General features: G+C 56.8%; 85 protein-coding genes and 9 pseudogenes (1 of these 94 only partly in view). 57 read left to right on the forward strand and 37 right to left on the reverse strand.

Going from position 1 to position 115343, the window contains the following annotated elements; genetic code table 11:
* The first annotated feature begins 24 nt into the window (after positions 1-24).
* From PR017_RS21845 to PR017_RS21905, 13 genes are all read left to right on the forward strand, one after another.
* Entirely contained in the window at positions 25-4077 is a 4053-nt protein-coding gene (locus PR017_RS21845; protein WP_111218280.1) for an amino acid adenylation domain-containing protein, read from the forward strand.
* Positions 4078-4088: 11 nt separating this feature from the next.
* Positions 4089-5000, forward strand: a complete 912-nt coding sequence (locus PR017_RS21850; protein WP_111218278.1) for a DMT family transporter — start codon at positions 4089-4091, stop codon at positions 4998-5000.
* The gene (locus PR017_RS21855) at positions 4997-6037 is read left to right on the forward strand and encodes a PLP-dependent cysteine synthase family protein (protein ID WP_111218276.1); all 1041 of its coding nucleotides are present in this window, start codon (positions 4997-4999) and stop codon (positions 6035-6037) included. The genes PR017_RS21850 and PR017_RS21855 overlap by 4 nt, the downstream gene beginning before the upstream one ends.
* 73 nt (positions 6038-6110) lie before the next feature.
* Positions 6111-6602, forward strand: coding sequence for a cupin domain-containing protein (locus tag PR017_RS21860; RefSeq protein ID WP_111218274.1), 492 nt, complete (start codon positions 6111-6113; stop codon positions 6600-6602).
* Positions 6603-6683: 81 nt separating this feature from the next.
* On the forward strand, positions 6684-7721 hold the full coding sequence (locus PR017_RS21865) for a HoxN/HupN/NixA family nickel/cobalt transporter (protein WP_111218272.1): 1038 nt from the start codon (positions 6684-6686) through the stop codon (positions 7719-7721).
* 57 nt (positions 7722-7778) lie between these two features.
* A complete protein-coding gene (locus tag PR017_RS21870; RefSeq protein WP_111218270.1) occupies positions 7779-8516 on the forward strand; it encodes a 4'-phosphopantetheinyl transferase family protein in 738 nt (245 codons plus the stop codon).
* A gap of 60 nt (positions 8517-8576) precedes the next feature.
* On the forward strand, positions 8577-9464 hold the full coding sequence (gene cysE / locus PR017_RS21875) for a serine O-acetyltransferase (protein ID WP_111218268.1): 888 nt from the start codon (positions 8577-8579) through the stop codon (positions 9462-9464).
* Positions 9465-9726: 262 nt separating this feature from the next.
* Positions 9727-10476, forward strand: coding sequence for a hypothetical protein (locus PR017_RS21880; RefSeq protein WP_111218266.1), 750 nt, complete (start codon positions 9727-9729; stop codon positions 10474-10476).
* 511 nt (positions 10477-10987) lie between these two features.
* Positions 10988-11746 carry an ImuA family protein gene (locus tag PR017_RS21885; protein ID WP_111218264.1) on the forward strand — a complete coding sequence of 253 codons (759 nt, stop codon included), beginning with the start codon at positions 10988-10990 and terminating at the stop codon, positions 11744-11746.
* The gene (locus tag PR017_RS21890) at positions 11664-13178 is read left to right on the forward strand and encodes a Y-family DNA polymerase (protein ID WP_206423130.1); all 1515 of its coding nucleotides are present in this window, start codon (positions 11664-11666) and stop codon (positions 13176-13178) included. Before PR017_RS21885 ends, PR017_RS21890 begins: the two co-directional genes overlap by 83 nt.
* The gene (locus PR017_RS21895) at positions 13175-16432 is read left to right on the forward strand and encodes an error-prone DNA polymerase (RefSeq protein WP_111218260.1); all 3258 of its coding nucleotides are present in this window, start codon (positions 13175-13177) and stop codon (positions 16430-16432) included. The genes PR017_RS21890 and PR017_RS21895 overlap by 4 nt, the downstream gene beginning before the upstream one ends.
* A gap of 10 nt (positions 16433-16442) precedes the next feature.
* Positions 16443-17108, forward strand: a complete 666-nt coding sequence (locus PR017_RS21900; protein WP_111218258.1) for an SOS response-associated peptidase family protein — start codon at positions 16443-16445, stop codon at positions 17106-17108.
* A 29-nt stretch (positions 17109-17137) separates the two neighbouring features.
* Positions 17138-17758 carry an SOS response-associated peptidase gene (locus PR017_RS21905; RefSeq protein ID WP_111218256.1) on the forward strand — a complete coding sequence of 207 codons (621 nt, stop codon included), beginning with the start codon at positions 17138-17140 and terminating at the stop codon, positions 17756-17758.
* A gap of 55 nt (positions 17759-17813) precedes the next feature.
* Here PR017_RS21905 and PR017_RS21910 read toward each other — a convergent pair whose 3' ends face one another.
* Complete coding sequence (locus PR017_RS21910; protein WP_111218254.1) at positions 17814-18488, reverse strand: hypothetical protein; 675 nt, start codon at positions 18486-18488, stop codon at positions 17814-17816.
* 137 nt (positions 18489-18625) lie between these two features.
* On the opposite strand from PR017_RS21910, the gene PR017_RS21915 reads away from it, so the two are divergent.
* Complete coding sequence (locus PR017_RS21915; RefSeq protein WP_154677459.1) at positions 18626-18799, forward strand: hypothetical protein; 174 nt, start codon at positions 18626-18628, stop codon at positions 18797-18799.
* A gap of 453 nt (positions 18800-19252) precedes the next feature.
* Entirely contained in the window at positions 19253-20212 is a 960-nt protein-coding gene (locus PR017_RS21920) for a hypothetical protein (RefSeq protein ID WP_111218253.1), read from the forward strand.
* Positions 20213-20598: 386 nt separating this feature from the next.
* Here the strand turns inward: PR017_RS21920 and PR017_RS21925 are convergent, their stop codons facing one another.
* Both PR017_RS21925 and PR017_RS21930 read right to left on the reverse strand, forming a co-directional pair.
* Positions 20599-21510 (reverse strand): nucleotidyl transferase AbiEii/AbiGii toxin family protein, encoded by a 912-nt coding sequence (locus tag PR017_RS21925; protein ID WP_240538918.1) that lies wholly within the window; start codon positions 21508-21510, stop codon positions 20599-20601.
* The gene (locus tag PR017_RS21930) at positions 21500-21898 is read right to left on the reverse strand and encodes a DUF6088 family protein (RefSeq protein WP_234625163.1); all 399 of its coding nucleotides are present in this window, start codon (positions 21896-21898) and stop codon (positions 21500-21502) included. The genes PR017_RS21925 and PR017_RS21930 overlap by 11 nt, the downstream gene beginning before the upstream one ends.
* A gap of 465 nt (positions 21899-22363) precedes the next feature.
* Here PR017_RS21930 and PR017_RS21935 point away from each other — a divergent pair, with 465 nt between their 5' ends.
* From PR017_RS21935 to PR017_RS28540, 5 genes are all read left to right on the forward strand, one after another.
* Positions 22364-22543, forward strand: coding sequence for a hypothetical protein (locus PR017_RS21935; RefSeq protein ID WP_111218251.1), 180 nt, complete (start codon positions 22364-22366; stop codon positions 22541-22543).
* 174 nt (positions 22544-22717) lie between these two features.
* Positions 22718-23683, forward strand: a complete 966-nt coding sequence (locus PR017_RS21940) for a DUF3991 and toprim domain-containing protein (RefSeq protein ID WP_111218249.1) — start codon at positions 22718-22720, stop codon at positions 23681-23683.
* A gap of 100 nt (positions 23684-23783) precedes the next feature.
* The gene (locus PR017_RS21945) at positions 23784-24389 is read left to right on the forward strand and encodes a DUF1419 domain-containing protein (RefSeq protein WP_111218247.1); all 606 of its coding nucleotides are present in this window, start codon (positions 23784-23786) and stop codon (positions 24387-24389) included.
* A 99-nt stretch (positions 24390-24488) separates the two neighbouring features.
* The gene (locus PR017_RS21950) at positions 24489-28859 is read left to right on the forward strand and encodes a helicase-related protein (protein ID WP_425070051.1); all 4371 of its coding nucleotides are present in this window, start codon (positions 24489-24491) and stop codon (positions 28857-28859) included.
* A 15-nt stretch (positions 28860-28874) separates the two neighbouring features.
* A complete protein-coding gene (locus PR017_RS28540; protein ID WP_425070052.1) occupies positions 28875-29576 on the forward strand; it encodes a hypothetical protein in 702 nt (233 codons plus the stop codon).
* 176 nt (positions 29577-29752) lie between these two features.
* Here PR017_RS28540 and ligD read toward each other — a convergent pair whose 3' ends face one another.
* The gene (gene ligD, locus PR017_RS21955; protein WP_111218245.1) at positions 29753-30799 is read right to left on the reverse strand and encodes a non-homologous end-joining DNA ligase; all 1047 of its coding nucleotides are present in this window, start codon (positions 30797-30799) and stop codon (positions 29753-29755) included.
* Between the two features lie 321 nt (positions 30800-31120).
* Here ligD and PR017_RS21960 point away from each other — a divergent pair.
* The 5 genes and pseudogenes from PR017_RS21960 to PR017_RS21980 all read left to right on the forward strand — a co-directional run bounded on the left by PR017_RS21960 (position 31121) and on the right by PR017_RS21980 (position 36761).
* Positions 31121-32835 (forward strand): annotated as a pseudogene (locus tag PR017_RS21960) (ParB/RepB/Spo0J family partition protein).
* 81 nt (positions 32836-32916) lie between these two features.
* Positions 32917-33567: a DUF7007 domain-containing protein gene (locus tag PR017_RS21965; RefSeq protein ID WP_111218243.1), complete on the forward strand. Its 651-nt coding sequence runs from the start codon at positions 32917-32919 to the stop codon at positions 33565-33567.
* Positions 33568-34255: 688 nt separating this feature from the next.
* A complete protein-coding gene (locus PR017_RS21970; protein WP_111218312.1) occupies positions 34256-34840 on the forward strand; it encodes a hypothetical protein in 585 nt (194 codons plus the stop codon).
* A 409-nt stretch (positions 34841-35249) separates the two neighbouring features.
* Positions 35250-35816, forward strand: a complete 567-nt coding sequence (locus PR017_RS21975; protein ID WP_111218310.1) for a pyridoxamine 5'-phosphate oxidase family protein — start codon at positions 35250-35252, stop codon at positions 35814-35816.
* A gap of 633 nt (positions 35817-36449) precedes the next feature.
* Positions 36450-36761 carry a DUF736 domain-containing protein gene (locus tag PR017_RS21980; RefSeq protein ID WP_041699667.1) on the forward strand — a complete coding sequence of 104 codons (312 nt, stop codon included), beginning with the start codon at positions 36450-36452 and terminating at the stop codon, positions 36759-36761.
* Between the two features lie 45 nt (positions 36762-36806).
* Here the strand turns inward: PR017_RS21980 and PR017_RS21985 are convergent, their stop codons facing one another.
* The 6 genes from PR017_RS21985 to traC form a co-directional block, all read right to left on the reverse strand.
* Positions 36807-37085, reverse strand: a complete 279-nt coding sequence (locus PR017_RS21985; protein ID WP_012648969.1) for an HU family DNA-binding protein — start codon at positions 37083-37085, stop codon at positions 36807-36809.
* Between the two features lie 83 nt (positions 37086-37168).
* Positions 37169-37435 (reverse strand): WGR domain-containing protein, encoded by a 267-nt coding sequence (locus PR017_RS21990; protein WP_111218239.1) that lies wholly within the window; start codon positions 37433-37435, stop codon positions 37169-37171.
* A 96-nt stretch (positions 37436-37531) separates the two neighbouring features.
* The gene (locus PR017_RS21995) at positions 37532-38008 is read right to left on the reverse strand and encodes a thermonuclease family protein (protein WP_111218237.1); all 477 of its coding nucleotides are present in this window, start codon (positions 38006-38008) and stop codon (positions 37532-37534) included.
* Positions 37971-39896 carry a Ti-type conjugative transfer system protein TraG gene (gene traG / locus PR017_RS22000; protein WP_247749458.1) on the reverse strand — a complete coding sequence of 642 codons (1926 nt, stop codon included), beginning with the start codon at positions 39894-39896 and terminating at the stop codon, positions 37971-37973. Before traG ends, PR017_RS21995 begins: the two co-directional genes overlap by 38 nt.
* A 31-nt stretch (positions 39897-39927) precedes the next feature.
* Complete coding sequence (traD, locus tag PR017_RS22005) at positions 39928-40143, reverse strand: type IV conjugative transfer system coupling protein TraD (RefSeq protein WP_161959309.1); 216 nt, start codon at positions 40141-40143, stop codon at positions 39928-39930.
* Between the two features lie 4 nt (positions 40144-40147).
* Complete coding sequence (traC, locus tag PR017_RS22010) at positions 40148-40444, reverse strand: conjugal transfer protein TraC (protein WP_111218233.1); 297 nt, start codon at positions 40442-40444, stop codon at positions 40148-40150.
* Between the two features lie 271 nt (positions 40445-40715).
* On the opposite strand from traC, the gene traA reads away from it, so the two are divergent.
* The 5 genes from traA (at position 40716) to PR017_RS22035 (ending at position 47209) form a co-directional block, all read left to right on the forward strand.
* Complete coding sequence (traA, locus tag PR017_RS22015; RefSeq protein WP_111218306.1) at positions 40716-44015, forward strand: Ti-type conjugative transfer relaxase TraA; 3300 nt, start codon at positions 40716-40718, stop codon at positions 44013-44015.
* Positions 44012-44539: a conjugative transfer signal peptidase TraF gene (gene traF, locus PR017_RS22020; RefSeq protein ID WP_111218231.1), complete on the forward strand. Its 528-nt coding sequence runs from the start codon at positions 44012-44014 to the stop codon at positions 44537-44539. Before traA ends, traF begins: the two co-directional genes overlap by 4 nt.
* Positions 44460-45725 carry a conjugal transfer protein TraB gene (locus PR017_RS22025; RefSeq protein ID WP_111218230.1) on the forward strand — a complete coding sequence of 422 codons (1266 nt, stop codon included), beginning with the start codon at positions 44460-44462 and terminating at the stop codon, positions 45723-45725. Before traF ends, PR017_RS22025 begins: the two co-directional genes overlap by 80 nt.
* Before the next feature lie 13 nt (positions 45726-45738).
* Positions 45739-46368 carry a TraH family protein gene (locus tag PR017_RS22030; protein WP_111218304.1) on the forward strand — a complete coding sequence of 210 codons (630 nt, stop codon included), beginning with the start codon at positions 45739-45741 and terminating at the stop codon, positions 46366-46368.
* Between the two features lie 532 nt (positions 46369-46900).
* Positions 46901-47209, forward strand: a complete 309-nt coding sequence (locus PR017_RS22035; RefSeq protein ID WP_111218229.1) for a transcriptional repressor TraM — start codon at positions 46901-46903, stop codon at positions 47207-47209.
* A 317-nt stretch (positions 47210-47526) separates the two neighbouring features.
* Here PR017_RS22035 and PR017_RS22040 read toward each other — a convergent pair whose 3' ends face one another.
* Complete coding sequence (locus tag PR017_RS22040) at positions 47527-47955, reverse strand: hypothetical protein (RefSeq protein ID WP_133255562.1); 429 nt, start codon at positions 47953-47955, stop codon at positions 47527-47529.
* 559 nt (positions 47956-48514) lie between these two features.
* Between PR017_RS22040 and PR017_RS22045 the strand changes: the two are divergent.
* Positions 48515-48820, forward strand: a pseudogene (locus PR017_RS22045) (TrmO family methyltransferase domain-containing protein); the annotation flags it as partial.
* A gap of 405 nt (positions 48821-49225) precedes the next feature.
* A pseudogene (locus PR017_RS22050) lies at positions 49226-49399 on the forward strand (IS66 family transposase); the annotation flags it as partial.
* A gap of 157 nt (positions 49400-49556) precedes the next feature.
* On the opposite strand, the pseudogene PR017_RS28370 reads toward PR017_RS22050, so the two are convergent.
* The 5 genes and pseudogenes from PR017_RS28370 to PR017_RS22075 form a co-directional block, all read right to left on the reverse strand.
* A pseudogene (locus PR017_RS28370) lies at positions 49557-49840 on the reverse strand (transcriptional regulator TraR); the annotation flags it as partial.
* Positions 49841-50269: 429 nt separating this feature from the next.
* Positions 50270-51010: an AcvB/VirJ family lysyl-phosphatidylglycerol hydrolase gene (locus PR017_RS22060; RefSeq protein ID WP_111218225.1), complete on the reverse strand. Its 741-nt coding sequence runs from the start codon at positions 51008-51010 to the stop codon at positions 50270-50272.
* 851 nt (positions 51011-51861) lie between these two features.
* Entirely contained in the window at positions 51862-52566 is a 705-nt protein-coding gene (traR, locus tag PR017_RS22065; RefSeq protein WP_111218224.1) for an autoinducer-binding transcriptional regulator TraR, read from the reverse strand.
* Between the two features lie 120 nt (positions 52567-52686).
* Entirely contained in the window at positions 52687-54153 is a 1467-nt protein-coding gene (gene gtfA, locus PR017_RS22070) for a sucrose phosphorylase (RefSeq protein ID WP_111218302.1), read from the reverse strand.
* A gap of 45 nt (positions 54154-54198) precedes the next feature.
* Entirely contained in the window at positions 54199-55860 is a 1662-nt protein-coding gene (locus PR017_RS22075) for a Na/Pi cotransporter family protein (protein WP_111218223.1), read from the reverse strand.
* Between the two features lie 544 nt (positions 55861-56404).
* Between PR017_RS22075 and PR017_RS22080 the strand changes: the two genes are divergently transcribed.
* The 16 genes from PR017_RS22080 (at position 56405) to PR017_RS22155 (ending at position 77889) form a co-directional block, all read left to right on the forward strand.
* Complete coding sequence (locus PR017_RS22080; RefSeq protein ID WP_111218300.1) at positions 56405-57181, forward strand: DeoR/GlpR family DNA-binding transcription regulator; 777 nt, start codon at positions 56405-56407, stop codon at positions 57179-57181.
* A gap of 58 nt (positions 57182-57239) precedes the next feature.
* Positions 57240-58805, forward strand: coding sequence for an ABC transporter substrate-binding protein (locus PR017_RS22085; protein ID WP_111218221.1), 1566 nt, complete (start codon positions 57240-57242; stop codon positions 58803-58805).
* 58 nt (positions 58806-58863) lie between these two features.
* A complete protein-coding gene (locus PR017_RS22090; protein ID WP_161959308.1) occupies positions 58864-59802 on the forward strand; it encodes an ABC transporter ATP-binding protein in 939 nt (312 codons plus the stop codon).
* Positions 59799-60818 (forward strand): ABC transporter ATP-binding protein, encoded by a 1020-nt coding sequence (locus tag PR017_RS22095; protein WP_111218220.1) that lies wholly within the window; start codon positions 59799-59801, stop codon positions 60816-60818. The genes PR017_RS22090 and PR017_RS22095 overlap by 4 nt, the downstream gene beginning before the upstream one ends.
* Entirely contained in the window at positions 60815-61744 is a 930-nt protein-coding gene (locus PR017_RS22100; protein WP_111218219.1) for an ABC transporter permease, read from the forward strand. The genes PR017_RS22095 and PR017_RS22100 overlap by 4 nt, the downstream gene beginning before the upstream one ends.
* Complete coding sequence (locus PR017_RS22105) at positions 61734-62594, forward strand: ABC transporter permease (RefSeq protein ID WP_080868301.1); 861 nt, start codon at positions 61734-61736, stop codon at positions 62592-62594. The genes PR017_RS22100 and PR017_RS22105 overlap by 11 nt, the downstream gene beginning before the upstream one ends.
* A 15-nt stretch (positions 62595-62609) precedes the next feature.
* Positions 62610-63410 (forward strand): glycerophosphodiester phosphodiesterase, encoded by an 801-nt coding sequence (locus PR017_RS22110; RefSeq protein WP_111218218.1) that lies wholly within the window; start codon positions 62610-62612, stop codon positions 63408-63410.
* Positions 63403-64221: an inositol monophosphatase family protein gene (locus PR017_RS22115; protein WP_161959307.1), complete on the forward strand. Its 819-nt coding sequence runs from the start codon at positions 63403-63405 to the stop codon at positions 64219-64221. Before PR017_RS22110 ends, PR017_RS22115 begins: the two co-directional genes overlap by 8 nt.
* A gap of 150 nt (positions 64222-64371) precedes the next feature.
* Positions 64372-65373: a relaxase family protein gene (locus PR017_RS22120; protein ID WP_240538915.1), complete on the forward strand. Its 1002-nt coding sequence runs from the start codon at positions 64372-64374 to the stop codon at positions 65371-65373.
* A 341-nt stretch (positions 65374-65714) separates the two neighbouring features.
* Positions 65715-68066 (forward strand): virA/G regulated protein, encoded by a 2352-nt coding sequence (locus PR017_RS22125; protein ID WP_240538914.1) that lies wholly within the window; start codon positions 65715-65717, stop codon positions 68064-68066.
* Between the two features lie 60 nt (positions 68067-68126).
* Positions 68127-70052: a type IV secretion system ATPase VirD4 gene (gene virD4, locus PR017_RS22130; RefSeq protein ID WP_279619565.1), complete on the forward strand. Its 1926-nt coding sequence runs from the start codon at positions 68127-68129 to the stop codon at positions 70050-70052.
* Entirely contained in the window at positions 69986-70819 is an 834-nt protein-coding gene (locus PR017_RS22135) for an IS5 family transposase (protein ID WP_111218080.1), read from the forward strand. The genes virD4 and PR017_RS22135 overlap by 67 nt, the downstream gene beginning before the upstream one ends.
* A 529-nt stretch (positions 70820-71348) precedes the next feature.
* The gene (locus PR017_RS22140; RefSeq protein WP_240538950.1) at positions 71349-73679 is read left to right on the forward strand and encodes a virA/G regulated protein; all 2331 of its coding nucleotides are present in this window, start codon (positions 71349-71351) and stop codon (positions 73677-73679) included.
* Positions 73680-74099: 420 nt separating this feature from the next.
* A complete protein-coding gene (locus PR017_RS22145; RefSeq protein WP_111219097.1) occupies positions 74100-74291 on the forward strand; it encodes a type IV secretion system protein VirE1 in 192 nt (63 codons plus the stop codon).
* A 13-nt stretch (positions 74292-74304) separates the two neighbouring features.
* The gene (locus PR017_RS22150; RefSeq protein ID WP_240538951.1) at positions 74305-75912 is read left to right on the forward strand and encodes a VirE2 family protein; all 1608 of its coding nucleotides are present in this window, start codon (positions 74305-74307) and stop codon (positions 75910-75912) included.
* Positions 75913-75924: 12 nt separating this feature from the next.
* Positions 75925-77889, forward strand: coding sequence for a virA/G regulated protein (locus tag PR017_RS22155; RefSeq protein WP_111219099.1), 1965 nt, complete (start codon positions 75925-75927; stop codon positions 77887-77889).
* On the opposite strand, the pseudogene PR017_RS22160 reads toward PR017_RS22155, so the two are convergent.
* A pseudogene (locus tag PR017_RS22160) lies at positions 77889-78065 on the reverse strand (tyrosine-type recombinase/integrase); the annotation flags it as partial. The gene PR017_RS22155 and the pseudogene PR017_RS22160 sit on opposite strands and share 1 nt — an antisense overlap.
* Positions 78066-78331: 266 nt before the next feature.
* Positions 78332-78595 (reverse strand): annotated as a pseudogene (locus tag PR017_RS22165) (ATP-binding protein); the annotation flags it as partial.
* Positions 78596-78755: 160 nt separating this feature from the next.
* Between PR017_RS22165 and PR017_RS22170 the strand changes: the two are divergent.
* Genes PR017_RS22170 through PR017_RS22180 form a run of 3 tightly spaced genes read left to right on the forward strand, consistent with a single transcriptional unit; the run spans position 78756 to position 81981 of the window.
* Positions 78756-79964 (forward strand): tyrosine-type recombinase/integrase, encoded by a 1209-nt coding sequence (locus PR017_RS22170; protein WP_111223095.1) that lies wholly within the window; start codon positions 78756-78758, stop codon positions 79962-79964.
* An 11-nt stretch (positions 79965-79975) separates the two neighbouring features.
* Complete coding sequence (locus tag PR017_RS22175) at positions 79976-80953, forward strand: tyrosine-type recombinase/integrase (protein ID WP_111223096.1); 978 nt, start codon at positions 79976-79978, stop codon at positions 80951-80953.
* Positions 80950-81981, forward strand: a complete 1032-nt coding sequence (locus tag PR017_RS22180) for a tyrosine-type recombinase/integrase (protein WP_111223097.1) — start codon at positions 80950-80952, stop codon at positions 81979-81981. Before PR017_RS22175 ends, PR017_RS22180 begins: the two co-directional genes overlap by 4 nt.
* Before the next feature lie 91 nt (positions 81982-82072).
* Here the strand turns inward: PR017_RS22180 and PR017_RS22185 are convergent.
* The 4 genes and pseudogenes from PR017_RS22185 to PR017_RS22200 form a co-directional block, all read right to left on the reverse strand.
* Positions 82073-82573, reverse strand: a pseudogene (locus PR017_RS22185) (ATP-binding protein); the annotation flags it as partial.
* A 14-nt stretch (positions 82574-82587) separates the two neighbouring features.
* Positions 82588-83341 (reverse strand): annotated as a pseudogene (locus PR017_RS22190) (Mu transposase domain-containing protein); the annotation flags it as partial.
* A gap of 2814 nt (positions 83342-86155) precedes the next feature.
* A pseudogene (locus PR017_RS22195) lies at positions 86156-86490 on the reverse strand (transposase); the annotation flags it as partial.
* Between the two features lie 247 nt (positions 86491-86737).
* Positions 86738-87982 carry a glycerophosphodiester phosphodiesterase family protein gene (locus PR017_RS22200; protein WP_111221730.1) on the reverse strand — a complete coding sequence of 415 codons (1245 nt, stop codon included), beginning with the start codon at positions 87980-87982 and terminating at the stop codon, positions 86738-86740.
* 607 nt (positions 87983-88589) lie between these two features.
* Between PR017_RS22200 and PR017_RS22205 the strand changes: the two genes are divergently transcribed.
* Positions 88590-89273 (forward strand): RolB family protein, encoded by a 684-nt coding sequence (locus PR017_RS22205; RefSeq protein ID WP_161959374.1) that lies wholly within the window; start codon positions 88590-88592, stop codon positions 89271-89273.
* Positions 89274-89782: 509 nt separating this feature from the next.
* On the opposite strand, the gene iaaH is transcribed toward PR017_RS22205, so the two are convergent.
* Positions 89783-91186 carry an indoleacetamide hydrolase gene (iaaH, locus tag PR017_RS22210; protein ID WP_045231698.1) on the reverse strand — a complete coding sequence of 468 codons (1404 nt, stop codon included), beginning with the start codon at positions 91184-91186 and terminating at the stop codon, positions 89783-89785.
* A gap of 339 nt (positions 91187-91525) precedes the next feature.
* On the opposite strand from iaaH, the gene PR017_RS22215 reads away from it, so the two are divergent.
* Positions 91526-93793 carry an FAD-dependent oxidoreductase gene (locus tag PR017_RS22215; RefSeq protein ID WP_111221727.1) on the forward strand — a complete coding sequence of 756 codons (2268 nt, stop codon included), beginning with the start codon at positions 91526-91528 and terminating at the stop codon, positions 93791-93793.
* A 702-nt stretch (positions 93794-94495) separates the two neighbouring features.
* A complete protein-coding gene (gene ipt / locus PR017_RS22220; RefSeq protein ID WP_111221726.1) occupies positions 94496-95215 on the forward strand; it encodes an adenylate dimethylallyltransferase Ipt in 720 nt (239 codons plus the stop codon).
* 499 nt (positions 95216-95714) lie between these two features.
* Here ipt and PR017_RS22225 read toward each other — a convergent pair whose 3' ends face one another.
* The 4 genes from PR017_RS22225 to PR017_RS28545 all read right to left on the reverse strand — a co-directional run bounded on the left by PR017_RS22225 (position 95715) and on the right by PR017_RS28545 (position 98966).
* Complete coding sequence (locus tag PR017_RS22225) at positions 95715-96122, reverse strand: RolB family protein (RefSeq protein WP_111221725.1); 408 nt, start codon at positions 96120-96122, stop codon at positions 95715-95717.
* A gap of 115 nt (positions 96123-96237) precedes the next feature.
* Positions 96238-97014, reverse strand: coding sequence for an IS21-like element helper ATPase IstB (istB, locus tag PR017_RS22230; RefSeq protein ID WP_111221724.1), 777 nt, complete (start codon positions 97012-97014; stop codon positions 96238-96240).
* A gap of 11 nt (positions 97015-97025) precedes the next feature.
* On the reverse strand, positions 97026-98579 hold the full coding sequence (istA, locus tag PR017_RS22235; protein ID WP_111221723.1) for an IS21 family transposase: 1554 nt from the start codon (positions 98577-98579) through the stop codon (positions 97026-97028).
* 87 nt (positions 98580-98666) lie between these two features.
* Positions 98667-98966 (reverse strand): RolB family protein, encoded by a 300-nt coding sequence (locus PR017_RS28545; RefSeq protein WP_111221722.1) that lies wholly within the window; start codon positions 98964-98966, stop codon positions 98667-98669.
* Between the two features lie 455 nt (positions 98967-99421).
* Here PR017_RS28545 and PR017_RS28550 point away from each other — a divergent pair, with 455 nt between their 5' ends.
* Positions 99422-100099 carry a RolB family protein gene (locus tag PR017_RS28550; protein WP_425070054.1) on the forward strand — a complete coding sequence of 226 codons (678 nt, stop codon included), beginning with the start codon at positions 99422-99424 and terminating at the stop codon, positions 100097-100099.
* A gap of 424 nt (positions 100100-100523) precedes the next feature.
* Here PR017_RS28550 and nos read toward each other — a convergent pair whose 3' ends face one another.
* The 8 genes from nos to PR017_RS22275 form a co-directional block, all read right to left on the reverse strand.
* A complete protein-coding gene (nos, locus tag PR017_RS22240) occupies positions 100524-101762 on the reverse strand; it encodes a D-nopaline dehydrogenase (RefSeq protein ID WP_111221720.1) in 1239 nt (412 codons plus the stop codon).
* A gap of 430 nt (positions 101763-102192) precedes the next feature.
* Positions 102193-103026 carry an IS5 family transposase gene (locus PR017_RS22245; RefSeq protein WP_111221719.1) on the reverse strand — a complete coding sequence of 278 codons (834 nt, stop codon included), beginning with the start codon at positions 103024-103026 and terminating at the stop codon, positions 102193-102195.
* Between the two features lie 177 nt (positions 103027-103203).
* Positions 103204-104268, reverse strand: coding sequence for an ornithine cyclodeaminase (locus PR017_RS22250; protein ID WP_161959373.1), 1065 nt, complete (start codon positions 104266-104268; stop codon positions 103204-103206).
* A 47-nt stretch (positions 104269-104315) separates the two neighbouring features.
* Positions 104316-105398, reverse strand: a complete 1083-nt coding sequence (locus tag PR017_RS22255; RefSeq protein WP_111221717.1) for an NAD/NADP octopine/nopaline dehydrogenase family protein — start codon at positions 105396-105398, stop codon at positions 104316-104318.
* Between the two features lie 75 nt (positions 105399-105473).
* Positions 105474-106430 (reverse strand): arginase, encoded by a 957-nt coding sequence (gene rocF / locus PR017_RS22260; protein WP_080868315.1) that lies wholly within the window; start codon positions 106428-106430, stop codon positions 105474-105476.
* 47 nt (positions 106431-106477) lie between these two features.
* Positions 106478-107842: an FAD-dependent oxidoreductase gene (locus PR017_RS22265; protein WP_425070053.1), complete on the reverse strand. Its 1365-nt coding sequence runs from the start codon at positions 107840-107842 to the stop codon at positions 106478-106480.
* Between the two features lie 50 nt (positions 107843-107892).
* Positions 107893-108186, reverse strand: coding sequence for a (2Fe-2S)-binding protein (locus tag PR017_RS22270; RefSeq protein ID WP_111221715.1), 294 nt, complete (start codon positions 108184-108186; stop codon positions 107893-107895).
* Positions 108183-109301 carry an NAD(P)/FAD-dependent oxidoreductase gene (locus tag PR017_RS22275; RefSeq protein WP_111221714.1) on the reverse strand — a complete coding sequence of 373 codons (1119 nt, stop codon included), beginning with the start codon at positions 109299-109301 and terminating at the stop codon, positions 108183-108185. Before PR017_RS22275 ends, PR017_RS22270 begins: the two co-directional genes overlap by 4 nt.
* A gap of 609 nt (positions 109302-109910) precedes the next feature.
* Here PR017_RS22275 and PR017_RS22280 point away from each other — a divergent pair.
* The gene (locus PR017_RS22280; protein WP_111221713.1) at positions 109911-111947 is read left to right on the forward strand and encodes a hydantoinase/oxoprolinase family protein; all 2037 of its coding nucleotides are present in this window, start codon (positions 109911-109913) and stop codon (positions 111945-111947) included.
* A gap of 3 nt (positions 111948-111950) precedes the next feature.
* The gene (locus PR017_RS22285) at positions 111951-113906 is read left to right on the forward strand and encodes a hydantoinase B/oxoprolinase family protein (protein ID WP_111221712.1); all 1956 of its coding nucleotides are present in this window, start codon (positions 111951-111953) and stop codon (positions 113904-113906) included.
* A 119-nt stretch (positions 113907-114025) separates the two neighbouring features.
* On the opposite strand, the gene PR017_RS22290 is transcribed toward PR017_RS22285, so the two are convergent.
* Together PR017_RS22290 and nocM are read right to left on the reverse strand one after the other, a co-directional pair.
* Complete coding sequence (locus PR017_RS22290) at positions 114026-114946, reverse strand: LysR family transcriptional regulator (protein WP_012654955.1); 921 nt, start codon at positions 114944-114946, stop codon at positions 114026-114028.
* A gap of 114 nt (positions 114947-115060) precedes the next feature.
* Positions 115061-115343, reverse strand: partial view of a nopaline ABC transporter permease NocM gene (nocM, locus tag PR017_RS22295; protein ID WP_012654956.1) — the 3' portion only. Its footprint extends 443 nt past the window's final position; 283 of the gene's 726 nt are visible here — the last part of the coding sequence; its start codon lies off the right edge, out of view; it ends in the stop codon at positions 115061-115063.

Consider the following 115343-nt stretch of genomic DNA (forward strand, 5'->3'; position numbering starts at 1 on the left):
TCATTAGAATGAGGTGCTATCGAGATGACATCTTCAACACTTGTGCAGCAATTGAGAGAGCAGGTTCTGCGTCATCCGGACCGACTGGCGGTCGTGTCGGATACGGGTTCGCTGACCTTTGCGGATATCTGGCTTCGCAGCGGTCAGGCTGCGGCTCATCTGCGCAAGCACGGCGTTGGCTCCGATGCCGTCGTCGGTGTTTTCGTTGACTCCTCGCTTGAGCTCGAAATCGCGATCTGGGCGGTTCTGCGCGCCGGCGGCGCCTATCTTCCATTGTCGCCGGAATACCCAAGCAGCCGGTTGCGGTACACACTCGAAAACTCCGGGGCAAGAATCATCCTCACCACCGTTCCACTCGCAAGCGATGCCCGTACGATTGAGACTACCGATAGCACCGTCATTGCCTTGGAAGAGTGTTTTGAAGGTACAGACACCGCCGAGCACGAGGACGACTTAGAGCCAAGCGATCTCGCCTACGTGATCTACACGTCGGGAAGCACAGGCAAACCCAAAGGTGTCGCTATCACGCATGAGAGTATAGCGCATCAACTCGCTTGGCTGCGGGACGCGATGGGCATCGATGACACCGTTCGCATCTTGCAGAAGACGCCTTTCAGCTTTGACGCAGGACAATGGGAAATCCTTGCCGTTGCTCAGGGCGCGACGGTGGTCATGGCAGGCATCGGTTCTTACCGCGATCCGGCTCGGTTGATCGAGACTGCAAAGCATCACGATGTCAACACGCTGCAGTGTGTGCCAACGCTTTGGTCGGCCCTTCTGGAAGCCGAGGGATTTCGTGATCTCAACCTGTCGAAGATCTTCAGCGGTGGGGAAGCGTTGACGTCCAGTCTTTCACGCGGCCTATCGATTGCCCATCCGACGGCAATTCTGGTCAATCTCTATGGCCCGACGGAAACCACCATCAACGTCTCTTCCTATGTCGTGAAGGCGGAAGATTTGGACGACACGGATCGCGTCCTGCCCATCGGATACCCGGTCTATGACACCGACCTCATCGTCAGCGATGGGGTAAACGAGATCGCGGCGGGTGAAGTCGGCGAGCTCTATATCGCAGGTCCGCAGTTGGCGCGCGGGTATATCGGAAATACCGAATTGACGGACGCCAAGTTCGTGGCTCTCGTCGATGCCAAGGGCCTGCAACGCCGGGCATACCGAACCGGCGACCTTGCCATCAAGGAGGCCGACGGCTGCGTGAGCTTTGTCGGGCGGGTGGACAATCAGGTTAAAATCAACGGCCACCGCATCGAGCTGGACGAGATCCGTCTGGCGATCGAGAATCATCGCTGGATCCGGCGCGCGACCGTGGTGCCGTGGCAGTCCCGTCTTGGAACCGCGCAATTGGCAGCCTTCGTCGAACTTGACGACGGAGAGGCGGCGCTGATGGACAAGAACGTTGCTGGCAGTCACCACAAGTCCAAGTCCAGCCGCCGACAGGTGAACGCACAATTGTCGAACAGTGCTTTCCGTGCGCCGGATGAACTCGACGGAAACACTGTCACTCTGCCTTTCCGCGAAGCGTCCGATGACGTTGCGAAACGGGTATTTGCGCGCAAAACCTATCGTAATTTCAGGACAAGGGTTGATGGCGACCAGATCGTCCGGGCGATAACCGTAGCGAAGCGGCACCCTGTTTCTACAGCCCATGGCGAACCCACGCTGGACAAGGCGTTGGTTGGCAAAGTTCTCAGATGGTTTGGACCATTCCTGAGTGATGCACGGCTCCTCGCAAAATATGCCTACGCGTCTCCCGGCGCATTGAATGCCTCGCAGATATTCCTGGAAGTCAACGATGTGGATGGGCTGTGGCCCGGGCTCTACTACTTCCACCCGATTAATCACACGTTGACGCTCGTATCGCTGGGCACGTCGGCCGGTGAAGGCATCCGTCTTCATGTTTACGGCAAGCGCAGCCGAATCCAGGAGGTTTATTCGACAAATGTCGATGAGGTTCTCTACCTTGAGGCGGGACACATGCTGGGGCTCCTCGAAGAGGTTGCAGCGGAAAATTCCCTGTACCCAATCAAGACCGCACCGCCGCACCGCGTTCCGGCCGGTCTTTTCAATTCAGAGGATTTCGTCCACACGCTGAGCGTCGAGCTTTCGCGCGAGCCGAGCACCCGAGCGAGCATCGATTCAACCATCCTCGTCCAAATTCACGAGGAGACACCGGATGGCGTATCCCCCGGAACCTATCGGCTCGACGACGGAAATCTTGCGCGCATTGGTGAACCCGTCATCCGCCGTAAGGATGTTATTGCCATCAACCAAGCTGTCTACGACCGCTCGACATTCGGCGTCGCTTTCGTCGTGTCGAAGCTAGCTGGTTGGACCGGTTTCGTCGAGCTCGGCCGTCTTCTCCACCGTCTGCAGACGAGCGATCCTGCGATCGGGTTGATGTCGTCCGGGTATAGCTCGCTGTCAGGCTTCGAAATGGCGACATCCAGCCGGCTGGAAGGACTTATCGGAAAGGACTTTTCGCCTAGCACAAGCGCAGGGACACTTTCCTATTTCGCGCTCGGCGGCGGAGTGTCGCCCGCGCAGCGATCAAGCCGCGGCATGGACGAGGACCTTGTGCACATGCGCGGTCCCGCTGAAATCCTCAAGGAGGAGCTGCGCGAGTTTCTGCCTGAATACATGGTTCCGGGTCGCGTTCGTGTCATCGAAACCACGCCGACGACGCCAAGCGGCAAGATCGATTTGCAATCGCTGCGCGACCTTGTTGAAGCCGAAGAAAACGCGCGTCCTTTGGTTCTCCCGGCAAGCCGCATTGAAATCGAGATCGCCAGCATCTGGAGAGACATTTTGCGTCTGGGTGACGAAGAACTGTCGATCCGCGATTCCTTTTTTGACGTCGGAGGCAATTCGCTCTTTGCCATGGCGCTTGTCAATCGGCTCAATTCAAGATTTGGCACACGTATGCCGATACAGGCGCTTTTCGCGGCACCGACGATAGAAGCGCTGGCAAGGGAGGTTGGTTCCGGCGCGAGCAGCTTTGAGAGCCGCCTTGTCAGCCTGAACGATGCTCACGAAGGGCGGCCGATCTATTGCTGGCCGGGGCTCGGAGGGTATCCCATGGGCCTTCGCTCCCTCGCGCAGGCTGGCGACGGTTCCTATCGGTTCGTCGGAATTCAGGCTCACGGCATCAACACCGGTGAAATCCCGTTCCCGACCATCCAGGACATGGCGGCGGCGGACGTAGAACTCATCCAGCGCGATCAGCCAGACGGCCCCATTACTTGTGTCGGTTATTCGTTCGGCGCTCGGGTGGCCTTCGAAACGGCCTTTCAGTTGGAACAGCTTGGCCGAACGGTGGAGCAGCTCGTTCTCATTGCCCCTGGATCTCCGTTGCAACAGACAGCACCGGCGGTTGCCCAGGCCGATCGCTTCGGTGATGAGCGTTTCTTGCGCATTCTCCTGTCAGTCTTCGCCGGGACGCTGAATTCACCCATAGAGGCGGAGCTGCTTGCCTTCGTTCGTGACGAGCGCGGCTTCGTGGACTTCATCGTCGAGCGATTTGAAGGTCTCTCGACAGAGCTGGTCTCTCGGATCGTTGGGGTCGTCAAGGCGACGTTTTCCTTCGAATACACATTCGACGAACTCGACCAACGTGCGGTGACGGCACCAATCACCCTCATCAAGGCCAAGGGCGATGATTATTCCTTCCTGGAGACTGCAGGCGCGCAAATCCGGAAACACTTCAGCCAGATCATCGAACTTTCCCACGACCATTACGCGATCCTTCGCGGCGGAGGCCAGACAGCGCTCGCCCAAGTTCTCAGTAACATCCTTTCATCCGATCGGGAGATCTCCATGCCCCATATCAGTGTCAAGCATTTCCCAGCCCATATCGATGAGGACCGCCGTCAGGCATTGGCGGACGAGCTCACATCGGCGGTCATCAAGGCTTTCGGCTGCGCACCCCATGTCGTTTCGGTGGCGCTCGAACCGATCGAGGAGGCGCACTGGGATGCGCTCGTCTACCAGCCCGAGATCATCGGTCGGCAGAAGTTTCTGGTCAGAGAACCAAACTACGGCCTGCAACAGGCCGCCAAATAGGGAGAGAAGAGATGGAAAAAGCAACAGCGGCCCGGTTCTTCGGGCAAGCAGCGATATGGGGTGCGAGTTTCACCTTCATCAAGTTGGCACTGGAAGACTTCAGCCCCAATCAACTCGTTCTGTTCCGGCTGATTCTGGGCGCGGCGACGCTCGCTGCGATCATCGTTTTTACCGGCAGGTCATTCAAACTGACGGGGAGGGCATGGGTCCATGTCGCGGTCTCCTCCATCTTTGCAAACGTCATTCCCTATCTCCTCCTTAGCTACGGCGAGCTTCACACAAGCGCTGGTCTTGCGGGCGTGCTTATCGGTGGCACGCCGCTGGTGACGCTCTTCATCTCGACCGTTGCCTTGCAAAATGAGCCCGCAACCGGACGCAAGGTGGCTGGATTTATCCTGGGGTTCCTGGGCGTGGCGCTCGTGGTCAGCCCGTGGAACGTGGAGGGGAGTTCCCTTCTCGGTGCTCTGGCATGCTTCGGCGCCGCGGCCAGCTATGCGGTGGGATATGCCTATGTCAGTCGCTACCTATCGCCCTTGAAGATCGACCCAATCACGCTGGGTGCCAATCAGTTGATTGCGGCCGCTGTTCTTCTCGGCCTTGCCCTGCCGTTCTTCCCCTGGCCGACAATCGAAACGGTTTCGGCGGTTCCGTTGCTGTCGTTGTTATACCTCGGAATTCTCGCCAGTGGCATCGCCAACATCCTATACTTCCGGCTGATCCAGGACGTTGGCGCATCGACAGCCTCTGCTGTTGACTATGTCGTACCCGTCTTCGCCGTTTTGTTCGGCGCGGTTCTGCTGCTTGAACCCCTGTCGTGGAACATCATTGTGGGTGGTTTGGTCATCCTGGTTGGGATGGCGCTCGCCGAAGGTCGCATCTCATCGTCCACCCTGCCTCAAGCATCCGGAAAGGCTAACTCATGAGTGGCATCGAACCTTTCTCGCCAAGCACCGGCTCAGTGCGTGCGGTCCCTCCAGATATCGACACGCACCCGGCCCCACTCGCCCGCAACAGCGGACAGATCAAGCCTGCGGTATCCGAGACTGCGGGTAGCGCGCGCTCCTTCGGCACTGGCGTCGGTGGTACACCTGTCCTGGAATTGCCGGCAGATATTGCAGGGGGGCGAGGGATCTTCGCCAAGCTTGAGAAATACAACCCCTATTCCAGCATCAAGGACCGCATTGCCTGGTACATGCTCGCAGGAGCAGAAGCGCGTGGGCAACTCGTTCCTGGCCAGGGTACGGTCATCGAGGCAACGTCCGGCAACACAGGCATTGCACTAGCAGGTTTTGCACGGTCGAGGGGCTATCGCTGCATCATCGTGCTTCCCGACAGCGCATCGAAAGAGCGCATCGAGTTGCTGAAATTCTTCGGCGCAGAACTGGAGCTGACACCCAGCGAAGCCGGATATACGGCCGCGATCGAGAAAGCTGAGCAACTCCGCGACGCAACGCCAGGGGCATGGTTTGCCTGCCAGCACGAAAACACAGACAATGTTCTTGCCCATTACGAAACAACCGGCCCGGAACTGTGGCGTGATCTCGGTGAACGTATCGACGTCCTCGTCTGCGGCGTCGGGACGGGCGGAACGATCAGCGGAACCGGGAAATATCTCAAGGAACAAAACCCTGATATAAAGATCGTGGCCGTTGAGCCGGCTCGCTCGGCCGTGCTGAGCGGGCAGCCCGGGGGGATACACCGTATTCCGGGGTTAAACGGCGGCTTTGTTGCGACAACAACCGACCGCACCCTCATCGATGAGATCGTGACTGTCGAGGACGAAGACGCCTGGTCGACGGCGCGAAGCCTGGCAGCCGCCGGGATCGTTGCCGGAATTTCCTCAGGTGCCGTCACACATGTCTGCCGCCAGCTTCGGCAGCGACCGGCTTTCGTGGGTGCCCGCATTGCAACGATCTTTCCGGATTCCGGTGAGCGATACGTATCCCTCCTCAGTTCATAGCCGCCGATCAAACCGGCGCCTGACGTTTAAACCCAAGTGACAACCGTCAATTATCCCACGAAAGGAAACCTTCATGACGCAATTTTCCAAGACGCTGTTTCCCGGTGAAGGTGAATCCGTCGAGATCGGAACCACCACACATACGACCTTCAAGGCTGTCGGCAAGGAAACAGACGACCGTATCGGTCTGTTTGAGCACCGTATGAAACCGGGTGCACCCGGAGCGTCTCCGCATATTCACCGCCATCAGCTCGAGGCGTTCTACGTCCTGGAAGGTAAAGTGGAGATCTACATTGACGGCGAGCATGTGGAAGCGCCGGCTGGCACCTACATTCAAGTGCCCGAAGATGTTCCTCATGGCTTCCACAACCCCTTTGACACAGAAGCTGTCATGCTGATCTTCTTCAGCCCGGGCAAGAACCGCGAAGAATATTTCCGCAGGCTGGGCGCCCTTTATGCCAATGGCCGCCGCGCCACGGAACAGGAGCTCATCGAGCTTATGGCCGACTTCGACCAGTTTGAAGTCGAGTATACCGGGGACGTCCCTGGCTGGGGCCGGCACTAACACCAACCGTTCTCCTCATCGTCAGACTGTGGCCGGCAGGTCTCTGCCGGTCGCCTCTCCGTGACATAAAAAGGGTTGCCTATGTTTCCGAATCCGTTTGACGACCAGCCGTTCCAAATGAAGATGAAAGCGGCGATTACATTTGTCTGCCTTGTTTCGGCAAATATTGCAGCATGGGTTTGGGCCTGGGTGGCATTTGCCGATCGACCCGCTCTGATGGGTACTGCTTTCCTCGCCTACATGCTTGGGTTGCGTCACGCCTTCGACCCTGATCATATCGCGGCGATCGACAACGTGGTTCGCAAGCTGATGCAGGAGGGCAAGGCCCCTTTTTCTGTTGGCTTTTTCTTTTCGCTCGGCCATTCGAGCATTGTCGTTCTGGCATCCATCGTCATCGCTGCGACGGCAGCTGCCATGCAGCTCGACGAGGTCGCAGACATCGGCGGCATTATAGGGACCACCGTGTCGGCAGTGTTCCTGCTGATCATCGGCATTGCCAACCTGATCGTGCTGAAAGGGATCTGGTCTGCGTTCAAGCGGGTCCGAAGAGGCGAAACGATCGTTGACGAAGACCTTGATGCTCTCCTCGCAGGGCGTGGTCTCATGGCAAGGATCTTCCGGCCCGTCTTTCGTGTCGTTTCCCGCTCCTGGCACATGTATCCCATCGGCTTCCTGTTCGGCCTCGGATTCGACACGGCAACTGAAATCGGGCTTCTTGGCATCTCGGCGATGCAGGCTGCCCAAGGCATGTCCTTCTGGACGATTCTGGTTTTCCCCGCGCTATTCACCGCCGGCATGTCGTTGATGGACACCACGGACAGCGTGCTGATGACCGGCGCTTACGGCTGGGCATTCGTCAACCCGGTTCGTAAGCTATGGTACAATTTGACGATCACTGCAGCTTCCGTGGTCGTCGCAGTGTTCATCGGCGGCTTGACCGCAGCCAACCTTATCGTGGATAAACTCGGTTATGACGGCGACTTCTGGCGCTTCCTCGGTGGTCTGAACGACAATCTTTCGAGCGTCGGCTATGCGGTCGTAGGCATCTTTATCGTGAGCTGGATCGTTTCGACGATTATCTATCGCAGAAAGGGCTATGACACCGTTCCGGCGCGATGAGCATGCAACGGCCACGGACCTGCAATGCCGGTTGGCGTCTTATCGGGCTACGATCCAATGGGTGAGCTCGATATTGCGCGCGAGGCCGAAGAAATGGCAGCCATTGGCAGCATGTTGCGAAAACGGTGGCAGGAGGGCGGGTTTCATGCCGTCGTGTCGATAAATGTACCGCATGAGCCGTTCGAGCTTCGGGGGCTTCCCCTTTCGATTGAAGAAAAGGATCGAGCACGGCGCTTCCGGCAGGTCATGAACTGCAATCGATCCGTCATGAGCTGGATCGTGTTGCGCAGCATTGTTGGTGCGATGCTCGATACGCGGCCGGAAAATGTGACGGTCGTTCGGGCGCTGGCAGGCAAGCCGTCGGTTCAACCTGGGCCGGGGATCAGCATATCACACGCAGGGGACCTCGCAGTCGTGGCTTTCTCGAGCGAGATGGATATTGGGGTCGATGTCGAGACGATTGAGCAGGATGACGCTCTGTTACTCACCGTCATGGGCACTTTGTCGCCGCGAGAGTTGGCATGCCTCTCCACAGATCGGATGGCAAAGTCGGAGTTCCTGCTTCGCGCATGGACGCGAAAAGAGGCTGCGGTTAAGGTCGCAGGCTCGGGCCTTTCCGTCGATCTTACGAAAGTGTCAGTCGCCGAACAGGAGGGGTGCCGCTTCCAATGCCACTTGCCGGGGGCGGAGATCATCACGGGCACTGATCTGCATTTGGGTTCCGGCTATATTGCCGCGTTGGCGTCGAAGACTTTTATCAATGACGTTGCTCAATATCACATAAGACATTTCTGAGACGCCACCAGACGATAGAAACTTGCATTCAGCGAAATCGATACGCCCCACGGAGTGCTCATGACGACCTCGCGCCTATTGCCTAACGCCGTTTCACGGGACTTGCGCTCGGCTGTTACGACCTCCATTGAGGACGGCGGCCCGGAAGATCGTGATCGCACCGACGATATATGGGCGGCCCTTTGCGCGGAGGCCCAGGTGGCGGCTCACGACGATCCGCGGCTGGCCCAGGCGATGGCGCTCAATATCCTCTGCCACCCAGATTTCGCGCAGGGGCTTGCCCATCGCTTTTCGGAGACATTGGCGAACAATGATGTCGGGGCGGATGTCCTGACGCTCGTTGCACTGGAGGTCTTTGAGGCCGCCCCCGAGATTGTCGAGTCTGCAGTTTCGGATCTCCAGGCAGTTTTCGATCGCGACCCGAGCACCTCAGAACTGCTTGTACCCTTCCTTTATTTCAAAGGGTTCCTGGCCCTCCAGGGGCATCGGATCGCGAACTGGCTGTGGAGGCACAACAAAACGCTTATGGCGCGTCACATTCAAAGCCGTACGTGCGAGGTTTTGTCAATCGACATCCATCCGGCCGCCCGGATGGGACGTGGGATCATGCTTGACCATGGAAATGGACTCGTCATCGGTGAAACCGCTGTCGTTGAAGACGACGTATCCATCCTCCAGGATGTTACCTTGGGAGGTACGGGAAAGGATTCCGGTGATCGCCATCCCAAAGTCCGCCGAGGCGCCCTCATCGGAGCGGGTGCGAAAATTCTCGGGAATATCGAGGTTGGCGTAGGCGCAAGGGTTGGAGCGGGTAGTGTGGTCCTGTCGGCGGTTGCGGCCCACATATCGGTTGCAGGCGTTCCTGCCCGCCCGGTCGGCCGGCCGAAATCCGCTTTACCAGGTGTGACGATGGAGCAAACAACAATCGAGACTGACTACGTCATCTAAAACCTAGTGTACCTCTTCCTGCGGCAGACTTTTCGTTTGGTACGCTGTACGTAACCGGCGTGATCGTCACAGATATCGCGAGGGACAACAAAGGATGGGGTGAAATGACGTTTCGACGTTTCGATTTCTATCAAGGCGCCCGGACAGGCTCCAAGGTTTTAGAGGACAGGATTATACGAGCTGCCAGTTGGGCCTTCCAGGCTGGTTGCAGCCTCGACGGATTAACGTGTATAGCCCGGTCTTTGATGACGAGAAGCGATACATGTCGATCCGCATAGAATTTGAAAAAATCATCCCTATCCTGGCGAAATGGTGGGTCCGAGATACGACGTTCAGCGTACTTGTCGCCTTTTCCAGCATGCTCATGGCGAAGAGCGCAATCGAATACGGCTACGATTTCGCAATGCGCCGTTTCAGATATTTGCCGTCGGAGGCTCCACCAGTCGGCAGTGATTTTGGTCAAACCGAATATCTTGCGGTGTTCGTTTTGATCGTGGCGATCGGCTATCGGTTGTGGGTTGTCAAGGGCACCGCGGCCGAGACGGCAGACCAGGCAACGCGTGAAGCTCTCAACAGCTCATCGACAGGGAGCGTTCTGCAACTGGAGCACAGAAAGGCATTCGCTATCCTGGCGACCGTACCTGAGATCGAGGCACTCAGAGCGCATCCGACCAACTCGCTGGGAATGATGTTAGCTCACGCAAGTGGCGCTCGACACGTCGTCTGGGACGGGATCTGGTTCAGGCTCGCGAGCAGACATCATGGTGTCAAACGGGGCCTTGTGCTGATTGCGTTCACGGTTTCGGCGGTCGCCGCGCTTGTGATCTTAGTTGTAGCAGCAGGAACGTATGCACAAGCGGGCTTTGGCTCCATATCGGCGTTGACGCTGGCTGCGGAGGGGGTCCTGCTAGTCTTCGCTTCGGCCTCCTACCTAAAGGATCTTGAGCGCTTGCATTCGGCGGGTGCCCTCGTGAGAGAACGCCCACCAATCACCGTCTCTACCAACCCGTGAGGCAGTGGGCTATCATTATTGTCGCCCGCAATAGATAGTTGTGAGGGCGAACCCACACCGGTCTGCCAATAGTGTAGCGCGGGGCGCTCCTTGTCGATAGCGACGTGGTGCGGTCCATTAGCTAATTCCAATCGGTTCGTCGACCGGTTTTGCCGATGGAGCCTAGAGCGACAAAACCCCAATCGCCACCACACAAGGTCTGTTGGGCAACAGAGTTCCAAGCAACTGGATCTGCGTCCTTCAGACGATGCAGCGTTGGCCGTGTCGCCAACCCATTTCGGTTCGTATGAACCCGGGGAATGGTAAATAAATGAGTCGGCGAAGTTACATACCAGAAACCGACCTAGACTACTGATTCGTCTCAACATTCGGCCGGCAGAGCTTTAGCGGAGTCTAAATAACCTGATTTAGACCGGCTTGACTCTTTCAACGGAGCGGAACAAAAGAGGAACGTCAGCTATTTTCGGGGACATGAAGTCCATGCAACGCGAGCCGGGGAGGTCCGTGAACGATGTCGTGCGCCAGCAATCCTCGGGTCATCGAGGAACTTAGAGCCCGTATCGCGCACCTTGAGGGCAGCGCGGTGAAAAAGGCGATCGTGCTGCCATTCGGCGTTCGCGAGATGGACGAGCGTCTACCAGGTGGTGGCCTGCCTTATGGAGCTCTTCATGAGATCGCCGGCGGCGGAGCCGGCACGGTGGATGGAGCAGCGGCAGCACTGTTCGCCGCCGGAATTGCGGCGCGGTCGAAGGGCAAGGTCCTATGGTGCCTGACGAGACCCGACCTGTTTTTCCCGGCTATCGCCCAGGCAGGCTTGCATCCCGACCGCGTGATCTTCTGCGAAGGCGACAAGGAGGAGGACGTCCTTGCCTCCATGGAAGAGGGGCTTTCCTTCGGGGGGCTGGCTGCTGTCGTGGGCGAACTCGTGCGGTTGCCGATGGTCGCATCCAGGCGGCTGCAATTGGCCGCCGAGAAGACGGGCACCATGGGCCTCGTTGTCCGCAGATGGCGGCGACAGACGGAAGCGTCGGACTTCGGCAATCCGACAGCCTCGACGACACGATGGAGGGTGAGCGTGCTTCCGTCGGAGGAATTGCCAGTCGCGGGCGTGGGCCGCCCGAGATGGCTGGCGGAATTGATGCGCGTGAAAGCAGGCGAGTGTGCTGAGTTCGAAATAGGAGCCTGTGATGCCAAGGGTCATTTGTGTCTACTTCCCCTATCTGCCAACAGACCGGATACGTCGGCATGGAGAGGGAACCGTGCCAGCTGACCAGCCGCTTGTCGTCATTTCGAAATCGGGCTCGAAACGCTGGGTCTCTGCTGCCGACACTGCCGCGCGCAAACTTGGCCTCAAGCTCGGCATGCCGGCGAGCAAAGCCCAGGCCGTCGTCGCCAATCTGAAGATGATCGATGCCGATCCTGCCGCCGACGCGGCTGCCCTTGAACGCCTGGCGCTGTGGGCGCTCCGGCAATACAGCCCTGTCGTTGCCGTCGACGGCACGGACGGTATCGTCATGGACACCGAAGGCGCCGATCATCTTCAGGGCGGCGAAGCCCTGCTGATTTCCGGGCTGGTCAATGGCTTGAGAGGTCGAGGCCTGACCGCTCGTGCTGCGGTCGCCGATACGTGGGGAGCAGCGCACGCGATCACCCGCCTGACGTCGGCGGAAACGACCGTTGTTCCGCTAGGCGGCGTGGCGAAAGCAGTCACTCGCCTGCCGATCCACTGTCTCCGGCTCGCCCCGGACACGATCCACGGTTTGCGGGTGATGGGCGTCGAGACGGTCGGTGAACTCTCCGCGATGCCTCGCGCGCCGTTGACGCTGCGATACGGCCCGGAGGTCGGTAGGCGGCTAGATCAACTGTTCGGGCGGATGGCAGAACCCATCGAGCCTCTGCGGACACCAGAGCTGGTCGAGGTGGCCAAGAACTTTCAGGAGCCGATCGGCGCCGCGGAGACAATCGCCAAATATGTACGCCGACTGGTTGGCGAACTGACATCCAAACTGGAAGAGCGCGGCCTTGGCGTCAGACGTTCCGATCTTGTCATCCACCGCGTCGACAACACGCGGCAGTGTGTTCAAGCGGGGCTTGCAAAACCGGTCAGGGATCCCGCTCGGCTGTCAAAGCTGCTTTGCGACCGCATCGAAAAGATCGACCCGGGCTTCGGGATCGAACGGCTCGTCCTTGTTGCCTTGATCGTGGAGCCATTGGAGGAGCGACAGGTCGCGTCGTCGCTCATCGAGGAGCTGGTTGTCGATGTCACACCGCTCGTCGACATTCTCGGCAACCGCGGCCAACGTCTCTACCGGGTCACGCCGGTCGCCTCCGATGTTCCGGAACGGTCGGTGATGCGCATCGGTCCGACGGCCGACGAAACCGGAGCGACATGGGCCGCCAAATGGCCAAGGCCATCGCGGCTGCTGGCGAACCCGGAGCGGATCGACGTGACCGCTTTGCTCCCCGACCAGCCACCTGCCGTGTTCACCTGGCGCGGCAAGCGTCGGAGGGTAAAGCGAGCAGACGGGCCGGAGCGCATCTTCGGGGAATGGTGGGTTCGCCCGAGAGAGCACGCCGCCGTCCGGGACTATTTCGTCGTCGAGGACGAGGCGGGTGAACGCTACTGGGTCTACCGCGCTGGCGACGGCGTGGATACCGACACGGGCTCGCACCTCTGGTTTCTCCACGGGGTGTTCGGATGAGATATGCCGAGCTTCAGGTCACCACACATTTCTCGTTTCTGCGCGGCGCGAGTTCGGCGGAGGAGCTGTTCGCCGCCGCGGCAGCGCTTGGCATCGATGCCCTGGGTGTTGTCGATCGCAACTCGCTCGCGGGAATCGTGCGCGCATGGGAAGCGGCGAAGACCACGGGCGTGCGACTGGTGGTCGGCTGTCGTCTCGATCTTTCTGACGGCATGTCGATCCTGGTTTACCCGACCGACCGGCCGGCCTACTCGAGACTGACGCGGCTGCTTTCGCTCGGAAAGAGCCGGGGCGGCAAGGGCAAGTGCATTCTCGATGTCTCCGATGTGGAAGCCTATAACGGCGGACTGATTGCCATCCTTATCCCTGATGAGGCCGACGAGACCACTGCCGGCCAGCTCAGGAAGCTCGCTGCGATCTTTGGAGACAGGGCCTACGTTTCGCTCTGCCTGCGCCGTCGCCCCAACGATCGCCTGCGGCTCCATAACCTGTCGAACATGGCCGCACGCCACAAGGTCAAGACGGTCATCACCAATGACGTCCTGTTTCACGATCCCAGTCGCCGGCAGCTGCAGGACATCGTCACCTGCATCCGCAACCGCACCACCATCGACAGCGTCGGCTTCGATCGCGAGCGGCATGCCGATCGGTTCTTAAAAGCCCCGGAGGAGATGCATCGGCTGTTTTCGGAATATCCTGAAGCGCTGGCGCGAACGCGGGAAATCGTTGATCGCTGTCGTTTCGACATGAGCGAGCTCCAATATCAGTACCCGGAAGAGGCGCTTGTGCCGGGGCTCGACGCGCAACAGTCGCTGACCAAGTTCGCCTGGGAAGGGGCCGCCACCCGATACCCCGAGGGGATCCCCGACAAGGTTCGCAAGGCGATCCTGCACGAACTCGAGCTCATCCGGGTGATGAAATACGCCGCTTACTTCCTGACCGTCTACAGCATCGTCCGGTTTGCCCGGTCGCAAGGCATCCTCTGCCAGGGCCGGGGATCGGCGGCGAACTCGGCGGTTTGTTACTGCCTCGGCATCACCAGCATCAATCCGGAGACGGGTGACCTGCTGTTCGAGCGGTTCGTCTCGATGGAACGTGACGAACCGCCGGATATCGGCGTTGATTTCGAGCATTCCCGTCGCGAGGAGGTCATCCAGTGGATATACGAGACCTATGGCCGCTCACGCTCGGCGCTCTGTTCCACCGTCAGCCGCTACCGCGCCAAGGGCGCGCTGCGTGATGTCGGCAAGGCATTGGGCCTGCCTGAAGATCTGATCACCCAACTGTCCTCCGGCGTCTGGGGCTGGTCGGAAGGGGTCGGCGAGAAGCAGCTCAAAGAGAATAACATGAACATGGCCGACTATCGCCTGAAGCTGGCGCTGGACCTTAGTGCCCAGCTGATGGGCGCGCCCCGCCATCTTGGCCAGCATCCGGGCGGTTTCGTTCTGACGCAGGACAGGTTGGATGATCTGGTGCCGATCGAACCGGCATCGATGAAGGACCGTCAGGTGGTGGAGTGGGACAAGGACGATATCGAGGCCCTCAAATTCATGAAGGTCGACGTGCTGGCGCTCGGGATGCTGACCTGCATGGCGAAATCGTTCGAGCTGCTTGGTGAGCACAAGGATATTCCCATGGGCCTTTCCGATGTCGAGCAGGAGGATCCGGCCACCTACGCGATGATCCGCAAGGCCGATACGCTCGGCACGTTCCAGATCGAAAGCCGCGCGCAGATGGCGATGCTGCCGCGCCTGAAACCTCGCACATTTTATGATCTCGTCGTGCAGGTGGCCATTGTCCGGCCGGGACCCATCCAGGGCGACATGGTGCATCCGTATCTGAGGCGGCGTGAGGGCAAGGAGAAGGTCGAGTACCCGACGCCCGAGCTCGAAGCCGTTCTGGGTAAAACGCTCGGCGTCCCGCTGTTTCAGGAAAGTGCGATGAAAGTCGCGATGACCTGCGCCGGATTTACCGCGGGAGAAGCCGATCAGTTGCGCCGGGCAATGGCGACTTTCAAGTTCACGGGCGGGGTGTCGAAGTTCAAGGACAAGCTCGTCGAAGGCATGGTCAAGAACGGCTACACCCGCGAATTTGCCGAGAAGACATTTACCCAGCTTGAAGGGTTTGGCTCCTATGGCTTTCCGGAAAGCCATGCCGCCAGTTTTGCGCTGATCGCCTATGCAAGCTCGTGGGTGAAGTGTCATCACCCGGATGTCTTTTGTGCTGCCTTGCTCAACAGCCAGCCGATGGGTTTTTACAGCGTCGCGCAGATCGTCCAGGACGCCCGGAACCACGGCGTCGAAGTCCGCCCGGTCTGCGTCAACCGCTCCCGCTGGGACTGCACCATGGAACGGATCGGCAATTCCGACCGCTTCGCTGTTCGTCTCGGCATGCGTGTTGTCAAGGGATTGTCCACCAACGACGCCGCACGCATTATCCTGGCGCGAGCCGAACAGCCGTTCGTATCCGCTGATGACATGTGGCGACGCTCCGGCGTGTCTCCGTCGTCGCTGGTCAAGCTAGCGGAGGCAGATGCTTTCCTGCCGTCGCTGCAACTGGAGCGGCGCCAGGCACTCTGGGATATCAAGGCGCTCCGGGATGAACCCCTGGAGCTTTGGGCGGCCGCCGCTGAGCGCGAAGCCAAGGTGATCGCCGAGATGCAGGAGCCTGAAGTGGCGCTGAAATCGATGACCGAGGGCAGGGAGGTCGTCGAGGACTACTCACACACGGGCCTCACATTGCGGGCGCACCCGGTGTCGTTTCTCCGAAAAGACCTCGACCGAAAAGGCATCGTCCCCTGCGCCGAGGCGATGGCGCAACGCGACGGGAAATGGCTCTGGACTGCGGGTCTCGTTCTCGTGCGACAGCGGCCGGGATCGGCAAAAGGCGTCATGTTCCTCACGCTGGAAGACGAGTCCGGCATCGTCAATGCAGTGGTCTGGCCATCGCTGTTCGAACGCCAGCGGCGGGTCCTGATGACAGCGAGCATGATGGCCATCAATGGCCGTATCCAGCGGGAAGGCGAGGTCGTTCACCTCGTTGCCCAGCGCCTGTTCGATTTCTCCGCCGACCTGTCGAGCATTGGTAATCGTGACGGCGACTTCCCGCTTCCCCACGGCCGCGGCGATCAGGTCAAGCACGGAGGGGGCCCCGATCCACGGGACAATCCCAAACCCGTCGTGCAGGCGCGCGAGATCTATATTCCTGACCTTCATATTGATAATTTGAAGATCAAATCCAGAAACTTCCACTAAGGAGGCCGGTGTGTCGCGTCTGTTTGCAGTCACCAAAAGCCTGGAGGAGATTGTCGCCCATTTCGCGGTCGACATCGCGCCGGCGCTTGAGGTGCCGAGCGAGACCGTCGAAGGCACCCCGGGCCTGATCGTCCTTGAGAAAGACGGAGTGCGGCTGTTGAAGTCGGTCTCATGGGGTTTTCCGCGACAGACACGCGACATGAGGCGTGAAGGCGAGCCACCGAGCCGCATCGGCCTCGTTGCGGATCTTACCAATCCGCTCTGGGACCGCATCGTCGTCGACCCCAAATACCGCTGTCTGATCCCACTCACCCATTTCGCCAACCCCGACGGTGTCAAAGGCGAGAAAACCAGATCGTGGTTTTCGAAGAACCGGCAGCCATTGATGGCCTGGGCGGGGTTCTGCAAGAACACGCCAGACTTCGGCCCGGTGTTCGCCGGCATGACCATGACCGCCAACGAGAAGATCAGGCCCTTCAACGACCGCATGCCTGTTTTGCTCAAGCCGGAGGAGTACGATCGCTGGCTTCACGGTTCGATCGAAGATGTGATCGCATTCCAGTTTCGCGATCCACCGTCATCGGATGACTTCGAAATCCTGCATAGCCGCGACCGCTGGCAAAGCGGCGTTGCACCCTCCAAGGCTTCACCACGTCGGGACAACATGCTTATGTAGCCAAGGTTTCGTGTTGAAAGGTCTGCCATATGTGCAACTTGTACACCGTCCGTCTTTCCGCCGCAGAAGTGGCCGCGCACTTTCGTGTTCCGAACCCGATGCAATCGAACGCTCCCGAGGAAGTCTATCCGGGCACCCCCGGGATGGTGGTAACGGAGAACGGCGGTGTTCGCGAGCTTCGCTCGATGGTGTGGGGCTTTCCCCTGCGCCTGAAAGGCATGAAGCCAGAAGCCAAGCCAAAGCCGGTCAACAACATTGCTGACCTTGCGAAAGGCATGTGGATCGGCCTGGCACGTAAACCGCAGTGGCGTTGTCTGATCCCCGTAACGGGTTTTGCCGAGGCCGAGGGTGAAAAGGGTAGGATGACGCGCACCTGGTTTGCACTGAAGGACCAGCCGGTCTTCGCCTGGGCAGGGCTATGGCGTATCAGCGACGAGTGGGGTCCGGTCTATTCCGGGGTCATGACGGACGCCAATGAGGCGATCCAACCCGTGCACAACCGGATGCCTGTTCTGTTACAGCCCAATGAGTATGAACAATGGCTTCACGGGAGCTTCGATGATGCGCTCGCATTCCAGAAGCGGACATTTCCGCCTGAGTTGGTGACGATGGAGCGGACAAGCGAGCTATGGGCGAAAAAGAAGACTTAAGACGCGTATCCGCAAGAGCGTCTGGTTGCCGGTTCGGACAGCCTTGATCGTCATTCTAGTAAAGGCCACGGCGCTGGAAATCCTGTGGTGTGATCAATGTTCCCGCTAACACGTCTGCCTTAAGCAACGCGACGAGATCGGCCCACCCCTTTTCTGCTCTCTCGGGCGAAACGATCCGGTGCGCGAAGCTGGCGACTTCAGCAAATTCCAAAGCCATACCGCTCGGATCGATCGACCCGATGCCGGCGTCCATCGAGTTCTTATGCCGCGTCTCAATGGCAATGATGCGGCTTGCAATTGGTATGCTTTCTTCGTTCATCGACATCATAACCCCAAACAACATCCGGTCGCTCGAATCCGGTGCTTCGAAAACCAATGACTTTGGCCTCCTATCTTCCGACACGGCATCCTGGTGTTTCGGTTCGGCTCCTGGTTCAACGATCCTTGAGCTCCCGTAGCAGGTAATCGTATTGCCGAGATGGAGGACCGCGCCGGCGGATCGGCGGATGTTGTTGACGTTGTTTTTGTAGAACAGTTTGAAGGCGAAATGATTGCGCAGGCCACCGCCTTCGCTGTGCAACAAGCCGGGGGATTGGAAGACCAAAAAGCTTTTGACCACCTTCGGCGGCTCGCCGTGTGAGGAGAAGCGGTAGCAGACAAACTTGCGTTCGGTGGACTTGGTGTTCTTGAAATTCTCAACCGCGTTTTGGTTGAAAAGCGATCGCCACAAGGCTTGCGAGTTGAACTCGCCAAGCTAATCATGCCGCCGAGGTCGTATTTCAGCTGACTGCGGCTTTTTCGCCGCTGGTCGAAGTCCTCTACCTTCGAAACGAGTTTTCCAATCGGCTCCTTTCGTGCGACAAGGTGGTGAAGCTCGACGAGGAACTGGCTGAACTCGCCAGTTTCCTTGTGAATGTGGTGTTCGAAGAACTTCTCCTCACCATCATGAATAGCGACAGCCAGCAGGAAGAACAGATAGACGGTATATGCCGGTCGGGCATCCGGCTTATTAATCTGGCGTTGAATGAATTGGCCAACTGACTGGGCAGCGAAACTAGCGCCTATTGGACACCCCGAGCCCGCCTTGGTGAAACGCCGAGCGAAGTCACAAACCATCTCATCGAGATTGTTTAAGCTTGGCTTCGATAACGTGCTGCCGGATGCGCGCGAAAGCAGATAGTGCAGCGTATGTGTGAGATCTCCGCGTAACGAGTCATCTCGATCGAACAGGTTGCCGAGCGCGTCGACCAGTTGAAACCAAGCGTCTTCCGTTTTTGCCTTGATCCGCTCATCGAGATACTCGAACTCGAGTACACGGGTAGTCTTGCTGGTCTTAGCCATGCTCTATCCGTAGTTTTTACAGGTGTCGTGAAAGTTTTTACAGAGGCCGGCTATTGATGTATTGATTTTAACTATTTTCGTAAAGAGCCAGTGTCTATCTCAGCGTCGCCCGATGAGCGCATACTCCATTTACCATCAGGTGGAGTGTGACTCATGTTCAACATTCGCAAGTTTCCCGATCAGCTGATGACGGCGCGGTTTAAGGCTGTCACCTGCTTTTGCGCCTTTGCATTCAGTCTTTTTCTGACAGGCCTCGCCGATATTCCAGGGAGTGTCTTGCGCGGATATGGTTTCTCTGCTGTGCAGTTGACCGTGCTGCGGACAGCGACCGTTTCCGTGTTCTTCCTGGCACTTTTCTCTGGCCGGGCTCTGCTCTACGGAATGCCGCGCATAACACTGAGCCAGTCGAAAACCATCATTGCATTCGCTGTTTTCGGCGTGGTCTGCGCCAACGGCGGCACCACCCTCTCGGTTTCGCTCGCGCCGGACTATGTGGCGATCCCCGTTATATTCGCCACCAGCATCGCCACGTCACTGATGATGGCGATCCGGAGGCGGGACTTGGTAGACCGCCTCGACTTGGGGGCGGCTATTTTTCTGGTAGGCCTGGTCGCTCTGCTGATTTTCGATGGTGCCAAGAGCGCAGGCGAGTTCGATCCGACAGTGCTTTGGGTGCCTATCGTAACGGGTGTCGCGCAGGGCATCGCCTATCATGCGGTCGGGGGCGGCGAAGATATCGACCCCTTTACGTTCTATTTTCTTTCTTTCGGCATCGGTGGCGCGCTAATGGCATCCGGGGCGGCGAGCTTCGGCATTCTTGACCTTGCCACTGTGGGACACATCAACTTTCCTGCAGAAGCTTGGTTTTACCTGGCGGTGCTCGCGGGCTTGAATACGGTTATCCCTTACCTCTTGATGCGGGCATCGGGAGCGAGATTGGCGATGAGCGCGAAGGGAAGCGCGGGCGCGGCGGAGCCGATAGGAGGCGTTTCTTCCGATGCGTTTCAGGGAAGCACGCCGGAAACGACTGGCTTGTTGATTGTTACGACGATCATCGCAGTTGTCGTGTGGAACCAGCTAAGAGGTCGCGGATCCAAAGGATCGTCTTCGTAATCGGCCGGCGGACGCCTTCAGCAACGCCGATCCAGACGAAGAGCAACGCGAGAACAAGGCCGGAAAACACCACGGCGTGGACGCTGCGCGGCACCGGTACGAGCGCGCTCATAAAAAATACCAGGTAGGAGAGCCAGGCTAAAAGGACGACTACGACCAGACTTCGCATCCGAGGTGCTCCATGCGGTGCTAACCCACACGACACTATCAGCGGTATCGGTGAGAGTCGAATCTGGTGTCTTAGTCTCCACCGTTGTTTCGGTAGATCCGGTTTTTCCGCCGCCCAGGTTCGTTTAAGGCGGCGGATCGGCAGGCTTAGGAAGCCTCTCGGCTAGAGCCTCTAGACCCATTCCTCATAATCGAAGAGCAGGTGCATCCCTCGAATTCTAGGCCTTGCGGATCCGTTCGACGAAATGTTGAACCTTTCCGAACGCGGCTTCGAACTCGGGCTTTTCACCATAAACCATGTCGCCGAGCAGCTTCGAATAACCCGCTGCGAACTCTCCGTGTTTGGACATCGTCTCGTACGCGCGGAGCGTTTCAGCCCTCGGGTCCGCCTTATAGGCAGGATAATCGTCGGCACGGCTCTTGGCTTCAGCCTTTATCGTTTCCAACGCGATTGCGGCCGCCTCATCCGCATCGTAGTGGCCATCCATACGCGATAGGTCGTAGACGTGACGAACAAGCGTGTGATCGAGGGGCCCAAGATCGGCAAACGCAAATCCAGCCCGACGTCCGAGACCAACGAACTTGTCAGCCGCGGTTTCAACCAGTCTCACGCACGCGACATCCGTGGCCTCGGCAGACGCGCCGGTGGCCTCAGCAACAAAGGAAGCAACAGAGCGATTTTCCGGCGCCGTGCAAATCGGGAATGCAGCGATTTCGATCTTGATCTCCGGTCGCAAAACGCCCTCACCCTTAGCGATGGGTTCATAGGGCAGATCATATCGAACGTAGCGATCGCTTTGCTTGACAACATAGTGGCCTTCGACCGCAAAACCCGCTGCCTCAAGCCGCTCGTTCACAGTGGCTCGCAGGCGTTTAAGCTCGCCGCGAGACGGCCTGTCCTTGCCGACGATGCGCAGGTCAATGTCTTCTGACATGCGTTCGAGCAAACGATATGCGCGTCCAAGCGCCGTTCCCCCGCCGAACGCCAGGGTCAATCCATCGACCTGCACATCATGGATGGCAGCCAGGGCGCGAACAACGAACCAGTCCTTTTCCACCAAAGCAGGCGAAGGCAGACCAAAGAACTCCTGTACCTCCAGAAGAGTTTTGCGGTCCGGATTACCGTTCAACGCGGAGCTCCGCGCGGCCATCGGAAAGCCGTCGGTTGAAACGCGCCTTGACTTTGACCGTCGGGTTCACCGGGATCTGAGTGGAACGGCCTTCATTATAAGCTTTCGTGCTGTCGCTCTGCTCCCAAGCCACACCAAGCTTGTTCAGTGCCTGAAGTGCAGCACTGTGGAAGCCGTTGGAACTGGAGACAATAAGCTGGCCCGATAAACGCGACCGCATCGCCCGGGCGTAGACACCGTAGCCCAACCGCATCAGAGCCCCATCGTGGACCAGAGACCTGAGCGCGCGCAGAACCTGATCCTCACCACTCAGGTCAGCAAAGTCCCGCGGAAGAAAGACATCAGTTTTCTTCGTTCGCGCGACGCGGTTCTGGATTTTCTGCTTCAATGTCCTAGCCTGATGCATGGTTCGTTTCTTTCTGCAAACACCCGACACGGAATATATGCAAAAACCCGACACGACGCAAGGGCTCGTTGGCGGCTAGAGATGATCGTTTAGGCCATGTAATCGGGCCTGTCCAGGATGCACGACTTCCAGCGTGGCGTCGCCAGCTGCGCTCTTGTCATGAAGCACCTCCACATCTCCATTTCGTAGCAGGATCTACAGTTTGGCTGACCCAGAGAATGTTGTGCGGCGAGATCCAATACCAATCCGCTCCAACCTATGGCGTTGCCGAACCCAGCTCTCTTGTCTGGCATCCCTAATCCAGCCCCGTCCTTGGACGGTCAACCCACAAGGGGTTCGCAGCTACTGCGACCTCTCTGGCTGCGCCGCCGAGGTGACCGCGGTCAGGCCCGGATCGAACGGGCGCCATCGAGCGGGGATCGGCCCCGCCACTGGATGGAGCCTCACATGTCGGATCTCAGCCTCGCACAAAACCACGCATTCGATCTTGCCCGGACCCTGATGGTCCCGGTCACCCTCTTCGAAATCGATGGTGAGATCGGCGTCATGATTTCCGCCGAGTATGACGGCGACGAAGACGCCATCATCAATATCTATGATCCCTTTGCCTATGGATCGGCTCATTGAGCCGATCACCCTTCGGGGAAGCGCGTGCCGCTCGCGCTGTTGCCCGCGCAAGGGAGGCTTAGCCGCGATCTTTCCCGGCAGATCTGCACATTGCGAACCGCGCCCTTGCGCGCTTCCATCTTCGCGGCCTGGGCGCTGCTACTCCGAACAGTCAGGAAAGCTAAAGGAAGTGAAATGGAGAAAAATGACATTGAGGAACTGCGTACCCGGGTGGGCTGCGGAGCCGTCCTTGAGCGTGAGGGCTTCGCGATAGACCGAAAAGAGAGCACACGCCGGGCGGTCAAATTCCGGCGCGACGACGACATCATCATCGTGATCCACGACGACAGGGGCTGGTTCGACGCCCGTTCGGATGCCAAGGGCGATGTTTTCGCGCTCGCAAGCTATCTCCGTGGGATCGGCTTTGCCGAGGCCTTGGCGGTGGTCGGCGATCTCGTCGCGTTTCAGCCAACCGCACCGACCTGGGAGAAGCCTCTCCGTCAAACGCAAACAGGGGCTTCCGTCGCTGACCGCTGGAACCACAGAAAACGGCCGTGGCGCGCATCGGCAACGTGGAGCTACCTTCGACAGAGCCGGGCGCTGCCACGGCAAGTCATCTCTGCGGCAGTCGCGGCAGACCTTCTTCGGGAGGGCCCCTATGGCTCGATGTGGGCAAAGCATGTCGATGAGGCTGGCGCCGTCATTGGCTGGGAAGAGCGCGGCCCGGACTGGCGCGGGTTTTCCACCGGCGGCGCCAAGGCCCTCTTCCGGTTTGGAAAGGTGGATGCCCGTCGGATCTGCGTCACAGAGGCGGCGATCGATGCGCTCAGCCTGGCCGCGATCGAGCAGACACGATCCGACACGCTCTACGTCAGCACCGGTGGCGGCTGGTCGCCGCGGACCGCTCAGGCGTTGGAGATCCTGGCTTCCGGGAAAGGCGCGTGGCTGGTGGCCGCGACCGACAACAACGTCCAGGGAGAAATATTTGCCGATCGTCTGCGCCAGATGGCAGATCGCGCCGGTTGCGATTTCTCGCGGCTGAGGCCGCAATGTGAAGACTGGAATGAGGAATTGAAGAAGAGGAGGGAGAGAGGAGAGCTGCCGCATACGCGGCCAGCGCATCAAGGGTTAAGCTGCCGCCCGCCTGACGGCGGCCCTTGACCCGCTGCCCGCGAGGCGCCGGCTGAGGAGGGGTGATCAAAGGACTGAACAGAGAGGTCGATCAGGCTTCGCGTCAGTCGCAACCCCGAAGGAGCCGCAGATGTTCGTTTCACCAGCAATTCGTAAAGTGTTAGAAGGCGTCGCCAGCGGCCACGAAATGTACGCCTTGTTCAATCGCCATAGCCAGTCGCCGTTCGACGATGACAGGATGAACGGCACGCGATATGTCGGCGAGTGGTTTGAGATATCCGAAGCCGACCACGACCACATGTTCGAGATCCTCCCTCCGCTGTTTTACCGTGGCGACATGTTCGCCATGCGCGAGTTTCTGGCCGCCAGCGTCACCAGCGTCTTTTTCGAGCTGACGATTGATGATCGGTCCCGATGGTTTCACGGCTATTGCGACCTGGGCGATCGTCAGTCACCAGACCGCATGCGTGCCGAGATCATCACTCGCGAATCCCGGCCGGTGCGTGCCATGAACCGACAGGAAAAGCTCGATCATATCTGGAGCGCGACCGGTCCGGATTTCCGTGGTTATGCCGACCAAAGATTTCCAGCCGATCTGCGCAATCGCCAGATCGTGCTCGTCTATCCCTCAGCTCACGGCAAAATCTGGAAGCTGCTTGACGATCTGACTGACGAGGAGATCGCAGCCAAACTGCCGGTGCAGTTCCGTCTTTTGCCGGAAACCATCGCTGCCTGAAGGCGGCGTTCATTTCCAACCTTCCACCATCAGCAGCCCGATAACACCCGCTTCTTCCCGCGAGGGTGTCTCGGCGCGCCCACTCACAGGAGTTTTCCAATGGCGCATGACGATCCTTTCACCATCGACCTATTCGGCAGTACAGCTCTCGCATCCGGTTTCGATCTCGGTATGCCGGCTTTCGCAGCAGACTTCGGGACCGAACACGACGATGACCCCCCGCCATCGACGCCGGCGCCAGCCGCTCCGATCCACAAAGAACCGAAAACCACGCCGCAGATGCGGGCGAAAGTGGATTTCAGGCTGCAGAGTTCTCGCGGTCTCGCCAAAACCTGGCGCGACCGGGCCCGCGATAATATCGCCGCCATCTTGTTGGCAAATGAGATCGAACGTCAGGGCCTGCCGGCCCGACCTGACCAGCAGGCCAGGTTGATCAAGTTCACCGGCTTCGGCGCTTCGGATCTGGCCAACGGCATATTCCGGCGTCCGGGCGATGACGCTTTCCGCAAAGGTTGGGAAGAGCTCGGCGGCAATCTCGAAAGTGCTGTTGCGCCGGGCGATTACGCGTCTCTGGCGCGCTGCACCCAATATGCCCATTTCACGCCCGAGTTTATCGTCCGTGCCATCTGGTCAGGTTTGATCCGCATGGGGTTCGATGGTGGACGGATCCTGGATCCGGGTATCGGCACGGGCATGTTTCCGGCGCTGATGCCGGATGCTCTCTCCGAGGCCAGCCATGTTACCGGCGTCGAGCTTGATCCAGTCACCGCCCGTATCGTCCGGCTGCTGCTGCCGCGGGCCAGAATCGTCTGCGACGATTTCGCCCGCACCGATCTGCCCGACCATTTCGATCTCGCCATCGGCAACCCGCCGTTCTCGGATCGTACTGTCAAAAGCGATCCGGCCTTTCGGGGGCTCGGCTTCCGGTTGCACGACTATTTCATCGCCAAGTCCATCCATCGGCTGAAGCCTGGCGGGCTTGCCGCCTTTGTGACCTCGTCCGGCACGATGGACAAGGCTGATGCCCGTGCCCGTGAGCACATCGCCGGCATGGCCGATCTCGTTGGCGCGATCCGCCTTCCCGAAGGCAGTTTCCGCGCTGACGCCGGCACGGATGTTGTCGTCGATATCCTCTTTTTCCGGAAGCGCCGCGCCGACGAGCCGGCTGGAGACAACACTTGGCTCGATCTTGCGGATGCGTCGGTGGCAGGCGAGGGCGGTAGCGACCGTATCAACAGGTGGTTCGTTGATCATCCCGACATGGTGCTGGGACGGCATGCGATCACGTCAGGTCCATTCGGCGAAGCCTACACATGCCTCCCGATCGGTGATGATCTTGAAACGAACCTGAACGCCACAATCAGTCAGCTACCAGCCGATGTCTATGACGGTAGGGCTTCCACAATCGACTTCGCCCTTGAGGACGAAGTCGCGGAAGCCATGGCAGAGCGCCCGGATGATCCACAGGTTCGCGAGGGCAGCTATTTCATCGGCGAGGCCACGGCGCTGACGCAGGTGGTCGACGGGATCGCCGTTCCGGTTGAGGTCAGGAAAGGTCGCAGCACTGACGGCATCTTCGCCAAGCACGCCCTGATCATCCGGAAGCTGATCCCGATCCGGGACGCGGTCCGGCTCATCCTCAAGCTTCAGGAACACGATCAGCCCTGGCAAACGGCGCAGGTCTCATTGCGCATCGCCTGGTCGAGTTTCGTGCGCGAATTCGGCCCGATCAACTTCACCTCCGTCTCGACATCGGAGGATCCGGAAACCGGTGAGGTCAGGGAGGTCCATCGCCGGCCAAACATCGCTCCTTTCCTCGATGATCCCGATTGCTGGCTGGTCGCCTCGATCGAGGACTACGCCCTGGAAACCAACACCGCCAAACCCGGCCCAATCTTTACCGACCGCGTCATCGCGCCGCCCCCGGCTCCAGTGATCACATCGGCATCAGATGCCCTCGCCGTGGTTTTGAACGAACGCGGTCATGTCGATCCCGATCATATCGCCGAGTTGCTGCACCGTGACGTGGAGGATGTTATCGGCGAGCTGGCCGAAGCCATCTTCCGCGATCCGTCCAATGGCTCCTGGCAGATGGCTGATGCCTATCTATCCGGTCCAGTCCGGTCGAAGCTGGTAACCGCACGCGCGGCCGCGGACCTTGATCCCGCATTTGCGCGCAATGTTGCGGCGCTTGAGCGCGTCCAGCCGGCCGATCTCAGGCCCTCGGATATCACTGCACGCCTTGGCGCACCGTGGATCCCCGCCGATGACGTTGTCGCCTTCGTCCGGCAGACCATGGATGCCGAGATCTCCATCCATCATCTGCCGGAACTGGCGACCTGGACGGTCAATGCGCGGCAGCTGGAATGGTCGGCAGCCGGCACGACGGAATGGGGCACCCATCGCCGCCATGCCGGCCAGCTTCTCTCCGACGCCCTGAACTCGTCCATACCGCAGATCTTCGACACCGTCCGCGACGGCGAGACCGAGCGTCGGGTGCTCAACACCGTTGAGACCGAAGCCGCCAAGGAAAAGCTCGCCAAGATCAAGACGGCCTTCCAGTCGTGGATCTGGTCCGATCCGGATCGCACCGACCGACTGGCGCGGGTCTATAACGACACTTTCAACAACATCGCGCCGCGAACCTTCAATGGCGATCATTTGCAGCTGCCCGGCGCCTCTGGCGCCTTTTCTCTTTATGGGCACCAGAAACGCGGGATCTGGCGGGTTATTTCGGCAGGTAGCACCTATCTCGCTCATGCCGTTGGTGCCGGCAAGACGCTGACCATGGCTGCCGCCATCATGGAACAGCGCCGGCTCGGCCTGATCAACAAGGCGATGCTGGTCGTGCCGGGCCATTGCCTGGCGCAGGCTGCCCGTGAGTTTTTGGCGCTCTATCCAAACGCCCGCATCCTGGTCGCGGACGAGACCAACTTCGTCAGGGAGAAGCGCCATCGCTTCCTGTCGCGGGCGGCGACCGCCAAATGGGATGCCATCATCATCACCCATTCGGCGTTTCGGTTCATCGCGGTGCCATCGGCCTTCGAGGCGCAGATGATCCAGGATGAGCTTGAACTCTACGAAGAGCTGCTCACCAAGGTCGAACGCGACGACCGGCTGTCGCGCAAGCGCATCGAACGCATGAAGGAGGGTCACAAGGAACGGCTCGAGGCGCTCGCCACCCGCAAGGACGACCTGCTGACCATCTCCGAGCTTGGCATCGACCAGATCATCGTCGATGAGGCGCAGGAGTTCCGTAAGTTGTCGTTCGCCACCAACATGTCGACGCTGCGCGGTGTCGATCCGAACGGCTCACAGCGGGCCTGGGACCTGTTCGTCAAATCCCGCTTTATCGAGACAAAGAACCGGGGCAGGGCGCTGGTGCTTGCCTCGGGCACCCCGATCACCAATACGCTCGGCGAGATGTTCTCCGTACAGCGGATGATGGATCCGGCAGCATTGTCGGAACGTGGTCTGCACGAGTTCGACGCATGGGCCTCGACCTTCGGCGACACCTCGACCGAACTCGAACTGCAGCCGTCGGGCAAATACAAGCCGGTCACGCGCTTCAGCCAGTTCGTCAACGTGCCGGAACTGATTGCCATGTTCCGGTCGTTCGCCGACGTTGTGCTGCCGGTCGATCTGAAAACCTATGTGAAAGTGCCGGAGGTCTCCGGCGGCAAGCGCCAGATCGTCACCGCCGAGCCGACGGCCGCTTTCAAGTCCTACCAGAAACAGCTGGACGCGCGGATCAAGGCGATCGAGATGCGCGATGGCCCGGCCAAGCCCGGCGACGACATCCTGCTCTCGGTCATCACCGACGGCCGCCATGCGGCGATCGATCTGCGCTTGGTCGATCAGGCGATGGGCAACGAGGCTGCCAACAAGCTCAACGCGCTTGTCACCAATGCTCACCGAATCTGGCAGGAAACGGGAGCGGCAGAGTATCGTCGCAAGGACGGCAAGCCGTTTGACCGACCTGGCGCGGGGCAGCTGATCTTTTCTGATCTTGGCACGATCAATGTGGAGGCCACGCGGGGCTTCTCTGCCTATCGCTGGATCCGCGATGAGCTCGTCCGCCTTGGCGTGCCGGCCTCCGAAATCGCTTTCATGCAGGATTACAAGAAGTCGGATGCCAAGCAGCGCCTGTTCAACGACTTCAATGCCGGCAAGGTTCGCGTACTCATCGGCTCGTCGGAAACCATGGGCACCGGTGTCAATGTCCAGGCACGGTTGAAGGCGCTCCATCACCTTGATGTACCGTGGCTCCCATCGCAAATCGAACAACGCGAAGGCCGTATTATCCGCCAGGGCAACCAGCATGAAGAAGTCGATGTCTTTGCCTATGCCACGCTCGGCAGTCTCGATGCCACCATGTGGCAGAACAACGAGCGCAAGGCCCGCTTTATTGCGGCGGCCCTGTCCGGCGACACCAGCGTTCGGCGTCTTGAGGATATGGGTGAGGGATAGGCCAACCAATTCGCCATGGCCAAGGCCATCGCATCCGGCGACGAGCGGCTGATGCAGAAGGCCGGGCTTGAGGCCGAGATTGCACGGCTGGATCGACTACGTGCCGCGCATATCGACGATCAACACGCGATCCGGCGGCAGATCCGTGATGCCGAACGGGATATCGACTTCTCCAGCCGCCGGATTGAGGATGTGGGCAAGGATATCGAGCGGCTGGTCCCGACATCTGGCGACGCCTTTGTCATGCAAGTTGGTGAAGAAACATTCGACGAGCGCAAATTCGCTGGCCGCGCGCTGATGAAAGAGATTCTGACGCTGGTTCAGCTTCAGGAGGAGAAAGTGGTGATCATTGCCACGATCGGCGGCTTCGATCTCGCCTATCATGGCGAGAGGTTTGGCAAGGACGGCTACTGCTACGAGACACTCCTTCGCCGCACCGGTGGCGACTACGAGATCGATCTTCCAGTGACTACGACGCCGATCGGGGCCATCTCCCGCCTAGAGCATGCTCTAGGCGGGTTTGAACAGGAGCGTGAGAGCCATCGCAATCGGCTCATCGATGCGAAACGGCGTCTCGCCTCCTATACGCCGCGTTTGGGAGAGAGCTTCTCATTCGAAGCTGAGCTTGAACTCAAGCTGAGCCATCTGGACGAGATCGAAAGGGATCTGGCGGCAACCGCCGATGAACCAGAGGAGGATCGCCAGGAAGCCGCATAAAAAACGGCATATTCACTGTCACTTGAAACGGGGTCGGACCATACACATCTATCGGTCATCACCCGTTTTCGATGGTTTCCTGCAGTGGCGATAGCCGCGCGTTTGTAACTGTCCGGGTTGGAAGGACCCTCCCCGAAAGGGTCGAGCGCCCTTTCGTTTTTGAGCCCTTGAGCGTGCTATTCTCCGAGTTTGTAGATCGCGGCATTGTCCTGCACATCTCGCAAGCCCTTATACGAGCCATGCCGTAACTTGCCATCGTCGGTCCAGGCTCGATATTCGATCTCGGCAATCAGTGTCGGTTGAACGAAGACGACCCCCTTTTTATCGACCGCAACCGACGCACGCTTGGTCGTCAGCGTGTCCAGCATCCGGCGCAGTTCGAGTGCATCTCTCTCTTTGAAGCCAGTCCCGACCGACCCGACATAGACGAACGCGTCGCCCTGATATGCCGCGAGCAGCAGGCTGCCGATCCCGCCGCGTGCTAGAGCGGACGGCTCGTATCCGACAATCACAAAGCTCTCGCTCTGGATGCATTTGATCTTCTGCCAGTCCCCAAGCCGGCCCGAGCGGTAGGTGCTGTCGCGGTGCTTGGCAATGATGCCTTCCAGGCCGTGCTCGCGCGCGGCCGCCAGAAGTGTCGCGCCATCGGCTTCGAGCGCCTCGGAGATGCGGATTACTCCCTCGCTTTCGCCGATCAGGTCTTCCAGCAGGTGACGACGTCCGGACAACTCCATCTTGGTCAGGTCATGACCGTCGAAATACAACAGGTCGAATGCGTAAAGGATGGCATCGTCTGACGCTTGTCTGCCTCCGCGTCCGCCCAGTGACCGTTGCAGCGCCCCAAAATCCGAACGTCCCGCTGCATCGAGCACGACGGCTTCCCCATCCAGAATGGCGGTCCCGACGCCGAGCGTGCGCGCAGCGGCGGCGATCGCCGGAAACCTGTCGGTCCAGTCATGACCGCCACGTGTGATGATCCGCACCGAGTTTGGTTCGATGTGAACCGCAATACGATAGCCGTCCCATTTGATCTCGTAGATCCAGTCCGGTCCGGACGGCGGCTTTGCTTTCAAGAGCGCCAGGCACGGTTCGATACGGGCTGGCATCGGGTCGAAGGGAAGCTGCGGTTGCGCTGGATCGCGGGGTTTGCGCGGTCGCGAGCGGATTGGAGCGTCCGTCTCCCGCAAAAGCGGCTGAGGTTTTTTGCGCGGCGGCTTTGTCATAGCCAGAGTTCAGCAGCAATTGCTTAAAATCGTGTGACATCATCTGGGAATGGAGAAGGGGAGGAAAAGACGGGGGAGGAAAAGGAGACGGAAACCGGTTCGCAAGGACGGTCCAACGGCTGACGGTTCCCTCAATCGCGCCGGTCGCCGAGACCGGGCCAGCTTGCCTCGCAAGGCAGGTGTGCCTCGCTCTCCCGCAAGCCAGGTCTGCTCCGGCGCAATTGCAGCCGCCGGCCCGTCCTGCGGTTCGGGAGGTGTCTTCGAAAAGAAGATGAGGAGGCAAGGACAGTCCGTCCGCCCGAAGCTCAAGAGGTTATTCCCATGCAGTTGATTACAGCCGATCCGCGCAGCCTGAAGGACAATCCTGACCGGTCGCGCCAGTCGAAATCTTCGCCCCAATCCGACGCGTTGCTTTGCGCATCGATCAAGGCCATCGGCGTTGTGCAGCCTCCGATCGTCAAACTCGATCCAGAAGGTGGAAACAGCTACGTCATCGTCTTCGGCCATCGACGCGCGACACAGGCGATTGCCGCAGATCTCTCGGAAATCCCGCTGCTGCTGGCCGATCCCTCCGACGATCTCGGCGCCATGCAGTCCTTTGCGGAAAACATCGCCCGCGAGCCGTTGAACCCTGTCGATCAGTGGCGCGCCATTGAGCGGCTGGTGGCCCTGGGATGGACCGAAGAGTCGATCGCCATGGCGCTGGCGCTCCCGAGCCGGCAGATCCGCAAGCTGCGGCTGCTCGCCAATATCCTGCCCTCGATGCTCGACCAGATGGCGCGTGGTGATATGCCGAACGAGCAGCAGCTGCGCACGATCGCCGCGGCCGGGCAGGACGAACAGGCGGAGGTGTGGAAAAAGTACAAGCCGAAGAAGCAGGACCCGCAGGTCTCGTGGTGGGAGGTGGCTCGCGCACTGACCACGACCCGGATGCTCGCCAAGCATGCAAGCTTCGGTGACGATCTGGCACGGGCTTACGGCATCACCTGGGTCGAGGACCTGTTTGCACCTGCCGATGAGGACAGCCGCTATACGACAGATGTCGAGGCGTTTCTCGGGGCGCAGCAGGAATGGCTGGCAAACAACCTGCCCAAGCGTGGCTCGGTCATCGAGGCCAACGAATACGGCCAGGCCAAGCTCCCCGCGAAGGCGCAACAGGTCTACGGCAAGCCCGGTAAGGGCGACCTGACCGGCTGGTATATCAACGCGCGCGACGGATCAGTTCAATCGGTTGCCTATCGCATGCCGGAGGCGAAGAAGCCCAAGCTGGTCAAGGAAGCCGATGGTGTCGAAACCGTCGTTGACGAAGTCGAGGTAACCAAGGCGCGGCCCGATGTGACCCAGAAGGGTCTCGACATGATCGGCGATCTGCGGACTGACGCTCTTCACGAGGCGCTCGCCCGTGCGCCGATCGAGGACGACACGCTGATGGCTCTGCTCATACTGGCCTTCACCGGCACAAATGTCAGCATTGCCAGCGGCGCATCGGACAATCCGTATGGTCATGCAAAATGCGGCCCGCATGCTGCTAGGGTGATTGGCGAGGACGGCAAGCTGTCCTTCGATCGCGAGACACTGGTGCAGGCTGCGCGCTCGGTCCTGATCGAAGTCCTGTCTCTGCGGCGCAATCGCTCCGATAGCGGCCTGATCGCCGCATTGCCGGCGACGCCATCGGGGCTGACGAGTTCCTGCCCAATATGGGCACAGAGGAATTCCTCTCATGCCTATCGCGCACTGCGCTGGAAGCTGCGGCGGAAACGGCGGGCGTGCCCGGTCGGATCAAGGTGAAGGATACCCGCACGGCTTTGGTTGAGCATTTTGCCGACGGACGGCTGGTGCATCCGGATGCGTTGCTCGCGCCATCCGCTGAGGAAGTGCGATCGTGGGTCGGACGCTACACCAGCGTTGACAGCGGATTGGGGGATGCCGACGACGTTCCCGATATGCTCGAAGATCAGGTTCCCGGTGGTGACCTCGTGGACGGTTCCGCCCCCGAGGAAGAGACGGACGAGGGTTTCCGCGAGGCTGCCGAATAGCACCAGGCATCAGGATCTGAACCAACGCCGCTGGCTCACGCTGGCGGCGTTTTCGTTTCGAGCAATCAGAAGGAGTTTGTCATGGCAGAGATCCATGATGACATGGCCACAGAAAAAGCGGTGCATGAGGCCGAACTAAGGACATTGGACCGGCCGACGATACGGGCCGGAGCATCGACGCCATGGGGCATGGCACAGGTCTCGCGGCGATATGCCAACGGTATCGTTCTGCATTCGACCGCCGGCCACGGCGGCTTACATCTGGATGAAATTGCAAACGCCGTCGTCCATCCCCTCTATCGTAATGACGACGGATTCTACGAGGAGGATTGTGAATGGGCGAAGATCGCCCACGCCTTTCCGCAGCTGTTCACCGCTTATGAGCGGCGCCTCGCCAATCGCACACTTCGCGACTCTTATCCTGATGCCTACGAGCGCGCCATGGGCGTCACATTGGACGGCAGTCAGTCTCATCTGCGGGATCGGCAGGAATTCGAAAAGCGACATCGCAACGACTGGGTCGTCATCGCGGCCCTCAATTCTGATCACCAACCGGGTTTCGTCGAATGCATCGCGACGCTGGGTGGGATCCGGGTCCAGGTCGGCGAACGACGGTTTCTTGTTCCACGCTCCGACTACGTGATCGGCCGACATGGCTTCGTCATCGATCCACTAAAGCACCAGTCCTATGACGGTCCGTCCAGCTTCGTGACCTGGGCGGCAAGGCAATGACTGTCGCGTTCACAGACAGCAGGGCTCCTCGAAATCAGGTGATCGATTTCTCCGAGCTCTATCGCAGGATCTGGGCACGGCAGCGGGATTATCGCTCCCGGCGGGCTGAGCTGACACGACAAACGAAGGCGCGGTGGAAATGCAAGGCACGGCATGGTCCACCATCGACCACTGCATGCAGATCAACGGAGCCGGGTGAGAGCGGAAAGCCCGGCCAAGGTGAGGGTGCGATAAAGCGTTGATCGACGCGCGGAAGACATGGCACGTGGCAATCGGCTTGCAATGGCGTGTGCTTGGCCCCGAGATTTGTCAGTGCCCCCAGTGAGTGACGCGGCGTTCCCATGGTCGGATCGCTGTGGCGTTGCATCATGCTGTCGTGGACCAGATCGTCGGCCGGCACAGCACCTCGGTTTTGTTGCGGTCTGACATGGGCGCGTCCCGGTCAAAGGCCGCTGGCGCGCCGCGTTGCGGCAGGATCATCGCCTCGTTGCAAGGCAGGCCCGCGTCTGTCGCAGCCCGCAAGTGCGGGCAGCACCATCCGCAAACCATCCTCGCTCCTCCTGGCGATGCCCTGACCTTGGGCCGGGCCGCTGACGCCCATCTCCTTTTGCCCGCACCCGAGGGGCTGAGCCGGACGACAACCGGCACCCCGGGCTTCGCTGAAACATCGCTCATAAAGGATCCGATCATGGCACCGCTCAACCGCTCCACCCAGAAAAACCGACCAGCCAAATCCCAGCGCGCCACCACCCTCGAAATGGTCAGGCACGCCTGCCCCGATACAGCCCAGGCACTGCGCATCTCGGAAAGCTTCGGCCTTGCCCTCATCGACAGCGACGGGATCCGCGACCTCCACCGCGGCCAGTTGATCGAAAGCGCCGATGCCCTGAAGGAGGGCCTTGCCGAGAAGGCCATGCAGATCCACATGCAGCGCATCGTCGGATCCTTCGTCGGATCCGCCTACGGCGCCGGGCAGTTCTACTCCCGCGCGGTCACAGAGGCCCGCGATCTCACCACGAAGCTCTCTAACGATACCAGAGACGAGGACCTCGACGGCCCGGTCGGCTTCGACAGCCGCGCCCAGCGTAAGCGCGAGTTCGCAGCCGACATGGGCCTGCAGGCCCACGTGCTTCGGATGGCAGCCGAAGGTGCCGTCTCGGCTTACGAGGACATCACAGGCGAAACCTGGAAGCCTTACGAGCGCACGATCGAACAGCCCGCGAACTCGGTCGATCAAAAAGCCGCAACTGTCCAGATGGCGGCATTCGAATAGGACGATCGCGGGGCTCCGGCCCCGCCTTCCTCCGGCGTCCGAGCGCTATTGCGACCCGGTTAGGAAAAAAAAGGGCCGACGGAAAACCGCGGCCCATAAAGTGTGAAGGTCATAGACCTCCAGAGGGGAACAGCTGCTGCGGCGGAACTGGGAGAGCCGCCATGTGCATCAGCTGAAGTCTTTGTGCCCGAATTTTCAACACGCTGCACCTAATTTTTGTGCAGTGCAGCTATGCGTTGGGCAATGAGGTGACTCTTCAGGCGCTTTTCAAGTGCTGGCGCTCCTCAGGTGACGTGTGTCAGTTAACACTGTCAAAATGCAGGGTTCACTTGAATGCAAGGGCGCCCGTGTCATCAACTTTTCGCAATTCCGGTCTTGGCAGCGAATGAAGCCAGCCATACTCTCGGGCATGGCCAAATTCTTCCCGACTCTCGAACCGCAACACCATCGCTTCATCGTGGCACAGCACATGTTCTTCACCGCATCGGCAGCGCCGACCGGTCATGTCAACGTGTCTCCGCGCAGCACGGACATGTTTCGTATCCTTGGCGACAACGCGGCGATGTATCTCGACCGCACCGGCAGCGGCAACGAGACCGCTGCCCATCTGGGGATAGACGACCGCCTCACCATCATGTTCTGTGCGGTTTCTGGGCCGCCGCTAATCATGCGGCTTTTCGGCAAGGGCCGCGTCATCCATCGCGACAGCAACGAGTTCGCCAGCCTGCTGCACGAGCGATTCAACGGCAACGCGCCGCTCGGCGCGCGTCAAATGATAAGGCTCGACTTCGATCTCGTGCAGACATCCTGCGGCTACGGCGTGCCCTTGTTCGAATACCAGGAAGAGCGCCCGCAGATGGACGCCTGGGCCAAGGCCAAGGGCGTCGACGGGATCGACGACTACTGGCGGGAAAAGAATCAGGTCAGCCTAGACGGCTTTCCGACCGGCCTTTTCGAAACGCCCGGCGAGCGGTAGCACTGGCTCTCGCGCCAACACCCAACTTATGGACAGTCAATCAACTTTGGAGGCAGTAACCTCCTCGTCCGTGGTCGGTGTAGGTTGCCCGCTGAGTGTCAGCGCCGACACGACACGTGGCCGCTTGAACGACGCTGAGAACCCGCATGGATCTGCCGACGATAAGGTAGAGCGGTTCCCAATAATGTCGATCATCAAGGCCTGGCGCCGCTACCAGCTAAGCGAGGGGCTACAATGCTCCATTCCCGGCAGCCTCCCACATACAGTCGTTGGCTCCGACCATTCGATCCGGGCTGTTGGCGCTACGCACCCGTTCCCATTGGTCACCACCAGAATGATGCCATTTGCCGTAATCCTTGATCCGTCCACTGGCACGTCCACTGCGGTCTCGATGGGGCATGTCTGACCAAAGACCACCTCGCGATGCTCGGCTCGATCGGCATCCGCAACGGCCGGCTCGTTTTCTTCCCCTGTGCGCTGAAGCGCCCATTCCTCGCGAGACAAGAAAGCCTCTCCCTGGCCGTCCTCCACTCCGTTTCGGTCCGTTGGATGCAGGCCGATCGTCCACGGTCCTATCGACTGCCATCGAGGCCGCGATGGACGCGGCCCGAACAACCGAAAAGGATTACGACAATGGCAACCATCGGCTCTTTCACCGCTTCCGGCAACGGCTTCTCCGGCACCATCAAGACCCTCAACCTCAACGTCAAGGCAACCATCCGCGCCGTCGAGCGCACCTCCGAAAAGGGCCCGGACTACCGCATCCTCGCCGGGGCTACGGTAGAATTCGGCGCAGCCTGGAAGAAGACCTCGAACGAAGGTCGCGACTACCTCTCGGTCAAGCTCGACGACCCGAGCTTCCCGGCTCCGATCTACGCAACGCTGATCGAGGTCGAAGGCGAGGAAGGCCTCTCCCTCATCTGGTCCCGGTCGAACCGGGACTGAGATTGGATGCCCCGCCCGCCAAGGCGGGGCTCTCCACGTCAGGGATCACTTGTTCAGTGCATCCTTGAGCGCCTTGGCAGGCGCGAAGGTCAGCTTCTTCGAAGCCGCAACCGTCATCTTCTCCCCGGTCGCGGGATTGCGACCCTCGCGCTCAGGCGATGCCTTCACCTTAAATTTTCCGAAGCCGGGGATCGAGGTTTCAGCGTCGGAGCCTGCGGCATCGGCGATGGCCTGGAAGACGGCCTCGACAATGCCCTTGGCCTGAACCTTCGTCAGGCCGTTATCGGCTGCGATCTTGTCGGCGATTTCATTGGTGGTGGTCATGGAATTCCTCGCATCTTGTTGTCAAAGATAAAATCCGTGTCAGCTTCTGACCGGATTGTCATCGGCGACGATGGGGCCGAGGATCAGATCCGTGGGATGTCCACAGGTCGTTTTGGCCGATAACCCCGTTTGCGCTTCTCGCGAAGCACGTCGAGGAACAGGGTGATGGCTTGTCTCTCGTTGTCAAACAGATGCACCATCTGCTGTCCGCGCGTTCCAATCCGCCCCCAGGCGCGCACCAGCGACACCTCGCCGAACAGTGTCGGCTGAACGGCAAGTGCGTAGAACCGCGCCATGTTCTTTTCCGGCGCGATACGCTCGACATAAAGATGGTAGGGCTGCGTGATCATGCCCGTAGAATCGCGCGTTCGGAATCTGCCGTCCAATGACAGTTTTGAATCGGTCGGGCATCATCGATTCACAATAGTGATCCGCCAGCGCCCGGATCATTCGCACCAGCTCCGGCGCGATCCTTCCCACTTCCGCGCCAGGCCTTCTGCAACGAGTATATCGCCAACCGATCGCCGATCGCGGTAGACGATCCTGGGCTTGCGACCGAAGCGATCTTCATTCCTGGCGGTCGTCTTGAGCGAGATTGGACCCGAATTGAGGATCTCGAGCAGACGTTGTTTCGCCGCAAGACCTCGCTCGCGTTCGCGCTGGCATCTCGGCGGGCTGAGCTCCGGCGTGTCGATGTCGGCGATCCTGATCTTTTCCCCTCGAAACCAGAACGTGTCGCCGTCTACCACGCAGGTGATACGTTGCCCGCTTCCGCAGACAGAGAAGGCTTCGCTCGCGCTGCTTGAAAGCTGGGCTGAGGCAACAGATGCGAGGAAGCCAATGGCTGAGGGGGAGAGGCTGGCAATTGCCGTAAAAAGTCTCAAGTCATGTGGCCTCTGTGCCTGTCGTCGGAGCGGTCTCATAATTCTTAACCCCTTCCGTGATTTGCTTGTGAAACCGGTTTTCTCCGACGGACGCGCTCATGTCCTCACGTCTGAACCAAATCGCGCGTCCACATCTGAGCGGCGGATTGCCTGAGGTGAAGACGATCTGCTCGTCAGCGCGCATGCGCAACACCTCATGCGGCAGGATCAGCGGCCGGCGGCTAAGCTGCCGCGAGCGTGAGCGCGACGATCCCTTCATCCCTGACGAGCGGTTTGTCTGGTCGACCTCGACCGTCGTATCGCCGCAGCGTTTCGAGATATAGTCGGCAGTATCAGGATCGTTGATCGCGGCAAATGATATCCACGAAGCGGATTCGAACCATTTGCTCGTAGCGTCCCGCCCGCCATAAGCCTCGCGCATCTGGCCGATGGACTGAAAGATCATCGTCAGCGTAATGCCGTATTTGCGCCCGGCGTCGCGGGCGGTCTCTAAGATGCGCAGATAGCCGAGCCTGGCGACTTCGTCGAGCAGGAAGAGCGCGCGACCTTTCACATCGCCGTTCCGATTGTAGATGGCATTGAGCAGCGATCCGATAACCACGCGTGCCAGTCCCGGATGGGCTTCGAGGACCTTCAGATCGAGCGTAATAAAGATGTCTGTCCCGCCATCGGCAAGATCGTCCGTCGAGAAACTGTCACCCGAGACGAGGGCGGCGTAGTTCGGATAGGACAGCCAGTGGGTTTCTTTCACCGCATTCGCGTACACGCCGGAAAACGTCTCAGGCGTCATGTTGACGAAGACCGAGACGTTCTCCTTCACGAAGTCCGATTCCGACTGCTCGTAGATTTTTGTCAGGCGCGCCCGCAGCTGTGGTTCAGGCTCCGAAAGGTTCTTACGCACACGGCGCAGCGTCTGGTCTTCCTCCTCGGTGTGACCGGACAGACAGACGTCGGCGATCAGGGCCGTCAGAAGCTGCATCGCCGATGCCCGGAAGAAGTCGTCGCGGGCAGACGCCGATCGCGGATTGTCGGTCATAATCCAGGTCGCGACGGCGACGATGTCCTCTTCTTTCGTGCTGCCATGTTGCCCGATCCAGTCGAGCGCGTTGAAACCGACGCCTGACGCCGAGGGATCGAGAATGATCACCTTTCGGCCAGCCTTGCGGCGATGCTCCGATACCATCGGCGCGACCTCGCTGGATGGATCGAGGACAACGAGACCGCCACCCCACTTGAGCGCGGTCGGGACCGTTACCGACGTCGTCTTGAAACCGCCGGAGCCGGCGAAGACGATGCCATGCGAGGAGCCGAATGAGCCGTCGAAGCATAGGAGCGGGCTTTTGCCGCCCGCTCCCCAGGTCGACGGATCATCGGCGCGGAACGACACCGCCGCAACGCTATCGCGATCGACACGATACCGTTCACCGACGACGATGCCACCGGGATCGGGGAAAAGTTTTGCGGCCTCCTGCACTTTCATCCAGTCGGCCTCGCCATGCACCGCTCGCTTTCCCCCGATCCGCCGTGGTGCGGCTTTGGCAAAGGCGGCGTTCCCCTTCATCGCGACGCGCAGTGCGAAGACGCCGGCGAGGAACATTGTCGATGCGCCAAGCATCGTTGCGGGGTCCGCATATCCGAGCACGGATTGTCCTTTCGGGATGTCGCCAGCGATCCCGGCGAGACGAACCCCCTCACGTAGCACCGCGATGAGGATTGCCACACCATTTCCGCTGACGATCCCCCATCCTGCCGCCTTAATAGCCGCTGTCCCGTTCGCCGCGAACAGAAAGATCGTGCCGATAGCAGCCGCGGTCGCATAGGGCAGCGCGAGGCTGATCCGCCCGAGCATCAGCTTGGCCTGCGCGGTTTTCCCAAACGCGGCCAGCCAGTGTTCGATCCCCGGCATAAAAACCACCACGGCGATCATCGTTGTGGCCGGGATTGCAGCTAGGAACAGTCTACTCGCCCTCACGACCGAACGCCTCCGCGCCTATCGCCGTGAGGCGCGATTTCTCCGCATCGTTGCCCTTGAGGCGACGACTGGCATCGATCAGCAGGCCGAGCAAAAGTGCCCGCTTCTCGTAGCGCAGTCCTGCCTTGACGATCAGGCCACCGAGTTCGATTTTTTCGCGGGTGTCTTTCTTTCGTGCGTCAGCCGACATTGTGCGGGCCATGCGTTCAAGCCTCACCAAGCCCGCCCGCAGGCGCGCCAGACGCGATCGTGGCCGATGTTTCACCACCGGTGCGACCATCCCCTGAGTTCTTCTTCCCGGTCGCAACTCCTTTGCCTCCGCGAAACCGCCCGGTGATCTCCTCGAACGCCGCCTGTAGTTCGGTCTCCTCGATCTCGATCTCACCGAGACCGGCCTTCAGCGCAATCCGGCCAATGCGTTCGGCCTCGCGTGTTTCCGCCTGTCTCAGCTGATCCTGCAATCTGGCGATTTCTTCCCTGATCTTCGATGATGGTTTCTTCATTCCGGTCGCATCTCCCCTGAAATCTTGGCACCGTCTGTTCCGTTGCAAGATTTCCTCAAAAGCACTTCCGAAGGAATGTGCAGATCTGCACGTCGGCAAAGCCGACACTTTGGAGGATGATCCCGCCGTTCCGAAGGAGCGGATCCAAGGGCGCAATTATACGTCGCTGACGCGACGTGCTCGCCCGCGGCCCTGGCGGGGCCGTCGTAGGGTTGCCGCTCAAACTGGGTGCTCCTTGGGAACGAGGTTCGAATCGGGAGTGTTTTACGCCGTGGCCATCGCCCATTTCTCAGCCAGCATCGTGAGCCGCGGCGGCGGCCGCAGCGTGGTGCTGTCTGCTGCCTACCGGCACTGCGCGAAGATGGAATATGAACGCGAGGCTCGTACCATCGATTACACCCGCAAACAGGGGCTGCTTCATGAGGAGTTTGTACTTCCTGCGGATGCTCCGAAATGGGTGCGGGCGCTGATCGCCGATCGCTCGGTATCGGGAGCTGTCGAAGCCTTCTGGAACAAGGTCGAGGCTTTCGAAAAGCGCTCCGATGCGCAGCTTGCCCGGGACCTGACAATCGCTCTTCCGCTGGAGCTCACCCCGGAGCAGAACATCGCGTTAGTTCGCGACTTCGTGGAAAAACACATCCACGCCAAGGGCATGGTTGCCGATTGGGTCTACCACGACAATCCAGGCAATCCGCACATCCATCTGATGACGACATTGCGCCCGCTGACCGAGGAGGGGTTCGGATCGAAGAAGGTTGCGGTCAATGGCGAGGATGGCCAGCCGGTCCGCACGAAGTCCGGCAAAATCCTCTATGAGCTCTGGGCCGGATCGACGGATGACTTCAATTCCTTACGCGATGGATGGTTCGAGCGGCTGAACCATCACCTGGCGCTCGGCGGCATCGATCACCGTATCGACGGCCGTTCCTACGAGAGGCAGGGTATCGAGCTCGAACCGACGATCCATCTCGGCGTTGGCGCCAAGGCGATCGAGCGCAAGGCGCAGGAGCAGGGCGTCCGGCCAGAGCTTGAGCGCATCGAATTGAACGAAGAGCGGCGGAGCGAGAATGCCCGCCGTATTCTTCGCAATCCGGGCATCGTGGTTGACCTGATCACCCGCGAGAAGAGCGTCTTCGATGAGCGCGATGTCGCCAAGGTTCTGCATCGTTATGTCGATGACCCGACTGTCTTCCAGCAACTGATGTTACGCATCATCCTGAATCCAGAGGTTCTCCGGCTGCAGCGCGACACGATCGACTTTTCCACCGGGGAGAAGATGCCTGCCCGTTATTCGACCCGGGCGATGATCCGGCTGGAAGCGACGATGGTGCGACAGGCGTTATGGCTGTCGAACCGGGATGGTCATGATGTCTCCGATGCTGCTCTCGACGCAACGGTCCGGCGCCATGCGCAGCTGTCTGACGAGCAGAAAACCGCGATCGAGCGGATCGCCGGTCCCGCCCGGATCGCGGCCGTGGTTGGACGCGCCGGCGCCGGCAAAACCACGATGATGAAGTCTGCCCGCGAGGCGTGGGAACTGGCTGGATATCGTGTGGTTGGCGGAGCGCTTGCCGGCAAGGCGGCGGAGGGGCTGGAAAAGGAAGCCGGGATCCAGAGCCGCACGCTTGCGTCGTGGGAACTGCGCTGGAACCGTGGCCGTGACGTTCTCAATGAGAAGACAGTCTTCGTCATGGACGAGGCGGGCATGGTCGCATCAAAACAGATGGCGGGCTTTGTCGATGCCGTGGTCAGGTCCGGTGCCAAGATCGTCCTGGTCGGCGATCCCGAACAGCTCCAGCCGATCGAGGCGGGGGCTGCCTTCCGCGCCATCGTCGACCGCATCGGCTATGCCGAACTCGAGACGATCTATCGCCAGCGCGAAGACTGGATGCGTAAAGCGTCGCTTGATCTGGCGCGGGGGAATGTCGAAAGGGCGCTGGCCGCCTACAATTCAAATGCCAGGATTACCGGCGAGCGTTTGAAGGCGGAAGCAGTCGAGAGCCTGATCGCTGACTGGAACCATAGCTACGATCCGGCGAAGACCGCGCTCATCCTCGCGCATCTGCGCCGCGATGTCCGCATGCTGAACGTCATGGCCCGCGAAAAACTGGTCGAGCGCGGCATTGTGGGTGATGGCCACGTCTTCAAGACGGCTGACGGTATTCGCCAGTTCGATGCAGGCGACCAGATCGTCTTCTTGAAGAACGAGACCTCGCTCGGCGTCAAGAACGGCATGATCGCTCATGTCACTGAGGCCGCACCGAACAGGATCGTTGCTGTCGTCGGAGAAGGTGATCAGCGCCGGCAGGTCATCGTCGAGCAACGCTTTTACAGCAATCTCGATCATGGTTACGCCACCACGATCCATAAAAGCCAAGGCGCGACCGTCGACCGCGTGAAGGTGTTGGCAAGTCTCTCGCTGGACCGGCATCTGACCTATGTGGCGATGACCCGCCATCGCGAGGATCTGCAGCTTTATTATGGGACGCGATCCTTCGCCTTTAACGGCGGCCTGGCCAAGGTACTCTCCCGAAAAAATGCTAAGGAGACCACGCTCGATTACGAGCGCGGAAAGCTTTACCGCGAGGCGCTGCGGTTTGCGGAAAGTCGCGGGCTCAACATCATCCAGGTGGCCCGCACACTTGTCCGCGACCGGCTTGACTGGACGCTGCGCCAAAAGACGAAATTGGTCGATCTCGGCCAGCGCCTTGCAGACTTTGCAGAGCGTCTCGGTCTGCACCACCCCTTAAAAACCCAAACGATGGAGGCCGTGCCCATGGTCGCAGGCATCAAGACATTTTCCGGTTCCGTTGAAGACACTGTAGAGAACAAGCTCGACACCGATCCAGCCCTCAGACGACAATGGGAAGAGGTTTCGACCCGTTTTGCCTACGTCTTTGCCGATCCCGAGGCCGCCTTCCGGGCGATGAACTTCGATGCGGTGCTAGAGGATAAGGAAACGGCCAAACTGGCGCTTCAGACGCTGACGACCGCCCCGGCGTCGATCGGACCGCTAAGGGGCAAGACCGGCATTCTTGCCAGCAAGACTGAGCGCGAGGACCGCCGTGTCGCAGACCTCAATGTTCCGGCCTTGAAGCGCGATCTTGAGCAGTATCTGAGGATGCGCGAGACCGCCGCGCAGCGGCTGCGGGCTGACGAGCAGGTATTGCGTCAGCGCGTGTCGATCGACATCCCAGCATTGTCGCCGGCAGCACATCTGGTGCTGGAGCGTGTGCGTGATGCGATCGACCGCAACGATCTGCCGGCGGCCATGGCCTATGCACTCAGTAATCGCGAAACCAAGACTGAGATCGACGGGTTCAACCAGGCCGTCACTGAGCGGTTCGGGGAACGCACACTGCTCACCAATGCCGCGCGTGAACCGTCCGGAAAACTCTTCGACAAACTCTCCGACGGAATGCAGGCAGACCTGAAGGAGCGGCTGAAAGAAGCCTGGCCGGTTATGCGCACGGCTCAGCAGCTTAGTGCTCACGAGCGCACCGTCCAGACCTTGCGGCAGGCCGAAGATTTGCATCTCGCCCAGCGCCAGACTCCGGTGATGAAACAATGAGGCGGCGCGTTCTCCTATTCCTGGCCTGCGTGGGCGGGATGATCGCCGCTCTGGCGGCAATCGCATACTTCGGCGGCTTTCGATTGAACCTGACGCCGAGCGAGCCGCTTGGGCTCTGGCGTATCATGGCCCTGCAGCGTCCGGTCGAGGTCGGCGATCTCGTGTTCATCTGCCCACCGGCGACCGCGTCATTCGAGGAGGCACGGCGCCGCGGCTATGTCAGGAGTGGCCTCTGCCCCAGTGGCTTTGCGCCGCTTATCAAGACAGTCTCGGCACTTCCCGGACAGCATGTCGAAATCGGCGCAAATGTCACTGTCGACGGCAGGCCTCTCGCCTCATCGATCGTTCGCGCGAGCGATGGCGAGGGCAGGCCGATCACACCGTTCAAAACCGGCATCGTGCCCCTGAGAAATCTGTTTCTTCACTCATCCTTTGCGAGCTCCTATGATAGTCGGTATTTTGGACCGGTTCCCGACACGGGCCTTCTCGGCCTGGCGCGGCCGGTCCTCACGTTCGATCCATAACTGGCGGCGACCCTGCCTACTCATCGCGGTATCCGTCGCTTGCGGCTGGACTGCCTGGAGCGGTCATGTCCTGGCCCTTCCGGTCGCTGTGTTGTTTCCGGCGCTATGGGCGATGTCACCGTCGCGGCTAACGGCGGTGCTCGTGTCGGCGGGATATTTTCTCGCTGCCTCGCGAGGGCTGCCGCAGGGCGTCGCCAACTTCTACGCCGCCGATCTCTGGCCCGGCCTTCTGCTTTGGGTGGCCGCTTCGCTCTCCTTTGCCGGTGTGCATGCGGCCCTCTGGAAAGGGCAACCGGAAGGGCAGTCTACGGGGAAAGGTCGACCGGGAATGGGCAGGGCGGCGCGCTATCTGGCGGCGGCGATGCTCATGGGACTGCCGCCCCTCGGCATAACCGGCTGGGCGCATCCGCTCACCGCTACGGGTGTGCTCTTTCCGGGATGGGGATGGTGGGGGCTTGGCGCAATGACAGCCGGCCTCGCGATGATGACATCGCGATATTGGCCGGCTGTCGCCATCGTCCTGGGAGGATTCTGGCTCTGGTCCGCCGCTACTTGGACTTCACCTGATATACCCGAGGGATGGAAGGGCGTCGACCTCGAACAGGGCTCGAGCCTCGGACGAGACGGTTCGCTCGACCATCACCGTGACCTGATCGCAACGGTGCACGCGGCGGCATCGGCGAAAACACGGCTCATCGTTCTTCCCGAAAGTGCACTGGGCTTCTGGACGCCGACCGTCGCGCGGCTCTGGCAGCAAGGTCTGCGAGGCTCGGAGCAAACTGTGATCGCCGGCGCGGCCGTCCTCGATGCCAGCGGTTATGACAATGTCATGGTGGCGATCTCGGCTGGCGGAGACCGTGTCCTCTATCGCGAGCGCATGCCGGTTCCGGTTTCGATGTGGCAGCCGTGGCGGACGTGGGCCGGGCGGGACGGTGGAGCTCGCGCACATTTGTTCGACAATCCTGCCGTCGAGATCGATGGAAACAGGATTGCGCCGCTGATCTGCTACGAGCAGCTCATCCTCTGGCCTGTCCTGCAATCGATGCTGCATTCCCCGATCGCAATCGTCGCCCCGGGCAACGGATGGTGGACGGCGGGAACGTCAATCGTCGCCATTCAAAACGTCAGCGTGATGGCCTGGGCAAAGCTGTTTGGACTGCCCGTCGTCACAGCGTTCAACAGATAAGGAATTGTTTGCGATAGTCGATGCCGCCCTCATCAAGGAATGCAGCGATCCCGGCCTGAAGCCGGCGATCGTCGAACAGTTCATCGAGCGGGCAGGGGCACCGGACCCGCTCGCAATCACGGTCCGCTCCGGAAACCGCGTCATCCTGGTGCCCAGGCCGAAGACAGCGGAGGAAGCGCTCGCGCTGATACGCGAGAACCTCGGCCGCAACACCGTGCGCGTCGGGATCACACAATATCCTGCCGGGCTCGGCATCGTGGAGGCGGGCCAGCTGAAGCCGGACCTGGTCGATGCCTGCGCCAATCTTCGGATGGGAACCGCTCTGTTCGCGAAGGTCTATCGCATCGTCAACAAATGGTACGGCAATCCGACCGACAAGGACGTTCTGCCGCAGGTGTTCGACGATGCGATCATTGCTTGGCAGACCGGGTACTTCGAGGGGACAGCCGTGTTCCGGGCAGCCGATCCCGGCGACGTGAAGCTGCCAGAGCCGGAACCAACGGTGGAATCGGAAACGTCCGAAGTCGGCAGTGACAAGATGAAGGGCGGCAACGTCGATCCTGCACTTGGGGAGGAGCGGGTCGACCCGAACAAGGCCGGTATTCGGATCGACCTTTCTGGCATCGGCGCGCGCGAGAAGTGAGGAACAAGCTCCTCGCTTCTGCGTGGGTGAACGCGGGTCAGGAGGAAAGTTTGTTCGGTGCGCGCGCCAAGCGAATCGCTCCTCAACGAGAGCGTGGCGGAAAACAACCACGTGTCGCCACCCTCAACAATGCATTCTATCTTCGGTCACTAGGCGCTATGATTTCTTCTTCAAAATTGCAGGCATTAGGGTATTTCGTGCCTTCCGTCGCCGCAGGCATGTGAAGATTTGCACCGTCGTTCTGTCGTTCTGTCGTTCGGCGCTGGCATCTCTTTAGAATGGCTCTTATAAGGGGCATGACGCAGTACGCGCTGTGTTGCGGCTTAGAATCCGCAGATGAACGGTTGGCGCTGACCGAAACGGTGCCAGGAACCCTCTGACCTTGTGGCCGGGGGCCTGTGACGCATGTCCAGGCGCCTCGGTGCTAAAGGTCTCAGGGCCGATTCATCTCGGATTCTAACCCCCGGCTAGGGTTCAAAGGGTTCAACGTCAGCGGGGGCGCACCGCAGACAAAACCAGGGTTAGGTCAGGAATGGAATCGGAAGATGCAACATTGACGAAGAAGGTCGAGCTTCGCCCATTGGTTGGGCTGACGCGTGGACTACCTCCGGCGGACTTGGAAGCAATCACGATCGATGCTATCCGGACACACCGGCAGTTGGTGGAGAAAGCCGATGAACTCTTCCAGGCTCTCCCGGAGACTTACAAAACCGGGAAAGAAGCCGGCGGCCCACAGCATGTTCGATACATTGAAGCGAGCATCGAAATGCATGCGCAGATGAGCGCTGTGAACACGCTGATCAGTATCCTTGGCTTCATTCCCAAGGTCGTCGTTAACTGACAACGGTCAAAGTCAGGCGCGGACATCATCGTGTGATGGCAGATATGGCTATATAGTTTGGTTTCCGTGCTTAAACTGCCCGATCTAGTGGAGGCGTTGCCCATTATGCCGACGAGTTCTGTGTGTCATTTGATCTCGCCAGTGTTTCGTTTGATCGGGTCTGTCGAATGAAGTTTGGTAGAGTGATGCTTTTGAAAGGTCATCCGAGATTGAAGGACCTGCTCGCACTCCTTTTAAGAAACTGGCGGGTGGGGTGCTCGCGACCTCTGGTGCATCTGAGTACATAACGGGGAGATGGAGGCACAGACAATACGGCGTCACGCTCTTCCGGCGTGCCCAAGGTAGTATGTAATTTTGTGGAGCCCGTTATGAAACCTTTCCCAATTGTCGACGATGATTGTCCCTAGCATTGCCATTGCGCCGCCAAGGATGGTGTAGACGAATGGACTATCGCTGAGAGAAGCGAAGGCAAACAGCGTTGCCAGGGAGCGACGAGATAGAGGAAATTCGCCGCTATGCCCGCCGGCGATTTGCCAAGTCCGTAGTCGCAGGCGAATTACGCGAGGAGGGTCAGAAAACAACGCTAACCCTGTCGCTGCCTTGGTCGAAGACGAGGCCTGCATGAACTGCATTGCCGTCTCCGGTGCCCATGACAGCAGCAACAGGTTGACCGCAATGATGCTGACATCGATAAAGCTGACCGCAGATCCCAGCCATCCGACCAATCTGAAGCGCTCGCCTGGCATTCTCCATGCTAGAAGCACCGTTGTGATGGAGTAAATTTGGAGATGACAATGGCCGGCGGTGCGCAAATCAAACAGGACGACAGATTTGTATCGATCGCATATACGGTCGATTTTGTCCTACATCCCGCGCGAGATGCGCACTTGGCGGTGGCGGACCTGAGACGGGCATATTTGCCTCGCGCCTGTTCTCGTGGCCATCGTACCAGCGCAATTCCTGACACGGCGGAGACTTCGCTCTGTATGATGATCGATCTCTGTTGTGCAATCTATAGATGCATCTAATCAGTCGCCTCTGATGCTAACTCCATTGTCATAAAAGTCACGAACAATAACAAGACAGTCGGCAAATTCGACCTCGATGAAAAGGTCGCGATACTTGCGGACAATAACAGAATGTATATCAAAACGATGGTGGCTGAATTTGTCGACTATCAAATAGTCGACTTTCCGATCAATGCATAATTGCACGCAATCTCTTACCTGCAGCTCTGACTCACAGATATAAACAATCGTGCACGAAGATGAATTCGACGGCTTTTCCCGGTTAACCGACACGCGCCAGGGCGTCGAGGTGTATGCGAAGCTTGAGGTTCTTTATTGGCTGCACGAGTCAGCGCGCGATATCGTCCTCCTGAGTCCTGCTGACGATGGAGAGATTCACGGTGCTTTCTCTCTTCGATCACCTGTGAGGCCTAACCCGATCGGAACGTCGATCGTGAAGGTGGAAGGAGTGTCTGGAAACTTGATTGCCGTACGTGGTCTTGACTGCTTGGATGAAACACCGCTGTTGGATATCAAACCGGATCGCTCGTTATCAAAGCCTCTAGCCCCAACGAGGAAAAGTCCTTCGGTTCCGGCCGCCTGACTGGCATGATGCACCCGTCTTCGTTCCTCAGAAAAAGCCGCGGGTCGAGTTAGGCTCTACGGTGAACTGGTTTTCGCGAGGTTTCGGATGAGCAGCACAGCGATCGAAGCATACTTTGTTGCCGATTCCACCATCATTGCAGAAGTGGCTGCTGCTGCAAACGCGTTCAATCGAGTTGATGAACTTGCTGCATGGGCTCCAGGATTTCTCCGCGGCGAGTTGTCGCGAGGTTCCATTTATCCCGTGAGTTTGAGCTGTTAAGACTGGGCTCAAGAGGCCACTGAGCAATTCATGAGATATAAAGGTTTTGCTGACGGTACCGGAGCGGCGTTTCCTTCCAAAGTGTGCTCAAATTGTTCGTTTTCAATCGGACTGTGCTGCTAGGCGCCTAAGGGGATGCTGGGGATCGACAAGGTTCGCCGTGAACTTTACGGCTCCTTGAGCAGATGGGACTGCAACGCGCGGCACGCAAACGAAGACGCACTTGCGATTGAAAGCGCAGCCAAAACCTCAGTCCTCGAAGCTTTCGAGCGCAAACGCCCATCACGCAAACCGTTTTCTGAACATCTGCGGCGCAAGAGCAGCTACAGGCCCTCCGTCCATGTGACACCCCCGCCGACTCACTGCCCACTCTTCGTCGAGAAGTAACCGGACAACCTAAGCGTATTGGGTTCGCCCCTTTGTATCACGATTGATGCGTTGACTGCTGGATTTGCCTTAACCCTCAAAAGAGTTTTCATCGGATTGCCAGCGCGGTATGATGCGCCTTGGAGCGGACGTCGAAGCGCTTCATAGCTTCGTGAAGTTTGACGCGGGCGCTGTTATTCGTCTCCTCCATCATCTTGCCAACGGTGATCCATCTCAGATGGTCGCTTCCTTGGGATCGAGCCATACGGCATCTTCCGCATGGGCGTGGTGCGAAGGAATGAAATACGGGCATGGATCTCCGATGGTCGCCGCTACCGCAACTGCATCGATCCCACGATCGAGATCGATCGCGGGCTTCTCCGATGCCAGCACGCCAACGACGGCTCGGCCAGATGCGGACTCATGGAGTTGTCCCGCACCATGCATGACCAGCGCTGCCCCCGTTGGGGTGGACACCATGAGCAGAGAAGCTCGCTTCTCGACATTTCGCGGTGACGACCTCGACCACTGCCTTAAGCGATGATCTCCTTCATCAATGAACATCGAGCGGCGTTCGGAATCGCTCACATTCTGTTGGGGGAGGGGCGACGTGAAACGTGCTATGCAACCTTTTACCCCCAGACCATCCACGCGCCCGACGCCGTGAGTAACCGGAAAAAACCGCTGGATCTGCCTGAAGTGTGAAGGGGTCAACAAAACAAATTATTTATGCCAATTTCTTCCGCCATGAGTGAATCAAAACACTGCGAAATTGGAAATACCATTGAACAACAGGGACGAAGCTAGGCACTCTAAACGTTATTAATGTCTTAGGCGTGTCACGAGACCTGAGACGACGCGCCTAGACAATCCATTGAAATCGTTATCAAAATGATGCCCACCACTGAAGCCGATAACTTCGGCACCGGTCTGCCGGAGCAATGGGCAAGCATTATTGCGGTCATCGCGCCCGTACATGCATTGGACAATTGTTGGGTCAATCGATCTGAGGTCATTCAGAGGATTGCCGCCTTTACCTTCGGTTTCGAGTTGAAGCCAGCCCCTAAGTGAAACGACGTAGTCGACCTGATGTGACAATGCTAGGAGGGAGATTTGCTTAATCTGCTTTTTTTGCTCGTGGGTAAGCCGATTGAAGCTTGCTGGCATGACGTCAGCGCCGAAGGAATATCCTACAAGTAAAACATTCTGCACGCCGAAAAGCTTAGTGTAGACATCAATTAAACGTCCAAGATCTGCAGCAGTTTCGTTTGGAGACCGTTTGGCCCAAAAATAACGGAGTGAATTGACGCCAACGACGGGGATCCCTTCCCTCTGCAGATAGTTAGCAACCTCTTCGTCGATATTCTGCCATCCCGCATCGCCAGAGTAAAAGATCGCGACAGTGTTCTTGGTTGGATCCGCGCTAAACACGCGAAGAGGAATCCCTAATCGATTTTCGGCTCTATTCGACCACATGACATTGTTGACGCGTTCGTTCGCATATGCGGAATTAACTGCGGGAATAAGTGTTAACGCGAATACCAGTAAAAACTTAACTACCATGTCGAGACCTTGCGTCAGTTGTTAACCTGTGTGTCGGCTATAAGGATAAGTTCGAACTGCTGTTTCAAGTTGATGTCGACTGTGTTGTGAGTTGTTACAGATGAAACAGAAACCGATAATCTTACCAAGCGATGGATTAAACTCGCGGCGAGATGGTTCAATCAAAGGACGGTGCCACTGGCAAATCTTTGACGATCAACGAGATGAAGCCTCTGGCTGGGCTGGGGACGAATGAAAATTTCCGTCTATGTCGATGTTTTGGCACGGGCTCTCCGGCAGCATGCCGAATTGATTCCGAAGCATGTCTGCTCCAAAGTCCTCATCGCGCCTCCGGCCTTTGCCCAACCTCAAAAGCCATGCAAGCGGACGCCGAAGAATACTCAACGCTCCCTGGCGTCCACATCGGCATAACTGGGGCAGACCGTTCCGGAAACTCCATGATATCGACCTGAACTGCGTTTATTTCAGAGCTAGAGAACCTTTGCCATATCGACAATCGTAAAGCCCGACGAGCCGGATTGGGACGTCGTGCTTCTCAACATAGCCAAGCTTTAGATAGAGCGAGATGTTCCGGCCCATAAGAGCGTTTGTATAGAGCGTCATATTGGACTTGCTATCTGCTTTAGCACGCTTGCTCAGCCTCGCTGATCAATCGAGAGGTCGTGATCGTCACCGAGCTCTATTGCGATAAGACCAAAACGGGAAAAGAAGGTGGCGGTCCGCAACATATCCGCTACGTCGAAGCGAGCAGCGAGATGCATGCGTAGATGAGTGCTGTAAGGACGCTAATCACCATTTCCGGCTTTTCCCAAAGTACTTATGAACTGAGTGGGTTAGAAATCGTCAAATGTTCAGATCAGCTTTCTTCGAATGGCCAATGCTGCGAGGTGGGCCTTGCTCCTGACGTCGAAGCGTTTCATCGCTTCGCGAAGCTTGACGCGGACGCTGTTGTATTTGACGCCTTCCACGTCAGCGATTTCTTGCATCGTCTTGCCGACGGCAATCCATCTCAGATAGGTCGCCTCTTTCGGATCGAGCCATGCGGCATCTTCAGCGGTGGCCGTGATCCGAAGGAAGGAGATGCGGGCATGGAGCTGCCCGACGGCCGCCGCTGCTGCAACCGCATCGATTTCCCGATCAAGCGGGATTGCCGTCTTCTCCGACGCCAGCGTGAACATCGACATGGAACCGTTGGCGGTCCTGATGGGGATAGTGATGCCGGAGCGGATGCCAAAATCGGCCGCTTGTGCATAGAAGACACGCTCTTCTGTCGATAGTCTCGGGCGCTCCTGCTCGCCAGACCAGGCGAAGACGTGCTTCCTGGATCTTGCCCGTTTGACGACCGGGTCGAGAGCGTCGAATTTCTTGTCGAAGTAGAGCGACCGCCAATCGTGATGATAGTTGGTCACGGCGATGATGTGCTTGTGCTGGATGTGGAGATAAGCATAGCCGGTGAAGCCGAAATGGTCGGCGACGTCCGCCAGTCCCGTTTTGAGGATGCACTCATCGCCCTCAATTGCGGTAAGATCGATCAGCTTGTCCAGCCAATGCTGCATTCTCTATCTCCTTCTAAGCGTTGCCAGTATCCTCGTCGTCGCTGTTCGTCCGACAGTATCTCGAGGACATCGATGGCTGAACTTCAGATGGGATGTGGCTTCCCGGTCTCACCAGCTTGCTCATGCGACGTCTCCTGAGGATGTGAAATCGTAGCAGCCTGAAGCCTTGATCGTTGCCTTGCCTTGAGAGAGCGAAACTACTAGTTGAGCAAACTCGGCTTCGAGATTCCAGCTTAAAACAAGGCTTCCGGTGTCATCGGTTGCTACCTCGAACGATCCATTGAAGGCCGGATGGGTGTTACGGAAGCGGATCAAGTCCGACAGTCGTTTGACGAGCGGCGATTCAAGAGCGAGATCATTTTCCCTGTCTTCAAAGAAGCGCCGATTGATGTCACGCCCGACACCCGTCTTTCTCAGCAATTCCATGTCGTTAAGCCCCCCCAAGAGACCGACGTAGTAGACTTGCGGAATACCGGGTGCGAAAAACTGGATTGCGCGAGCGATGAGGTAGTCGTTGTCGTTACGGCCAAGGGCGTCGTAATAGGTGCAATTCACCTGATAGAGATCAAGGTTAGAAGCTGCAGCGCCTGTTGCCAAACGGCTCTGCCCCTCGGAGCGCCTATGAATTTCCTCGACCAGATGGTCGATTGCCTGCGGTTCTAAAAGTCCGGGTCGGCCATCACTGTGCGCGCCTACATCGATGACGCCGATCCCGTCGTGAGTGTCGAGAACGGTGATCGCGTTGCGAGGACTGATCTCCAGCCAACGCGCCAGCGCTGTCGCATCGCCCGTGAACAGCGAATGCAATATCAGTGGCGGCAGCGCGAAATCGTAGACGCGGTCAACCTTCCTGGCGATTTCGATCTGGTCACGATAGTAGCTGTGAATTTCGACAAGAACCTCCATCCCGCGATCCCGTGCCTTCTCGGCGAGCTTGGCAAGGAAGGCATAGGTCTCATCAATCATGAAGCAACTGGTTCCGGCCTTCTTGATCGCGTAGCCGGCGGCATCGAGGCGGATTGCCGTTACGTTGGCTTCAGCAAAGCGATCGAGGATGGTCTCCAGGTATAAGGCGCCATGAGCACTGTGGACATCGATGTCGATCTGTTGGGGGGTGAATGTGGTCCACAGCATCCGCTGACTGCCATCTGCAAGCGTGGCCTTTGAAAACGGCAGCCCAGGGCGTGGCCGATAGATATTCAGGAGATCTTGCTCGCTGGCACCACGGGGAAAGACCTTGCCGAATGTCATGAACATGTCTGCGAATTCTGAATCAGGTCCTTTTGCGATGAAGTCCTGGAACCAGCTCGATTGCGCCGAGACATGGTTGACAATGAGATCGGCCATGATCTCCACGGAGCCGGCCAGGGCGCGAACATCATCCCAGCTACCGAGGCGAGGATCGACAATCGTGTGATCGGTGGGATCGAACCCGGCATCAGCGCCGTCGATCGGGTTGAAGAAAGGCAAGGCATGGACGCCGCCGAACAGGCCTTGTAGCCTCCCGTCGAGCAAAGCTCTCAACTCCGGGAAACCGCCTCCGCTTAACCGGTCGACGTAGGTGATAAGTTGTACACTGTTTTTTATACGATGCTCTTCGTCTGGGGCCCTCCACTGGGGAGGGCGCATGGGTCATTGGGGTCTTTCAGTTGAACTGCCGGTGATGAGACGGCTTTCTCCAAGCAGACCCTGTTCGTCCATGATCGGATGCGCAACGGAAACGATATGGGCGTTGATGCGTTTGAGATCACGCAGGATGTCGAGATGAAGGGAGCTGGTCTGCAGGCTTTCGGCCCGTCCGTCACGCAATCGTTCGAGGTGTCGCTCCGAAGACCGTTTCTCCATGTGGCGCACCTCGATCTTTCGCTCCATAAGTTGTTTTGCGAGGTTGACGTCACGGGTGATAAGAATCGTCTGGGCGATCCTGAGATTGTCGATGGTCAGCTGGGAAAGCTGCTGAAGCTCGGCAAAACCGTCATCGGAGAATTTGAGGCCCTGACCGATCTTCTTGGTGACCGCCGGTAAAAGGCCTTTTTCGATAATGTCACCGATATGCTCGAGGTTGATGGCATAGTCGATGATGACGATGGAACGGCGACCCTCATCTTCAGACAGTCCGGCTCGCCCGAGTTTCGAGAGATAGACTTTGACCTCTTGCTGCAGCCGGTCGACCTGACGTTCAAGCGGCGAGATATCCCTGAGCCTTGCGGCATTGTTCCGCTCGAAGGCGTCCGACACTTTCAGGAGCATTCGTTCGATCAGATCTCCGACACCAAGCACCTCGCGTGAAGCGCTGGTGAGGGCCACGATCGGCGTCGAAAGTTCATCCGAATCCAGAAATTTGGGTGTGTTCTCCGTCTGGGCCTCCTCGGGAATCAGGATGGTCATCCAGCGCGCGAGGAGTTTGGAAAATGGCCAGGCCAGAAGCGCCAGAGCGATGTTGAAGGCCAGATGCGCATCGACTGGTAGCTTGGCGTAGGGGAGGGGCAACATCGAAAGCCAGTCGGCCAAAATGCCGGCCGCAGGCAGAGTGAGCACGCAGCCTATCGCCCGAACGATGAGATTGCCCAACGTGACGCGTCTGGAGGCTGCCGGCCCCGACAGAGCAGCAATCACTGGCGGGATCGCGCCTCCCAGATTGGCCCCCAGAACCAGAGCGACAACAAGGCCACCAGACAGAAGGCCGGTCGTAGCCAATGACAGAATGAGGACGACCGCGGCAAGGCTTGAGGATGACACAAATGCGATCACTGCGGCTAAGATCATCGCGACAGGCCACGCGTCGTCGAGCAACCCGATGAAGGCTCCAAGCGCCTGAGAATGGCGTAAGGGTTCGGTCGCTGCGCTGAGGAGATGCAGCGAGAGCAGCATCAGCGCGATACCTATCATTGCCGTGCCAGCGCCTTGGCGTGAGGTCGAGCCGCCTCGATAAAGAACGATGCCCACAACCAATAGAAACGGCGAAATCCACTCAATGCCGGTCGCAACGATCCAGGCTGTGACAGCCGTACCGACATTAGCCCCAAGCAGCACGACCTGCGCCATGCGTGGCTTTATCAATTCCCGCTCAACGAACGACGAAACCATAAGCGCGGTCGCTGTGGAACTCTGAAGCGCAACGGTCGCAACGAAACCCGTCAGGAACGATCGGACGCTGCTTTTGGTCCCGGTGGCGAGACCGGTTCTTAGCTTTGAACCAAGTGCACGCGAGGCACCATCCTTGACCTGAGCCAGACCGAACAGCAGCAATGCCACGGCCCCAAACAGGTTGATCATGACGATGGTCGATTCCAACCTATGCTCCTCACCAAGATCTTCGCGTAGCGGCTTCCACCGATGAGACACCCGCTGGATGCGGCGGTGTACGAGGTAGGACATCTGCTATGTTGGATTTTGAGCTGACGCGCGTGGTTGCTCTCCAAAATGGGCTCGGTTTAGCCGTCTTTCGGCGAAGGAGCCGGTGGGCGAGCAGGGAGGATCGCTGCCCACCGGCATCCTGCCCGCGCCGCCTCGCGGGCAGGATTGACCTGATGTCGACCCGTTTTGCTGGCTTGCGAAAAACAGGTGAGTTGGCTGCCAGGTTGTCAACGCCGCCCGACATCTCATTAAAGTCCGTCATATTTCTCTCCCTTGCCTGTCGCTGCCAGCCTGATTGATTTCGCTCACTATAACAATGGTTTCGGGAAGAATCTTTGCCTGTGGTTTCGGGAAATCGATCGAAAATTGCTCTAACCTTCTGCTGCATCGCAGCAAAACTGTCATGAAACTTTCATTTGACGAAGAACGATTCCGCTCATATTGTGATCGATATAGATCATTTTTCTACCAAAGGGAAGCGCTGGTGTTCAACTCGACTCAGGACCGTCAGGCAAAAATCGTCGAGCTGTTGCGTAGCGAGCAGTTTCTGCCTATCGGCAAGCTCACAGAGCACTTTCAGATTTCTGTGGCGACTGCCCGGCGAGATCTCAGCGAACTCCACGAGGCTGGACTTTTGCGCAGGACCCACGGCGGTGCTGTCAGTGTAACTCAGGTCGCTCAGGACAAGCCCAACGCCGCTCGTGCGGTCTGGAATCAGACTGAGAAAGCGGCCATTGCGGCCGTCGTCGCCGGAATGATTGTCGATGGCGACACGGTTCTCCTTGATGCCGGTACAACGGCACTGGAGGTCGCGAGGACGCTTGCCGGGCGCCGGGACCTCACCTTCATTTCGAACGGTCTCGACATCGTTGAGGAACTGACCCGGGGTGAAGGGCAGAGCATCTATTCGGTCGGAGGAGAATATACCGACACGAACCGCTCTTTTCGGGGCCCTCTGGCCGAACAGTTCATTCGGCAGTTCAATGTTGACAAACTTATTCTCAATGCCGCGTCAATCGATATTGACCGCGGATTGATCTGCACCTCGTCGCCAGTGAATGCGAGTGTCGCCCGCGCCATGATCGAGGTTTCGAGCCGCGTGATCGTTGTTGCGGACCACTCGAAGTTCACCAAATCGAGCCTCTCGGTAACTGCCAGGATCGAGGACATCGGTGTCATTGTCACCGACGCCGGAACCCGAAGCATTATCGAGACAGTACCCGAAAAGCTGCGGAAGAAGTTCGTTATCGCGAACTAGGTTCGAAGCTCGCACGAAAATATCAGCCACATTCACACCGATCTGGGAGGACAACTAAATGCTTAAGACCAATCGCAGGCATTTTATGATGGGCACCGCTGCAATAGCGATCGCTTCAACTGCAGGCGCCAGGTTCGCCTTCGCGCAGGAACGCCGGGAACTTCGGCTTGGAGTAAACGGATTGCCGAACTCGCTGGAGCCGGTGAATGCGATCAGCAATGTCGGCCCCCGCATTGTCAATCAGATCTTCGACACGCTGATTGCGCGTGATTTCTTTGCCAAGGGAGCGCCCGGCAATGCTATCGAACTGGTGCCGGCGCTCGCGGAGAGCTGGGAACGGATTGATGACAAGTCGGTGCGCTTCAAACTGCGCCAGAAGGTCAAGTTCCACGACGGCGCGGAACTGACTGCGGAAGATGTCGCATACACATTCTCCTCGGAACGGTTATGGGGGCCGGAAGCGATCAAGACAATCCCGCTCGGCAAGTCCTACTCGCTCGCCTTCGACGAACCCGTCGTCGAGGACAAGTACACGGTCGTGCTACGAACTAAGACCCCCAGCTATCTCACAGAAACTTATGCGGCATCCTGGATGAGCCGCATCGTTCCGAAGGAATATTATAAGAAACTTGGAGCGGTCGCCTTCGGCAACAAACCGCTCGGAACGGGTCCGTATAAGTTTGTTGAGTTCGTCGCCGGCGACCGTGTCGTGCTCGAAGCGAACGATGACTACTGGGGTGCAAAGCCGACAGCCTCGAAGATTACCTATCAGATCGTCCCGGAGCCCGCTACCCGCGTCGCAGGACTGATCAGCGGCGAATATGATATCATTACCACGCTCACGCCGGACGATATCCAGCTCGTAAACAGCTACCCAGACCTGGAAACACGTGGAACTCTGATCGAGAACTTCCACATGTTCACTTTCAACATGAACCAGGACGTTTTCAAAGATAAGAAGCTGCGTCGCGCTCTAGCACTGGCGGTCGACAGGCCGGTGATGGTCGAAGCCCTTTGGAAGAAGCTGGCCGATATTCCCGCCGGCTTTAACTTCCCGAACTATGGCGAAACCTTCGATCCAAATCGGCGCGCCATGGAATACAACGTCGAGGAAGCCAAGCGCCTGGTGAAGGAAAGCGGTTACGACGGTACGCCAATCACCTACCACACGATGGGCAACTATTACGCCAACGCCATGCCCGCGTTGATGATGATGATCGAAATGTGGAAGCAGATCGGCGTCAATGTGGTCATGAAAACCTACGCCCCAGGCAGCTTTCCTCCCGACAACCAGACCTGGATCAGAAATTGGTCAAACGGGCAGTGGATGACGGATGCATACGCCACAATCGTTCCCGAGTTCGGACCCAACGGTCAGGTTCAAAAACGTTGGGGTTGGAAGGCACCGGCCGAGTTCAATGAGCTATGCGAAAAGGTGACTATCCTGCCAAACGGTAAGGAACGCTTCGACGCCTACAATCGTATGCGGGACATCTTCGAAGAAGAGGCGCCAGCCGTCATTCTCTACCAGCCCTACGACGTCTACGCCGCGCGCAAGGATGTCCACTGGAAGCCCGTCAGCTTCGAAATGATGGAGTTCCGCAACAATCTCAGCTTCGGTTGAACGCGCTAGCGGGTTGGCGCGCGTTGCAGACGCGCGCCGCCTTCGGGAGGAGTCTGAGTTGTCAAATCTACTAACAGTTCGCGATCTGGTCGTTCAGGTACCGGCGCGAGACATCACCATCATAAACCGTGTCAGTTTCTCGCTGGATGCGGGTCAGACGCTCGGACTCGTCGGCGAATCCGGCTGCGGGAAGAGCATGACCTGCTATGCCATAGCAAAGGCGTTACCGCGGGGGATTGTTCAAACGAGTGGTTCCATCAATTTGGACGTCGATCAGCGAGCTGATGGCAAGCCGACTATCGCGATGATCTACCAAGATCCGACGAGTAGCCTCAATCCAGTGCATTCGATTGGCTACTATCTGGAATCCAGCCTCTATCGTCATCAAGGACTGAAGGGTAACGATGCGCGGCTGGAAGCCATGCGCCTTCTGGAGCGTGTCGGCATTGACCGCGCCAAGAGCCGCCTTCTGTCCTACCCGCACGAGTTCTCAGGCGGCATGAACCAGCGCGTAATGATCGCGCACGCACTCGCTGCCAAGCCAAAACTCATGATCGCCGATGAACCCACAACGGCACTCGACGTGACGACGCAGGCCCAGATACTCCATCTTCTGGAAGAGCTCAGATCAGAGACGGGCATGGCGCTTCTGATCGTGTCACACGATCTGGGCGTGATTGCTCGCCTGGCCGATCGTGCAGCGGTCATGTATTGCGGCAAGATCGTCGAGACAGCCCCGGTCGTTGAGTTGCTGGAGCGTGCCGCGCATCCTTATGCTCGCGCCTTGATCGGCTGCATGCCGACAATCGACCCGGACGATCTCGAACCGCCAATACCGATTCCAGGGTCCGTACCCCTTCTCGATAACCTTCCTGCCGGATGCTACTACCATCCGCGGTGTCCTCGCGCGAACGAGCAATGCATCGCCAGCTTTCCCGGTTCTATCAATGTCGGCCCGCTCCACGATGCCGCCTGTTATCACCCGGTGAGCCCATGAGTACGCCCCTTCTTCAAGCCCGAAACGTCACCAAGGTATTCCGATTGAAATCCGGACTGTTCACGAAGCGGTCCGTGCACGTGGCGGTGAACTCCATCAATCTTGAACTCGCTCGACGCGAACGGATAGGTGTGGTGGGAGAATCCGGCAGCGGGAAATCGACACTCGGTCGACTTCTCCTTGGACTGGATTCCGCAACCGAGGGCGAAGTCTTGTTCGACGGGATTGCGCACAAGGATCGCACATCGCGAGAATGGTCGGCGTTTCGTAAGGAAACATCCCTGGTACAGCAAAACCCGCTTTCCGCCCTTAATCCGCAAATGACAATCGGCGAGCAGGTGGCCGAAGCCGTATGGGTGCACCGCGTCGCAGACCGCACAGGAGCGCGGGATCGGGCTGCGGCCATGCTCGACCGTGTCGGTCTCTCAAGTGCAATGATGAACCGCTATCCGCACCAGATGTCGGGTGGCCAACGGCAGCGCGTCGTTATCGCACGCGCACTTATCCTCGATCCAAAGCTGGTCGTGTTCGATGAGGCGGTATCGGCTCTCGACGTCTCGGTACAGGCTCAGGTCGTTGCGCTCCTGCGGTCTCTCTGGACGGAGCTGGATCTCGCTTATGTCTTCATCACGCACGATCTGCGCATCGTTCGTCATCTCGTCGATCGCATCGCCGTCATGTATCTCGGCCGTGTCGTGGAAACCGGTGATATAAAATCTGTCTATGAGTGGCCGCGACATCCCTATACGCGAGCGCTGCTTGCCTCTGTCCCGACGATGGACCCGACTGTCCGAAATATCGAACCGCCCATCAAGGGGGAACTTGACGTCGGGAAGGTTATGAATGGCTGTGCCTTTCGGTCTCGCTGCCCGTTCGCGATCGATAGATGCGTGACCGAAACCCCAGCGCTGCGGCCAATCGCGGGACAAATGGCAGCGTGTCACAGGGGGGAGGAATTCCCCCGATCGATAGCTTCACCGGTCGGTCTGGCGCAGCACGCGGAGGTGGCGCAATGATGAACTTCATACTTGGGCGCCTGGTCCGGGCAATGGCTGTGCTCATCCTGACCGTGACGTTCGTCTTTATTATTCTCAGGTTGGGCGGCGATCCAGCCCGTTCGATGTTGGGCGAGAACGCGACACCAGAAGCGTTAACGGCATTCCGGACGGCATGGGGCCTGGACAGGTCGATCCCCGAGCAGTTCCTGATCTATGTCGCCCACGCGCTCAGGGGTGATTTTGGGGTGTCGGCGGCAGATGGTCGCGAAGTATTCGCCGTCATTGCGGAGCGCATCCCGAAAACGCTGACGCTGACGATATCAGCATTCATATTGAGTCTGCTTGTCGGTATTCCGGCAGGAATCGTCGCGGCGGTGCGTCGTGATAGTGCAGCCGACAAGTCTGTTATGGCAGGGGCCGTCCTCGGATACAGTGTGCCCAACTTCCTCCTCGGACTCACGCTCATTTTTGTGTTCGCTGTCTGGCTACGTGTGCTGCCGAGCTCCGGCAGTTCCACCTGGCAACACGCAATCCTGCCCGTGGCAACATTTGGCCTCGTGAATGCCGCCGCGATCGCACGCTTCGCGCGCTCCGCGCTCATCGAAGTTTTGGAACAGCCGTATATCGCCGCGGCTCGTGCGGATGGCATCCCAAAGTGGGAGGTGGTTATTCGCCACGCACTACCCAACGCCGCAATCCCGATGGTGACCATGTTGGGTTTTGTGGCGGCCGGTTTGCTGGGCGGGTCGGCGATTGTGGAGACCGTGTTTGCCTGGCCAGGACTGGGCAGCGGGTTTGTGCGGGCCATAACCTTAAGCGACCTCAATGTGGTTCAGGCGATGATCCTTCTCTTCACGGCCTTCATGGTCACGGTCAATCTGATCGTTGATGTTCTCTACGCCGTGCTGAACCCTAAAATCAGGCTTCAAAAAAATGACCACTAACACGCTCGCTTCGCCGAAAAGGCAATTTCTGAAATCTGCCAGCCGGATTCCGGTCAGTATCTGGCTGTGCCTGATCTGGATAGCTGTCGTCGTCTTTGTGGGTGTGACGGCACAGTGGATCAGCCCCTTTGATTATCTTCAGCAGTCACCTCTTGCCCGCTTTGCGCCGCCCGGTGCGCCGGGACATCTGCTGGGGACCGATTATCTTGGTCGCGATGTCCTCAGCAATATCTTGGTTGCAACCCAGACGTCTTTGATGATTGCACTTCTCGGCTCTTTGATCTGCGCGTTTATCGGTACAAGCCTCGGATTCCTGGCTGCCCACTTCGGCGGCTGGGTCGACAACGCGATCATGGGATTTGCGGATGCGAAAGCGTCGGTTCCCTTCATCATTTTCGCCCTCGGCGTGCTGGCCTTTCTCGGGTCCAGTCCGCTCATACTTCTGATGCTCGTGGGCGTCGCGTCATTTGAGCGCTATGCACGCCTCACGCGTGGCCTTGTTCTGAGCGCCAACCAGGAAGGATATGCTGAAGCTGCCCGGATTGTCGGCGTTCCATCCCTGCGAATTTATCTGCGTCATGTTCTCCCAAACATTGCGGGACCACTTATCGTTCAGATCACTTTGAACTTCCCCGAAATCATCCTCTTGGAAAGCGGGCTGAGCTTTCTAGGGCTTGGAATTCAACCTCCAGAGACAAGCCTCGGGCTTATGGTTGCTGACGGGAGAAACTACATCGCAATTGCATGGTGGCTCATCGCCTTACCCGGCGTCGTTATTGTGCTCACCACTTTGTCCATAAGTCTGCTCGGCGACTATTTGCGCGATCGTTTCGACGCGCGGCTGCGTTAAATGAAAGGAACTAAAATGAATCCGCTCAGAATGACACCTGAGACTATACGTCTTGGCGGTCACAGAGGCCATAGTGCCGGTGCTCCCGAAAACACCCTCGCAGCGTTCAGGAAGGCATTCGAATTCGGTGGCCAACACGTCACTTGTGAAACCGATCTCGGAATTACCCGCGACGGCGAACTTGTCCTGATTCACGACAAGACGGTTGACCGCACCACCAACGGCCACGGTCTGGTGCAGAACATGACGTATTCCGAACTGTCCAAGCTCGATGCCGGCAGTTGGTTTGGCGATCAATTCAGCGGAGAACGTGTGCCGTTGCTGAAGGAGGCGCTGCAGCTCGCCCGTGAACTCGGTATCATCTACCAGCTGGAGCTCAAGATCTACGACGCGAACGATGTGTTCTTCCCGAAGCTGAGGGCACTGATCGACGAGCTGGGCTGTGCAGGCCTTCTGCAGTTTTCCTCGTTCGACTATGTTCAACTGAAGGCTGTTAAGCAGGCAATCCCAGAAGTGCCGACCGTCGGTCTCATGCATTCGCGTCTGATCGACCCTGCCGCTCTTGCGCGCCAAGCCAATCTCGACGCGATGAACATCGAAATCTACCACTTCGCCAGTGGAGAGGCTCGCCAGCTTCACGAAGAGGGCTTCGCCGCATTCTGCTACCTACCAGCGGGCTACCACGAAAAACTCCTGAAATATGGCGTCGATATTGAAGCTCATGTCGTTCAATGGGTTCGTGAAGGTCAGTTGGATCAGCTCTTGGGCGACGACGTCGCGCAAGTGGCAAAGATCAGGGACAGAGCCCATGGTTGAAATGGCTCCTACGACTGTTTCCGCGCGTCCGTTTGAGGCGATTGTTGAAGACATAGCTAGGGAAGCTGGCAAACTGGCCTTGAGCCATTTTGCATCCCTGGCAGACCTTCCCGTCGAAAAGAAGGGCCATCTGGACCTCGTGACCCAGGCGGACAAGCAGGTTGAGGAATTCCTGATTGCCAGACTGCAAGAAGCCTTCCCGGATGACGGGATTTTTGGTGAGGAAGGCGGCGAAATCACAGGAACGTCGGGCCGTATCTGGGTTATTGATCCAATCGACGGAACGTTTAACTTCGTGCGTGGGGGACAAAACTGGGCGGTTTCGATCGGTCTCTACGAGAATCGGCGGCCCGCATTCGGTGTCATTTTCGCTCCAGTCCGGGATCTGATGCTCGTTGGGGGTAAATCGGTCGAACCGCTCCTTAACGGTAAACCGATCAAGCCGCTGCCGGCCCTCGACATGTCACGAGCATCAACCGGCTTTAGCTTCCATCCCTCGATACCAACTGCCGACCGGCTGGAAGTGATCCGCTTTATTTCGGACGAGCTGCAGATCAGCTTCCGGTTCTGCGGATCCGCCACCCTCTCGCTCATAGAGGTCATGATGGGGGAGACTGATGGCTATGTTTCAGTGGGAGATTCAACCTGGGACGTCATGGCAGCTCTGCCTATCCTGGCAGGTCTTGGTGCTTCTCACACAATTGACTGGGATCGGATTGAACTGTCTCAAAAGCTCCGCTTCGTATGTGGCAGCAAAGAATTCCTGACCAGAGCCAGACCATTGCTGCAGAACCTTTCAGCCGCCGCTTAACCGCATAGTTGGCTGAAAGACCAATGCACAAATCTGAGCGCTTTTCAGCCAGCACACCAAACCCAAAGGCGTCGCGCACTTTCGCGGCGCCGCATACAACCCGTACCGATGGCGTGGTTCTCTCGCGCTGTGTGTTTTTGGAACACCAATATGAAAGCCTTTGATTTACCGCCCGGCCCAATCCTTTACGTAACGGGTTTCTATGACACCCGTGTGAAAGCCAAGGGGTCTGATGTCGAGTATCGCGATCATCCGCATCTGCATGTCGTGGTCAACCGACGGGAGCTTTTTGGGCGGGAATGGCTGAAAATATCTCGACGCCACCCCCACCTCAATTACGACGCCTTGCGTGTCAGGATGGCAGAGATCTCGCTTCGCCATGGCATTGTTCTTGACGCAACCTCGCGAGCAGAACGTGGCATTACCGAGCGGCCAATCACGTACGCACAATATCGACGCATCGAGCGCGAACAGGCCGATCAAGTTCGTTTCGAGGATTTTGATGTCGAATCGTGGTCGCCGGGAGGAACTCACCGGGAGCCACATCAATCTATCGTATCTTCGCGCAGCGAGCCATTCCCAGATGTGTCAGAAGGCTCGACACGAGATGAACGTCTACCGCCCCCGTATCGAGCGCATTCCCGGATACCCATGGGTTCGAACAGTAACGCCGGTGCGCGGGTTCGTGTACCGTCTGGAAATGATTGCCGTTCTCACCCCCACAGCCATGAAGCCTTTGGAGGCAAGGGCAAGAATCCTGAAGGGCCCTCCGGTATTCAACGTTTGGCAATTGAACCCGTCGTGCGCACGACAAGCCAAGGTGTCGACCGGCAACCGCTTCATTCAAAACGGCCTCGCGGTGACGAGGAAGAGCAGAGCGGCGTAAAACGCAATAGGTTGAACAGTTTTCGGGCGGGGAGGGCAAACACCGGCGTATCATATGGCCGGGACGATCCGGTTACGCGACCGATAGAGCCTGCTGAACCAACTCCTTCGGGGAAACCGGGACAGACCAACATCGCAGCAGACCCCTTGCCGCCTGCAGCGGATCGCCCGCGGCAAGGAGAACCAGATTCGAAGCGTCCACGTGATGATGATGCCGAACCAAGCGTTCGCAAGCGCGCAAGAGATGGACGCAGCCAGGATGGATAAGGGAAATCGAAGGTTGAAAGGATTAAATTATGGCAGACGAAGAGTTCGCTCTAGATTTGAGCCGTTCTGCTCCGGTGACTTCGAACAACGAAGGAGCTAGAACTGTACCAATCCCGCTCACGCCACGATCGACTACTGTCCGACAGGACGGCAGGGATCCCATCATAACAACCGGTTTCTCACGATCACCAATTCCTGGTGGCTCACACGACCTTCCAGGTACTTCAAGCGCCAAGCAGTGGCCTGCATTTCATGCCCAGAATACCGCTGCCGGAATCCCCCCGAGATCATCCGAGGTGCCGGCGGACGAATCTGCAGATATACCGAGGAGCAGATGGTCCTTGCGTGCGGCCATGCAATATATGCGTGAGATTGAACAGGAATACGCCGCCAAGGGCGGCCCTGAAGCAACTGCGTTGCCACGTTTTCGCAACAAGCGGCTGCACCAAGACGAGCAACATAGTCCCGCAAGTGAACCTGTTGCGAAACGGTACGACCGCTCAAAAAAAGAGAGCGGAACTAGCGTGGCATCTTTGACTGTAAAGGACGGCTCGCCCGCAGCGACCGGGTCGCAAGGGCCGCGCTCGTCTATAAGGGGACTGGATGATCTCGACGAAACTGGAGGAAGCGATCCGGAAAGTCCGCATGAAATTTCGACGCTTCCTCTTGACACAACCACTTTGGTTTTAAGTCCGGACGTCGTCATTCCCGGAGAGGGTCAGCCTGAAGAAACATTCGACACTGCGCCATACGCGATCGAAGACGACAGGGATAATGAGGAGGTGGCTAACAGCGTTCCGTCGACACCGCTAGGCCCCTCATGGCCAGGGCTTGAAGACTTTCATGAGCTCGCTGATGGCGCTTCGCCTTTTGTACATAGTACCCAGAGTTATTCTGCTAGTACAGCCGCTGCGGATTCAAGCACTGACGCAGGGTCCCCCAGCATTGCGAGCACCCAAATCCTTGACGACGTTAACACTGACGATTCCGACGAGCGGAACGAGCTCGATAGCCAAACAGTTTCAGCATCGATCCATGAAAGTTCAGTTCAAGCTGTGGGGCCACGGCAAGAGCGCCTCGATGACTTCCCCGATTTGACCGACGAGGAACTGGCGAGAATCGACGCACTATCTGAAACTCGCACCATTTCGAAGCGGAATTCTGCATACGATATTCATGCGGTCATGCCGGATAATGTTCTCTCTCGAGTGGATTTTGCTGGGGGTGCCGAAGAGCTGCGTGCAAGCCCTGCGGTCCATCGGGAGGGTTCTCGGCTCAAGTTGAACCCACCAGAAGGAAAGTTCGATGACTTCCCCGATTTGACCGATGAGGACCTGGCGAGAATCGACGCGCTATCTGAAACTTACACCACTTCGAAACAGGATGTTGCACCCAATATTCATCCGGTCATGCCGAATAATGTTCTCTCGCGAGTGGATTTTGCTGGGGGTGCCGACGGGCTGCGTGCAAGCCCTGCGGTCCATCGGGAGGGGTCTGGGCTCGAATTTAGCCCACCAGAAGGAAAGTTCGATGACTTCCCCGATTTGACCGACGAGGAACTGGCTAGAATCGACGCACTATCTGAAACGCATACCAAGAGACCTTTCTCCGCGCGGGATGTTGCAGGCGATTTCCATGGGGGCAGCTTGAATGAGGCTTTCGAGAAAGTGGGTTCGCCCACTATTGCCCCGGAAACGAGCATCGAACGCGCGCCTGGATCATCACAAGCGATCCGCAAGGACCTTCCTGGCTTGAGTGCCGTAGAGCCCTCGCATATCAGCGAAGCATCGCGTGTTAACATAGCTTTTGAAAAGGGGAAACAAAAGGTCGCGTTAGAAGATGAGGTTCGGCCAGACCTCAGCACGTCCCAAGCTTACCAGCGGCACCCGTCAACCCATACGATTTTTAATGCTGAACATATTGGTGATAACCTGCTGATCGGGAACGAGCCCGTTCCCCCGTGGCCCCATCCGTGGGAGCATGTCGTGCTCTTTGAGACATGCCGACAAATATTTGAAAGAAAAGGGAAGTGGCCCATTGCGGAGGACTTGGACAACAGTGTGATCCTGGTCAAAAAAGTGGATGGCGCACAAAGATCTTATATGCCCCGAAATCAGCTTCTTTTGCATCTCGGTCCCCAAAAGTATCTCGAACGAATGAAGGCGCTCGGTCTTTCCGAGAACACTTTCAACAGGCTGAAGACCGATAGGCAATATCACTATAATACACCTGCTGGACCACGGGTCAGCGATCATGACTATGAGTTCCCGCTACAGGCAGGTGTGCACAATCCGGAGGTGATGGTTCAGCATCGTGGTGGAACCTTCTTTGCGTTTTGGCCAAAGCTCCTCAGGCTGGAAAGACTTGCCACTGTGACGAACACGTATGGCGCGGAGAATGTTTGGCTCAAATCACCAGACAACGCTTACATGACGCCGGCGACGTATAATTCCAGAGTGGCGGATGGCGCCGAAGACCTTTTTGCCAAGTTCATACATCCCGCTCATGTCTTGGACCACGCCGATAACCCTGAAACTTCCAGCGTAAAAACTGTCCGCGACATCATGCCCGGCGCAAATCGCGCGCAACCTACAGATCGCACCGGGACGCAATCCGTGAGTCGCAGCGGACACGGCCGCGACGCGCCGCTTGATACGAGGGAACCCCGTATGCGTGAAGACTATGGGCGGTAGTTTCAGCTATCCGCACAACAAGTTGCCTTTTCCGATAGGGGATCGAAGCGTGGTCACGTGATGAATTCAGGCAAGTACACGCCAATACGCCTAGCTATAAGCATAGTATGTTCACTGGTCGCTGGGTTTTGCGCGGCGAGTCTCTATGCAACATTCCGCCATGGCTTTACTGGCGAAGCGATGATGACGTTCAGCGTTTTCGCGTTCTTGTACGAGGCACCACCTTATTTGGGATACGCAAGCCCCATCTTCTATCACGGATTGGCGATTATCTTTGCCACATGCGCGTTCCTACTGCTGTGCCAACTATTCCTATCGATGCGCGATCGCGAGCATCACGGAACTGCTCGCTGGGCCGGGGTTGGCGAAATGCGATACGCCGGCTACCTCCAGCGATACAGTCGCATCAAGGGCCCCATCTTCGGAAAGATATGTGGGCCGCGCTGGTTCGGAAGCTATCTAACCAATGGAGACCAACCTCACAGCCTTATTGTCGCGCCAACCCGCGCCGGTAAGGGCGTTGGCGTCGTTATTCCGACATTGCTAACCTTTCAGGGCTCGGTGATTGCTTTGGATGTGAAGGGTGAGCTTTTTGAACTCACGTCGAGAGCGCGCAAATCAAGCGGCGACGCGGTTTTCAAGTTCTCACCGTTAGATCCAGAGCGGCGAACGCACTGCTACAATCCCGTACTGGATATTGCCGCGTTGCCACCCGAGCGGCGCTTTACCGAAACGCGCCGCCTCGCTGCCAATCTTATCACAGCCAAGGGCAAGGGAGCAGAAGGTTTCATCGACGGCGCACGGGATCTTTTCGTTGCAGGCATCCTGAGCTGCATTGAGCGCGGCACACCCACAATCGGTTCCGTTTACGACCTATTTGCTCAGCCGGGCGAGAAATACAAGCTTTTTGCTAAACTCGCGGAGGAAACCCAAAACAAAGAGGCTCAGCGCATATTCGACAACATGGCAGGAAATGACACCAAAATTCTGACATCCTATACATCGGTGCTCGGCGACGGCGGGCTCAATCTTTGGGCCGATCCGCTGGTCAAAGCAGCGACAAGTCAATCCGATTTTTCCGTTTACGACCTACGTCGGAAGAGGACCTGCATTTATCTTTGTGTCAGCCCAAATGATCTTGAGGTCGTAGCGCCGTTGATGCGCCTCCTCTTTCAGCAGGTTGTGTCAATCCTTCAGCGAACGCTGCCTGTTAAGGATGAACGGCATGAGGTCCTGTTTCTCCTCGACGAGTTCAAGCATTTGGGCAAGCTGGAAGCGGTGGAAACGGCAATCACCACGATTGCCGGTTATAAGGGCCGCTTCATGTTTATTATACAGAGTCTGTCGGCCTTGACCGGAACTTATGATGAGACCGGCAAGCAAAATTTTCTCAGCAATACGGGCGTGCAGGTATTCATGGCTACGGCTGACGACGAGACACCAACCTACATTTCTAAAGCTATCGGCGAATACACGTTCCAGGCTCGTTCAACGTCATACAGCCAAGCTCGCATGTTTGATCATAACATCCAGATCTCCGATCAAGGTGCTCCTCTTTTGCGGCCCGAACAAGTCCGCCTGCTCGACGACAACTACGAAATAGTCCTTATCAAGGGCCAGCCTCCTCTCAAACTCCGGAAGGTGCGATATTATTCCGATTTCATGTTGAAGCGGATTTTCGAAAGCCAGGCGGGTTCCCTTCCCGAGCCCGCATCTTTGATGCTTCCGGAAGACACGAATCTCTTTGGCGACAATCTCAGTCAACGAGCAACTGGCACAACTATGTTAGAGGCGGTGCAGATCGAACCGACAGACTATGTAGAAGCCGATACTTCCCTGATTGGCTGCCTCAAAAAGAGGTGGGTGATTTCAACAGGTTATGATTCCTTCGGATTTGCAAAGATTCGATGGAGTTCACGATGGCCTGGACTGAAATCACCCGTCGGCAATATGCCCGGCGAACGGCTCGCTATGCAAGTGACATGACGGATCGGGAATGGGAACTGGTTGCGCCTTTTTTGCCGATGCCCCGCCGCTTGGGTCGACCTCGCACCACTGATTTGCGCGAGGTCGTAAATGCTCTGCTTTACATCGCCACCACCGGTTGCCAGTGGCGGATGCTGCCGAAGGATTTTCCGCCCTGTTCAACGGTCCAGCGCTATTTTTATGAATGGCGGGCACTGGGACTTTGGACACGCATCAACCATCATCTCGTGATGGAGGCACGCGAGTTGGAGGGCAGAGAGGCAAGTCCGACGGCTGGTGTGATCGATAGTCAGAGCGTGAAAACTACGGAAAGCGGTGGCATACGAGGCTATGATGCAGGTAAGAAGACGAAAGGGAGAAAGCGCCATATCATCGTCGATACGCTTGGCCTGATGGTCGGTCTCATGGTGCACAGCGCCGACATCCAGGATCGCGATGGTGCTCCTGATCTTCTGAAATCCATCCGCCACAGGTGGCCATGGTTGCTGCATGTCTTCGCTGATGGCGGCTATGCAGGCGATAAGTTGAAGCGGCGATTGAAGAAGATCGGACGCTGGACGGTCGAGATCATCAAGCGCTCGGACAAAGCGAAAGGCTTTGAAGTTCTGCCACGACGCTGGGTCGTCGAGCGGACCTTCGCGTGGCTTGGCAGATGCCGCAGGCTAGCAAAGGACGTCGAAAAATCCATCGCCTCCTCAGAGGCATGGATTATGATCGCCCACATTCGCCTGATAACCCGGCGGCTCGCAAGGTATCGATATCATTGAAGCCTTTTCGAGTCCGACTCTGAGTAAAACCATGGTTGATGGAGAGGATAGTGTCGCAATTGGGATGGAGGTTTACCCTGGGTCAAACGAAGTTGGTGACATTGGCGAGTGCAGCGGTTCCGCCGCCGCCGAACCTGTGTCCGAGATGCCTCCGGAAATAGCTCCAGCACTATTGGCGCAACGCGAGCTCCTCGAGCAGATCATTTCGCTCCAGCGACGCGGTGAAATTGCGCCTGACACTTGAAATGCGTTGTGACGACATTTCCGATCGAGCCTTGTGAGCGCCGTTAGATGCCAGTTCGTGAATTCATGACCAACGAAGTTTGCAGATTGATGAGACATCGCCATGAACCCGCCGGGAAATTCAAAAATTGGGCTCACCGCGTCGGCTAGATCCTCGCTCGACGTTCACGCCGGAGTTACCCCTGTCCTTCGTCCCACGGATTCCGGGAACCGTTGTGCTGGCTCCTCATCTGACGGCCAAACGGATCACGGGGAAGAATCATCTGCATCTTTCTTTTACGATGGAATGAGACTGGGCGTTGCCGAGCGGTCAGCCTACGAGACCTGGGATGGAGCTGACCGACCCACGTGGAGAGACCTCGTACTGAGTGCCCGCCTTAATGATATCGACAGTTCCGCTTGGAATTTCGATGGCGGACAAACGACGTCGTCGGTTTTTGTCTATGAGGGTGTTACTCTGGGAGAAGGAGAACGACGTGCCTACGAGGAATGGACGGAGCCCGGGCAGCCGGGGTGGCAAGAGCTCGTTGTGAACGCCCGGACTGCAGAACTACACCCGTCGGCTGCAGTTTCGCATGAGCGCGATCCCCCTGAAAGAAGCACGGAGTTGCGGTCCGATGCACCCAAGCGCAAGCGGAAAGGCTCAATAGACCAAGACGAGAGTGTCCCTTCATCATTTTACTATGATGGGAAGAGGCTCAGCTCACCCGAGCGCGAAGTATATGACAACTGGAGCAAACCGGAACCACCTTCATGGAGAGACCTGATAATAAACGCGCGTCTTGATGCTATTGACAGGTCCGCCTGGCTCCGTGAATCGGGAGGGGCTTCCGTCTTTGAGTACGAAGGGATCCCGCTGGGTGAGGGGGAACGCCTGGCATATGAAAGTTGGCTGGAGCCCGCGCAGCCCGGATGGGAAGATCTCGTGGTGAACACACGCACTGCTGAATTAAACCAGTCTGCTCGGGCCTCGTGTGAGAACGAAAGTCTTGAAGAAGGGAAGGGATTTTCATCTCACGAATTGGAGGGCACGTTGGGCTCCCCAATTGACGGTGCGCAGGACGCTCGTGCATCCTTTGTGTACGACGGAGTGTCTCTCGGAGCGCCCGAGCGTGACGTGTACGAGAACTGGAACAAGCCCGAACGACCCTCATGGGAAGATCTAATCCTGGATGCCCGCCTCGCTGCGGTACAGGATTCCTCGATCTCAAGTTTGGCGCCTGGAGAAGCATCCAACTCAGCTTTTTTTTATGACGGGATTGCGCTGGGAAACGCGGAACTCCAGGCATACGCAAGGTGGAGGCAGCCTGCTCAACCGCGGTGGCAGAATTTGGTGGTGAACGCGCGTTTGTTGGAACTCGACCCTTCGGCTTGGATTCACGATGAACATGACCCATTTGAGGAGGTCGAGGAGTTCAACCCGCCATCGCGATCGACTACCCCAAGTGAGGCCAAGCGCACGTTCGGTAAACTTGATCTCAATCGACCGGCCCTGAGATGTGAAAAAACATCAGAAGAAGTGAGTCAGACAGGGCCTCTAACGCGCGTGCAATCGGAGATGCGGAGCGCAGTTCAAATTAAACCTTCTGGACTGAACGCGTATCGAGCGAATACAGTTGCCAGTGGCCATGCTTTCAATGGCGGAGGCAAGGTAAAGAGGCTCGGCTTCAAAAGCCACTCCGCTGGAAACGAGGCTCTTCAAGGGATGAATTCCGGTACGAAAGGACTGGCGTCCGACGAAGGCGGACAAGTTGTTCCACCAGACCGGTCCAGTGGCCCGAGAGGCGATAATATCGGCACATACGGAAGTCGTAGGAACGAACGGGTGCGGCTCGCTACCGAGACTGGACAATTCGAGTCGGAGCACATTTTCGGCTTTAAGGTGGTCCACGAAGTTTTACGCAGAACGAAAGAAGGTCGTCGTCTCGAAAGGCCAATGCCTGCCTATCTTGAATGTAAAGAGCTTCATCGGCAGCACGTCGGAACTGGGAGGGGGCGAAGCGGGCTAGTTGGGCGTGGATGGACAGATGACTCCAGTTATCGCTCAGATCAACGAGCAACCTTGTCAGACCCCGTCGCGTCCGCTGAAGGTGCAACGGCTTCAAACGGATACCAGTTGAACCAACTGGGTTACGCACACCAACTCGCCAAGGATGGCTTACAAAACGTATCGTTCGACAGCGTCACTATGCCAATTCGTGTTGCAACGACCAGCTACAATTATACGGTAAGCCGTGACCCCGTGCTGTCACCGACCAGCAAAGAGCAAGAGCCGCCAGTGCTTCATCTTGGGCCTCGTGGGCAGACAGAAGCTGTACTCGCGCGCGAGACTGCACTGACCGGACAATGGCCAACGCGCGATCGTGAACGTGAAGTCTATAGAGAGTTTCTGGCCCTGTACGATTTCAAGACGAAACTCGAGACCAACTCGCTCAGTGTACGGCAAAAGAGAAAGGCACTCGTCTCCGCGTTGGACCGAACCGCCAGTTTGATAGGGGCGGCGCCTGTGAAAGCTCTTTCGCAAAACGCGGAACGCCAAAATACCGCTGAGTTGCCAGACGAACGGCGGGAGTATGATCCGCGCGAGCGAGGCCGACGAAGCCTCTTTCAGCGCTGACGGTGGTACAAGAATGACCGGCCGATATCTGCAGTCACCGCTTGCCGATCCTCGCCAGAAAATAGCGTCGAAGATATCTGTGCTTGGCCGTTTGCCCTTTTCGCATGAGAACCACCAGATCGCGCAAAGCTAAACGAGGGTTACAGATGAAACGATAAACCCGTTCAACAATTTGGTCCCGGATGGTAGTTTCGACATGTTGTCGATTTCCATCCGGACTCTGAATTATGCTGCAAGAAAGACCGCTGACACAGGAATCCGGAGAGATCAACAGGCTGTCACGACTGGCCATCGGACGACTCGCACCCCGTGTCGCTGAGTCAAACGACACCGCCACGTAGAGCAACCGTTCACGAATGACCGTGATTGACTGGGGCAGCAATCAACAGGAGCCGGGCTCTGCCCTGCAGGAGAACAAAAATGGCGATAGTCAAACTCAACCCCAGCAAAAGCAGCAATTCCTCCTCGCCCGAGACACATAGAGAAATTCACCAACAGAAAAAGACCGATAATCACGAACCAAGCGGTTTCACACAGTTGGACCTCGATATGATCGCGCTGGAGAATTTTGTTCATCAGTGCCCCCTTCCTAACGAAGACCTGGCTGACTGAAAGGAGTTCGATAATGAATCCGAACAGCAAAGGCAGTGATGAAAACAGCGTCGTGATGGGCGTGCACAGGGAAAATGCCAATGACGGTTCCATCAAACGGCAGAAGATGGTCAATTCCGAGACGACCATCGATTTCGAGATGGTGAGTAGCCAAGAAACCCACGAGTCCCGTCTGCATGAGACGACCTTCCACGTTACGCAAGCTGACACACACAATGATTTATCCAACTTGTTTGCGAACATGGCATTGCCGGGACATGATCGGCGGCCTGATGAGTATATCCTTGTCCGACAAACCGGAGGTGACGCGGTTGCCGGTGTCACTAAAGGTAATCTCGAACATCTACCGACCAAGGCGGAGTTTAATGCGAGCTGCCGTCTCTACAGGGACGGAGCAGGCAACTACTATCCGCCGCCGCTCGCATTTGAAAGGATTGCCGCTCCGCAGGAACTGGATGCAAAATCGAGTTTTCAGCACAAGCTGGAAGTTTGGAATCGCGCTCACGCCGAGATGGGTATCACGGGTACCAATATTTTTTATCAGACAGATAAAAATATAAAGCTTGATCAAAACTACCGATTGAAGCCAGAAGATCGGTATATACAAACAAAGAAATATGGTCGCAGAGAAGTTCAAAAGCGCTATGAACACGAATTCCAGGCAGGATCACTGCTCCCTGACATTCTGATCAAGACTCCGCAAAACGATGTCCATTTCATGCACAGGTTTGCGGGGGACAACTTTGCGAATAAACCATTCGATGAATTCCAACGCACCATGAAAGCTAAATTTGGCAACGACACCGAGATTAAGCTGAAATCGAAGTCGGGTATCATGCATGATTCAAAATACTTGGAATCATGGGAAAAAGGCAGCGCGGATGTACGCTTTGCCGAGTTTGCAGGAGAGAATCGAGCCCACAACAAACAATTGCCGCTCGCGACGGTCAATATGGGAAGGCAGCCAGACGGGAGCGGCGGGATGACGCGCGATCGCTTGGTTAGCATTGGTTTCCTGATGCAGAACGCACCCAATTCGCCTTGGGCGCTAGCGTTGAAAAAGGGAGAATTATGGGATCGCGTTCAAGTCCTTGCTCGCGACGGAAACCGTTATATGACACCTCCCAGACTGGAATATTCCGATCCCGAACACTTCACTCAGTTGATGAGCCAAGTCGGATTGCCGGTTTCGATGGGCCGGCAAAGCCACGCGAATACCGTCAAGTTTGAACAGTTTGCCGAGCAGGCAGCGGTAATTGCTGCCAATGGTGCAGATCTGCGCGACATTCGAGACCTCGCGTCGGACAAAGTGCAGCAGTTGACGGAGAAAGATGTGCTTATTGCGGATCGCAATGAAAAAAGCCAGCGGACCGGCACCTATACGAGCGCTGCGGAATATAAGCGCCTTATGATGAAGCTGCCAGAGGACGCTGTCCCGCTGCTTGGCGGTCCCGCCGATAAGTATTCACGTGATTTTGTCCGCCCAGAGCCCACGTCCCGACCGATCATTGATAGCCGTCGGAGTTACGAAGTCGGCCGCGGGGCCAAACTGAAAACAGCCTGTGACTTTGCTACTGCCGCGCCGGCAATGAGACTTGTCACGTCACAAGCATCTGATTGAAAGAGCTTAGTCATGGTCAGCATCACAAAGAAAACGGTCGCAAAATCCCTTACGATCGATATGCGCCGCGCTACTCAGCGCCTGGTTGAGCAAATGCGCAACGCGGTGCTTACTGAAGAGAAGGCAATGAAGCGGCGTGGGCGGTTCGAAGCTCCGCAGAAGAAGCAAAAATACGCTGCGGATATTCGGCTCGTCGACAAATTAGGCGCCGGCTTTCGGGGTGAAATCAGCTATAAACTTCTCGGGAATAAAAGGCTGCGAGTTGACAACGCAAGCGAATTAACGCGCGAGCACGGCCTACTAAGAAAAAACATGAAAGTTTTGAAGCGTAACCTGGAGACAGGAGAGTTCTATTTGAGTCTTCACGAAAGGAAGACGTGGGCAAGTGTTACCAGGCATCAATACGGTGAGGACGGCACTCTTCGTACCAAGCATGTAAAACATAGAGACGGGCGTTTTGAGGAAAAATGGGAGCGGGACGAAAACGACACCCTGATCCGTACACGGTATGTCAACCGAGGCAGGCTCAACCGGCAGCTGTTTCAGGCCACTTCCGAAGAGATGACTGCGCCTTATCGCGGTGGACCAGAGAATAGACTTTATCGCAAACTAACCCGACAAGTAGGTTCCAAACGGGAAACATTTGAGCGGGACGACAAGGGAAATCTTGAACTTATCGGCCGCGAACGTCTCGGTTTTTCCAAAAATTCAACGAAAGCGGAAGATCGCAATACCTCGCATACGAGGATTCGAAAACTTGGTGGCGCTTTCAACAAATCCTATCGGTCTCTCCTGGACAAGGAAGGCAATGAACTGGGCCGGGATATCTTGAGCCATCGGCGGCTTTTCAACAAGAGATCGGCGATCTACGATGATGTCACACGGGAACTGAAAGGCACTAAACATACCTTCGGCAAGATTTATAAGAGTGAAGCCGCATACCTGAGCGATCACGTGATAAAAGTTTCGAAAAAGATACTTGGCGTGACAGTTCAAAGGAGGCTGCGGGGGCTAAGTGAACAAGAAAGCGGCGCTCAGACACTGCGCGCTTTGGAATCCGTCCACCATAAGCAGGCCTGGCAGGAGCGTGAGGCAGTTCCCAGATCTTCGCAAAAGGGAGCTGCAGTGCCGCAGCTGGTTCTGGCCGGCCTTGCTCAAAACGAGTTAGGCAGTCGGGCGAAAGCAGAAGTGGCGGGTGGGAAAGGTGGGCCAGTTGATGCGGTTGAACAGGCACCACCGTCTACACGGCGATTGGACCGACGCTCCAATTCTCAACCATCCTCGTCGCTGGACCTGCACTTCCCGGCCCCAAATCATCAACCGAGAGTGGCAAACTTGGACGGTGGCCCAGCGGCGCACATTCTCCCGCACCATGATCAAACCGGAGTGCAGGCGGGAAAAAGCCTGAGCAAGCCTGTGGAATATCTGTTCTCACCAACTCATTCGGAATCAAACGTTCCGGCTCCTCCTCTGTTGGCCGGTGTGCGGGAGCCGGCAAACAAGGTTGGTTCTCAAGGCCAGTCGGTATCTTCAGCGCCGAACAGTCGTGCGTCAGATTCAGGACAGCAGGATCTGTTGAATTTCCTGCATAGTGTGCCAGTCCCGACTCTGCCAGCACGTAACGGACGCGGGCTTGGGAACGACAACGCTGATACGTCCGTGCCAGAAAGCTCTGTGGCGGAGAGCATGGTCTACGGGTATTCGGAGGGGCATTTGGCACGGGATCGCTCGACTAACGGCTCCATCGATCCGCAATCATTGTTCGGCGAACCGAATTTTTCGCGCCTTCCAGGATTAGGACCAGCATCTTCCTCGCGAGTCGACCACCTGTCAGGTTCGGAACAGGAAGCGTTGCTGAATGAGTTGCTTAGTATGCCGCTGCCTGTTTCTCCGCATACGGTCGAACCACCGGAGTCCAACACTCCCGAAAATTCGCGGAGCCGAGAACGCTCGGCGTCACGAAGTTTTTCACTCTAATCGCGCAGGATCTCCAGGAGCTTGGGCGACAGCATCACATAGCGGTCCTTTTGGCCTTTGCCCTGTTCGCTCCGGCCGACCATTCTCTGGCTGTCGATGTCAGTCGTCTTCAGGTGCACTGCTTCCGAAATGCGTAGACCGGCGGCATAGCAGGTAGTCACCCATGCGATGCGTTTGCCCGTTGCAGCATGGACAAGCCTTCTGATCCTCAGGAAGGTCATATTCGACCCGCTCGCGTTGAAGATCTTCCGGCGGAGGTCTGCGGCCCCGCTTCTTTCCCGCGGTCCTGTCGACTGCGTATTCCGATGATGCCGGCCACCTATTCTGACGCGAAGCCGGCCACCCATTCCGAATTCATTCCGGCCACGATTCCGGCGCGAAGCCGGTCATCTCAAGCTGAGCTCTGGGTCTTGGCAGTGAATGGATCCTGATTGTCGCGCCGTCATGCCTGGGTTGTTTCAGCGGCGGTGACGGAACGTTGCTTTCGCATGCTCTCGCCGGACAACTCGATGCGGTATGCATTGTGCACGAGACGGTCCAGGACGGCATCGGCGATGGTTGGATTGCCGATCATGTCGTACCAGTGTTCGACGGGCACCTGGCTGGTGACGATAGTGGATCGCTTCTCATATCTGTCCTCGACGATCTCCAAGAGGTCGCGTCTTTGCTCGTCATTGAGCTTCTCCGGCCCCCAATCATCAAGTAATGTGTAGCACAACATTACTCGACTAACGTGCACTGCGCAGAGATGTGGAGTTGATACCGCATGAGCCCGCAACTGCGCACCATTCCAACGATACCACTCCACATAACTGAATCATCGTCCGCCTAGATTGACCGCTCCCCAAACCCAACAGGAGAGCGCCATGCTAAAGGTTTTATTCCCGAAGTCTTGCCATTACCAATATTCGCGCTTCGGCGCGGAGCTTGAATTGTTTGCCCGGTGGTTGCTCGCAGTAGGGTATCTCCCTGGTGCTGCGGCACGCCGTCATGTCCGCCGATTGAAGCGCATCCTCGAGGCCACAGCGGCCCTTGAGTGTGGCCAGTTTATACGCGAAGCCGAATTGGAAGAAGCGTTAGCCCTCGTTCCTGGCGCTCTGCGCGACGCTTCCACTGAGCGGGCATATCGCCGCTTCCTAGAGGCAGAAAGACGGCTTGAAGAAACAAAGCCGAAAGGGCCTCTGGAGCACTTGCTGCTACGATATCGAGAATATCTTCGAGACGTAAGGGGGTTAGCACCAGCGACGATTGGCCAGCATCTGGCAACGATCGAGGTTTTTCTGTCCTTGTCGGCTGGACCAGCACAGGACCTTTCCGCACTGACATCAGAGCACGTCGAAAACTTCATCCATACCTTGAGCCGCAGAGTGCTGCGCCAAACGCTCCAGCATAAAGTCGCCCATCTGCGCGCTTTTTTGCGCTTTTGCGGCGATCGTGGTGAGACTGCGCGAGGGCTTGAGCGCATCGATACGCCCAGAACCTATCGTGGAGAATTGCCGCCTCGTGCCCTTGGTTGGGAGGTGATCGAAAAATTGCTGGCCTCGGTCGCCAGGACTGATTATCTCGGCCGACGTGACCATGCGATCCTCCACCTCATGGCCTATTACGGTCTGCGGCCTTCTGAGATTGCAGCGCTGACGCTAGACGCGGTCAATTGGAAGGGACGTACTCTGCGCGTAGAACAGCGCAAGACTCGTTCCACCCTGGTTCTTCCTTTGGCTGACCAGACCCTTGAAATCCTCGACAGATATCTTGCCGAAGGGCGTCCCTGCGGTACGGTGACGGACGTCCTGTTCCCGAAAGCGCGTAGTCCTGTGGGAGCCCTGACGAGCTGGGGGATATGCGACATCTTCACTAAACGGGCACGGCAAAGCGGCCTACCGCTCGATGGTGTCTCATCATATGCATTGCGACATTCGTTTGCCATGCGATTGCTAGGCCGAGGCGTCGGGGTAAAAACGATCGGTGACCTGCTCGGGCACCACAGCCTTGAGAGCACTTGTGTTTATCTTCGCATCGAGACGGACATGCTGCGTACGGTGGCTCTGCCAGTACCTGGCACTGCTGCTCATTGAGGAGAATGGCAATGTTCACAACCATCTCTCCGACACCCCTCGATCAGCCGATTGTGGCATGGCTTGCCCATCAGCGTGCTCTTGGCCGCCGCTATTACCCGGAGGAAAGGGTTCTAGTGACCTTGCGTGAATTTATCAGCCGCACCCCGGGACAGGATCTTGACCGTGCAAGCTTTGATCGATGGTGTGCCGCATTCCCTCATCTGGCAAGCAATACCTTGCGTTATCGCCAACGCGTTGTCCGCATGTTCTGCCTTTATCGGCGGCGCAAGGAGCCGGGCTGCTTTGTCCCCGATCCCTTGTACTTCGCGCGGCCCCGGCCGTACCGGCGTCCCGTTATTGTGGAGCCCGGGCAAATAGCCAGAATGCTGACCGCCGCTAACAATATGCCCGTCGCTTCTGGATCGCCGCTGCGGCCTGCGGTTTATAGGATGGCCGTCATTCTGCTGTACACGACCGGGATGCGTCGCGGCGAATTGTTGCGCCTTACGCTGGCAGACTGTGAGCCTGAAAGTGGAGTGTTACGGGTTCGGGAGTCCAAGTTCCACAAATCAAGAATATTGCCGCTGTCGCCCGACGCACATACCGAATTGTGTAGCTACCTTCGAAAACGTCTCGCCCCGCCGTTCAGCAGGGATCCCGACACGCCACTTCTTATCAACACGGAAGGCGGTCTTCGTTCCTATACTGGCACTGGGATCAGTGGCGGAATCCATGCCCTGTTCAAGGCCGCAAATGTTGAGGATAGCGAGGGCCGACGGCCCCGCATTCACGATCTGCGTCACAGCTTTGCAGTCGGGGCGCTCATCCGTTGGTATCTGGACGGCGCCGATGTGCAATCGAATTTGCCGAAGCTGGCTCTCTACATGGGTCACGTTAGCATCGCGTCGACGGCATGTTATCTGCACTTCCTTCCGAAGCTGAGGGCGATCGCCAGCGACCGCTTTGAAGAGGCTTTCGGCGGTCTCGTCAGCGAGGTCGTGGCATGAAGAAGCATCAATCCACGGCATTGGGACGAAGCATGGCACGCTTCTTTCAAGAATATCTTCCCGCTCTCCGCGGCATGAGCCATCATACGATCCGGAGCTATCGCGACACGATGGTCCTGTTCCTGCGATTTGCAGCTGCAGAGACCAAGGGATCCGTCGAAAGCATCGACGTCTCCGACATCAATGCCGACAGGATCGGTAGCTTTCTCACGTCGCTTGAGGTCGAGCGTGGCAACAGCATTGCGACCCGCAATGCAAGGCTGGCGGCGATGCATACCTTTGCGCGGTTCCTGATCTCAGAGCATCCCGAACATATGGATAACCTGCAAATGGTGTTGACACTTCCCTTCAAAAGGGGCGCGCGGGTGGCACCTGTCGAATATCTCGAAGAGCCAGAAATCAAGAGCGTCCTGGCGTGTATCGACCGCCGCACGCCTTCAGGACGGCGGGATTACGCACTGTTCTCGCTGATGTTCAATACGGGTGCACGAGTTCAGGAAATTCTGAACCTTCGCATTTGTGACCTTCGTCTGGTATCGCCCTGCCAGGTGCGCCTGCATGGCAAAGGCAACAAGGTTCGCCTCTGCCCGATCTGGCGAAACACGGCCCAGCTTCTTCAGGAATTGATCAACACGCAGCATCCGCCCTCGGATAATCCCGCCGAGCAACGAGTCTTTCTCAACGACCGCGGCACACCGCTGACCCGGTTCGGTGTTCGATACTTGCTGCGCAAATATGTTGATATGGCCGCGCGGGAAGAGTCCACTCTGGCCGAAAAAAGCATCCATCCCCACTCGCTGCGGCACACAACGGCCATCCACCTTCTCAAGGCGGGCGTTGACATTGCCACCATCAGCCAGTGGCTCGGCCACTCGGGCCTGAACGTAACGATGCGCTACGCGCGAGCCGATATCGATATGAAGCGGCAAGCGCTCGAACAGGTCTTTCCGGACGTGATGTCATCTACAAAAAATCAGACGATCATTGCTTATGATGGCGGGATGTTAGGCTGGCTGCGCCGCTTATAGCAGCTCAGTTATGTGGAGTGGTATCGTCGGAAAGGTGCGCAGTTGCGGGCTCATGCGGTATCAACTCCACATCTCTGCGCAGTGCACATTAATCAAGAATGAGCAGGTCGGTTCTCGCCAAAGCCTTTAAAACCTTTGGATATCGGCCGTCAGCACGCGCCAAAGCCAGGGTCGCGAAGAGCCTCGGAAGCCTATGATAGGCGACAGCGAAGTCCTCGCGGCATGCCTTGTGCCCAAGAGCGCAAGACAACCAGCTCTTGCCGACGCCCGCAGGTCCGATCATCAGTATGCTATGGCGCTGCCGGATCCAGTCGCATCCGGCGAGCTTCAGGAAGAGATTGCGATCGAGGCCACGGGTGGCGCGAAAGTCGATGTTCTCAAGCTGGGCATCATGGCGGAGGTTTGCGGCCCGAGCCCTTGCCTCGAAGCGCTTCTGGCGGCGTGCGGTGGTCTCTCGCTCAAGAAGAAGCGCGAGCCACTCTCCGTGCTCGAGGTGCCTGACTTCCGGCTGCGTGTCGAGTTCTTGATAGGCGCTTGCCATGCCGGAAAGGCCGAGATCGCGCAGCATGTCGATGGTGGGATTGGTCAGCATGATGGAATGTCTCCTCAATGAAAGTAACCGGGACCGCGCAAGTTGGCGTGTTCCACAACGGCGTCAGGTTCGGTGGAAGGTTTTTTGCCTTTGTAGGTGGCGATGAGCGAGGCGATGGTCTTGCAGTTCAAGCCGCCGATCTCGACAGCGCGTGCTGAAACGGCCTCGGCGCGGTCATGACCGATATCGCGATAGAGGCGCAGAATCCCCAGGCACGTTCTAAAGCCCTGTTCCGGATGCGGTCGGCTGGTGAGAATGGCGATGATAAGCCCTTCGGTCTGCGGCCCGATGGACGCGCCCCATCGCCGGAAGCGTTCCGGCGTCCATTCGGCATAGCGGCGGTGCGAACTCGGCATATGCGCGGGATCTGTTCCGTAACGCGGGCCACCATAGCGGCGCTGATGCACCGCAACGCGTTTGCCGCGATGGAAGATCTCGATCATTCGTGCGGTGGCCCGGATATCGACTTGGCTCCGGATGAGGCTGTGCGGGACGGAATAGAAAAAGTTCTGGAATTCGACGTGATAATCCGTCGACACCCGTGCCAAACGCGATTCTGCGAACTCGTAGTGCTCGGTGGGCAGACCAGCAAGTGCTGCCCGTTCGACCGCCTCAAAGAGGTTCCGACGACTGACGCTAAACCGGCGCATGACGTGATTGTTGAAGCGCCGCCGTGAATGGGCCATGCATCCGACGTGGGTTGCGCCATGCGGTGTAGCCATCGGTCACCAATATGCCGCGGTAGTCACCGAGAAAGGTCTGCGGGTGGCCATGTGTCTCTGGACACGACGCATGTTTACGCCGAAGTCGATATGGAAATGAAGGCCAAGGCGCTGGCTCGGGTCGACATCTCTGAACAACAAACCACGGTCTCCCAGCGTGCGCTACCGTCCCTAATGGCCTTCCTGAAGGCTCTCTAGCGCGGTCGTGGAGTTGAAGTTTATGTTGGGGTGCAAGCCGGGGAAACGAACCTTTCTCCGACCACCGCTACATATGGCTGGCCGCAACAAAACGCCATAGGCGTCCGCCCGCAGAATGCCAGTGAAGGTCTTCAGATGGCGTTAGCTGTGCTTGCGCCGCCCGTCGTGCGCCAGACGCCAACGGGCGGCGCGGTCTTTGCCTCGGGATCTGCAAGGAAGCTTCACCGGACCTAAAGCGGCGGCGGCGGCGGGATCTGCAAGGAAGCTTCACCGGACCTAAAGCGGCGGCGGCGGCGGGATCTGCAAGGAAGCTTCACCGGACCTAAAGCGGCGGCGGCGGCGGGATCTGCAAGGAAGCTTCACCGGACCTAAAGCGGCGGCGGCGGCGGGATCTGCAAGGAAGCTTCACCGGACCTAAAGCGGCGGCGGCGGCGGGATCTGCAAGGAAGCTTCACCGGACCTAAAGCGGCGGCGGCGGCGGGATCTGCAAGGAAGCTTCACCGGACCTAAAGCGGCGGCGGCGGCGGGATCTGCAAGGAAGCTTCACCGGACCTAAAGCGGCGGCGGCGGCGGGATCTGCAAGGAAGCTTCACCGGACCTAAAGCGGCGGCGGCGGCGGGATCTGCAAGGAAGCTTCACCGGACCTAAAGCGGCGGCGGCGGCGGGATCTGCAAGGAAGCTTCACCGGACCTAAAGCGGCGGCGGCGGCGGGATCTGCAAGGAAGCTTCACCGGACCTAAAGCGGCGGCGGCGGCGGGATCTGCAAGGAAGCTTCACCGGACCTAAAGCGGCGGCGGCGGCGGGATCTGCAAGGAAGCTTCACCGGACCTAAAGCGGCGGCGGCGGCGGGATCTGCAAGGAAGCTTCACCGGACCTAAAGCGGCGGCGGCGGCGGGATCTGCAAGGAAGCTTCACCGGACCTAAAGCGGCGGCGGCGGCGGGATCTGCAAGGAAGCTTCACCGGACCTAAAGCGGCGGCGGCGGCGGGATCTGCAAGGAAGCTTCACCGGACCTAAAGCGGCGGCGGCGGCGGGATCTGCAAGGAAGCTTCACCGGACCTAAAGCGGCGGCGGCGGCGGGATCTGCAAGGAAGCTTCACCGGACCTAAAGCGGCGGCGGCGGCGGGATCTGCAAGGAAGCTTCACCGGACCTAAAGCGGCGGCGGCGGCGGGATCTGCAAGGAAGCTTCACCGGACCTAAAGCGGCGGCGGCGGCGGGATCTGCAAGGAAGCTTCACCGGACCTAAAGCGGCGGCGGCGGCGGGATCTGCAAGGAAGCTTCACCGGACCTAAAGCGGCGGCGGCGGCGGGATCTGCAAGGAAGCTTCACCGGACCTAAAGCGGCGGCGGCGGCGGGATCTGCAAGGAAGCTTCACCGGACCTAAAGCGGCGGCGGCGGCGGGATCTGCAAGGAAGCTTCACCGGACCTAAAGCGGCGGCGGCGGCGGGATCTGCAAGGAAGCTTCACCGGACCTAAAGCGGCGGCGGCGGCGGGATCTGCAAGGAAGCTTCACCGGACCTAAAGCGGCGGCGGCGGCGGGATCTGCAAGGAAGCTTCACCGGACCTAAAGCGGCGGCGGCGGCGGGATCTGCAAGGAAGCTTCACCGGACCTAAAGCGGCGGCGGCGGCGGGATCTGCAAGGAAGCTTCACCGGACCTAAAGCGGCGGCGGCGGCGGGATCTGCAAGGAAGCTTCACCGGACCTAAAGCGGCGGCGGCGGCGGGATCTGCAAGGAAGCTTCACCGGACCTAAAGCGGCGGCGGCGGCGGGATCTGCAAGGAAGCTTCACCGGACCTAAAGCGGCGGCGGCGGCGGGATCTGCAAGGAAGCTTCACCGGACCTAAAGCGGCGGCGGCGGCGGCGGGATCTGCAAGGAAGCTTCACCGGACCTAAAGCGGCGGCGGCGGCGGCGGGATCTGCAAGGAAGCTTCACCGGACCTAAAGCGGCGGCGGCGGCGGCGGGATCTGCAAGGAAGCTTCACCGGACCTAAAGCGGCGGCGGCGGCGGCGGGATCTGCAAGGAAGCTTCACCGGACCTAAAGCGGCGGCGGCGGCGGCGGGATCTGCAAGGAAGCTTCACCGGACCTAAAGCGGCGGCGGCGGCGGCGGGATCTGCAAGGAAGCTTCACCGGACCTAAAGCGGCGGCGGCGGCGGCGGGATCTGCAAGGAAGCTTCACCGGACCTAAAGCGGCGGCGGCGGCGGCGGCGGCGGCAGGATATATCGAATTGTAAATGTATCCATGACAGTCCGGGAACTACACACTGATCATCAATGAATATGTTGGTAAATGGAACTGCCCCATAAAAACCGTTGCGGACACCTCTCGGAATGCGGGTGATTTCTTCTTCGGTCATGAGCATGCGGTTGAGTTCCGTGGTGCGTCCGGCCTGTTGACGTGCACCGCTTAGATGCCGGCCATTATTGTTCGTGCGGGGATTCGGTTTATATCGGACAGACATGCTCGAGGCACGTGGTTTTTAACGGGGTTTCCGATCCTGTCACTCTCAACTTTCGCCCATAAACCTCCGCTTAGAACCACGCATGCCGACAATGAGGATCAGGACGCGCGAAGCTCCATCTTGGCAAGGCGTGCCTTGATACTGGATAAGTTGGTGCAGATCAGCCTTTTTATTTGACCACTTGCGGACGGGCAACCCATACTTTTTTGACGCTGATGCTATCTCGAGCTTCCTTGAGGATTTGCCTCCGTCTTCTTGCCTCTTGCCGAGGAGGCGCTGCAGCTCTTTCACGTGGTTCTGACGTACAACCTCTTTAAGCGATGCGGTGACAGTTAGCGCGCCCTGCGCTGCAAGCCTGCGCCAGGCGAATGACTGGTTCGGCTGAATGCCATGGCGTCGAGCAACGATGCTCACCGTGACATCAGACTCGTACGTCGGTACGTCTCCTGGACTATCGCCAGCTTTTCCGCTGTCGACCAGTGACGGCGGCGCTCAGGGCCGGACAGGACTTCTATCTTCGGATTGCGACTAGTCATAATAGTCACATTACTGCTCACACTAAAAAATTGGGAGATCGTGTCCGAGGATTTATGGAGCCATTACAGTAAGTGCAGAAACGGAATAACAAGAATTTAATACGCTTATTTTATTGCCATAAGATAGGAAATTACATTATTATAACAGCAAAATACACATTAACTAATGAGAAGTTGCATCGAATTACATTGATATTGAAAAAGTAATAAATATATTACTTTAATACCGACGCTTTTATTTCGGCATTCACACATTAACATCCAGATGGGGGCTTAGATGAGAAACTTCACGATCGATGCCCTGATTTCGCCATTCCCAGATAGCCATTTCATCTTCAGATCGATCTGAGATTACCCAGTCCGCAATTGTTGCCGAATTTCCTGGTGTTCCTTTTCTCCACCGTATGTATTTCCGCTCGTCGGTCTCATGACGTCGAGCCCTGCCTGTTTTAATGTCGATTGAGAACTCAGCCCTCTCGCCACAATCCAGAAAGGCTGCGAAGTCATAGCATCTAGTAACCGCAGCAAACTTCAAGTGAGGGCGTTTAGCTCTAATCATCGTATCCTCCTTGACGTAATGCGCGAGTCTAACTGCGGCTTGATCTGAATCAAAAGCCAACAGGACATCTGCAACGACAACTCGGCCCAACAAGTTTTTGGTCACCCTGGAGAAAACAACATGTACCGCCACAATCCGCATGTCTTGCATTAGCAAGGAATCAATCCAGGTTTTGCCTGCCAAATACAAATCATCGACTGTGGGTTCAGTAACTTGACGCAGACGGGCCAGACGGCAAAGTTCTTCAGGAAAAAGAGCGGGCATCAAAGCGATTGATTTCCTCCAATCAGATGCGGGCTGGGCTTTTAAAACTGCGTCGACAAAGGCACTACCGTGTGGGTATTCAAATGTGTAGAAAAGTACAACAACTCTTTGATGGTATTCCGGTCGGTGGCTAAGCCAAGCCACAATCACGTGAGCTTCGTAGTTCCTGCCGTCTAGGAAAATGGTGGCATCTGGATTAGCCGAAAATACCTTCCCCAATATTTCGTCTAACAAAGGAATATGATCAATGGTTTCAAGATACCTATCTTGTATTACCCCATTGGACACCTCTCGAATAATAACAGGCACGTCCTTGATGTCTGATGAGTGAATTTCATTGAAAAGATTATCTCCCAATTTTTCAGACACTCGCCAAGTGTTAAGATCATGAGAAACGATAGGTACATTATCTGAAGTTAAACAGACGTCCAACTCGCTCAGATTGCGTCCACCTTGCCCCAGCGCGGCTAACAATGAGCTCGCGGTGCATTCTTGAATGCGGTTCCCTAAATTGAACATTCCTCTATGCTCAATGACCTGTAAGGGCAGGTTCTCCTCGAGCCGCTCTAGAAGCTTTGGGACAGAATGGCGTGCGAGAACCTCAGGGGGAGTGACGTTTTCTGGAAGATCCCAATGAAGCGTCCAAGCCGGCCAAGCGGTTTCGTCCACCTTGTGTGGCTTACGCTGACAAAGCACCTGCGCAAAAAAAACGGGACGTCAGGACGCTTTTTGATGAGAAAACAACAAAGCATTCTTACATTCATAGCCATCTGCGAACTAAAGCCAATAGCCGGGAGCAAGATTGGAATTGCTGCGATCTCGATCTAAAAGTGACAAGCGAAAAGTTCGGTGCGACGTATAAAAATAATGGCAAGATATGTATTTAAATGATGGATAAAGGCTGACAGTTTTAGCTAATAATGTAGTGGGGCTCATTAACCTAGCTGGAATCACTGCCCGCCTAATCAGTCAGTGTCTTATTTTCGGCGTCAATTTGTCCCCCCCTATACGACTAATTGCGCAAAATATTCAAACTGCTGGCCTCACATCGCGCCGTTGCCGGCGGTCTCACCGAAATGTGGGCCCTACTCTTGAAAAATCGTCCATCAACATAAATTTAATGAGCTAAAAAACGAAATACTTCGGGGCCGTCTCAATTGATTCAAACCGCTATCCCGTGATTTATGCTATCGGGTAGCCAATATTAAGGGTACTCACGCACGTATAATAATCAACTTAGGCTGATTGACATTCAAAAAGAACTCTCTTGTTCGATATGGATCACAGTCGGCCGATATTCAACGTTATCGACAGCTCGCATATACAAGACCGGAGTGAACTTGAAATCGTCCTACTTGCTACAAGGGAAAATTATCTCAGTTTTACAGAAACGAATCTAATTCCTGCTCAACGCTCTTGGATAGATTTTATCATTGATACTAATGTACCGATTGATCCAGCTGCAGACGAAGTGGTCAAGCGCTTCCGCAGTGTTGCTTGCTTGCCAGGGCCGGTAGGTATGCCCCTGAATATTATACTAAAAGATTCTCTAATGTACGTTTATTGTTCGTTTCGAGAAATGCGAAGGTATGCATGCGAGCGATTTTATGAGGGCTTTTCCGGCAAAGGCGTGGTCATCTCCACCGTTCCACCCTATGCCCAAGGATTAACAAAAGAAACTATGAGGTGGTGGCAGAACGAGGTCTGTCAAATTACAAACAATGAAAAAAATGACTTGGATGCTTATATTGCTTTCCTTCCGAATACTTCGCTTCAGAACACAAGTTTCTCGCACGTGAAGATCGGCGGCGATACCTTCCTGGCGCCATCCCGGGCTGACCCTTTCTGTGTTGAAATAGTCGCGGTCGGCAAAGCTCTCTTTCAGGATAACGGGCTGAAAAAGGCACCCAAGGCGGGGTGGACAATGGCTCTCACCTCCTTGTTGAAGCGCTTGGTCTAATACGCACATCTGTGTGTGAGCGGGAATGAAGCAACAGTGTCCGATCGTAACGAAATGTGTCAAGTCTATGTAATGATAATAAGATGATGTAGCCTGCATGCAGATAATCAGTGTATTTCCAATATGTACTTTAATTACCGATGTCGTATCGTTGTGTGCTTTATGAATAATAAATTATTTACCATAGATGTATCTGATTAATATTTAGGTCTCGAGTCGCAGTATAACGTTTGAGCCGTTCTATCAATCAAAGCAAATTAAAGGTGTAGCCTATGTAAATTGCTAATTTTATTTTTGCTTTAGAATCTAATTTACCACTGAATTATAAGATAATGCTTATTCTAAGCTTTGAGAAGGATTAACTAAAAATTTTATATATCGATTTTTATTATATCAAGCAGATGTTTCGATCTTGGTGGCGACACAGACGCGCTGAGTATTCTATGAATTTCAAGAATAATTATAAATGAAGCGCAGATTTATTAGACAATAATTGGCGTGGTAAACAGCTAGTTCGGCACATCTGAGAAAGAACGAAAATTTATGGCTTTTTCTAATGCTGCCCCGATTGCTAACAGACGGTGGTCTGAACCCGCTAATCCATCAATTTCCATTCCAACAGGCAAGCGATCAGGTGTAAGGCCAACAGGAAGGCTCAACCCAGGTAGGCCTGCGTTGCTGCTTGGATCCACGTTTCGCACGTAGATCTTGAAAGTGTTCACCATTGAGCCATTGTGGATGACTGAGGAATCCTGACCTATGGCTTTGGCCGCCAAGGGTGCAGTTGGGAAGAGAATTGCATCTAACCGATAGAGTCTGAAGTAGTTGCGATAAGCGGCTTGGAGCCTTGGCCTGAAGGAGTGACGCGCCAGTTCATATTCAGCGTTGGAAATTTGATGTCCCTCAATTTGTGCGTTGACAATGTCCGCTACATCGGGACTACGAATTTCTTTGATAACGTCAGAAAAAGAAACTGTTCCCACAAACTCGTCGAGATACTGTTTTAGAGCGTGTGGAAATTCATAAAGTGCAATTGGCAAGCTGGCCCCGTTGTTCAGATCCTCCAGGTGGGGAATATTGGCTTCAACGAAGGTTACGCCTCTGTTGGCTAGCAAGCGAATCGTCGTTTCAGCTGCCAAGGCCACATCAGCATCAAGGTCACCGTAAAAGTAGGTAGTGGGGAGGCCGATCCGAAGCCCCTTCAGTGGCACGGGCGGAATTCTCGCCGGCCTTCGGGATATCACCTGGTCGAGAATTACAACATCGGCTACGCACTGCGCTATGATTCCGGCGGTGTCTCGGGTCGGACTAACCGGTATTATCCGATCTCCCGGATATCGACCAAGTGTCGGTCGAAATCCTACTACGCCACACAGGGCTGCGGGTAGGCGAACAGATGCACCGGTATCGGTGCCTATGCCGCCCAACATCAATCGGCTTGCCACCGCAGCAGCCACACCACCGCTTGAGCCTCCTGGTATCAGACCTGGATTCCACGGGTTCCGCACCGCCCCGGTGGCATAGTTGTTGCTCGTAATTCCAAACGATAACTCATGCATGTTTCCCGAAGCACCCGGCAGGGCTCCAGCTGAAAAAAGTCTTTCTGCGACGCGGGATGGTATCTTTGGCAAGTGGTTTATCAGTGCCGGCGTAGCAGCGCTGGTAGGAAATATGCCGGTCGCGATGTTCGCCTTAAAACAGAGTGGAATGCCGCAAAGACCTACTCCGGCGTTTCCATGGCGATCAATTTTTTTGGCGCTTCGCCGCAAGCCATCCCAGTCTGTAGCCAGAAGGGCATTCAATGCTTTTGCAGCTTCACAACGCGCGATTAGAGTTTCTACTAGTTCTAAGCATGAGTAGTCTTTCCGTCTTAGGCGTTCTAGGGTTTGTGCTAACGAGGTAATGGGCACCATCTTTCTGGATTGGGGATTTTAAGCCCATTTCAGATCAAATAAATATACCGCGCTTGGGCCCAAATTGCGCGATTATTGGAGGGAATTTCCCAATCACGGCGTATGATCCGAATTATTGGAGGTATTAAGGGCACTTTTTCAAACGGAAACAGTATTGTATCAATCAATATTCAACCTGATTGAGCGGCGAGTTGGACCCGCGTGAATATTCTATTGAAAAACGCCAAAATTGTCGCTTTCCATTGGGATGTCAATGCACAGTATGTTCCCCGATTTTCAACTTAAATAGAAACGGTTGATGTCTTTAGTTATCTACACAAAGACCAATCTTCCCTAGCAATGTCAGCCTCATCTCTTTTTGATAAACAATGCGATCATTTCTCTACCAAAATTGTGGATCTGATAATGGTCGACAAGGCTGATGAATTGGACCGCCGCGTTGCCGCAGCCTTCTCAGAACGAGAAGCTTCGAGGGAAAGAAGAATTACTCAAATTTCCGGCGAGTGCCGCGCTGGGTTAGCTTGCAAAAGGCTGGCCGACGGTCGCTTTCCGGAGATCTCAGCCGGTCAGAGGGTCGCAGTCCTCTCCGCTTACATCTATGTTGGCGAGGAAATTCTGAGGTGGATACTCGAACCAGAAGCTTCGGTGCGAACAAGAGTGAGTGGTCTCGTTGCCATCGACCTTGCACCATCTTGCATGGATATCTCCAGAGCTCAACTTCTCCAAACCATGAATTTGCTGAGTGGTAAAAGATGTGCACCCAGCGACCTTAGTCATTTCGTGGCCATTTCAATCTCTGAGACTGCCCGCTCCCGAACCCTGCAAATGGCGCCGTACGAAGAAGGCTCGTTGAAAAGCGTTACCGGGTTTACCGTAATCATTGAAGAGGCAGTACCATTTGACATGGTAGCTTATGGTCGAAACCTGATGCTGAAGGCTTCGGCAGGGTCCTTTCCAACGATCGACTTGCTCTACGACTACAGATTGTTTCTCGACAAATGTTCAGATAGTGGGCGGATCGGCTTCTTTCCAGAAGATGTTCCCAGGCCAAAAGTAGCGGTCATTGGGGCTGGCATTTCCGGGCTCGTGGTGGCAAGCGAACTGCTTCATGCTGGCGTAGACGATGTTACAATATATGAAGCAGGTGATCGGGTTGGAGGCAAGCTTTGGTCACATGCTTTCAAGGACGCTCCGAGCGTCGTGGCCGAAATGGGGGCGATGCGATTTCCTCCTGCTGCATCGTGCTTGTTTTTCTTCCTCGAGCGGTACGGTCTGTCTTCGATGAGGCCGTTCCCAAATCCCGGCACAGTCGACACTGACTTGGTCTACGAGGGTTGCCGATACATGTGGAAAGCCGGGCAGCAGCCACCGAAGTTGTTCCATCGCGTTTATAGCGGGTGGCATGCGTTCTTGAAGGACGGTTTCCTTGAGGGAGATATTGTGTTGGCTTCGCCTGATGCTATCACTGAGGCCTTGAAATTAGGGGACATTAGGCGGGCTCATGACGCCTGGCAAATTTGGCTGAACCGTTTCGGGAGGGAGTCGTTCTCTTCAGCGATAGAGAGGATCTTTCTGGGCACGCATCCTCCCGGTGGTGAAACATGGAGTTTCCCTCATGATTGGGACCTATTCAAGCTAATGGGAATAGGATCTGGCGGGTTTGGTCCAGTTTTTGAAAGCGGGTTTATTGAGATCCTTCGCTTGGTCATAAACGGATATGAAGAAAATCAGCGTATGTGCTCTGAAGGAATCTCAGAACTTCCACGTCGGATCGCCTCTCAAGTGGTTAATGGCGTGTCTGTAAGCCAGCGTATACGCCATGTTCAAGTCAGGGCGGTTGAGAAGGAAAAGACAAAAATAAAGATAAGGCTTAAGAGCGGGATATCTGAACTTTATGATAAGGTGGTGGTTACATCTGGACTCGCAAATATCCAACTCAGGCATCGTCTGACATCCGATACCACCATTTTTCGTGCACCAGTGAACCAAGCCGTTGATAACAGCCACATGACGGGCTCTTCAAAATTGTTCCTGCTGACTGAACGTAAATTTTGGTTTGACCATATGCTCCCGTCCTGTGTCCTCATGGACGGGGTCGCAAAGGCAGTGTATTGTCTGGACTATGAGCCGCAGGATCCGAACGGTAAAGGTGTGGTGCTCATCAGTTATACATGGGAGGACGACTCCCACAAGCTATTGGCGATCCCCGACAAAAAAGAGCGATTATGTCTGCTACGGGACGCAATTTCGAAATCGTTCCCGGCGTTTGCCCGGCATTTAGTTCCCGCTTGCGCTGATTACGACCAAAATGTTGTTCAACATGATTGGCTTACAGACGAGAATGCCGGCGGAGCTTTCAAACTCAACCGGCGTGGCGAGGATTTTTATTCTGAAGAACTTTTCTTTCAAGCGCTGGACATGACTAATGATACTGGAGTTTACTTGGCGGGTTGCAGTTGTTCCTTTACCGGTGGATGGGTGGAGGGCGCTATTCAGACCGCGTGTAATGCCGTCTGTGCAATTATCCACAATTGTGGAGGTGTTTTAGCAAAGGACAATCCTCTCGAACACTCTTGGAGGAGATATAACTACCGCAATAGAAATTAATCTGCGTATCCTGTTACAAGTATTGCACGTTTTATAAATTGCTATTAATGAATCTTGATGTTTAACAACGAATATGATGGTGTAAATAAAATTTCTGTAATTCTATTAACCTCCATTATGTTGAGGTGCGCAGTAATATGTTGAGGTATAGTTAAAATATCAACTGTCGCGTTTATTGAATGGTAATATTATTCCAACGGTAGAATATCTTTGATTTTGTCACAATGACAACGACTGCAAGAAGTAAATAATAGACACCGTTGTTAAGGAATTGCTATCACATGTGCCTAACAATATGGACATATTTAAGTCAAATATGAAATAGTCGCCCTTATTTTGACGTCTCACCTAATCAACTATTACAAACGATTTCACTCTCTCGCCAGCAATGATGATAATCAGCGCAGACAAGTGGCAGTAAAGCGCGGAAAAACGTCCTCAAGTGGCATGAATAGCTGCCTCTATAGTGCTGATTTAGTCAGCCTTATTTTGACTTAAAGGCGCCTTCGTTGGTGACAAATTGCTTTCAAGGAAACAGCCGTGCCCCACACTTTGTTGAAAAACAAGTTGCCCTTTGGAGAGACGCTAAAGCCATTTGCTCTTCAATAAGGAATCTCGAGGAAGACAATATAACAGCCTGTGATGATACACTTCTCGAACCCAAAAAATATCAATTTGTATTCAAGATATCGCAAAACACTTATGGATCTCCGTCTAATTTTCGGTCCAACTTGTACAGGAAAGACATCGACCGCGATAGCTCTTGCCCAGCAAACCGGGCAGCCAGTCCTTTCTCTCGACCGGGTCCAATGCTGTCCTCAACTGTCAACCGGAAGCGGACGACCAACAGTGGAAGAACTGAAGGGCACGACCCGTCTATACCTTGATGAACAGCCTCTTGTGAAGGGTATCATCTCAGCCAAGCAAGCTCACGAGAGGCTGATCGCGGAGGTTTATAATATAGAGGCTCACGGTGGGCTTATTCTTGAGGGAGGATCTATCTCGTTGCTCAAGTGCATGGTGCAGAGCAGTTATTGGAGCAACGATTTTCGTTGGCGTATTATTCGCCACAAGTTAGCAGACGAGGAGACCTTCATGAAAGCGGCCAAGGCCAGAGTTAAGCAGATGTTGCACCCCGCTGCAGGCCTTTCTATCATCGAAGAGTTGGTTCATCTTTGGAATCAGCCTCAGCTGAGGCCCATACTGGAAGGGATTGATGGGTATCGATACGCCATGTTGTTTGCTAGCCAAAACCAGATCACACCCGATATGCTATTGCAGCTTGGCGCAGACATGGAGGATAAGTTGGTTCATGGGATCGCTCAGGAGTATCTCATCCATGCGCGCCGACAGGAACAGGAATTCCCTTCAATTAACGCAGTCGCTTTCGAAGGATTCGAGGGTCATCCGTTCGGAATGTAATAGGATCTCCTGGCGCCCTGGGGATTCGCTATGTTTGCGATTGCCAACGACGAACAGCCCTATCCGATGAAGACAAAAATCGCAGGACGAGTTGGTGGAAGGTATAGCCCAGGAGTATCTCAGCTATGCTCGCCTGCAGCATCGCCGCTACGCAATGCCAAAGATAGATCTATCTTTGCATAATAAAATACGATTAAGTATATTATGGAATGTTCGATTGGTATTTGTAGATGTTTTATTTTTCATGGGCGTGTTTCATTTTGTATTGTATTTTCATAGTTTTGAAACGAGACGTTTCATAAATAAAATTACGCACGACTAATAATAGTAATAATAATATGTGTTTGGGCCACAATTGCTGTATTTAGACCATATTAATTGCATTGCGAGAGACGAAAATGACGAATTTTATTTCGGTACTGGATGATATTAGAAACATGAAAAATAACAAGATTCAAAGCACGCGTTGATAGATCAAGTTTTCTGGTAACCGCGACACCTAACGTGTGAGATGGCACGATCCCAATGCGACAATGGGATAATGAATGAGATCGGATAATTGGAACTCTCTCGTTTCCTCTTCCTCTTCCTCTTCCTCTTCCTCGTTTTCGATACCTTCGTTATCCTCTCCTTCCTCAACATAATTACCTAGCCTGGCGTACCAACCATAACCTTGACCGCGGATTACATCAGTCCTGATCCGTATGAACAACTGGCTCATCAGGATCGCCAAAAAAAAGCTGTTTGTACTCGGACCGTGGTGGTAATTAACGAAGCCTCCTTGACCGCAACTCTGTTGCAAGATTGCGTTCATTTCTTGTGGATCCAATAGCCATGGGGGCATTGCGGTAGCTACTGTCCCGAAGGCCGGAGAGTTGGACGGTAATAGGCGATTGAGACCACACAATTGCGCTGTTTGCGGATTTCGCTAAATCGGGACAGCGGTTTCAGCAAGTCGCGGACAAGCGTTTCGCTAAGTCGCGGACAACGGATGCGATCGAATCCCGGTTGCCTTGTTGCTGTTACGCGTGATTGTGTTCGGTTATTTCGTCGCCGGTCAAGAGCGTCGGCGTTTTTCGTTTGCGCATGCTGTCGCCTTCGAGAGTGATGCGGTGGGCGTTGTGAACAATGCGATCCAAAATCGCATCGGCCAAAGTGGCTTCTCCAATCATTTCGTGCCAGGCGGCCACCGGAAGCTGAGCTGTGATCAGGGTCGATTTCCTTCGATATCGCTCCTCGAAGATTTCGAGCAAATCGAGGCGCTGTCGGTCATTCAGGGTATGGGTTCCCCAGTCATCCAACACCAGCAACTGAACACGTGCCAGCTTGTCGATGAGGCGCGGAAAGCGTCCATCGAGCCTGGCAAGTGCGAGATCCTCGAAGAGCCGCGGCATACGAACGTAGAGGACAGAGTAGTCGAGGCGGGCCGCCTGTCTCGCAAAGGCGCAGGCGATCCAAGTTTTTCCAGTGCCCGTTTGGCCTGTCAGGATCAGGTTCTCGTTTGCCTTCAGCCATGCGCCCTGCGCCAAGGACAAGACATTGCGACGATCAAGGCCGCGGTGAGATCTAAAATCGATGTCTTCGATCGAGGCATTGGCAAATCGAAGCTTTGCTGTGGCGAGCCGATTGGTCAGCCGTCGGTCGGTTCGTAGTGCGATCTCGCGGTCGAGCATCAGGCCAAGCCGTTCGTCAAAGCTAAGATCATTTCCATGAACTTGCTCGATAAGTTCGCGATAGGCGGTTGCCATTCCGGCAAGACCAAGCGCACTCATCTGGTCCAGTGTTGGATGTGTCAGCATTAGATGTCCTTTCATTGGTAGTAGGTTTTGCCGCGGATATTGCCGTGCGGCGGTGCCGGCTTCACGGTCTCGCTTGCGGCAGGAGCCTGATCGAGACCAGATCTGAGAATGTTGGCGACAGACGAATAGGTCAGCGCATTGATGACCAACGCACGCTCACAGGCCAATTCCAGCCGATCGGTTTCGTAACGACGCGCCAGGGAGAGAATGCCCTGAGCGGATCTGTAGCCTTGCTCCGGGTGCGGCCGATCGCTAAGCAGACGCTCGATAAATATCGCAGTATTGGCCCCAACCTTCGCCGCTTCCTTGCGCAACGTGTGAGGCGTCGTGTTTGCATAGCGCTGGTGAGCTTTCGGCATATGCTCATTGACAGTGATATGGCCGGAACGCTGGGAGCTTCGGATGTGGCTGGCGACCCGCTTGTGGTCAAAGAAGATCTCGACCGCTCGATACGTCAGCCTGATATCGACCTTCCTGCCGATCAGACCGTGCGGCACGGAATAGAACGTCTTGTCGACGTCGACATGGTAATCGGGATGAACCTTGGCGACCTTCCATTCCGCGTATTCAAACGGCGTTGGCGGCAGTGGCTTGAGCTGGGAGCGCTCGACCTCATCGAACAGGGCTCGCCGGGATTTTCCATACCGACGCATCGTACGGGTGTTAAGGTCCTCGATCAGAGCGCTGATGCGGATATTGAGATCGACAAGGCTGAAGAAACGGTCGTTTCGAAGTCTGGCCAGAACCCACCTCTCGACGATTAAAACCGATCCCTCCGCGGATGGTTTATCCCGAGGACGCCGCGGCCGTGCTGGCAATACGGTCGTATCGTAGTGTTCGGCGAAGGCAGCAAATGTCGCGTTCAACGTCGGTTCGAACCAGAGAGCCTTGGCAATCGCGGATTTGAGGTTGTCGCAGATCGTCGTCTTCGTCACCCCACCGAAGTAACTGAAGGCTCGCTGGTTCGCCTCGATCCAATCCGGCAGCTTCTGACTGAAGCTGGCATAGGAGAACACCAATTGCGATGCACTCAGCACGGCCACATAAATCTGTGCTGCCCGGATCTCGCCAGAAGACGGATCGATGATCGGGATCGTATGGCCGGCATAGTCGCATTCCATCGCGACACCAGCCACATGACGACTGCGATAGGTGGGTTTGGCGCGGCTCTCATAATCAGCAAATCGGCAGCAGAACCAGGTGTAGCCGTATCCATCCGGATGGACCTCCCGGTATTCCTGCCATAGCAGGTTGAGCGTCACGCCTTTGCGTTTCAACTCGCTGGCCACTTTCGGCCAGTTCGGTTCCTCGCTGTCTCGAGGAGGTCGCCCCATCCGCCGGAATAGTCGCTGCTCCAGGAGCTCGTCATCATCCAGACCGGGTGGAAGTGGCCATGCTGCAAGCCCCGCCTCCCGCGCCCGCAGCAGATACGTTGAGACCGACGTCTTGCTCATCTTCAGCCGCTCAGAAACGGCGCGTATCGACAATTCCTGCTCGAACGTCAGCCGCAGTATCGATCGAATGTCTTTCACATCAGTATGTCTCGCTTGCTTCCGTCTAGGCATTAGATCCTCGCTTAAAACACGAGAACAAATTGCCAGATCGGCGCTCACGAGATTCGATCTAAATCCGCTGTCCCTTCTGTCCGCGACTTACTGAATTTGCTGTCCCGAACTTTCTGAATTCGGTGTCCGCGACTTACTGAAATCTTTGTCCGGGACTTTGTGAAACCCGCACGCTGTTACTTCATCGACGTAAACATAGGTGAGCCTCTGGTCTGAAAGGAGATACTCGTCATCGTACGCATTTGGGTTAACAACGGAGCGGTTAAAGTATACGAATTGTGACAGGGTGGATCTGAAATCGGTACGAGCCTGGCGCAAGTGTTGCCTCAACTCACTAACTCGTAGGATGCGTCTAAGATCGCGAACCTGCCAAGTAGGAACCGTCATTTCGTATATTGCCGATTTGCCGAGGGGCTGTGACAGAAATGGAGTGATGGTTCGTGTTCTTATAGTGAATGGGCAAGCGATTGTGGCCGACTCGATAGCATTTTCGTGAGTGCACTTGGTAGCCTCGTCAGGCAATCAGCGCGCAACAGTCGCCGCATGTGGAAATATTTCTCCAATCAGGAGCATTTTTCGCTAAATGTGTCATATTTTTTGTCTTTTTTGTCCCAAAAGTCGTGGATTGGGTAATTAGATCGCAGAATGTGGCAATTCTGCGCCGAACTGCTTTTTGACATTTACGCCCCAACTTTTTCTTCGGTGGGCCACCGTCGGCACGAATTTTTGTCTTTTTTAAAGAGCGCTTGGTGCAAATTTCAGATTTCAGAGAAGATATCTGTTCCGTCTGAGGCAAGTTTCTACTTCTCAATTACAAGTTGGAAATGGAATACAATCGTCCAATGTTCCGACCGAGATACGTCAAATTTGTATCTGATTCATCGTTGGGAGATTTCCGTCTTAGGGAATCTAGGGACGCATATGTAGGGTTTATCAATAGTACATTAGCTAGTGCTCAGAAAGTGTTGGAGGAATCAATTCTAAAAACTAAGGTTTGCGCAGCCGACGGGAGGTTAGCGCATTTTTCTGAAGCGCCGTGTCTGCGGGGTCCTTCTTTTGACACCTTGTATTCAGTGCTTCCCGGCACTGATTTGTGGTACGTCTACGGTAGTTCCGACGAAATTCATCGGTTTGTGGAGTGCGGAAAATTTTTGTGCACTACGGCTTCCAGATTTGTCGCCTGTACTGAATCGCCTTACACCGACGGAGTGACATCCCAGACGATATGGAAATGGCACAACCAGATCTCACCTGGCTCTCGGCTTTGCCTGAAGGATGTGGAGGCGTTTTTCGCTTTCCTGCCGAATGTATCGTTTTTCAAGACGAACTATTCACTTCTCGAAATCCATGGCATGCATCAGCGCAAGTTTCTTGCCCCAATCCCAAGTTCACGGTTTAGATGCGAAGTTGTCGCGTTTGGTGAGGCCTTTCCGCCGTCGCCTAAGCTCGTACCAGATGCGAAGATTGTCAGCGTTGAGAGGCTTTCTAAGTGGTCCTACGGTAGTTGTTTCCGGTGTTAGATTAGCGCAGAGTGTTGATTGTGGATGTGTATTGCTTTTCAAATATTAATGTTAACTGAATCTTGAGTGTGTTTTTAACGTTATATTATATCATGGGGTTTTTGTATTGTAATATAAAGTAATTCCGGATTGTGATAATTAGTAGTTAAGAATGTCTGTGTGAGGGGATTTCCTCTAGGAAAAATTTGATTTTATACGAAATTAACATCCTTTATTTTGTTGCTAGATTAATATAGAAAACATAAAAATAACAAAGTCGAAAGCACAAAAAACACACTTGATAAGAAAAATACGCGTTACATTTTACATAAATATGATAATTCAACAGAAATTATATTAGATGCATCGCAATACGGTGATAGGGGTGCGGACTTATGAACTTTATTACAAGAGGTTGGAACGAACTGCGTGGCGCACGTCTTCTTTACTCCATCATCTCATCCTTAACAAGTATGGTGGCACCAAAGCGGATCAAGTCTCCTGACCTGAAGTTACCAATCACGCTGGATGTTTTGTCAGTTGGCGGAAAGTTTGCCTTTCCCGCATGAATAATATTGATGAACGCGCGGGTGAGGGGCATCTCGATTTTGGTAATAGTTGCAATTGCCGCGATATCCTCCAATGAGCATAATTCCTCAGAAAAATAACGATGTTCCATGTTGTCAGGGCATGCATAATGCACGTTATGAGGTGATGGTGCGAGGCAATATTCCCTTAGGGTCGCATAATTAGTGCCATATTCATCATTGCATTCCTGCAAGAGAGAATTGAGATGCAACCCACACGCTTTGGCAACCTTCCGGCGCTCTTGGTCTACCTGCTCTTGAACATTGCAAACGTAAGTGTTGGATCCTTCACCATAAAAGAAAAAGTCCGTCTCGGCTCGTGGGGTTCGCTCGTCTAGTTCAAGAAGCCACTGCTCAGCTCTTTTGGTAAGGGAATTGACAGGGTCGCGCAATCTTCCGATGTTCATAACAGCGGCAATCGCATGAGTGATATAGTTGGAAAAGAACAGCACCTGCAATGGTGGGATGGGGATGATCCTAGCCGTAAATAGCTGGGCGAAGATGATCTTGATATCTTCGGGTAAATCGATGACGCCAACATCATTTCGATGAATTGGGAAACACGACAGTCCGAAAGAAGCTTTCATTTCCTTGATGTTGACCTTACATTTTTTTTTATCCGATAGCTTAGACGTTGTGGGCGAATTATCCGTCTCGAGTATTCGCTTGCATTGCAGCTGCCTCTCGTACTTCATGGAAAACCCATGGCCGCAGACGACGAGAATATCCTTTTCTGCGAGTTCACCGTTGAAGTTGGCTAGTTCACTGACGAAGCTGTCGTGAACGTCCGCACGGGTGACAATAATCAGTAGATGGCTGGAGCGAATAACTGCGAGCAGATCATCAGAGGCTGAGACCGTAAATGAACCGTTGATCACTCCCTCGGTGGTGACGACTCCTTCGTTGGCTTTGATTGCTGAGATCGATCCTGGATGATCCGCTGGTGCCCACAGAGCCGTGGAAACGTGCCGAGAGGCGAACCAAGCCGCTAATGCAGTCCCAGCGTGACCAGAACCGAGGACACCTACAGTCAAGGGAAGCGGATGATGACCTGCGGCTGGGACAGGTAGAGAAGTTGAGGATGAAGCGAGAGCCATTATCGAATATTTTGGTTGAGAGAGAATATGAGATATCTGATTGAGTTCCGAAAGGAATTTATGTCAAACGTCAGTTGCGTTGTGGCAAGAAACTCTTGCTGGCTGACAGTGACCTGAGGCGACTTTTGTACGCCCAACAGTGGTTTCTGACGTACGTGCTTAGCTCATTAAAACTCTAGCAGCCGGCGGCTGAGTGGCTCCTTCAACTTTAAAGTTCAATCCATCCCAAAATTAAAACGGCTTGTCCAACGTCATCGCCCCGGTCAATAGCGTGGCTGCCTTAAATTTTGCGCTCCTGATCGGTTTGTCATTTTCCGTAATCAATTGTAAATATCCAGTGTTTGACAGGATATATTGGCGGGTAAACCTAAGAGAAAAGAGCAGTTATTAGAATATTTGTATGTTTGTAAGAGTCGGACTCGAAAAGCCTTCAATGATATCGATACCTTGCAAGGCGCCGAGTGATCAGGCGAATGTGGGCGATCATGATCCATGCCTGTGAGGAGGCGATGGACTTTTCTACGTCTTTTGCCAGTCTTCGGCATCTGCCAAGCCAGGCGAAGGTCCGCTCGACGACCCAGCGTCGTGGCAGCACGTCAAAGCCTTTCGCTTTGTCCGAGCGCTTGATGATCTCGACCGTCCAGCGCCCGATCTTCTTCAGTCGCCGCTTCAGCTTGTCGCCTGCATAACCACCATCGGCGAAGACATGCAGCAACCATGGCCACCTGTGGCGAATGGATTTCAGGAGATCGGGAGCACCGTCGCGATCCTGGATGTCGGCGCTGTGCACCATGAGGCCGACCATCAGGCCGAGCGTATCGACGATGATATGGCGCTTGCGCCCTTTGACCTTCTTGCCCGCATCGTAGCCTCGTATGCCGCCACTTTCCGTGGTTTTCACGCTCTGGCTATCGATCACGCCAGCCGTCGGGCTTGCCTCTCTGCCCTCCAACTCGCGAGCCTCCATCACCAGATGATGGTTGATACGTGTCCAAAGTCCCAGTGCCCGCCATTCATAGAAATATCGCTGGACGGTTGAACAGGGCGGAAAGTCCTTTGGCAGCATGCGCCACTGGCAACCGGTCGTGGCGATGTAAAGCAGAGCGTTGACGACCTCGCGCAAATCAGTGGTGCGGGGACGGCCCAAGCGGCGGGGTATCGGCAGAAAAGGCTCAACCAAAACCCATTCCCGATCCGTCATGTCACTTGCGTAGCGTGCCGTGCGCCGGGCATAGTGCCGACGGGCGATTTCAGTCCAGGCCATCGTGTACTCCTTCGAATCTTCGCAAATCCGAAGGAATCATAACCTGTTGAAATCACCCACCTCTTTTTGAGGCAGCCTCTAAGAGCGTGAAAGACTCATTCGATCGTTCGTTTGTATGTGCAAGCCCCATAGAGCCCGTTCTAGATGCTCGACGGTCCACGCGCTATTGGCATCTCTTCAACTTCCCAAAGTTCGGAAAGCCTGACGACGCAGCAACATTCCAAAGAGATCTCGAGGCTCGTCCGGATCGGCTATTAGGTCGAGTGGGCTGCTGTGGCGTGATCCCTCAACGCGGTCGCGGACGTAGCGCAGCGCCGAAAAATCCTCGATCGCAAATCCGACGCTGTCGAAAAGCGTGATTTGCTTGTCGCTCTTTCGGCCGACGTCCTGGCCAGTCATTACGCGCCAAAGTTCCGTCACAGGATGATCTGGCGCGAGTTGCTGGATCTCGCCTTCAATCCGGGTCTGTGGCGGAAACTCCACGAAAATATCCGAACGCAGCAAGATATCGCGGTGCATCTCGGTCTTGCCTGGGCAGTCGCCGCCGACGCCGTTGATGTGGACGCCGGGCCCGATCATATTGTCGCTCAGGATCGTGGCGTTGTGCTTGTCGGCCGTCGCTGTCGTAATGATATCGGCACCTTCGACCGCCTGTTCCGCAGAGGTGCACGCCTCGATCTGAAACCCGAACCGCTGGAGATTGCGGCTGCAGCGAGCGGTTGCCTCCGGGTCGATATCGTAAAGCCGTATCCGATCGATATGGAGCAGCGCCTTGAAGGCGAGCGCCTGGAACTCGCTCTGGGCACCGTTGCCGATCAGCGCCATCGTGCGCGCATCTTTACGCGCCAGATATTTTGCCGCGATCGCGGAGGTTGCGGCCGTTCGCAAGGCCGTCAGGATTGTCATTTCCGACAGCAGCAGCGGATAGCCGCTATCGACATCGGAGAGCACGCCGAACGCGGTCACCGTCTGGCGTCCCGACTTCGTGTTTTTCGGGTGGCCGTTGACGTATTTAAAGCCGTAGAGGGTGCCGTCGCTCGTCGGCATGAGTTCAATCACGCCGTCCCGCGAATGCGAGGCGATGCGTGGAATCTTGTCGAAGCTTTCCCAGCGCCGGAAATCTTCTTCAATGTAGCCGGCCAGTTGAACAAGGAAGTTCTCGATCCCGGTGCTGACCGCCAAATCCATCATGTTTTCAACACTGATGAACGGAACGATGTTGAGGTTGACAATTGCTGGCATCTTTTGGCCCCCTTTATTGGTTTGATAGACTGCCGGACGAGCCCCGATCACACGGGTTCGGCCGTGATCGCGTACCCGGTAACTACCCGTTTCTTGAGCGTGGGCAGATCCAGCGGGCCGAGGTCTTTAAGCAGGTCGTTTTCTTCGGAAAAGTCGCGTCCGTAGCAGGCGCTTAAAATTCGCACGCCGCTTTCATGCAAAGGCGCCGATACGCCGGCTGCTTTTGCCAAATGCAGGGTGGGGATCAGACCAAAGGGAACGTCTTCGAGCACGTAGCGAGTATCGAGGCTCTTCGGACCTGCCGGGTCGCTTCCGCGCTCGACCAGGATCGATGATATTTCTGAAACCGATTGGCCGGATATGTCGAACGATAATCGGAAGTGATCGAAGGTGGATCGGACCGTCTTGCCGAAAGCGGACGCGATTGCCAGCCTCTCAAGATCGAGCGCTTCCAGGAAGCGCCCGACGGCCGGGGTGACATTGGTGTTCTGACCCCAGTCCTCAGCGCGTTCGATACGCGACAAATTGCAAAGCGCGATTCCCATATGGTCCTGGGGATTGAGGTTGCTCAATGCGATCGTGAGGATGTCGTCCTTAACGTCGAACCGATCGCCGAACAGACCGACGCATGTTTCGTGCGCCCGTCCTGCGAAGCGTGCCGGTAGGGTCGCCATATCGACCTTTGCCCGGATGGCACCGATGTTGAACGTATCCGCTGCCCGCGGCTTGCAGGTCAGCACAGTCGTGCTCCATGCCGTGATTGGAATCTCGATTCCACGCTCGGCCAGCCCCTTGGCGAGGTAGAGCGCCGCAAAGGAAAGATGGGCGCTGATGATCACCGAATGACGTGCGCTGAGGTGCGGCAGAAGAGCGTCGAGAACAAAGCGGTGACCATAGGCTGGCAGTGCCAGCACGATCACATCGGCTTCGGCCAATTCCTCGGCGTTCGTGCAGATGTGCGGGTGGAACTCCATGCTGATAGCACCCGTGATCTTCACCGGCGCGCCGGCAGAGAAATCAGTAGTTCTTTCGCGTGAACGCGACCAGATCAATGGCTCATGGCCATTCTGTAAGAGCAACGCCGCATATCCAATGGCGATCGATCCTGCTCCCGCTATTCCAACCTTCATCTTCTTCCTCCTTGTTTCGAAGGGTTGTCTCGATGCGAGAGGCAAACCTCGATCGCTCCGGGCCACACCCAGTGGTCAAAATGCTGTTGTCACCCGGTCGAACACGCGCCTGCCGAACAGGCTCGCGGCAAGATCGGTCATCAGTCGGGCCGTACGTCCTCGCTCGTCCAGAAACGGATTGAGCTCCGCAAGGTCGAGCGAGGTGACGAGACCGCTGTCATGGAGCATCTCCATGATGAGGTGTGCCTCTCGGAAAGTCGCCCCGCCCGGAACCGTGGTGCCCACCGCCGGCGCAATCCCGGGATCGAGGAAGTCGACGTCGAGGCTGACGTGCAATCTGCCCTTGGCCTTGCTCACGCGGTCAAGAAAGACGCCCAGCGGGCGTACGACGCCTTGCTCGTCCAGAACCCGCATGTCGGCGACTTCGATACCGATCTCGGCAACCCGGCGCCTTTCTTCCGGGTCGACCGAGCGAATCCCCATCATGGATACGTTGCGGGGATCCACAGGCGCTGCCAGCGGCGGTAGCCCTTCGAAGCCAGGCTGGCCCGTATAGTAGGCGACCGGCGTGCCATGAAGATTGCCGCTTGCAGTCGTGTGTAGGGTATGCAGGTCTGCGTGCGCGTCCAGCCAGAGGACGAATTGCTCCTTGCCGAGTTCGGCCGCTCGTTCGGCCACCCCGGAAACGGTGCCGGCAGACATTGAGTGATCGCCGCCGAGAAAAACCGGAAGATCACAGCTGCGGGCCATCTCCAGCGCTTTTTTGGAGAGACTGCGCGTCCATCCCACCATAGCGTCGAGGTTCTTAACAGCGGAATTGGTGTGACTGATTTCGGGCTCCGCCGTCGGCGTCGCATCTCCGAGATCAGTGACGGCCCAGCCCAGTTCCGTCAAAGCTCGCGACAAGCCGGCAGTCCGAAAAGCATCAGGCCCCATCAGGCATCCGGGTTGGGATGCGCCGCTTTGAACGGGGGCTCCCAGGATTTGGCACGTCTTCAACTCATTCTCCTTGCGACGCCGCGAGGCGTTCATTTCTTGACTGCAACTTTGGTCACCACGCTGTGGCGATGGCCGAACGATCACTCATGTGTCGACGCTGAAACGACTTCCTCGGCCTGCTGAGCTGCAAGCATCGATACCGTTAAGGGAACGAAGGGAGGCCGCGGATTGAATAGGCCGACCTCGCCGGCGGTCAGACCGGCGACGGACTTCACCAGTTCGTGCACCGGGTAGCCGCACTGCCTTCCCTGACAGGGACCCATGCCCGCGCGTGTAAAACTCTTCAGCTGGTTAGGGCCTCGGCAAGCGCCACGGACAGCAGCTTCCCTCAACACGCCCGCGCTCAACTCTTCGCACCGGCAGACGATCGTTGCGTCGTCAGGCTGGGTCCGCGCAATATTCGGCGGATAGACTCCATCCAGAAATCGCCGGAACGCCTTTTGCCCGGCATGATGTGCCCTTAGCGGTTTTGTCTCGGCATCCGCCTGAGCGGCCGTCAGGGCGCCGTCACGAAGAAGGATACCGGTCGCGGCGATCTCTCCTTCGATCTCGGCATTGACGGCGCCGCCGATCCGAGCACCGTCCCCGGCTATGTACAGTCCGTCCGGACCTGCGTTCATCCACTCGTCGCGCTCAAGCCGGAACGCTGACTGGCCGACATCCCACATCAGTTGCGCGCCAACCGACACCGCCAACTGATGGCTTGGCACCAGCCCCTCGTGAACAAGAAGGGATTTGACCTCCAATCGGTCAGGCCTGCCGTTTGAAGTTTCGAACCGTACAGTTTCCAGTCGTCCGCTTCCTTCGGCGCTGATTTTGACCACGTTGCGTACGTGCCGAATGCCACTGAACTGCGGTAACCAGGCAATCCCTTTCAGGATTTGGCCGGGCTCCTTTAGCGCCCCGCGAAAACCGCGCAGCGAACGGCTGATGAGACCCCGAGGGGTCGTATCGAGATAAGCGACGGGCTTTGTCCCGGCGAGCCGCATCTGCTGCATGTATAGTAGGGGAAGAGGTCCGCTCCCGACCACGGCAACTGGCCCCCGTGGCAGTTGGCCCGCCGTCTTAAGGAGAATCTGTGCGGCGCCGACCGTCATGATGCCGGGTAGCGTCCAGCCGGTGAACGGAACCGGGCGTTCCTGTGCGCCCATAGCGAGCAAGAGATGCCGTCCCATGACAGAACGAATTTCTCCACCCTTTACATATTCCACCGTCCAACCCTGGCTGAGCCTGCTTACCTGAGCCTCCGGAATGTAGTCGGCGCCGCAGGCCAGGAATGCTTCGATTTGCCGGATGCCGCGTCGATATTCCGCCCCCAGAACGTTTATGACCGGGCTCGTCGCGTTGCGGCCGGCATTACGCCAGATCTGACCTCCGGGCTGTGATTGCGAATCCAGCAAGACGACGGATAGGCCGCCGCGCACAGCTCGCCTCGCGGCGGCCATGCCAGCGGGGCCAGCTCCGACGATCAACAGGTCGGCGCTCGAATGATGGTTCATTTCAGCCTCTTCGGATGGTCATGACGTTCGACCCTCATGCCGGCGTGAACCGTTTGCTGACAGCTTCGAATAGTGCCGATGTCTTCGACGTGCACGACACATTCGAAACAGACGCCCATCATGCAGTAGGGCGCCCTGGGCTGGGCGGAAGGAAAGGAGGTCCGCGTGTGGATGTCGTCCAGACGCAGAAAGACGGCGGCCAGAGGCTCTCCATCGCGAGCGGTCACGAGACGACCGTCGATGGTGATTTCCACGGCTTGGCCGGAGGGAAAGAGAGCTTCACTCGTCACGCCGCGATCCCCATCTTGAATCTGCTGCCGCGGAAAGCGTCGTAGGATGGCTCCCTTCCATCGGCTGCCAACCATTCGGCAAAAGGACCTGCATGCAGAGCGGCAAGGGTGACGCCGGAATGGCATGCGACGACATGGATGCCGGGGTATCGCCGCGACCGATCGTAGACCGGCACCCCGTCCGGGGTCAGCACGCGTAGTCCCGCCCATTGCCGTATGACACGCAACGCGCCAACGTCAGGCATCACATTGATCGCGCGATTGGCGATATGACGCGCGCCGCCAGCTGTCACATCGGTAGACCGGCCCACACGTTCATTCGTAACGCCGAGCTGAAACGTGCCCGTCATGGTCTGACGGATACCGCTGGCGGCGTAAGGGAAGACCGGGGCGACCCGTTCCGTGATGAGAAGCTGCCCCTTTTCCGGGACGAGCAGAAGTGGAAGGTCTAGGCTCTTGGCAAAAGCCATGGAGTCATTTCCCGCTGCAATAATCACCCGCTCCGCTTCTATCGTGAGGCCATCCGTTGCCAGTCGGAAGCCACCAAGCGTGGGCGCGATGCTGTCGACGTGTTCGCCCGTCACCAAGGTTCCACCGAGGCGCACAAATCCCTCCAGCAAAGCGCGAAGGACCAGGAGAGGATTGACGTCACCGTCCATATGACTGAACGACGCTGAACACACCTTCGGTCCGAGACGGATGTCGGGAAGCATGCGCTCAAGGCGCGAGCGCTCCAGCATCTCGAAGCGATAGTCAGGATGAATGGCAGCCATCTTCTCGCCGATGGCTTTTTCTTCTTCCGCCTGAGCTTCCGACACACAGAAGAGCAAACCACCGTTGCGGCGGTACTCCACGTCGACACCTGTCAGTTCTTTCAACTCGGATGCAAAATCTGGCCACAGCTCGGCGCTTTGCCGCGTGATGCGATGATATTCAGGATATTCGTCGCCCTTGCCCTGAACCCAGATCAGGCCGAAATTCGTTCGGGACGCACGCAGCGCATCGTCCGAGCCATCGATGATGATCACCCGGCGTCCCAACTTGGCTAACCCGTATCCAATTGCGGCGCCCACTACGCCGCCGCCAACAATGGCTGTCTCGAACTCGTGATCCATTTAACCTTCTCACAATACGAAGGCTTCCGTGCCCGGGCGAAACGTTCGATCCGTGGCCATTAGCCCCCAGTGAGCCAGACGCATCCTTCAATCCTCGTGCGGTCGGCTATACAGTCTGTCCAGCTGTCGCCGTTTGACGGCCAAGTTTTGAGGACCTTCTTTGCTTCGGTTTCATCAGTCTTGAACAGATGATCACCATGTGAAGCGGGTCGATTGCAGATCTGGCTATCTTGGAATTCTTGCCTTCCAGCTTAGGGATAAGGCGTTGCCGTCCATGCTGCAAGGGCAGTAATAGGTATGCGGCGATGTTCAAATGTTATGAAGGCGGCACGGTCCTAGGGCCGTCGCGAGCCACAGGACGCGACCGGTTAATCTCAGTCACCTTCATCGCCCTCAGTTTCTATAAGCAGGCGAGTCTCATCCGTTCCGATTGATTGCCGTTGCCAATCAATCGGTGGGATATGCAAATTCTCCAAACGGAGTGAGCAGCGTATTCATCGCTGAAATATCGCGATGATCACTCCAGGACGGAGACAGGTTTCATGCAGATCAGAACAGATCGAAATACCCCGCAGGCCGACCAACTGAAGAAGCGAGGGTGAGCGGCAGATGCTTAGAATCGGCGTTGATATCGGTGGGACGTTCACAGATTTTTGCGGGTGGCGTGAAGGAGAGGACAGGATCGTCACTCTGAAGGTCCCTTCGACTCCTCCCGCTTTCGAAAACGGTTTCCGTGAGGGATTTGAAAAACTACTGGAACGGCTCACGCCCGAGCCGGGCGAGGCAGCCTTCGTCATGCACGGCACCACGGTCAGCACGAATGCCGTAATCGAGCGAAAAGGGCCGAAGATCGCGTTCTTCGTAACGAAGGGATACAGGGATCTGCTCGAACTGCAGCGGATCGGCGTCCGCAACCCTCTGAACATGTTCGAGACCCGAACCAGGCCGCTGATCGATCGCGAAATGGTTTTCGAGGTCGAGGAACGATTGCTGCGCGGTGGCTTGGTTCGAACCTCGATCGACGAGGCCGCAGTCGAGGCACTTGCCCGTCGGGCAGCCGACGCAGGTGCTGCCGGCTATGCGGTCGCGCTGCTTCACAGCTACGCCAACCCGCAGCATGAAAAAGCGGTCGCGCGGGTTATCCGTAAAGCGGTCGGCGAGGATGCCGAAGTCAGTCTGTCCAGCGAGATCTGGCCGCGGATCGGAGAATACGAAAGAGCGATCGTCAGTGTGCTCAACGCTTTCGTGAAACGCCGGATGAACGAGTATATCGGTGCGGTCGAAACCTATGTGGCTGAACGGCTGCCGGGGTCGCAACTTTTCGTCACACGCTCGAACGGTGGTGCGATGGCCGCCAGTGAGGCGCGCAACTTCCCTGTGCATACGCTTCTGTCGGGTCCGGCGTCTGGCGTGACGGCTGTGCAATATCTCGGCCGCGCCTTGGGCGAACATAACATCCTCACCATGGACATGGGTGGCACCAGCACTGACATCTCGCTCGTGCGCGATGGCGAAGCTCTGACCTCGACTTCGGCCGAGGTGGGTGAGTTTCCGGTTGTCATGCCAGTTACCAGCATCGAGGCGATCGGCGCAGGCGGCGGTTCGGTCGTCACGATTGATGGCGGGGTGTTGCGTATCGGCCCGCGCAGTGCTGGGTCCTATCCTGGCCCTGCCTGCTTCAGCCGAGGCGGCACGGAACCCACGCTGACCGATGCCTTTTTACTTGCGGGCTATTTGCCTGAAGCCCTTCTTGGCGGCGATATGCAGCTCGATCGTCATGCCGCCGAACGCGCTATGGCGCCGATTGCGGAGACTCTCAAGACGGACGTGCTCAGCGCCGCGGAAATGTGCGTCACCGTCGCAAGCTCGAACATGGTGGCCGGTGTCTTGCCTTATCTCGCACGCCAGGGCGTCGATCCCGAAGATCTGACGGTGCTCGTTTACGGCGGAGCTGGCGCGATCCAGGGGCCGCTCCTTGCGGCCGAGATCGGCGTGAACCGCGTTCTTGTGCCGGCGACACCTTCCGTATTCTGTGCCCTCGGGGGCCTTGTCTCTGATTTGAGCAATGACGCGCTCGAAACCGTCCACGGCCTTGATATCGATGGTTCTCTCATCGCGAAGAAGTTTCAGGTCCTTCGCGAGCAGGGAGCCGAATGGTTATCGCGGCAGGCACCGCCGGAGCGTCTCGTGTCGAAAACGTTCGAGTGCTGGGCTGAGATGCGCTACGTCGGGCAGTCCTTCCAGGTTGACGTGCGGCTGCCGGATACGGCGATCGAAGCGCACGACATTGCCGCAACGCATGCCGCCTTCCACCAAGAGCACGAACGCATCTACAGCCATGCCGACAAAGCGGCGCCAGTCGAATTCGTCGACCTGCGCATGCGCGTGCGTGGATCGATGTCGATACCTCAGCCCACAACACCTGAAACGTCCGGGGCTGGCGGTGCGCTCAAAACGGTTCGTTCGATGCGCTTCCACAACAAACTCATTCCCGAGGTACGCGTCTTCGATCGCGCATCTCTCACCCCCAACGATGCGATCCAGGGGCCGGCTGTCATCGAGCAGCGTGATGCGACGATCGTCGTTCCGCCAGAGTTCGTTGCCCGCGTCGGAGCCTTTGGCGCAATCCTCATGACCCGGAGCTGATCAATGGATGCCGTTCGTACTGCCGTCATGAACAATCGCTTCAACGCGATTGTCGAAGAAGCCTCTGCCGCGATCTACCGCACCGCCCACACGACTTTTGTTAAGATCGTGCAGGATTACCAGTGTGCGATTGCGACCGCCGAAGGCGAAATGTTCGCTTATCCGATGTTGTCTGGCGTCAATGTCTTCGTCGGCTCCCCGTTGAAGCCGACGCTGGATGCCATCAGCCGGGAGAACCTGAAGCCAGGCGATATCATCATCACCAACGATCCCTTTGCCACGGACGGTCTGGTGACGCACCTGATGGACGTTACGCTGCTTTATCCGATCTTCTTCGACGAGAAGCTGATCGCGATCGGCTGGGCATTTGTCCATGCGTCCGATATCGGCGGCGCCGTTCCAGGAAGTATCTCGCCAGCCTTCACGGAAGTATTCCAGGAGGGCCTCCGTATCAGGCCAATGAAGCTCTACGAAGGAGGGGTGTTGAACGAAGCGATCAAGTCGATTTTCCAGGACAACAGCCGAAGTCCGACCGAGTTGTGGGGGGACATTCAGGCCATGATCTCGGGCCTGAAGAGCATGGACCGGCGCGTCAGCGAGCTTTGCGAGCGATATGATCGTGAGAGTGTCGAGGAGGGGATGCAGGACGTCATCAACTACGCGGAGACCAAGGCCCGCGCGGTGATCAGGACGATTCGGGACGGTGTATATACCTTCTCGGACTATCTTGAAGGGATCCATGATGGTCAGCTGGCCTATTTCAGCGTGACCATGACGGTGAAGGACAGCGAGATCGAGGTTGATTTTACCGGCACGGATCCGCAATTGGCGGCCGCCTACAACCTGGTAACGGGGGCAACCACCCACCCCTACATTATCCAGTGCCTTTACGCCTACATCCTGACCGTTGATCCGCTGACGCCGCGCAACTCCGGTATCTTGCGGGCGATCCACGGCCATGCTCCGCGCGGCACGGTTCTCAACGCGGTCTATCCCGCATCCGGCGGGTCTCGTGCTGCATCAGCGACACGCGCCTACGACGTTATCCTGGGGTGCCTCAATCAGGCACTACCGGAGGGCCTTGCCGCAGCCGGTGGCGGTATGAGCGGGGTTATCGTCGTTTCGGCTCCCGATCCTCGTACAGGCCGTGACCGTGTCAACGTGGTGGGTACGATCGACGGCGGCGGCGGTGCCCGCCGTGGCGTTGACGGCCTGGACGGATCGGAAGTACGTTACTCACAGCGCAGCGTGCCAGTCGAAGTCATCGAGATCGAAACGGTGCTGGTCATGCGGGCGCTCCGCCTCGTGCCGGACAGTCGCCGCGCGGGAAGATTCACCAGCGGCGCAGCGCTCGAAATCGAAATGGAAAACACGTCAAATCGCGCGGTCATAACGGTCAGAAACCTGAACCGGTTTGTGTTCGCGCCGTGGGGCTTCAAGGGGGGAGAGATCGGTCTTCTGGGTAAGGCAGTCGTCAATCCTGGCCGACCCGATGAGCGATCGGTCGGCAAGATCTCGGTTCTGGAGCTCGGACAGGGCGATATTCTCAGGATCACCAGTTCCACAGGCGGGGCGTTCGGCGAACCTCTTGAGCGGGATGTGGCGGCGATCGCGCGCGAGATCGAAAACGGCATGCTTTCCCCGGAGCGGGCCGCCGACGTCTATGCTGTCGTCTTCGACCGGGACGGTAAGATCGACGAGGCGGCGACCGCGGAACACCGCCGCGAACGCGGGAACCGAAGGTCAGTCGACTTCAATTTCTGCATCGAACGCCAGCGTCAGGACCTGGTGTGGTCGCAGCAGACACGCAGGGAACTGGCATCGCGGGCACTGACCTATGAACAGCGCATCCGCAGCCAGCTCGTCGATCGCGTTCATCACCGCCTGTTGGCGAAAGGTGAGCGGGTCGATGCCGTGAAACTGGATCAAGTCATCGCCGAAGAAGCCGGCCGGTTGTAGCGGCGGTGGTCTTGTGATCGTAAGCAGTTAGTGTGAACGGTCGTCAGAAAGTGCGGCTATTGGAAGGGACGCCTCCTCCAGGAGGCATCCCTTGTTCATTCAGGATTTCACAAGCGCCGCTATTTTCGCGCTGAAATCAGGTTTTGCGCAGCCAACGTCGCAAACTCGACGAAAGGCAGTATCCCTGGAACCGGGCAATCCGGATTCCAGCCCACGGCCATTGAAATTTCGACGGACATATCGTCCACAACTCGGGTAACAACGCCGTCGGGGGCCATCGCAGACACCCACTCCGGCAGGAACGTGATCCCGACGCCGGCAGTCACCAGGGCCAGAGCTGTATTGGTGTCGGAGACCGCTATGTCGTTCTCGATCAGCAGGCCGGCGCCGACAAGTTGTTCGTATACAGTCTCAAAACACGATAGCTCGAAGCGCTTGAGCGCGAAAACACCGTGTCCGGCGAAATCTGATAATTTCAACGCGGTTTTTCTCGCAAGTACCGATTGGCGGGGCATGACGGCAACAAATCGTTCCGACAACAGGTGCTGAAACCGTACCAGATTGCTGTTGGATGGCGGTCGCATCAACCCGACATGGAAGTCACCGCGCTCGATCCCTCGCAGAAGCTCTATGGAATCGACCTCTTTGATGACAAGCCTAGTCCTGGGAAACCTTTGCCGGAAACGGCTCAAGATCAAGGGGAGCAATTGACTGGTGGCCGGGCTGATCGCTCCGATGATCAGCTCTTCTCCGCCGGGACTGAGACCGCCGGCTTCCAGCTTGGCATTGAGGATCGCCTCGTCGATTTTCAAAAGGATCTCGCGCGCGTGATCAAGGAATGATGCTCCCGCACGCGTCAGCTCCACGCGCCGCGTAGAGCGGATGAACAGTTGCACCCCCATAAGCTCTTCAAGCCGCTTGATCTGCTGGCTGAGCGTTGGCTGCGACATGTTCAGTCGGATCGCGGCTCTGCGGAAATGTAGTTCTTCAGCGGCAACGACAAAACAGCGGATGCTTCCAATTTCTATTTGATACGACATCTCCGCTCACCAATACAAAGCGACGTAACATTCAAACCCTAAGATTTGAATGTTACGTCGACATTCGCCCGAGCGCACTCTTTCGATCGGTAATCCAACGGGGATTTCCAAGTTCTAATGCGTCTCCACGGCCTTCGGAGCCGTTCCGCCCACCCGGGCGCGCATGTGCGGATTGAGCCACCACTCCGCCAGAATGACCAGGCGGCTGACAATGAACGTGATGAACAGGTAGATCGCACCGGCGACGATGAACACTTCGACCGGGCTGTAGGTGGCCGAGATGATCTGCTTCGCCAGACCGGTCACTTCGACGATAGTGATTGTCGAAGCAAGCGACGTCGATTTGATGATGAGCATGACTTCGTTGCCATAGGCCGGCAACGCTTGCCGGATGGCG

This window comes from Rhizobium tumorigenes (assembly GCF_003240565.2).
GTDB classification, from domain to species: Bacteria; Pseudomonadota; Alphaproteobacteria; order Rhizobiales; family Rhizobiaceae; genus Rhizobium; species Rhizobium tumorigenes.

Bases quoted from the DNA above. Each gene is read 5' to 3' on its own strand.
- PR017_RS21845 (WP_111218280.1), top strand. From the start codon at position 25: ATGACATCTTCAACACTTGTGCAGCAATTGAGAGAGCAGGTTCTGCGT.
- PR017_RS21850 (WP_111218278.1), top strand. From the start codon at position 4,089: ATGGAAAAAGCAACAGCGGCCCGGTTCTTCGGGCAAGCAGCGATATGG.
- PR017_RS21855 (WP_111218276.1), top strand. From the start codon at position 4,997: ATGAGTGGCATCGAACCTTTCTCGCCAAGCACCGGCTCAGTGCGTGCG.
- PR017_RS21860 (WP_111218274.1), top strand. From the start codon at position 6,111: ATGACGCAATTTTCCAAGACGCTGTTTCCCGGTGAAGGTGAATCCGTC.
- PR017_RS21865 (WP_111218272.1), top strand. From the start codon at position 6,684: ATGTTTCCGAATCCGTTTGACGACCAGCCGTTCCAAATGAAGATGAAA.
- PR017_RS21870 (WP_111218270.1), top strand. From the start codon at position 7,779: ATGGGTGAGCTCGATATTGCGCGCGAGGCCGAAGAAATGGCAGCCATT.
- cysE (WP_111218268.1), top strand. From the start codon at position 8,577: ATGACGACCTCGCGCCTATTGCCTAACGCCGTTTCACGGGACTTGCGC.
- PR017_RS21880 (WP_111218266.1), top strand. From the start codon at position 9,727: ATGTCGATCCGCATAGAATTTGAAAAAATCATCCCTATCCTGGCGAAA.
- PR017_RS21885 (WP_111218264.1), top strand. From the start codon at position 10,988: ATGTCGTGCGCCAGCAATCCTCGGGTCATCGAGGAACTTAGAGCCCGT.
- PR017_RS21890 (WP_206423130.1), top strand. From the start codon at position 11,664: ATGCCAAGGGTCATTTGTGTCTACTTCCCCTATCTGCCAACAGACCGG.
- PR017_RS21895 (WP_111218260.1), top strand. From the start codon at position 13,175: ATGAGATATGCCGAGCTTCAGGTCACCACACATTTCTCGTTTCTGCGC.
- PR017_RS21905 (WP_111218256.1), top strand. From the start codon at position 17,138: ATGTGCAACTTGTACACCGTCCGTCTTTCCGCCGCAGAAGTGGCCGCG.
- PR017_RS21920 (WP_111218253.1), top strand. From the start codon at position 19,253: ATGTTCAACATTCGCAAGTTTCCCGATCAGCTGATGACGGCGCGGTTT.
- PR017_RS21935 (WP_111218251.1), top strand. From the start codon at position 22,364: ATGTCGGATCTCAGCCTCGCACAAAACCACGCATTCGATCTTGCCCGG.
- PR017_RS21940 (WP_111218249.1), top strand. From the start codon at position 22,718: ATGGAGAAAAATGACATTGAGGAACTGCGTACCCGGGTGGGCTGCGGA.
- PR017_RS21945 (WP_111218247.1), top strand. From the start codon at position 23,784: ATGTTCGTTTCACCAGCAATTCGTAAAGTGTTAGAAGGCGTCGCCAGC.
- PR017_RS21950 (WP_425070051.1), top strand. From the start codon at position 24,489: ATGGCGCATGACGATCCTTTCACCATCGACCTATTCGGCAGTACAGCT.
- PR017_RS28540 (WP_425070052.1), top strand. From the start codon at position 28,875: ATGGCCAAGGCCATCGCATCCGGCGACGAGCGGCTGATGCAGAAGGCC.
- ligD (WP_111218245.1), bottom strand. From the start codon at position 30,799: ATGACAAAGCCGCCGCGCAAAAAACCTCAGCCGCTTTTGCGGGAGACG.
- PR017_RS21965 (WP_111218243.1), top strand. From the start codon at position 32,917: ATGGCAGAGATCCATGATGACATGGCCACAGAAAAAGCGGTGCATGAG.
- PR017_RS21970 (WP_111218312.1), top strand. From the start codon at position 34,256: ATGGCACCGCTCAACCGCTCCACCCAGAAAAACCGACCAGCCAAATCC.
- PR017_RS21975 (WP_111218310.1), top strand. From the start codon at position 35,250: ATGGCCAAATTCTTCCCGACTCTCGAACCGCAACACCATCGCTTCATC.
- PR017_RS21980 (WP_041699667.1), top strand. From the start codon at position 36,450: ATGGCAACCATCGGCTCTTTCACCGCTTCCGGCAACGGCTTCTCCGGC.
- PR017_RS21985 (WP_012648969.1), bottom strand. From the start codon at position 37,085: ATGACCACCACCAATGAAATCGCCGACAAGATCGCAGCCGATAACGGC.
- PR017_RS21990 (WP_111218239.1), bottom strand. From the start codon at position 37,435: ATGATCACGCAGCCCTACCATCTTTATGTCGAGCGTATCGCGCCGGAA.
- PR017_RS21995 (WP_111218237.1), bottom strand. From the start codon at position 38,008: ATGAGACCGCTCCGACGACAGGCACAGAGGCCACATGACTTGAGACTT.
- traG (WP_247749458.1), bottom strand. From the start codon at position 39,896: ATGATCGCCGTGGTGGTTTTTATGCCGGGGATCGAACACTGGCTGGCC.
- traD (WP_161959309.1), bottom strand. From the start codon at position 40,143: ATGGCCCGCACAATGTCGGCTGACGCACGAAAGAAAGACACCCGCGAA.
- traC (WP_111218233.1), bottom strand. From the start codon at position 40,444: ATGAAGAAACCATCATCGAAGATCAGGGAAGAAATCGCCAGATTGCAG.
- traF (WP_111218231.1), top strand. From the start codon at position 44,012: ATGAGGCGGCGCGTTCTCCTATTCCTGGCCTGCGTGGGCGGGATGATC.
- PR017_RS22025 (WP_111218230.1), top strand. From the start codon at position 44,460: ATGATAGTCGGTATTTTGGACCGGTTCCCGACACGGGCCTTCTCGGCC.
- PR017_RS22035 (WP_111218229.1), top strand. From the start codon at position 46,901: ATGGAATCGGAAGATGCAACATTGACGAAGAAGGTCGAGCTTCGCCCA.
- PR017_RS22040 (WP_133255562.1), bottom strand. From the start codon at position 47,955: ATGCCAGGCGAGCGCTTCAGATTGGTCGGATGGCTGGGATCTGCGGTC.
- PR017_RS22060 (WP_111218225.1), bottom strand. From the start codon at position 51,010: ATGGTAGTTAAGTTTTTACTGGTATTCGCGTTAACACTTATTCCCGCA.
- traR (WP_111218224.1), bottom strand. From the start codon at position 52,566: ATGCAGCATTGGCTGGACAAGCTGATCGATCTTACCGCAATTGAGGGC.
- PR017_RS22085 (WP_111218221.1), top strand. From the start codon at position 57,240: ATGCTTAAGACCAATCGCAGGCATTTTATGATGGGCACCGCTGCAATA.
- PR017_RS22095 (WP_111218220.1), top strand. From the start codon at position 59,799: ATGAGTACGCCCCTTCTTCAAGCCCGAAACGTCACCAAGGTATTCCGA.
- PR017_RS22100 (WP_111218219.1), top strand. From the start codon at position 60,815: ATGATGAACTTCATACTTGGGCGCCTGGTCCGGGCAATGGCTGTGCTC.
- PR017_RS22105 (WP_080868301.1), top strand. From the start codon at position 61,734: ATGACCACTAACACGCTCGCTTCGCCGAAAAGGCAATTTCTGAAATCT.
- PR017_RS22110 (WP_111218218.1), top strand. From the start codon at position 62,610: ATGAATCCGCTCAGAATGACACCTGAGACTATACGTCTTGGCGGTCAC.
- PR017_RS22115 (WP_161959307.1), top strand. From the start codon at position 63,403: ATGGTTGAAATGGCTCCTACGACTGTTTCCGCGCGTCCGTTTGAGGCG.
- PR017_RS22120 (WP_240538915.1), top strand. From the start codon at position 64,372: ATGAAAGCCTTTGATTTACCGCCCGGCCCAATCCTTTACGTAACGGGT.
- virD4 (WP_279619565.1), top strand. From the start codon at position 68,127: ATGAATTCAGGCAAGTACACGCCAATACGCCTAGCTATAAGCATAGTA.
- PR017_RS22135 (WP_111218080.1), top strand. From the start codon at position 69,986: ATGGCCTGGACTGAAATCACCCGTCGGCAATATGCCCGGCGAACGGCT.
- PR017_RS22140 (WP_240538950.1), top strand. From the start codon at position 71,349: ATGAGACTGGGCGTTGCCGAGCGGTCAGCCTACGAGACCTGGGATGGA.
- PR017_RS22145 (WP_111219097.1), top strand. From the start codon at position 74,100: ATGGCGATAGTCAAACTCAACCCCAGCAAAAGCAGCAATTCCTCCTCG.
- PR017_RS22150 (WP_240538951.1), top strand. From the start codon at position 74,305: ATGAATCCGAACAGCAAAGGCAGTGATGAAAACAGCGTCGTGATGGGC.
- PR017_RS22155 (WP_111219099.1), top strand. From the start codon at position 75,925: ATGGTCAGCATCACAAAGAAAACGGTCGCAAAATCCCTTACGATCGAT.
- PR017_RS22170 (WP_111223095.1), top strand. From the start codon at position 78,756: ATGCTAAAGGTTTTATTCCCGAAGTCTTGCCATTACCAATATTCGCGC.
- PR017_RS22175 (WP_111223096.1), top strand. From the start codon at position 79,976: ATGTTCACAACCATCTCTCCGACACCCCTCGATCAGCCGATTGTGGCA.
- PR017_RS22180 (WP_111223097.1), top strand. From the start codon at position 80,950: ATGAAGAAGCATCAATCCACGGCATTGGGACGAAGCATGGCACGCTTC.
- PR017_RS22205 (WP_161959374.1), top strand. From the start codon at position 88,590: ATGGATCACAGTCGGCCGATATTCAACGTTATCGACAGCTCGCATATA.
- iaaH (WP_045231698.1), bottom strand. From the start codon at position 91,186: ATGGTGCCCATTACCTCGTTAGCACAAACCCTAGAACGCCTAAGACGG.
- PR017_RS22215 (WP_111221727.1), top strand. From the start codon at position 91,526: ATGTCAGCCTCATCTCTTTTTGATAAACAATGCGATCATTTCTCTACC.
- ipt (WP_111221726.1), top strand. From the start codon at position 94,496: ATGGATCTCCGTCTAATTTTCGGTCCAACTTGTACAGGAAAGACATCG.
- istB (WP_111221724.1), bottom strand. From the start codon at position 97,014: ATGCTGACACATCCAACACTGGACCAGATGAGTGCGCTTGGTCTTGCC.
- istA (WP_111221723.1), bottom strand. From the start codon at position 98,579: ATGCCTAGACGGAAGCAAGCGAGACATACTGATGTGAAAGACATTCGA.
- PR017_RS28545 (WP_111221722.1), bottom strand. From the start codon at position 98,966: ATGACGGTTCCTACTTGGCAGGTTCGCGATCTTAGACGCATCCTACGA.
- PR017_RS28550 (WP_425070054.1), top strand. From the start codon at position 99,422: ATGTTCCGACCGAGATACGTCAAATTTGTATCTGATTCATCGTTGGGA.
- nos (WP_111221720.1), bottom strand. From the start codon at position 101,762: ATGGCTCTCGCTTCATCCTCAACTTCTCTACCTGTCCCAGCCGCAGGT.
- PR017_RS22245 (WP_111221719.1), bottom strand. From the start codon at position 103,026: ATGGCCTGGACTGAAATCGCCCGTCGGCACTATGCCCGGCGCACGGCA.
- PR017_RS22250 (WP_161959373.1), bottom strand. From the start codon at position 104,268: ATGCCAGCAATTGTCAACCTCAACATCGTTCCGTTCATCAGTGTTGAA.
- PR017_RS22255 (WP_111221717.1), bottom strand. From the start codon at position 105,398: ATGAAGGTTGGAATAGCGGGAGCAGGATCGATCGCCATTGGATATGCG.
- rocF (WP_080868315.1), bottom strand. From the start codon at position 106,430: ATGAACGCCTCGCGGCGTCGCAAGGAGAATGAGTTGAAGACGTGCCAA.
- PR017_RS22265 (WP_425070053.1), bottom strand. From the start codon at position 107,842: ATGGCCGCCGCGAGGCGAGCTGTGCGCGGCGGCCTATCCGTCGTCTTG.
- PR017_RS22275 (WP_111221714.1), bottom strand. From the start codon at position 109,301: ATGGATCACGAGTTCGAGACAGCCATTGTTGGCGGCGGCGTAGTGGGC.
- PR017_RS22280 (WP_111221713.1), top strand. From the start codon at position 109,911: ATGCTTAGAATCGGCGTTGATATCGGTGGGACGTTCACAGATTTTTGC.
- PR017_RS22285 (WP_111221712.1), top strand. From the start codon at position 111,951: ATGGATGCCGTTCGTACTGCCGTCATGAACAATCGCTTCAACGCGATT.
- PR017_RS22290 (WP_012654955.1), bottom strand. From the start codon at position 114,946: ATGTCGTATCAAATAGAAATTGGAAGCATCCGCTGTTTTGTCGTTGCC.